The sequence below is a fragment of the Tenacibaculum sp. FZY0031 genome, from assembly GCF_036350695.1.
In the GTDB taxonomy this organism is placed as follows: Bacteria; Bacteroidota; Bacteroidia; order Flavobacteriales; family Flavobacteriaceae; genus Polaribacter.
Genome location: NZ_JAZDVY010000002.1, coordinates 305,217 through 419,918 on the forward strand (window position 1 = coordinate 305,217; position 114,702 = coordinate 419,918).

Genomic DNA, 114,702 nt, shown 5'->3' on the forward strand with positions numbered 1-114,702 from the left:
CATACCTAGCATTACTGGAGCAGCAAGTTTTAAGTTATATTTAAACTCTGAAGTGTATTGTTTAATGTTCAATTTAGTATTCTTTTCAGCTTGCAAAAATACAACTGTTATCTAAAATAATGTAGGGATATAACAAAATAAAAACCGCTTAATAAAGCGGCTTCTATAACATCAAAATAATTACACGTTATTCTCGTGCTTACGATTTTGGTAATAAAACACTATTAATTACATGAATTACTCCATTAGATTGGTTTACATCTGCAATCGTAACCTTTGCCTTTCCTCCATTTGCGTCAGATAGGTAAACATTTCCCCCTTTCATCCATGCAGTAATTTTACCACCACTAACGGTTTCTATAGTAGCTTTACCTCCTTTGTCTTTTATTAATTTCACTAGTTCGGTTGCACTCCATTTACCAGCTACAACATGGTATTTTAATATGGTTTGTAATTTCATTTTGTTTTCTGGTTTCAATAACGTTTCAACGACTCCTTCTGGAAGCTTATCAAAAGCTTTATTTACAGGAGCAAAAACTGTAAAGGGTCCTTTACTTGATAATACATCTACCAAATCTGCCGCTTTTACAGCTGCCACCAATGTTGTATGGTCTTTAGAGTTTACCGCATTTTGTACAATGTTTTTTGATGGATACATTTCTGCTCCTCCAACCATTTTTGTTTTTTCTTGTGCCGTAATACTATAGCTGGTAAATAAAGCGACTGCTAAAACGGTTACTTTAAAAAAGTGTAAGGTTTTCATAAATAATGATTTTTAAATTAATATATTTCTATCTAATCATATCTACGAAAAAGATTGTCTCTTGGTTTTATAAGAAATTAAAATCCTAAGGAAAACTTAGAATATTCTTATAAGTTATGTAATTATTCTTATTTTTGATGTTCCTAAAACACATATAAAATGGCTTCAATAACTCTAAAAGGTAACACAATAGAAACAATAGGTAACTTACCTGAAACTGGAACTAAAGCAATTGATTTTTCGTTAGTTGCAACGGATTTATCTGTTAAAAACTTAGGTGACTTTAGCGGTACTCGATTAATTTTAAATATTTTTCCAAGTGTCGATACAGGTACTTGTGCTACCTCTGTTAGAGAATTCAACAAAAAGGCAGCCAATTTAGAAAACACTAAAGTGTTATGTATTTCCAGAGACTTACCTTTTGCTCAAGGTCGTTTTTGTGGTGCAGAAGGTATTGAAAATGTAATTATGCTGTCTGATTTTGCTGCGGGGCGATTTGGTAAAGACTATGGTTTAGAGATTGTTACGGGACCTTTAGCTGGCTTGCATTCTCGTTGTATTGTTATCATTGATGAAAACGGTACTGTAAGTTACACAGAGCAGGTAAACGAAACTGTGGATGAACCTAACTATGACGCTGCATTAAAAGCTCTTTAAAAATATATGAAGAATCCGAATGACGGCTTTTTAAAAGGACGCATACGAAGTATTAAATTTGCAGCAAAAGGAATGTGGTTGCTAATCACCACAGAAGATAGCATTAAAGCCCAGCTTTCATTTGCTATTGCTGCTACTATCCTCGGATTTTACTTTAATATATCTGCAACCGAATGGATGGCTCAAACCTTAGCTATTGGAATTGTTTTAGTAGCTGAAGCCCTAAATACTGCCATCGAAAAAGTAGCGGACTTTATACATCCTGATTATCATAAAAAAATAGGTTTTATTAAAGATATTGCTGCGGGTGCTCCTGCATTTGCTGCAGTAATATCATTAATTATTGCTGGGATAATTTACCTTCCTAAAATAATAGCTATATTGTAGCGTTCAATTTATTTCTAACAAAAATACATGGCAAAAAAGAAGACAACTGTTCAAAAAAAACAGCCAAAAATTTCTATCATTAAAAGGATAAAAACCTTTTTTTCAAACAGACAAAACCAAACTATTTTAGGTTTTTTTCTAGTACTGTTTTCTATATTTTTAACTGTTGCTTTTATTTCTTTTTTCTTCTCTTGGCAAGAAGACCAAAGCACCCTTAGTCAATTTGCCGACAGAACAGTTCCTACTAAAAACCTATTAGGTAAAATAGGCGCTAAACTCAGCAACTTTCTTGTATATGACGGTTTTGGTTTGGGAGCTTTTATCATACCTATAACATTGTTTTTAACAGGTGCCAGAATTTTACTACAAACCAATTTAAAAAGAATTATAACCTCTTGGAATTGGGCTATTCTTATTATGCTTTGGTTTGCCACAGCTCTTGGTTTTGTTGAAAAAAAACATGCACTTTTATCAGGAATTATAGGCTTTGAATTGAACGACTACTTACAAACTTTTTTAGGTAAAACAGGACTAGCTATTTTACTTATTTTCTTTTTAGTTGCCTACCTAATCATTCGTTTTAGTATTACTCCTGAAACAATTAGTGAAAAGGTAAAAGTTAACAAAGAGAAAAAAGTCAATACCCCAAAAGACCCTACAAAGGTAACTCGCGACGATTCTACTATTATAAACGATACTCATACTCACATAGATAGCGACACCAAGGTTACTCTTACAGAAGAACCTAAAAAAGACAAGTCAGACTTTGAATTATCTCTAGAAAATTTACAACCAACTATCTCTAATTATTCTGGTGTAGATGAAACTTCAAATAAAGAAAAGAAAGAAGAGATTTCTTTAGACATTACCCCTATTAACGAACCAACAGCTAAAATAACAGAAGATAGTAAAAAAGAAGTGGAGGTTGCTATTGAAAAAATTGCAGAAGAAAAAAGTGTTTCTGAAAATTTATCTGATCAATTACTCAAAGATTTTGGTGAATTTGACCCTACCCTAGAACTAGGAAACTTTAAGTTTCCTTCTTTTAATTTACTAAAAGAATACAACGAAAGCATTTCTGTTGACCCAACTGAACTTGAAGCTAAGAAAAATCAAATTGTAGAAACTTTAAAAAACTACAAAATTGGTATTGCACAAATAAAAGCAACTGTTGGTCCAACCATTACCTTATATGAAATTGTACCTGAAGCGGGAGTTCGTATTTCAAAAATTAAAAACTTAGAAGACGATATTGCCTTATCTCTTTCAGCTTTAGGAATACGTATCATCGCTCCTATCCCAGGGAAAGGAACCATTGGTATTGAAGTACCTAATAAAAAAGCGACTATTGTTTCAATGCATTCGGTAATTGCTTCAAAAAAGTTCCAAGAATCACCAATGCAACTCCCTATTGCCTTAGGTAAAACCATTTCAAACGAAACTTTTGTTATCGATTTAGCTAAAATGCCTCACTTACTAATGGCTGGTGCTACAGGACAAGGTAAATCGGTAGGATTGAATGCTATTCTAACATCACTACTATACAAAAAACACCCAGCTGAAGTAAAATTTGTATTGGTAGATCCTAAAAAAGTAGAATTAACACTATTCAATAAAATAGAGCGTCATTACTTAGCGAAATTACCAGATGATTCTGAAGCTATTATTACCGATACAACTAAAGTAGTAAATACATTAAACTCTTTATGTATTGAAATGGATAATCGTTACGACTTGCTTAAAAATGCCATGGTTCGTAATATTAAAGAATACAACGCTAAGTTTAGAGCTCGTAAACTAAACCCTGAAAACGGACATCGTTTTTTACCTTACATCGTATTGGTAATTGACGAATTTGCTGATTTGATTATGACCGCCGGGAAAGAGGTAGAAACTCCTATTGCGCGTTTAGCTCAATTAGCACGTGCCATCGGTATTCATTTAATTGTAGCAACACAGCGTCCTTCCGTTAACGTAATTACAGGTATTATCAAAGCTAACTTCCCTGCTAGAATAGCCTTTAGAGTTACTTCTAAAATTGATTCAAGAACTATTTTAGATGCCCCTGGAGCAGATCAATTAATTGGTCGAGGTGATTTATTGTATTCAGGAGGAAATGATATTATACGTATTCAATGTGCTTTTGTAGACACTCCTGAAGTAGAAAAAATTACCGATTTTATTGGCTCTCAGCGAGCCTATCCTGAAGCCTATTTACTTCCAGAATACGTTGGTGAAGAAGGTGGCACAAATCTTGATGTTGATATTGCAGACAGAGATAAACTGTTTAAAGAAGCAGCTGAAGTTATTGTTACTGCACAACAAGGTTCGGCATCGTTATTGCAACGTAAATTAAAGTTAGGTTACAACCGTGCAGGTAGATTGATCGATCAATTAGAAGCTGCTGGTATTGTAGGACCTTTCGAAGGTAGTAAAGCACGACAAGTACTTGTATCCGATCTAATTGCCTTAGAGCAATTATTAGAGAATGAAAAGAATTAATAATTATAAACTATTCCGAAAGTGGAAATAAGAAAGACGATGAAAAAAATAGGATTATTATTTATTGGATTATGCATTAGCATTAGCGCTATGGGACAAACCAACTCTTCAGAAGCAAAAAAATTGCTAGACGAAGTTTCAAATAAAATGGGAACCTACAGAAATATGGTTATTGGTTTTAACTCTTCTTTAATTAACAAAGAAGCAGGCATTACCAACGACCCACCAATAAGAGGTGAAATTACCTTATCGGGTGAAAAGTACAACTTAGATTACCTTGGAAATACTTTTATTTTTGATGGAAAAAAATTAGTGGTTATTAACCAAGACGAAAAAGAAGTTAGCATTAACAACGGTAATTTAGATGAAGAAGACGGTTTTATTTACCCTTCAAAATTATTGACTTTTTACAAAGAAGGCTATAATTACCAAATGGGAGCATTAAAAAATAGTAACGGACGTAAAGTTCAATATATAGATCTTACTCCTATTGATAGTAACTCTGACATTGTTAAAGTACAGTTAGGAATTGATGCTAAAACAAAACATATCTACAAATTAACACAAATAGGTTCTAACGGTGCTGAAACTACCTTTACAATTACCAAATTTAAAAGCAACCAACCTATATCGGCTCAACTTTTTACTTTCGATAGAAGTAAGTACGCTCAGCAAGGATACTACATCGACTAAAAACTTACCTAAAAGTTTTGTTAGTGATTTACTTAAAAAATCATTAACAAAACTTTTGTGTATATATGCCTCTAACCTACTACCTTTGCATCTGTGAAAACATTAGACAGATATATATTAAAAAGCTTCTTAGTTCCTTTTTTAGCAACCTTCTTTATCATTTTATTTGTATTGGTAATGCAAGCGTTGTGGTTGGCTTTTGATAATTTTGCTGGTAAAGGTATTAGTGTTGCAATTATTTTAAAATTCTTGTGGTATACCACCCTAATTGTAGCTCCTCAAGCCTTACCCATCGGTGTTTTATTATCTTCTATTATGACGCTAGGTGGTTTGTCTGAAAACTACGAATTTGCGGCGGCAAAATCTGCTGGAGTATCTTTACAGCGCATGGTACGCCCTATTGTTTTCTTAGCTATTTTTTTAAGTGGTGTTAACTTTTTGTTTCTTAATTATGTGTATCCATATGCCATGCTTAAGCAATTAAACATGAAGGTAAACATTAAAAAGAAACAACCTGCTATTGCTTTGGTTGCTGGAAGCTTTAATACTGAAATTCCTAACTTTCAAATAAAATTTAAAGAGAAATACGGTAAAGAAGACAATCTTTTAAAAGAAGTTATGATTTACGATTTATCTTCAAAAAAAGGGAATAATAAAATTATTACCGCTAAAAGTGGTGAAATTCTTTCAGAAGAAGGCAGTCGCTACATGACCTTAGTTTTAAAAGATGGATACTATTTTGAGCATCATTTAAAAAACGGAGCTTCTTTTAAAGAACGAGAAAGAATGCCTGCTTCGTACGCAGACTTTGAAGAATACACTATTAACATTGATATCTCTTCGTTTAGTAATGATGATATAGAAGATGAAAAATATAAAACGAACTACAATATGTTAAGCTTGGCACAACTAAAGGATACTTTGCCAATGATGAAGCAAAATTACGATGCCTTTGTTAGTAGTAGAGCTAAAAACTTATTTTTAAGCATTGATGTAGAAGATTTACACCAATACCCAGATTCTTTAATAAACAAAGAACTTTCGTTAAACATTCTTGATAACTTTGTGTTAAAAGAAAAACGAAATATTCTTTCAATAGCTACTTCAAAATTAGAACGCACTATAAACAATAATAAGTCTAACAAAGACACTTTAAAAAACAAACGAAAGTATTTAAACCTCTATGATATTGAGTTTTACAATCGTATTGCCTTTTCACTTTCTTGTTTGTTACTCTTTTTTATCGGTGCTCCTTTAGGCTCTATTATCAGAAAAGGAGGTATGGGATTGCCTATGATTTTGGCAATCGCCATTTACGTTTTATACTTCTTCTCCAATACTTTTGGAAGAAACTTAGCCGAAGAAAGCTCGCTTACAGCCATTACTGGATCTTGGCTAAGTGTATTTTTAATGCTACCTTTGGCTATAACATTAACTGTTAGAGCTACTAAAGATAAAGGACTATTTGATATTAATAGTTTTTTTGTTCTAATACGAAACGCTGTAAAAAACCTATTCTCTAAAAAGGGAAAACCACAACATAATGACAACACAAACTCCAACTAATATTCAATTAAACACAATTGAAGAAGCTATAGAAGATATTAAAAACGGTAAAGTTATTATCGTAGTTGATGATGAAGATCGTGAGAATGAAGGTGATTTTTTAGCTGCTGCTGAAAAAATTACCCCTGAAATGATTAACTTCATGGCAACCCATGGCCGCGGATTAATTTGTACCCCCCTAACTGAAACTCGCTGTAAAGAATTAGAGTTAGGAATGATGGTTAGCAATAACACCGACCCAATGGAAACCGCGTTTACCGTATCGGTAGACTTACGTGGAAATGGGGTTACTACGGGTATTTCTGCTTCTGATAGAGCAAAAACTGTACAAGCCCTAATTACCCCAGACACCAAGCCTTTTGACTTAGCCAGACCTGGCCATATTTTTCCTTTAAAAGCTAAAAATGGTGGAGTATTGCGTAGAACTGGACACACTGAAGCTGCTATTGATTTTGCACGTTTAGCAGGGTTAGAACCTGCAGGTGTTATCGTTGAGATTATGAATGAAGATGGTACCATGGCACGCTTGCCTCAACTAATGAAAGTTGCTGAAAAATTCGACTTAAAAATTGTTTCTATTGAAGATTTAGTGGCATATCGAATGGAACACGATTCGTTAATTGAAAAGAAAGAAGACTTCAATATTCAAACTCGTTTTGGTGATTTTCGTCTTCGTGCTTACCAACAAACTACCAATAATCAAGTACATATTGCTTTGACCAAAGGGACTTGGAGTAAGAATGAACCTATTTTAACTCGTGTAAACTCGACTTTGGTAAACAATGATATTTTAGGAACCTTAACTAATAATGCCGATAAAAAATTAGACCAAATGTTTAAGGTGGTTAATGATGAAGGTAGAGGTGCTATCTTGTTTATTAATCAACAAATGCAAGCGCTAAACTTATTAAACAGGCTTCGTATTTTAAAAGAAAACCAAACTAAAGGAGAAATGAAAGCTCCTAATGTCGTGATGGATAACAAAGACTTTGGTATTGGCGCCCAAATTTTACACGACTTACACATTCATAAACTACGCTTGGTTTCTAACACCAAACAAACCAAACGCGTAGGAATGATTGGTTATGGATTAGAAATTGTTGATTATGTAAACTACTAATCATACTATTAAAAATTAAAAAGTCACCGCTTTAAAACGGTGACTTTTTTCCTTTAATATACTAAATACCTTATTAAATATTAACAAACACAGTGAGACCAATCTAAACCGTATTTTTCCATTTGATCTTGAATGTAGAAATCTCTATCTCTCCAACTAGAACGGCAAAAATCGTTGCAATCGTAAAACATTCTCCCCCCTCTAATCTCTTGTTGATCTTCTTTGTTTAATCTTTTTCCCAAGTTTAAAATTTGTTTTTTCATAATAATGTAATGATTTAATTAAATTGATTAAATCCTTGAACATATTTATAGACACTCAAGGTTTATGTCTATTTTCTCGCGAAAGAATTTTTAAGGACTTTAAAATAATGTTTTTTTTAAAAATATTTTTCTATTAAGATTCAAATACGCAAAAAACAGACTTAATTAAGCTCAACTCTAAGCACACAAAATAATCATTAGATTTATCGTGCTCTTAAAATATATTTTGAGTTTAGAATGTTCCTATTTCCTATAAACAAAAGGATACTCTTAATAGACTTGACATTTCATTCCAAAAGAATCAACGGTCTTTTATGCTTATTTTTTTATCTTTGGCACACTAAAAATTGCTCTTATATTCTTTCTTATTTATTATTAAAGAATGCATAGTAATCTTTGTTATATATATTAACAGTATACAGTAAATAAAATTGAAAAGAAAAATTTAATCAAAAACAAAAGCATGTTAGAAATATTAGCAATCGTTTTTTTAGGTAAAAAAATAGCTGAATTAGCAGAAGAAAAAGGAAAAAGCCCTAAAAAGTGGAAAGGTATAATGATAGGCTCTTGGTTTGGAGCAGAAATTTTGGGTATTGTAATATTTGCCTCTACAGTTGGAATAGGTGATGATACTATTTTTCCTGCTGTAATTACAGGTATAGCTTGTGGATTGGCTAGTTATTTTATTGTTAGAAGCATGCTGTCTTCAAAACCTAACACTCCTCTAAAAGAATTATCATAAAGAATAATAGTGATAGCTTACTCGGCATTTAACCCGAATCGTTAGCCGACTAGATAAAACGGTCTTATAAAATTGAGGTGTTGCATAGTATCCTAAAAGACTCTATGCAACATATATCAATAGTACTACAATAACTTTCTACTCCACAGGGATACAAATATCTACAATACATTTCCCTTCTGGGTGTTCATTAGGGTTATTGTAAAAAATCTCATACGGATCTTGGTCATTTTTTTTAAAACCATGTTCACTCATCCACACAAAACTACTTTCCCAGGCTTGTTGAAATTCTGACGGAGTAATTTCTAAACGAGATACTATACATTTTGCTTCGGGTATTTCTTTTACACTTACTTCTCCTTCAGTTTTTACCTCTGAATTTAAAATTAAACAAACACTCATTCTTATTTTGTCTTCATCGGTAATTTTGGGACTGTCGTGATATACCGTTAACATTCTTAAATTTTCCTGCTGCATTAGCCCTTTAGGATACGCCCACTTTATCAATTTATGGTAAGTTTTTTCTACTGCATCCATTTTTCCTTGATGTGTTAAATAGGCCACTTTTAAGGTTGGTATTTTTTTTACTTCAATTTTAGCTTTCATTTGCATCCATTTTAAGTTTGTTTGTATGTTACAAATGTATTGCTCAAACCGAGTTTCTATTTTTCCATTCTTGTTTTCTGTTTTACAAATCTTGCTATATTTAGATGAGCTTCCTTTTTTAAATTCAGCAGGACTCATTCCGTAAAACTTTTTAAAAGCCCTTGAAAATGATGACAAACTTGCAAAACCTACTATTTCGGATACTTCTGTAACCATTTTACTCTTTTTATTTAGTAAAAAAGAAGCTGCCTTTTCTATTTTCTTTCTAGTAATAAAATCATTTACTGTTTCTTTAGTTACAGCTTTAAAAAGCCTATGAAAATGATAGGGAGAAAAGTATGCCTTTTCTGCTATTTCTTCTAAAACAAGTTTTTTATCTAAATTTCCTTCAATAAAATCAATAGCATTACTTATCCGTATAGCTGTTTTATTGGGTATTTTTTCAGACGATTTCATAACTCTTATTTATTTGTAAACATAGTTTAGACACAAAATCTTCTTCCTTATACATTTCATGAGCTTTCTGTGGAATGATACTAGGCGTTAGCTTTATGTTTTCAAACCAGTCTTCACTTGGCTTGTAAACATCTTTTCCTCCGTAATAAAGCGCTATTTTCCCTTTTGGGCGTTCTGTTTCATAACGTAATCTTGTTGATGAAATAGCATAAAAACTTTTAACATCTAAACCGTTTAAACAAGCCTCCCAAGCTATGGTTCCCCCTATGCTGAAAGCTAAAACTGTAAGCTGTTCTTTTTCTAATTTTATTAAGTTTTCAACCGCTTTTTCTATTCCTTCGTTTAAGAAAAAAGCATGTCGTTGTGCTTCTAACAAATATTTTTGAGGCATTTCGGCTAATTCACAGCTATTATACAACACAACCTTAAAATTATCAGACAACCTGTTTACATACATAGAAACCCAACTAGCGCCTGTAATTCCCCATAAATCTGATAAAATTAGTAATCGATTTTTCATGTATTGCTATTCATTTTTTGTAAAAGGAAAAATACAAAACCTCCTGCAAAATATAAAACAACATCCAATACATCTGCTGTATACCTTACATGATATTTAGGCAATATCAACTCAAATAACACGGAATACAATACACATATATAAAGTATTAATCCTAAAGAAATACACCAACTTTTATCACTCCTACTCCACTGTAACACAAAGAGACTTACTGTTAATACAATAGGGATTATTAAAAAATCGTTTACGTAATTATTAATAAAAGAGGGAAGTTTGATACTTAACCTTTGTGCTGTATAAATAAGACTTCCTATAACTATTGAAACTATAAAATAATATGTAAGTATCTTATTCTGCACTTATCCTAACCCGCTGCTACCATGGCTATAAACCATGCGATTAAAGCACCAATGGCACTGACTAATAAATACGCTGAATACAAAACCCAACCAACGATACGATACAACCAGAATGAATGCTTTTTTAATCGTTCTGCCAAATTAGGGTTTGCTATGTCATCTTTCGCTTTTTTAAGTTCTTCTTCTTTATAAGCTATAACTTTTTGCTCTTGTCTTTTTTCAAAAGAAATCAATGTATTACAATTTTTACAGTAATCTCTATTCTTGTTAAAAATTCCGCAATTAGGACATTTAACATTTCTAGTAATTGCCATTTTCTTGTTCTTTAAAAACTGTTTTTGTTTTTCTTTTTATACGGGCGAATAATAAGCCTTGTTTCTCTATCAAAACGCACATAATTGTATACCCAATTCATAAATACAACTGCTTTATTTCTAAACCCGATAAGTGAAAACAAGTGCACAAACATCCAAATAAACCATGCAAAAACCCCTTGAAACTTCCATCTTGACAAATCTACTACTGCCTTATTTCTTCCAATAGTCGCCATAGAACCTTTATCGTTATACACGAATGCTTTTTGCTTTTTACCCTTTAGTTTTGCTAAAATATTTTTACCTAATAAGCGTCCTTGTTGAATAGCTGGTTGTGCCATCATTGGGTGTCCTCTTTCATAGTCTTTGGTTTCCATACGCGCTACATCTCCAATAGCATATATATTATCATATCCAATTACCTTGCTGTATTCATCTACTGCAAACCGATTAGCTCTTTCTATTACACATTCTTTATGTAAACCCGAAACAGTAGCTCCTTTTACACCTGCTGCCCAAATAACTGTCTGCGCTTTAAAATGATCTTCTCCATTTGTAGTAACAGTTTCTCCATCGTAATCTAACACCCGAAGATCTTTCCATACATCTACCCCAAGCTTTATTAAGAAGTCTTCTGCTTTTTCAGAAGCTTTATTACTCATTCCTTTTAACAACTCACCTGAGCTTTGAATAAGGTTTATTTTCATCTGTCGAATATCTAAATCTGGATAATCTTTTGGTAAAATACCTTTTTTCATTTCTGCTAAAGCGCCTGCAAGTTCAACTCCTGTAGGCCCCCCTCCTACAATAACGAAGTTCATCAATGCTCTTCGCTTCTCTAAATCGGTAACCAATAAAGCCTCTTCAAAGTTTTCTAAAACCAAACTGCGAATATTCAATGCTTGCGGAACTGATTTCATTTCCATAGCGTGTTTTTGAATATTGGTGTTTCCAAAGAAATTAGTTGTTGATCCGGTAGCGATAATCAACTCATCATACTCTAAGCTCCCTATTGTCGTTTCAATATAATTTTTCTCAGCATTGATTTGGGTAACTTTTGCCAACCTAAAGAAAAAGTTTTCTACATCGTTAAATCTTTTTCTTAAAGGAAACGCGATACTATCGGGCTCCAGCCCACCTGTAGCCACTTGATAGAGCAAAGGTTGAAAAGTGTGGTAATTGTGTTTATCTATTAAAACTACCTGTAATTCTTGGTTTTCTAAAGCCCTTGCCGCTGCCAATCCTGCAAATCCTCCCCCAATAATTAGTACTCGAGGAAAACTTGTTTGAGGTATGTTCATTATTTATTAGGATTTTATATCTAATTAGCAAATTTAACTAAAAGAGAAAGGAGTTAGTTAAAATTTATTTTTTAGTTTTACGCTCAGCCCCCGTTAATCAAATTAGGAACTGTTATGTTTAATTTTTTTAAGAAGAAAAAAGTAACGAGTTTAACTATAGTATGCGATACAGACATAATACACATTAATAGTAAACCTCTTACATTTCCCACTAATTATAGCACTTTGGTTGAAGTTTTAGGCCCACCTAGTAGGGAATTAAAAAAAAGTAATGACTATATTATTTGGGATACGCATGGTATTTTTTGCGGTTATACTGATAAAGATCATATTTTATCTATAAACATTTATCAGCACAAAAAAGATAGAAGTGAGTACAATACCAAAAAACAATTTAAAGGAAAGCTTGTTTTAAACAATGAAGAAATTACCAATAATGAGTTTGGCAAAATTCCACTTGGTAAGGTAGCGATTCACAGATTAGGTAGAGAAAGCGACATGCGCTTTGGTTTTAGTATTGGTATTAATAGAGACTACAAAGATTCATAATTCTAACTTTACTTGTTGTAACGTTTTGTTTGTTGTTATGAGTTTATTGATTATTTTTTTTCTTAACATATCAATATCCTCTTCATAATAGCGTGCCCACTTGTACTCTTTAAATAAAGTTTGAATTTGTTTTAAGCGCTGGTGTGCAAACTCTGAGGTCATTAAAAACCGATTGTATTCTATATTGTTTTGGGCTCTTTTTATACTTGCCTTACACTCTTTGTAATCAACTTCTAAATAAAAAACCTTATCTGTCGTGTTTAATGGATAAAAATCAGACCAATTTGCGTACCCTACATAATAATTTTGATTTTTATAATTTTCTATTCCCTGAATTTTCCATCGGCAATTGGCTACTCTACCCCAGTGATTTGAATAGCGAAAAACTCCTTCTTCTGTGTAGTAGTAATAGCTACCTGATTTACTTTGAAAATGCGCTTTCATCTCCTCAAAAAAATCGATGTTTTGCAATTCAAACTCACAATAGGTACTTCTGTAAAAATTAAATTTATGATACTTCATTTAAATTCCAAAAGCTGTTAATACAAGAGTTCTTCTTCCTCCATAGTTTCTGTGCTCGCCTAAATAAATTCCTTGCCAAGTTCCTACATTGAGCTTTCCTTGGGTTATCGGAATTTGTACTTGGCATCCTAACATAGAACTTTTAATATGTGCTGGCATATCATCTGCTCCTTCATAATCGTGTTTGTAGTACGGCATATTTTCAGGGATCATTTTGTTGATATGTGATTCGAAATCCATTCGAACGGTTGGATCAGCATTTTCATTAATCGTTAAACTTGCAGATGTGTGTTTAATAAATGCCTGAAACTGCCCTATTTTAATTTTATTAAGCTCTGGTAGCGCTTCTAATAAAATATTTGTAATTAAATGGTAACCTCTGTTAAATACTGGTAATTGAATTTCTTTTTGGTAAAATTGCATACCGCAAATCTAAAACACTTCTTTTATAATCTTTATAAATTCTTGTTTTTTTGTTTTAGAAATAGGTATTGTTGTTTGATTTTGCATCAACAAAAAATCTCCATCTTTTTTTATAAACTTCTCTAAATAATGGAGATTAATTAAGTAAGACCTGTGGCACCTGAAAAATAAGTTATTGCTTTGAAGTTGATTTTCGAAATATGATAACGGTTTACAAATAAGCTGCTTTTCTTTATTTGCCAAATGTACCTTTGTATACATACCATCTGCTTCTAAATACAAGATATCTTCATGAGACACAAAAATAATTTCTCCAGGAACTTCTAAAGCTATTTTATGTGACGATAAAGATTGAATTGCTTTTTTTAGCTCTGAAAATTGTGCTGAGACCTTTTTCTGCTCTATGTTTACTTTAGCCTTATTTATAGCTACTCGCAACTCTTCTCTATCAATAGGTTTTACCAAATAATCTATTGCCGATAACTTTAATGCTTCTAATGCGTATTGCTGGTAGGCTGTTGTAAAAATTAATTGAAATTCAATAGGCTCTGATATAAACTCTAAAATCTCCAACCCTGAATACTCTGGCATTTCAATATCTAAAAAAACAATGTCAGGAGTATGTTCATTTATTTCTTTTACTCCATTTAACAAGTTATCGGCTGTAATAACACTTTTTATTTCAGGAAAGAATTCTGTAAGCATCGTTTCCATTACACTACGTGCTTTTGCCTCATCATCAATTATTAATGCTTTCATTTTTAAATTCTTTTTATTTTTAGTGTCACTACCGTTCCTGTAGCCTTATTATTTTCATCAACTTTATCTGTAAACTCTACTGAAATATCAAACAGCTTTTCTTTCTTATACAGTGAAACTCGTTCTTGGGTGGCATTCACTGCAAAAGACTTATGTCCTTGTCTTTTCTTATTAATTTCAAATGATTTTTTTCTTCCAATACCATCATCCTCTATAGTTACAATTAACAAATTAACAGTCTCTTTTTTAATTGTTATCCATAGGTTTCCTTGTTTTTTTTTATGAACGAGTCCATGCTTTATGGCATTTTCTACAAACGGTTGTAAAAACAACGGTGGAACTTCAAATTGCTCTTTATTTACATTCTTATCTACGAAGAAATGAACTTTAAATTTATTCTCAAATCGCAGTTGCTCTAATGCTATATAAATTTCAAGTGAACTGAGTTCTTCTTTTAGCGATATTACATTAACCCTACTATGATTTAAATACATTCTAATTAAACGGGAAAATTTAACCAGGTAATCACTCGCTAAATATTTTTCGTTCTTCATTACATAATCTTGAATTGCGCCTAATGAATTAAAAATGAAATGAGGGTTCATTTGTGAGCGTAAGTTCTCTAATCGTAACTTACTTATTCTACTAGCTAAAATCACTTTTTCTAATTCTCGCTCTCCTTCTTTCTCTTTCCACTGTAACTTAATTCGGTAATACATTACGACCCCTAAAACTGATGTAAAAAATACAGTTACGATGAACCACCAATGCTCCCAAAAAGGTTTTTGAACAATAATTTTAACACCATTACTTTCTTTCCCAATACTTCCATCTAAGCTTTTGGTTCTAAGTAAAAACTCATATTTTCCAGATGGAATTCCAATATACCTAACAACATCGTCATTCAATTCTGATGTTTGCCATTCGGTATTGAAACCTAAAAGCTTGTATTGAAAAACATTTTTACTACTAGCTTTAAATCCGTTTGCATTAAAATTGAATGTAATATCATTGGTTTTATAAGGTAGCTCATACTTTGTTTTTATTTCTTGTTCGTTACCTCCTATTTTAACATTACTTATATAAGCCAATGGAACTGTTTTAGAGTGCGTTAAATTTGGAATAGATACATCTACTTTACATAAAAAATTGTTTCCAGCTACCCATAAATGATTATTTTGAACAACTGGTTGTTTAAACTTAATGGCACTTTTATCAGTTAAATTGATTGTTTTTATCAATTTTTTATCTGTATCATATCGCTGTATCCCTTTTTCAGTAACAATCCATAGAAAATTATCCTTTCCAAAAATTCCTTTTATTTGGGATTGCAACAATCCTGTTGAATACGTAATACTGTCGGTAACTTTTCCAGCTGCTAATCCTAAGATTTTATCTCTTGTAGTTGCCCATATGTTACCATTAACAGTTTGAGTATATTCAGAAAAAATAATGGGCTTGTTTTGATAACTTACAGGAATGGTTTGTAGTTTTGTATTATAAACTACCGTTCCGTCAATATAAGTTACGTAAATAAGTTTATTTTTAGAATCGTAATGAGTGCTAATAGGTCTTTTATTCTCTAAAACTATATGCTCTTTATTTTTTGATAAATTGGTATAAATAATAGCATGTCGATACGATAAACACACTAGAGAATCTTTACTTATTTGAGCAAAACCTTTAGCAGTTGTAAACTGACTACCTACATTTGTATTTTTTTTACTCTTCAAGTTATAAATATAACTACTCGTACCATTGGTACTTACGTATGCTCTATTGAGTATTTCATCATACTTAATTCTATTTACGGGGCGTTGATTCGATAAACTCGTTACCGTATACTTGTTATTTTGTGTATTGTAATCTATTAAATTTCCATTTTGTGTACCTAGCAACAAATGATTTTCAGCTATCGCTTCTATTGAAATAATATCTTCTTTTATTTCTAAAAAACTCTTCTTTGTTATCCCTAAACTCGGCACTACAAAAACACCATTCTGAAGCGTTGTTAACCAATAATTATTTTCATTATCTTTTAAAACATCGGTGATGTGGTAATCTTTAAAAATTTGTTCGGTATCATTAACTTTTGTCTTTTCTAAAGTTCTATAAATTCCTTTTGACGTTAACAGCCAGTTTTCTTGAAACTTCTTGGTATTGTATACTTGAGCTTTTTGAAAATTCTGGGGAAGTTTTATCGTACTAATTTTTCGGGTATGTATGTTAATTGATATCGTTTTGAAAACATCTTTTTCTAATTGAATTACCACCTCATCAAACCACTGAAACATTTGAAAATTCCCTTTATCTAAAGAAAGTTTTTCTTTATCCCATTTTATTTTTTTGAAAACAGGCACACCATTTTCTTCATAAACATGAGTTATGTTATTTGTTTCTTTTAAGTTGTAGTAAAAAAAGCCATTTTCAGATTTTGCTATTTTAGAAACCTCTGCATGTAAGTCTTTTTTAACCGATCCATTTTTTTTATCTATCTGATAACTTTTCCTTTGAGATATAAAGAAAACATCGTTTTTCATAACTATCAAATGGGCAAAAGTTCCTTTTAGCTCATTAGAAAAGTCTTTGAACAACCGTAACTCTTTACCTACAACTTTATAGATATGTCCTGAAATGGTAGAGCACCAAATTTGTCCCTCGTCATCAATCTGTAAATTGAATATACTTTTCGTAGTGGCAATCGTATTTTTTAACTTTACAAACTTTTTTCCATTATAGTAAAACAATCCTTGCTCTGCTCCGACCCAAACTAAATTGTTTTTGTCTTGAATAATATTAAAATTAGCTAAAGAGACCAAACCATCATCTGAGGTAAATTGTGTATAAAAAGGTTCTTGAGAAAAAACATTCTCAAAGAGAAGAAATACAAAAACAAGTATGTAAATAGTTTTTTTCACAAGTTTACTACTACTATAAAAAGGTGGCTCTGCAATAATACGCAAAAACGCCCCCTTTATTTATAACTATTTTTAGTTTAAAGTTCATTAATTAATCCCTATAATAATAAATTTATATCCATTGAATGATTTTTCAATACTAACGGTTTTTAACCAATAAAATTTACCTCTAAAAAATAATGGCAGCAGTAAAAATTTATGAACTGTATGTGTGTGTTTCTTTTTAAGTCTTCTTTTTTTAACATAAAATTTCATCATGCAAAACAATTTAATCTAGCATAAAAATTCTGCTTCTCTAACAACGTTATCGTCACTATCTAAACACCTTATACACCTCATTAATAAAGATAACACTATGTTTATTGTATTTTGAATATTCATCTATAATTCTTTTTTTAATCTTCTGTATACAGTCCACTATATGCTCCTTCAAACACAACACCATCTAGTCTTTTGTATGCATATTTTAATTGAATGTTATCGGCAGTTAGTTCAATAACTTTAACATATCCCTCAACAGCTCTTTTACTGTCAACATTAGTTGACCTTAAAAGTTGAAAACCATTTACTGCACCTAAATAATAATGAGACTCAGGCATTTCAATATAGTAATCTGCGTCCATTGAAATATCAACTTGTTTAATTCCTTCAAATTCCATTTTGGCGCCAGAGCCTGCTGGTAGTTGAGCTGATTGATCTTTTGTTAATGAATGTAATCCTATTGCAATATCACCATGAAGATTATAGCTTATATTTACTTGCTGAATTCCATATTCATCCTGCCCAAAATTCATAGTATTATTATAAATTTCTTGTGCTGGGGCTTGCTCTTCTTTAGAGCAAGAAGTAAATCCTACTACCAATAAGAGTACTAACATTAATAATTTATTTCTTGTTTTCATTTTATATATTTTGTTAAACCTGTTGTATGCCTTGAAAAAACGCTATCAATTCCAACGAGTTGTACTATTTAAGTGAGTGCAATTTGCATCAAGGATAAAAGCTTTTGTATTAATTTAATTCTCGATACAATTTTTCTTCTTTACAACAAGAAAAAATCACTCAAATGCACAATAGGGAGTTTATTTTATGTCACATTTACAATAAGCTCCATAAGGAGCACCTCCTGTTCGGCTTATGCCGTTAAAATAAGCTTCACCGTAGTTTCCTCCTCCTCTGTAATCTCTTCGTAAAATAAACTGTTGCAGCATACACTGTCCGTCAGAATTTTTCTGAACAACAGCTCCTACTGCCCATTGGTACAAAGGAATTCCTGATACTTTGTGCTTTACTATTGACCATCTATTCGAAGTAACATATTGCTTTAAGTTCTTCATACTGGTTTTGCTGTAATAAGCAGTTAAACCTTTGGTAGCAATTCCTATCAAGCTACTGTTTAAATTCCCTTTAGCTGGCATTTTTACTTTAGCTAATGCATCTCTTTCCGAATCGTTACGTAATTCTTCAAAAAGGCTAAAAGTTGTTTGTTCAGTTAATTGAACGTTTTTGTAATACTTTTTAATCTTTTCAGGATCTTTTGCAGCAATTACAAACTGCTTTGGTTGTGCATTGTTCATCCACTTATGACCTTCATTGTCGTTTTTATGATATACTTCAGCACCAATTAATAATACACCTGGCTCTAATAAAAGTACATTTGCATTAGTCCATTCAGGTCCTCCTCCCATACCAAATTGAAATTGAATATTTCCTTTATCCGCAGATTTTCTATAATGTTCTGGCACTACACCATATCTTTTTTGTTCTGGAGAAAAAAACGCGTTTAATTGGTATGTTACGGGATTATATTCTATAGAAAATCCTTCATAAATATCTCCCGGGTTACTATCGAAGTGACTTGATGGATTTCTAACAAAGTATTGTGATAAATGGTAGTACCCAGATAATTCCATTTTATCGGAAAAACCACCATTATAAGCAGGTATTTTTTTAAACTTTGTTCTGTTTAATACGTAAATTTGATTGTCTTTAAACTTATTCTCTTCACTACTTTCTATGGGTGAAGGAATTTCACTCACTACCTTTCCCTTACTTTTTTCTTTAGCTAACAAAGCCTCTTTTTCTGCTGCTTGTTTTTGTTGATATTCTTTGTACTTTTTAAAATAAAAATCTTGCTTTTCTTTATCATTGGGGTACTTTTTAGCTAACTCTTTTTTAAACTCTTCATCAGAATACTCATTAGCATTAGACGTTGAACTGGTATTTGAACTTGTAGTCGACTCTTCTATTGCTGAAGAAGCTTTCTCTTCAACTTTTTTAGTTATTTTTTGCTTCGCTTTCTTCAACATGCTACCAAACTGAGCATTTGCCGTTTGGTGAAACAAAAAACTAGCGAAGAATAAACAAAGTAATGTTGTATATTTTTTCATCTCTATTATTGTTTTGCTATTAAAAAGCCACCTGCTTTTACACAGGTAACTTTCTTGAATTACTATTTAAAGGGACTATTTTTTTATTGACATGCGGTTGTACTCCAACTAGCACCAACAGGTTTAGTCCATTGATGTGCTGGCGTATTTGGTGGATATAGAGGATCAAACCCAGCGTCGTGCTGTATACATGGTAAATTAGGATTTCCATCTGCAACCATGTAAAGAAAATTTACATTGTTACCATTTGCAACATTTAAACTAGTAAGGCTGTTATTTCTAGCATGTAAACTATTAACTTTTGAGTTAGCAGAAATATCTATACTTGTTAACTTGTTATTGTAAACAACCAAAGTTCTTAAATCTGGATACATAGCAACATCTAACGAACTAATTTGATTGTGCTCTAAGTATAAAGTTTTTAAACTATTTGCAGTTGTTGGCAACAATAAGGTTGAAATATTATTATCACCACATTGAAAGTTACCTAAATTGGAGTGGTTTGTTAAATCGATTGAGCTTATATTATTCTGCTGAATTAATATTGTTTGCAAAGCAGTATTAGATGAAAGATCTAATGAAGTTAAGTTATTATTTTTTAACGATAATCTTACAATAACTGTGTTTTGGCTCAAATCTATACTCGTTAAAGCGTTGTTCATTGCATGAAATTCTGAAATATTTACAAAAGCCTCTAAACCTGTTACATCAGCTATATTAAGTCCATCAACACGAATAACACCTGTGTAAGCTTGTGCTTCTGAATCCTGAATTTCAGAATCACCATTAGTATTAATAGCGTTATTAGTAACTAAAGCCGTTTTAAAATTAGCATCTGGTATATTTACAATATTACCTGTTACGACTTGTAAACCCTTACCAGTAATAACAATAGCATATCTTGGTTTTGTAGGGTCATTACTTTCTACAAGTATCGTTGCATATTTTTGTCCTTCAGACTGTGGTGTAAAACGTACTGTTACCACATAAGAGCTATTAGGTGCGATAGATTGAGGTGCAGATACATTAACAAAAGTAAAATCAGCAGCATTAGCTCCACTCACACTAATATTGCCTACTTCTAAATTTCCTTGACCATTATTTTGAACTTCAAAAGTTAAATCATTTCCAGAGTTTCCTACTGTTACATCACCAAAATCCAACCCTGTTTCGCTAAAAGCAATGGCTGGTTGCGCTGGTGCTGTTCCTGTTCCATTCATTCCTAAAAACACATCATCGTTATTAGAGTTATTAAAAAGTCTAATAGACCCTGAGGCAAACCCATCTGAACTTGGGCTAAACTTAACTTCAAAAGTATATGTACTTCCAGAAGCAATAGTCCTTACTAAGGAACTTGTTCCTCCAACTACCGAAAAAGATGACGATGTACTGCCTCCTACTATATTCACATTTGTGATTTCCAAGTCAGCATTTCCTGTATTACTAATGGTTATATTCTTTGATACTTCTTGTCCAACTTCAACAGTACCAAAGGCTATTGGTGACTCACTAAACGTCATTACTGGTGCTGCTACTGCTGTACCTTTACCAGCTAACGCTATAACTTTTACACCAACATTTGTTGTTACTTCTAAACTAGCTGTTTTATCCCCTTCTGTTGTTGGAGCAAATATTACCGAAACCGTTTTTGTTCCTCCTACAGCTAAGGTTTCTACGGTTGCTGTAGTTGAAAAATCAGCAGCATTTGTTCCTTTTACCTCAAAAGCAGTAATTTCTAAATCGGCATCTCCATTATTTGTTATGGTGAATGTAGCATCATTTGTTTGCATAATTTCTACATCTCCAAACGATAAGGTTGTTACACTCAAGTCAACAGTTGGCAGTGGTTTTGGCACTGCAACACCTGTTACTGTTACTTCTTTTTTACCAATGTTAGTCACAACTTCTAAAACAGCTTCTTTATTTCCTGTTGTTAAAGGAGCAAAAGTAATTTCAAAGCTGTAAGTCTCTTCTTTTCTAATTACTTTAGGTACTGCACTTGTAGAAAAATCTGCTGCATTGGCTCCTTTTATAACAAATTCATCAATTTCTAAATCTGCTCCCCCTTCATTTGTTACTTCAAATGAATAACTTACAGATTGTTCCACTTCCACTGTTCCGAAGTCTTTTTCTATCTCATCAATAGAAAATACTGCTGGAATAATTTCTTCATCTTTATCACAACCTGTGATACTTGCAAGTACAAAAAGTATTGCGCCTGCATACATGGTAACTTTTTTTCTCATGTGTTATGTTTTTCTAATTTTTATTTTTTGCACTTCTATAAAAGTGCTTTTCCTTATTTGTGGGTAAAAGTATAGGCGGAGTAACAAATACACTGAAAAACTTGCTGAAAGGGTTTTATTATTTTCTGAAACGTTTCTTTTTCTTTCTAAAAGAAATCATACAACCTTGTTAAAAGTAAAAAAGCTCGCCAATAGGCGAGCTTTTAATAATTTAAATATCTAAGAAATTACTTCACTTCTTCAAAGTCAACATCTTCTACATTATCTCCACTTTCTGATGAAGCACCTGCATCTGCACCACCCTGCGCACCAGCTCCGTTTGCTTGTGCATCTTGTTGCGCTTTGTACATTTCTTCAGAAGCAACTTTCCATGCTTCATTAATCTTTTCCATGGCAGCATCAATAGCTGCAAGGTCTTTAGATTCATGAGCTTTCTTTAATTCTTCTAAAGCAGCTTCAATAGGTTCTTTTTTATCTGCTGATAACTTATCTCCAAACTCTTTTAATTGCTTTTCTGTTTGGAAAATCATAGAGTCAGCTCCATTAACTTTGTCTGCAGTTTCTTTAGCTTGCTTATCTGCTTCAGCATTTGCTTCAGCATCAGCTTTCATCTTTTCGATTTCTTCATCTGTTAATCCAGAAGAAGCTTCAATACGGATGTTTTGTGATTTTCCTGTTGCTTTATCAGCTGCAGATACATTGATGATTCCATTTGCATCGATATCAAAAGTTACTTCAATTTGAGGAACTCCTCTTGGTGCTGGTGGAATATCCGTTAATTGAAAACGACCAATTGTTTTATTATCTGCTGCCATCGCTCTTTCACCTTGTAATACGTGAATATCTACCGATGGTTGGTTATCTACTGCTGTAGAGAATACTTGCGACTTTTTGGTTGGAATGGTTGTATTTGCATCGATTAATTTTGTAAATACATTACCCATAGTTTCAATTCCTAATGATAATGGTGTTACGTCTAATAATAATACGTCTTTTACATCACCTGTTAACACTCCTCCTTGAATTGCCGCTCCTAAAGATACAACCTCATCTGGGTTTACTCCTTTACTAGGTGCTTTACCAAAGAACTTTTCTACTGCTTCTTGAATTGCAGGAATACGAGTTGAACCTCCTACTAAGATAATTTCATCAATATCAGAAGTTGATAAATCCGCATTTTTTAACGCTGTTTGACAAGGCTCGATTGTTCTTTTTACTAAATCGTCGATTAATTGCTCAAACTTAGCTCTACTTAATGTTCTTACCAAGTGTTTTGGACCACTAGCTGTAGCAGTAATGTATGGTAAGTTAATTTCTGTAGACGTTGTACTTGACAATTCAATCTTTGCTTTTTCTGCAGCCTCTTTTAAACGTTGTAATGCCATAGGATCTTTACGTAAATCCATATTCTCTTCAGCATTGAATTCTTCTGCTAACCAGTTAATGATTTTTTCATCTACATCATCCCCTCCTAAATGTGTATCTCCATCAGTAGCTAATACTTCAAATACTCCATCTCCTAATTCTAAGATAGAAACATCGTGTGTACCTCCACCAAAGTCAAATACTACGATTTTCTTATCATCATTTGCTTTATCTAATCCATAAGCTAAGGCAGCTGCTGTAGGCTCGTTAATGATACGACGAACTTTTAACCCAGCAATTTCACCTGCTTCTTTAGTTGCCTGACGTTGAGCATCGTTAAAATATGCTGGTACTGTAATTACCGCTTCAGAAACTCCCTGACCTAAGTAGTCTTCAGCAGTTTTCTTCATTTTCTGTAATATCATTGCAGAAATTTCTTGAGGCGTATACATACGATCATCAATTTTAACTCTTGGTGTATCGTTATCTCCTTTTACTACCTCATAAGGAACTCTATCTGCCTCTTTTTGAGACTCAGAATATTTATTCCCCATAAAACGTTTAATAGAATAAACTGTTTTAGTTGGGTTTGTTACTGCTTGACGCTTTGCAGGATCTCCTACTTTACGCTCACCTCCTTCAACAAATGCAACTATAGAAGGGGTTGTTCTTTTTCCTTCTGCATTTGGAATTACTACTGGCTCATTACCTTCCATTACAGAAACACATGAGTTCGTAGTACCTAAATCTATACCTATAATTTTACTCATAATCTTTATTTATCTTTTTTAAAAGTTTTAAATTCAATTTTACGAGTAGTATTAGTCAAAGTGTATGCCATTGGTTTTTTACTTATATTTTGACAGAAAAAGGTATCAATTAGCGTATTTTTTATGACAGAGTGTCATTAATTGGTGTTGTTTACATAAGATTTGTACACCATTATTATGTTTGCAAATGTATTTTGTAATGCTTTATTAGTTTCTTCCTCGGCTTTAAACTCGGCTTTAGTAATACCTTCTTCTAATTGAGGAGTTAAACTTCCCTCATAATTAGAAAACATTAAATACCAATGTGTTTCTTTCAAACGATATTCGTTTTGCTGCATAAATAAATGATAGGTAATAAGGAGTTCTCTACTAATAATAAGTTTTTCAATGCCACATTCTTCCTCTACTTCTCTTATGGCTGCTTCCATCAAGTTTTCTCCTTCCTCAACACGTCCTTTGGGCAAATCCCATTTATTTCCTCTATAAATAAACAGCACTTTTTTACTTTCGTTTAAAACCAATCCTCCAGCAGCAGTTATTATTTTAAACTTAATTTTAAAGTCTTTCCAATCTTCCATTAAATTATTAGAATAGATGTAAACACCGTTTAACTTACCTACTTTTAACTTGTAAATAAGTTCTTTAATAATTGTATTTTTGTAGATATAAACTGAAAAATCTTCTTCATTTTTAAGTGAAGTTGTAAAGATTATTGGTTTATCATTAACAAAAACTTTATACATTTGCGCTATGGATTTTAACAAAGATACAGCAAAAAAAACTGCCGAGCTTCTTTTGCAAATTAAGGCTATAAAATTAAGTCCCCAAGCACCTTTCACATGGGCTTCTGGTTGGAAGTCACCTATTTACTGTGATAACAGAATCACGTTGTCGTACCCTCCTGTTAGAAATTTTTTAAAACAAGAGATTGCCAAACTAGTAGAAGAAAAACATGGCAAACCTGATGTTATAGCAGGGGTTGCTACTGGTGCTATTGCAATTGGTATACTCGTTGCGCAAGAGCTAGGAGTGCCTTTTATATATGTTAGACCCGAACCTAAAAAGCACGGTCGACAAAACCAAATTGAAGGACATATAGAAAGTGGTCAAAATGTTGTAGTAATTGAGGATTTAATTAGTACTGGAAAAAGTAGTTTAAATGCTGTAAAAGCATTGAAAGAAGCACATGCCAATGTAAAAGGAATGATTGCTATTTTTTCTTATGGATTTAACATAGCCACAGAGAATTTTAAAAATGACAAAGTAGAACTAACTACTTTAAGTAATTATGAACATTTGTTAGAGCAAGCTCTAGATAGTAAATATATTACTAGCGAGGAACTTCGAACTTTAGAGGATTGGAGAATTGCCCCTAGTGAGTGGAACCAAAACGATAAATAACAGCACAATAATGAATATAGAAGGAAATACCGTTACTGTAAAAAAATCATCTAAAGATTTATTTGAATTTCTAACCAAGTTAGAAAACTTTGAACAACTAATGCCTGAAAACACGCAAAAATTTGAGGTTGATGGTGATAGCTTTATTTTTGGTCTAAAAGGGATGCCAGAAATTCGGTTAATCATGAAAGAAAAAACTGAATATTCTAATGTTACCTTAGGCGCTGCAAGTAGTAAATTACCTTTTACATTAGCTGCTGACATAACTGAAGTTAATGATCATGAAAGTCAAGCTACTTTAAAATTCGACGGTGAATTTAACGCTATGATGGCAATGATGGTTAAAGCCCCATTAACAAAGTTTATCGGTACGTTAACTGAAAATTTAGAAAAGTTATAAAGTAGCAAACGAAACTTCTTTTAAGCCAAATTCTTGAATAGTTTCATCTGCTAATTCTATTTGGAGGTTTCCATTTTTAGATACTCCTATAATTTTACCCATAAATAAAATGTTCTGACCTTTTTTAAACATTGTTGGAACATTTTTTTTGTACAAATACTTTAAGTAAGCTTCTTCTAATAATTCATATTCTTTTTTTTCTAAAAGCGTAAAATAATCTTCTAGCTTCTTCAAAGTACTTTCTAACAATATATCCAAATCAAATTCTTTTCCTAAGATATTTTTTACAGAAGAAGCATTCGGTAAGTTTTTAGAAAATGAGTCTTGGTTTACATTTATTCCAACTCCTATTACTGACGACACTATTTTACTACCTTTTAATGTATTTTCAATTAATATGCCTCCCAGCTTTTTATTTCCTGACAGAATGTCGTTAGGCCATTTTATTGCCAAATTTGGTAAACCTAGTTCTTTTAAAACTTCAAAAACACTTAACGAAACACTAAAGTTTAAATACTTATGTTTTTCAACATCTAAGTCTGTAAACCTAGAAAACACACTAAAAGTGAGATTTTTTCCTTCTTCAACAACCCATTCAGAATTCATTTGCCCCCTACCTTTAGTTTGGGTTTTAGCAACTACAACTGTAAAATCATCAGCTACCACTTTTGACACCATATTCTTCAAAAAGGTGTTGGTAGAGTCGATGGCATTAAGTTTGATTATTTTCATATGCATTTAGCGTGTAAAACAAGTATCAATATTACATAAATTACTCGCAAAAAAATAATAACTTTGCTAAAACTTAATTTTTTTTAATGACAATAAAACAAACAAACACAGACGATCTTTTAGCTGTGATTATTAAAGGGATTGATGATGTAAAAGGAGAGGATATCCAATTACTAGATTTAAGAGAGATAGAAAATACTGTTTGTGATTATTTTGTAGTTTGTTCTGCTAATTCGAACACACAAGTTAACGCCATTTCAGGCTCTGTACAAAAAATAGTAAGTAAAGAACTTAAAGACAAACCTTGGCATGTGGAAGGGCAAGGAAACTCTGAATGGGTTCTTATGGATTACGTAAATGTTGTTGTACATATCTTTCAAAAACAAGTTCGTGAATTTTACGACATTGAAAGTCTTTGGGGAGATGCAAAAATTACAGAAATCAACCCTGCATAATTGCTAACATTTTATACACCTTTTTATGAGTGATAATAAAAAAAACGCGCCAAAATTTAGTTTCAATTCATTTTGGCTATACATACCAATAATTGTAATTTTACTAGGATTAAGCTTTTTTAATTCTGGTAACTTAGGTTCTCGTAATATTACAAAAAACGAGTTTACTGAAATTCTTCAAGCAAACGATATTAAAGAAATCGTTGTAGAAAACAACAATGTTGCTCAAATATTTTTAAAGCCTGAGGCTGAGAAAAAAGAGCAACATAAAAAATTAGCAGATTCTCCATTTTACAGAAAGGGATCTCCTCTTTACACCTATAACTTTGGTGATTTACAAAATTTTGAAAATGAAATCAACAAGGAAAAAGAAGAAAAGAACCTAGACTTTGACAAAGTAAATGTAGAAAGAACTAGTATGATGGATACCATCATTAGCTTTCTACCTTTTATTTTATTAATTGTTATTTGGCTTTTCTTCATGAGAAGAATGTCTGGAGCTGCTGGAGGTGGTGGTGCTGGAGGTCAAATTTTTAACATTGGTAAATCTAAAGCCAAGCTTTTTGACGAAAACACTAAGGTTAAAACGACCTTTAAAAATGTAGCTGGTTTAGAAGGCGCTAAAGAAGAAGTACAAGAAATTGTTGACTTCTTAAAAAGTCCAGAAAAATACACCAAATTAGGAGGTAAAATACCTAAAGGAGCTTTATTAGTAGGGCCTCCTGGAACAGGAAAAACTTTATTAGCAAAAGCTGTTGCTGGTGAAGCTGGGGTACCTTTCTTCTCTTTATCTGGTTCTGATTTTGTTGAAATGTTTGTTGGAGTTGGTGCTTCTCGTGTACGTGACTTGTTTAAACAAGCTCAACAAAAATCTCCTTCTATCATTTTTATTGATGAAATTGATGCTATTGGACGTGCTAGAGGTAAGAACAGTATGACTGGTGGTAATGATGAACGTGAAAACACATTAAACCAATTATTAACAGAAATGGATGGTTTTGGTACTGATACCAATGTTATTGTGTTAGCAGCAACGAACCGTGCAGACGTGTTAGATAAAGCTTTAATGCGTGCTGGACGTTTTGACCGTCAAATTTATGTTGATTTACCAGATTTACACGAACGTCGAGAAATTTTTGAAGTTCACATCAAGCCGTTAAAATTAGCTGCAAATGCCGATTTAGAATTCTTAGCACAACAAACACCTGGTTTCTCTGGTGCTGATATTGCTAACCTATGTAATGAAGCTGCTTTAATTGCTGCTAGAAAGGGTAAAGAAGCTATTGAGCATCAAGATTTCTTAGACGCTGTTGATAGAATTGTAGGCGGGTTAGAGAAGAAAAACAAGGTAATAACGCCTAAAGAAAAGAAAGTAATTGCTTTTCATGAAGCGGGTCACGCAACTGTTAGTTGGATGTTAGAACACGCTGCTCCGTTAGTAAAAGTAACAATTGTACCTCGCGGTCAATCTTTAGGAGCTGCTTGGTATCTTCCTGAAGAAAGAAAAATTGTTCAAACAGAACAAATGCTTGATGAAATGTGTGCTACCATGGGAGGTAGGGCTGCTGAAAAATTAATTTTCAATAAAATTTCAACAGGAGCGTTAAGTGATTTAGAAAAAGTTACTAAACAAGCGCGAGCTATGGTAACTGTTTATGGTTTGAATGACAAAGTAGGTAACGTTACCTATTACGATTCTTCTGGTAATGATGCCTTTGTGAAACCTTATAGTGATGCCACTGCTAAAAAGATTGATGAAGAAATTTCTGAAATAATAGAAACTCAATACAAAAGGGCTATTGAAATACTTGACAAGAACAGGGATAAATTAACAGAACTTGCTGATTTATTACTGGAAAAAGAAGTTATCTTTAAAGATGATTTAATAAAAATCTTTGGAGACAGACCATTTGGAAAGGAAGAAAAGCCTGAAATTACAACAGAAGAATAGTTTTTATTTAAATGAATTTTTTTAAAAAATTATTTAAAACATATCAAGAATCATCTAAAGAAAAAAAAGTCAACGAACAAGAAGTTCATTTGTCTTTAGATGATTCTTTTGTGCATCATTTTATTAATAAAGGAGGAAAATTTTTATACTCTACATCAATAAACGAAGTAAGCAATCATTTAAAAAACATCTTGCAAGAAAACAATTGGCATACAATTACTTGTACGGATTATGATTTATTAAAAATTACTGAAAAAATTGATATTTCTGTACAAAACCATTCCTCTGATTCTGTCCCTTTTTTTACTTCTTGTGAACATTTGATTGCCGACAAAGGAGAAATTTTATTTTCTTCTAATCAGTTAGGCAGTCATAAACTAGCCTCTCTCTCTAAACATTTTATTGTATATGCTACGACGAGTCAGCTAGTAAAAAATACAGGAGAAGGATTAACGGGTATTAAAACACATTTTAGCGGTAACATACCAACCAACATTAGTTCTATTAAGAATTATACGTTTGAAGTTGAAGATGATAATTTTTTGAGTTATGGTAATAATAACACAAAAGATTTATATTTGCTGCTCTTTGAAGACCTTTAAAATATGTCTAACCTTTTTGTAAGAAGTCTTTCTGCACTCGTTTATGCTGTCCTTTTTATTGCTGCTATTCTTTTTTCAGCAGAAACATATATAGGACTGCTTTCACTATTTGCCATTGTTTGTATTTGGGAACTTTCTAAAATTATACAAATAAAAAGCCTTGTTCCATATATTCTTTTAGCATGTGTTGCTTATCTGGCTTTTTTTAATACTTCTTTTACGTATGTTGATTACTTATTTGGTGTTACTATGGTTGGATCGATTACTTTGTTGTTTTTACTTATAAACTCCAAACCAATTAAAACAGACACCCTGGCTCAAAAACTACTTTTGCAAGCTGTGTATTTAGTATTTCCTTTTTACTTTTTAATGGATCTTCCTTTTATTAACCATACTTATTATCCAAACATAATTGTTTACATAATTTTTATCATTTGGACCAATGATAGTTTTGCTTTTTTAGTAGGGAAAAACTTCGGAAGACGAAAATTATTCGAAAAGGTATCTCCTAAAAAAACAATTGAAGGCTTTATAGGTGGTTTATTATTTTCAATAATCGCAGGGTTTATAATAGGTCAATACTCTGGAATTTTCTCTATTTTAGATTGGATAATCATTGCTATTATCGTAGCTGTTTTTGGTTCTTTAGGAGATTTGGTAGAATCTAAACTTAAAAGACAAGCTAATGTAAAAGATAGTGGTACAATTATGCCAGGTCATGGAGGTTTATTAGATAGACTAGATAGCTTGTTTTTCCTTGCACCCTTCGTATATTTGTACATACATTACATAATGTAAACTATCTATATAAATACCTATCCCACCCATGGAAGATGAGTTAGATTCAAAGTTTCAAGAAGCTTATAAAATAGCATCCGATTTAGAGGAAAAACTTCCTGCAGATGTTATGCTACGTTTATATGCTTACTATAAACAAGCTGTTAAGGGTGATAGATTTACATTTAATGACAATAGTGATTTACGAAATGCCTTTAAATTTAATGCTTGGATGCAACTTAGAGGTATGAGTGAACGAAAAGCAAAAAAAGAATACATTAAATTAGTAAATTCAATCATAAAATAAACCTCATGAAAAAAATCGTTTATTCTTTAGTTATCTGTTTTACAGTTTTTCAAATGACATCTTGTAAATCAGAAGCCAAAAAAGAAACAGAGACCACAAAGGAAGAAATTAAAACAGAAAAAAAGGCTGCATTTGTATTGCAAGATGCTGACAACCTAATAAACTGGACCGCTTATAAAACGACTGAAAAGGTTCCTGTAAATGGGCAATTTCAAAAAGTAAACATTACTGCTGGTGGTGAAGCTGACACAGCTAAAGACGCTATTAACAATGCCGAGTTTTCTATTCCTGTAAGTAGTATTTTTACAAAAGATACTAGTAGAGATTTTAAAATTAAAAAGTTTTTCTTCGGAGTAATGGATAACACTGAATTACTTTCTGGTAAATTAGTGTTGGAAAATGATTCTATTGGTCATGCCAACTTAACCATGAATGGAGTAACTAAAAAGCTTCCTTTTAAATATACTTTAAACGGAAAAGAATTCAGTTTAAATGCTACGATGAAGATTACCGACTGGCAAGCTGAAAATGCTTTAGACTCTTTAAACACTGCTTGTAAAGATTTACATAAAGGTGCAGATGGTGTTTCTAAAACATGGGATGAAGTAGCTTTAAACATTACTTCTGTTTTTAAATAAAAACAGACCAACACATATTTTTAAAAGCCTCAGAAATTACTCTGAGGCTTTTATTTTTAATGTACTTCAAACATCCATTTTTTTACAGGCTTGTAAGCAACAATGACCAGCAAGCCTATAATTGCTGAAATAACACCTAAATTGGCATACACAGAAACATACGAGTACAATTGATGAAAAACTTCTGATTGTTCCATAACAGTTTTTGATGACAAACCAGTGAACAATTCTGTTACCTTTCCAAAAAAACCTTTTGAAAACACCCCTAAACTACCATTAACAACAGTGGTTAACTTAGCTATTTTTCCCGCAAAAAAATGTCCATAAAAATTAGCCGAAAACCATACCCCCATTATAAAAGCAATATATTTTACAGGTGATAACTCTGTCATTTTAGACAATCCTATTGGAGATAAAAACAACTCTCCTGTAGTTAGTATAAAATATCCCAGAATTAAATACACCATTGGAGTTTTTGCTAAATCATCTACCTGATAACCTGACAAGCCAAAAGTTATAAAACCTACCCCCAAAAACAACAAACCCAATCCAAATTTTATAACTGAGTTCGGGTTTTTATGTGTCCTGTGTAAATACCCCCATAGCATTGAAAATGGAATTGCCATTAGAATTATAAAAGTTGAATTGACACTATTGGTTTGAGCTGCATTTAAACCTATTAGGTTTACATTCCTATCAGCAAACAAAGTCAATGAACTACCTGCCTGTTCAAAAATTGCTGCAAACAAAGTATATAAAACTGTAAAAAAAATAGCTACAGAAAGTTTTTTGCGCTCTTTTGAAGTCACAGATCGTAGTATTTTTACTAAATACAATAGCAGCAATAGCGAAACAATCCAAACTAAGTAATGCTCAAACTCATGATAATAAACGATCAATGCAAATACTGGAACAGACAAAAGCGCTCCTATTGTAACCAAATTCCCCCTTTTTATCCCAAATTGTTTTTCCTCAAACAATTCTTGATTTGGAACTAAACCTTTATTTTCAAAAACGTTTCTTTTAAGACCTCCTTTGAAAACAATCAATCCTAACAACATACCAATTCCTGCCAAAACAAATCCGTAGTGCCAACCATATAATTCTGCCAACCATGCACATAATAGTGGAGCAACTGCTCCTCCTATATTTATCCCCATATAAAAAATAGTAAATCCAGCATCTCTTCTACTATCTCCTTCTGTATACAGTTTACCTACAAATGATGATATATTTGGTTTAAAAAAACCATTTCCAACAATAATTAAGGATAATGATCCATAAAAAAATACTGGATGTTCAAAAGTTAAAAAGAAATGTCCTAGTGCCATTAATACTCCTCCTAAAACAATTGCTTTTCTAAATCCTAAAATTTTGTCAGCTAGCATTCCTCCAATCATTGGAGTTACATATACTAACGACATATATGCTGCGTACACTCCGAATGACATTTCATCAGAAAATAATAAATGCTTGGTCATGTACAATACCAATAATGCTCGCATTCCATAAAAGGAAAAACGCTCCCATAATTCAGCAAAAAATAAATACAGTAATCCTCTTGGATGTCCTAAAACATCTGTTCTTGAATTCATATGTTTAATAATTTTTAAGTTTTCACGAATATATTTTTCAACTAAAAAAAACAGAAGACATGTAGTAAATTGTAGTAAAAAATAAGCTTTTGTAATTTTTTGTAACCCTATTAATGAGAAAAATTAACATCTTATTAATAACTAAAAACGCTTTAATAATAGTTTTACTATTATATTTGCGCTGTTAATTTTTATTTATGAGAAATTTACTATCAAACATAAAAATAGAAATCCCTTCTGGTATTTATATTAAAGATCCTGAGACCTCAGATTTGGGTAAAAGAATAATAGAAAACAGCATCCTATTAATTGAAGAAATTGGTTTTGAAAACTTTAATTTTAAAAAGCTAGGTAAAGTAATAGGTTCTAACGAAAGTTCTATTTATCGTTATTTTGAAAGTAAGCATAAACTCTTGGTTTACCTAACATCTTGGTACTGGGGATGGATTCAATACTTATTGGTAATTGAAACTTATAGCATTAGCAACCCAAAGGAGAAGTTAATTAAAGCTGTTGAAGTTCTTGCTAGAAAAGCTGAGCAGGACAATAATTTTATGCATATTAATGAAGCCTTACTTAACTTAATTGTCATTAATGAGAACTCAAAATCATACTCAACAAAAGAAGTTGATATAGAAAATAAAGAAGGTTTTTTTAAATTGTACAAAGAAGTGGTAAAACGTTTTGCTGAAATAATTAGTAATTACAATAACTCGTATAAGCACCCACTTACACTTGCTAGCACTATTATTGAAGGTATTTTACACCAGCAATTTATAAAACTACATTTTAAATCACTTACTAACTGTGATGAAAACACCACTACTACCTCCTTTTTTATCGAACTAATTTTAAATGTACTTTCCAATGAAGAAGAAAAATAAGCTCACACCATGGCAGCGATTTCTAGGTTTAATTAACCTAGAAAAAAAAGACACGTTACAAATTGCATATTACGCTATTTTTGAGGGGGTTGTTGCTCTATCATTACCTTTAGGAGTACAAGCCATTATCAACTTACTACAAGCGGCACAGGTTTCTGCTTCCTGGATTGTATTAGTTATATTAGTAACTGCTGGTGTTGCTTTTAGTGGCCTATTAAAGCTCATGCAATTTAGAATTATTGAAACCATTCAACAACGAATTTTTACCAGAGCATCTATAGAGCTTAGCTATCGCTTTCCAAAAATTAAAATGATAGAACTACGAAATTATTATCCACCAGAACTTGCCAATCGTTTTTTTGATACATTAACCATTCAAAAAGGTATTTCAAAAATATTGATAGATGCCCCTTCTGCTCTGTTACAAATTATTTTTGCGTTATTACTCCTGTCATTTTACCATCCATTTTTTATCATTTTCGGATTGTTAGTTTTACTATTAATCTATGTTGTTTTTAAGTACACCGCAGAAAAAGGGTTAGAAACGAGTTTAAAAGAGTCTAAAAACAAATATAAAGTAGCTCACTGGTTACAAGAAGTTGCAAGAACCATTATAAGTTTTAAATTATCTGGAAAAACAAAACTAGCACTTGAAAAAAGTGATCTTCTGGTAGATGATTATCTAAAGTCTAGAGAGAGTCACTTTAAAGTACTCGTCATGCAGTATATTCAAATGATTAGTTTTAAAGTAATTATTACTGCTGGCTTATTACTTATCGGTGGTTTTTTAGTGCTCACCCAACAAATGAATATTGGCCAATTTGTCGCTGCTGAAATTATTATCATCCTAATTATGAATTCTGTAGAAAAATTGATTTTAGGGCTTGAATCTTTTTACGATGTACTAACCTCTATAGAAAAACTAGGAGAGGTTATCGACAAACCTATAGAGCTACAAAAAGGCAGCAGTATTAATAGAGATAAACCATTTAAAATTGAACTTCAAAATGTTTCCTATCTTGTGAACAACAGACCAAATCCCGTAATTAACAATGTTTCGCTTGAAATTAATCCTACTGATAGAATTTTACTTCAAGGAAGTAGTAATTCTGGAAAGTCTAGTTTAATTCAATTAATTTCTGGTTTAATCGAGCCAACCTCAGGGCATATTTTTGTAAACGATTTATCTCTAAAAAGTATTTTTATCAACAATTATAGAGCAAACTTAGGTTTGTCTCTCTCTGAAGAAACCCCTTTTAAAGGAACCATTAGAGAAAACATAACTTTTGGAGACAGTACTATAACTGATGAAGAAATATATACTATTTTTAAAATTACTGGATTAACAGAATTTCTAAAACAACAACCAAAAGGTTTGGACACTTATTTAAAACCTGAAGGAAAGCTCATTGCCTATACAGTGGCCAAAAAAATTATTCTTTCTAGAGCAATAATCAAGAAACCTAAATTATTAATTTTAGAAGATCCTCTTGATCAATTTGAAAAAAACGAAGCTGAGAAGATTATTGATTTCATTACAGACACTTCTCAACCATGGAGTTTAATTATTGTAAGCCGTAATGAACATTGGAAAGAGAAGTGTAACAAACAAATTACCCTTAAAAAAGGTAGTCTAACTAACTTTAAATCGTAGGTAAGCATGTTAAACATATCAAAAAACACCATTTCAGACCAAATAGATATTACTAAATTTAAGTCTGGTAAAGATATTTTCACAAAAGAGTATCACAAATTATTTAAACGATTTTTACTAGTTTTTTCTGTAATCTTAGTAATCATCTTGTTTTTACCTTGGACCCAAAACGTGTCTAGTGAAGGACGTGTTACCACTCTTAAACCTAATCAACGTCCGCAAACACTTCAATCTCAAATACCTGGTCGTATAGAAGAATGGTTTGTGCAAGAAGGAGATTTCGTAAAGAAAGGAGACACTGTTTTAAGAATTTCAGAAATAAAAAGCGGTTATTTCGACACAAAACTTGCTGAGAGAACCGGTAAGCAGTTAAACTCGAAAACCTTGTCTGCTAAAGCGTATACTCATAAAATTGGTGCTTTAAAAAATCAGCTTGGGGCAATTAAAAAAGAACGCAAATTAAAACTAGAACAAGCAAAAAATAAGTTGAAACAAGCTTATTTAAAAGCTAAAAGTGATAGCATCGATTTTGAAGCTATTAAAATAAAGCAAAAAATTGCTCAAACACAATTTGATAGAACCGTTACCTTAGAAGAAGAAGGTTTAAAAGCTGTTAAAGATGTTGAAGAAAAGAGAGCAAAACTTCAAGAGTTATCAGCTAAATTAATTTCTCAAGAAAATAAGTTCTTTACTTCTAAAAACAATATTATCAATGCTCAATTAGCAATTAGCAGCACACAGGCTTCTTACGCTGATAAATTGTCAAAAACAGAGAGCAGCTTGTATAGTGCACAATCTGGTGCCTATGAAGCAGAAGTTCAAGTTTCAAAACTGGAAACGAGTTTAGCCAATTATAGCAAACGAAACTCTTTATTGTTTATTACCGCCCCCCAAGACGGGTACATTAATAAAGCTATAAAGTCTGGTATTGGTGAAACTTTTAAAGAAGGGGAGCAATTAGTAAACATTATGCCTGCTCATTACGATTTAGCTGTTGAAATGTACATACAGCCTATCGATTTACCATTGATTCACATTGGTGAAGAAGTTCGCGTTCAATTTGACGGTTGGCCCGCAATGGTTTTTAGTGGTTGGCCCAATGTGTCATACGGAACTTACGGTGCTAAAATTGTTGCTATTGAAAACTTTATTAGTAGCAATGGAAAATACCGTGTTTTAATTGTTCCTAACAACAAACAAGAACCATGGCCAGAAGCCATAAGGGTAGGTTCAGGTGCAAAAACCATCGCCTTATTGGAAAATGTCCCTATTTGGTTTGAGTTATGGAGGCAAATTAACAGTTTCCCTCCTAACTTCTATCAACCAAAGAATAAAGAGAGTGGTAAAAAGTCAAAAAAAGAAGCCTAAAAAACACTTAATAAAACAATAAAAAACAAATAGATGAAAAGGTTAAACATCCTTTTTTTGTTACTAAGCTTTATAGCTACAGCACAGAATAATTTAAGTACTCAACTTAGTTTAGAAGAATATTTAGGCTATGTAAAAAAGTATCATCCTGTTATTAAACAAGCTGAACTTATTACAAGTACCAATGAAGCTAAATTATTAAAAGCCAGAGGGGGTTTTGATCCTAAAATAGAAGTAGACTACGACAGAAAAGAATTTAAAGGTAAGGACTATTACAAAAAACTAAATTCAACCTTTAAAATTCCGACTTGGTATGGAATAGAGTTAAAAGGGAGTTATGAAAATAATTCTGGTCAGTATGTAAACCCTGAACACAACACCCCTGAAAATGGTTTATATAACGTTGGAATATCTGTTTCTTTGGCTAAAAACCTATTTATCAACAAAAGGATGGCTACCTTAAAACAAGCTAAACTCTATACGCAACAAGGAAAATTAGAACAACAGCTATTGGTTAATGATATTTTATTTGAAGCTATTAACACATACTTAAATTGGTTACAATACTACCAGAGCTATAATGTTTACAAAGATTATTACACGAATGCTGATACTAGGCTAAAAAACATAAAGAAGAGCTTTAAAGCTGGCGATAAACCAGCTATAGACACTTTAGAGGCTAACATCAATTTAAAAAACAGAATGTTAGACCTCGAAAAAGCACATATTAAATACATTAAATCTAAGTTAGAACTTTCTAATTATTTATGGATTGGTAACAACATTCCTATGGAAATACAAGAAGAAATAGTTCCTGATAACACGACTTTTTCTAATATTGATATAATCCTAAACACTTCAGTAACCACTTTACTTGATAATGAGTTTGAAAACCATCCTAAGTTAAAGTTACTGGAGTTAAAGAAAAGAACCCTAGAAATAAATAAGCAATTAAAAGTAAACAACCTATTACCTAAAGTAGATTTTCAGTATAACTTCCTTGCATCAAAAGTAGATAATTTTGATGCGTTTAGCACGGCTAATTATAAAAACTCTCTTCAGGTTAGCATTCCGCTTTTTCTTCGTAAATCTAGAGGAGATTTAAAACTTGCTAAGCTAAAACTACAAGATATCGATTTTGAAATTGCGTCAACTAAAGTCTCTTTACAAAACAAAATAACGGCTACCGAGCAAGAAATTACATCGTACAAAAAACAAAATGATATTTTAAAAAATCTTGTAAACGATTATCATACAATTGTAAAAAGTGAAGAACGTAAATTTTCTTTGGGAGAAAGCTCTATTTTTCTAATTAACTACAGAGAAGTAAAATTAATAGAAAGTAAATTGAAAGAAATTAAAAACGAGTACGAATACGCTAAAACAAAAGGCAAGCTTGTAAAATTATTAGGTAAATTAAATAGTTTATAATTGTTGTTTATACTCTTCTAACAAGGCTTCATCAATGCTTATATGTTCTGGAAGAATTCGCAAACGATATTTACTTTCACCTATGAATGTAATGAGGTCTTTACGCTCTAATTTTTCTTCTTCAACATTCAGAATTGAATTTATATTATCAATAATTCTAGTAACGTATGTTTGACTTTTAATATCGCCTCCTGAACTTACGATAATTGATTGTTTTTCTGCCTCTAAAAACTTTCTTCTATAAGCAAATGTTAGTAGGTTTTTGTACTGTGTTGTTTTTGAGCCAAAATCTATTTTAGCATTGACTATTCCTTTAGATGGAATCGTGAGTTTTATTAGTGACCAATCTAAAAACTGAATTTTCATTTCGTTAGGTTTTGGTGTATGAGCCAACTGTATTACCCAGCTTGTTGCCAACACTAAAAATACCGATATCAACGATGTTTTGGCTATAACCCTAATTAATTGGTTGGTAAATTCATTATCAAAACCAATTAACACATCAGATAATTGAGAAACGAATAACAATACGATTGCTACAACCGATATCAAAGCTACCAGTTTTAAATCTCTATACATAAAAGTCCTGTAAAAAGAAACTCCCATTAAAACACATAAAAAAGTTGTTAGTAAAACATCTGGAAGTGCTGCTAACTTTATTCCGTCATAAAAATCATTCCCATAGAAAAATGAAAGTGATACAGTTATGGAGGCAACAACAATAATGATAATGGCTATGATCTTAACATTCTTTTCATTTCTGTAAATAAACTTAGGCGCATCATGCACATAATACAGCGCCATTAACCAAAATAAGTTATTGATTGTAGACAGGATGTTTATTCCTATTTGATGAATTGTTGTTTTTTCAAAAGTGAAATAACTTGCCGAAAGTGCCCAGATACCAGAAACCACCCAAACCAACATTCCAAAGCTGAAATACAATAACCCTTTATCAACTCTTTTTATTGAATTTCCTTCTTCTAAAACTTCTTTAAATCGCTTTGTAATATTATAGTAGATTGCTAATAATAACACAGCTCCAATAAAAGAAATACACGTATGTAATAGATTATGAAACTGTGTTACTTCAGCCATTTATTGTAAGATTTTAGAAACTAAATCTTTTTTTGCTTTTTGATCATTTCCAAATAACCATTGCAATACATTATCCTCCCACATTTCATCTTTTTCTTGCTCGTTAATAATGTTTCTTTCGATAGCTAAATCTAGGATTTTTCCTGGATATGACGATTGGATTTCGCTTTCCATTTCTCCTAATGGATACGGATCATCCAGTCCTATTAACACTTGTTTTGATCCTTGATTTTTAATCAACAAATCTAACGAGCCAGTATCGTGAACCAATGTATCAAAGAAGATGTTTTTATGCCCTACAGCTTTACGAGGGTGTTGTTTTCCTTCAAACAAATCAGGTCTACCATCAAATCCTTGAATACGACGCCCTAAGTTCATTTGTGCTAACTGACCTCCATGCGCAAAACACACACGCATATTAGGATACTTTTCATAATACCCGTTTAACGTTAAGAAGTGATAGGCGTCTGCACATTGCGCCAGCATCCAAATTAAATGGAAACGCCAACTGGTATTTTGCAGTTTGATGAATTTCTCTCCGTCATACGGATGAATTTCTACCGCCAGATTATACTTATCGGCTAACTCAAAAATAGGTTCGTTCTCCTCATCAAAAATACAACGCCAAGTACCAATAGTATCCATATAATGTGTAGGCAAACATAGCAAGCGCATTCCCAATACCTCAACACAACGTTCTATTTCCCATAAAGCACCACGAACAAACCCTGGATGCACCACAAAACCTGTTGTGAATTTCGATGGATTTTCATGCTGTACACGGGCATTAAAATCATTTTGAAAACGTAACGCTTGCTTCATTTCTTCCAAGCGTAAACCATTCCCATATAATTGAGACAAGTTCAAAACAACTGCATGATCGATTTTAAAATGCTCCATCCATGCTAATTTTTCATCTAAAAAGAAACTAGAATCCGTCACAGGTCGACTCCAATCTTTTTGTAGCATGAACTTTCGGTCCTTATCAACCCAAAAAATTCCTTTGTCTTTCATAAACTGTGGAATTTGCTCTGGGTAAGGCAGTAAATGTGAATGTCCGTTTATTCGTAGTTTGCGTTTTTTCATTTTGGTTTCTATTGCAAAATTTATGCTTTGTTTGGTGCTTCCATCACAGTACCACATTTATCACAGGTACATTTTTCTTTGTCAGAATAGTACTTATCAAAAATTATTGGCATATCTGTTTCAATATTGTCTAGAGCAAATTCTTCTCGGTATAATTGATGTCCGCAGTTTTCACAATACCACTCTAAAGCATCCATCATACCTTCTTCACGTGGATATTCGATAACTAACCCTACCGTATTTGCTTTACGTTGTGGTGAGTGCGGTACCTTTCCTGGTAACAAATAAATATCTCCTTCATTAATTTCAACATCGATCATTTCTCCATTATCATCAATAATTTTTAGCACCATATCTCCTTCTAACTGATAGAAAAACTCTGGTGTTTCGTTATAGTGATAATCTTTACGATTGTTAGGCCCTCCAACAACCATTACGATATATTCGCCATTATCCCAAACCTGTTTATTTCCTACTGGTGGTTTTAGTAAATGACGGTTTTCATCAATCCACTTTTTGAAATTTAAAGGTTGTACTAACTTGCTCATCTTTTAAGCCCCTCCTAACCTCCCCAAAGGGAAGGAACTCATAATTGGGCGTATTGGAGTTATTATTTATTCATTTTTAAAGATACTTAAATAGTCTCGTTTCTAAAAGTCTTTATTCTTGATTCTTTTATAATGATTTTGTTCTACCTCCGTCAACAGGAACGTTAATTCCGTTGATAAAACTTGCTCTTTCGCTTGCCAAAAACACAATCGCATTGGCTACCTCTTCAGGTTTAGCAAAACGTTTTGCTGGCGAAGCATTTTTCATCATTTCTGCAACCTCTTCTATCGATTTACCTGTTTTAGCTGCTTTATTATTGATAATTTCTGTCAAACGCTCTGTAGCTGTTGCCCCTGGTAATACATTATTCACGGTAATCCCGAATTGACCTAATTCATTCGCCAACGTTTTACTCCAATTAGCAACAGCACCACGAATCGTATTTGAAACACCTAAGCCATCTAATGGCTGTTTTACAGAAGTAGAAATTACATTAATAATCCTACCATAATTTTGTTCTTTCATAAATGGAACTACCGCTTGTACTAACACATGATTACATTTTAAATGCATGGTAAAAGCACGTTCAAACTCTTCTAATTTCGCATTGAATACTGGTCCTCCTGCTGGCCCTCCTGTATTGTTTACCAAAATATGGAACTGTAAATTCGTTGCTGCTAACTTTTTCTTTAAATCTGCTGGATTGGTAAAATCAGCCACAATATAACTGTGTCTTCGACTACGCTCAGACACCGCATTCAAGTCCTGTAGCACCGCTTTTAGTTTTTCTTCACTACGAGCTACCAACGTTACATTTACTCCTTCTTGAGCTAATTGTATTGCTGCTGCTTTTCCTATTCCTTGTGTACTACCACATACCAAGGCGTTTTTATGTTGTATATCTAAATTCATCTTATTCGTTATTCTGAATCATTTGTTTAATCTTAACTGCTTTCTCAAAATGATCTAATTGATGTGTTTGAATCCACCAAGTAGCCACTTCCATCAGTACTTTCGGATTGTCATTTTTATTTTTGAAAAATGCATAAAACGAAAGCCCTACATTTTCTCCTTTTTTAGCAATCTTTTCTTCACAAACAGCAATTATTTTTTCCTTTATTTCCTTATTCATATTTTATACATACATTTTTGGGTTCTGTAAAAAAGCGTAATGCTTCAAAACCTCCTTCACGCCCTACTCCACTCGCTTTTTGACCTCCAAAAGGTGTTCTTAAATCACGTAACAACCAAGTATTCACCCAAACAATTCCTGTGTGTAATTCTTTAGACATACGCATGGTTCTTGTCAAATTGTTTGTCCACAATGTTGATGATAGTCCATATACCACGTCATTAGCTAACTGTAAAGCTTCTTCTTCTGTTTTAAAAGACATTAAAGTAACTACAGGCCCAAAAATCTCTTCTTGATTTAATCTACATTTGTTACTGGAAACTTCAATAATTGTCGGTTGTAAATAGTAACCGTTCTCACAATTCTTGACAGTGACTCTGTCGCCTCCGTATAAAATCTTCCCTCCTTCCTGTTCTGCAATATCTATATATGATTTTACCTTTTCTAAATGTGGTTTTGATACTAAAGCTCCTATGTTGGTATCTGCATCAAAAGGATTTCCTATTTTTAACTCTGATACTTTTTGAACAAAGTCTTTTTTGAATTGTTCATAGATACTTTCTTCAACAAAAATTCTACTTCCACATAAGCATATCTGACCTTGATTCGCAAATGAAGAACGAACTGTGGTTGCCAACATATTTTCATAATCACAATCCGCGAAAATGATGTTTGGATTTTTACCTCCTAACTCCAACGATAACTTCTTAAACATTGGCGCTGCTGTACGAGCTATATGTGCTCCTGTAGCGGTTCCTCCGGTAAATGAAATCGCTTTGATATCAGGATGTTCAATAATGGCTTGTCCTGTGGTAGTTCCCAATCCGTGAACTATGTTTAACACCCCTTTTGGTAAACCTGCTTCATTACAAATTTCTCCTAATAAATAGGCTGTCATGGGCGTTACTTCGCTTGGTTTTGCTACGACACAGTTTCCTGCGGCTATTGCCGGAGCAATCTTCCACGTGAATAAATACAATGGTAAATTCCATGGAGAAATACATCCCACTACACCAATGGGTTGACGTAACGTAAAATTCATTGCTCCTAAACCAACACTTTCATGAGCTTCTGATGAAAATTGTGTAATTGCATCTGCAAAATATTGAAAATTAGATGATGCTCTCGGAATATCTATCGCTGTAGCTAAACTTAATGGCTTTCCATTATCCTTAGCTTCTGCTTTTGCCAATTCAGGTAATCTTTGTTGAATTAACTGTGCTATTTTAGAAAGAATATGGCTACGTTCGTTTAAGGTAGTATTCGACCACTGCTTAAAAGCAACTTTGGCGCTTTGATATGCTTTTTCTACATCTTCTGTAGTAGAATTTGGAATTTGACCGTACACTTCTCCAATAGACGGGTTGTAATTATCTATATAATTATTTGCTACTGGTGCTACCAGTTCTCCGTTTATGTAGTTTTTAATATTCATTTCATTCACAGATTAAAGAAAAAAGAGAAAAGAAAAGAGACTTCTTTTATCTTGGTTCTTGGTTCTTTATTCTTGTTTTTTGTACGCCACCACTTTAATTTCAATCAATAAATGTGGGTGTGGTAATTGATGTACAGCAACGGTAGTTCTGGTTGGTCCGTTATAGTCAAAGTATTCAGCGTATACTTCATTATAGCCTCCAAAATCATTCATATTTACCAAGAATGAAGTTACATCAACAATATCAGATAAATCAGCACCGACTTCGTTTAAAATATCCCGAATATTTTCTATTACCGCTCGGGTTTGTTTTTTAATATCTAAGTTGGTCGTTCCGAATTCATCTACGGCAACACCTTCAAAAGAATTATCAGGTCTACGTGAACTGGTTCCAGATACATAAATAAAATCTCCTACTTGTTTTACATGTGGAAACTTTCCTCTTGGTATCGCTTTTCCTTTGATTACTTTACTGTCCATATTTTATATTTTTTAATTCCAAACGCATTTTTCATGAGATTTCTCCCTTTGATAGAAATGACATTTTACGAACTGGCTAACTCTATTAATTTATTCGTGGTTTTAAAGTTACGAGTAGTTGCTGAAACTTTTAACTTTCTTTCAAAAAAATTATTCGTCAGTTTTGTTTTCCCGTATCCTCCTGCTGCATTTACATAAACCACATCTTTTAAGATTGTGTATTCATCTTCTTTCGCTTCTACTTCTATTTCTTTTATTGTAGTTTCATTGAATAAGAAAGTAAAATATATTTGTTTTTCGTTTAAATTACTATAAGGGTTGTTTTGAAGAATCTCTTTTATTTCTCTTACTTCTTTTGCTAGAACAAGAACATCATAATCATATTTTTCTTTAATTTTTGTATGAATATTCTTTTCTACCTCTTTTGAGTCTTCTCTAGTTTTTAACACAATATTGCCACTTTGGATATAGGTTTTTATAGTACTATATCCCAGTTCTTCTAACAGTGTTTTTAATTCTTGCATCGGAATTTTATTTTTCCCTGAAACATTAATCCCTCTTAACAAAATAATTATTGTGTTCATTTTATCCTTGCAATCCTTTTCTTAAAACCTCTTTAATCCCTTCTAAATTATCTGAAAATGACATCATTTGGTTTAATATTTGAGCCATTTCATTTTTATTACCCAAACCTTTTAGCTTATTATTCTTAACAAAAATTTCTTTTATATCACTCCATCGGTTTGCTTCGTTCTCTGATATATTTCCTATCAATTCTTTATACTTCAATAAATTTGCTTCAGCAGAAGATGTTAATGTTTGAGATTCACTTTCATAATGAGATAATACCAATTTTTTTAACTCCTTATCATTCATTATCGGTACTACTTTAGCCACTAGCTTATTCATATCCCGATAGGAACCTTGTAACTTAAAAGAGGGTTCTGTTCTATACTCATCCTCTTTTGCAGCAGACTCGATATATGCTTTATTTACTTTTAAGATGGTATTCCTTATAGTTATTACTTTTTCTAATACCGAAATATAATCTTGAATTTCTTGTTTTGTATGATTTCCTTTCAACTCACCTTCTTGAGTGTTATTTTCAATTCTATCTATCAGCGCGTAAACATCTTCAAAGTACTTACTACTTAGTTGGTGTAGTATCGGGTTTGATGTTAATGAATTTTCTATTAAACTAAGTTTAAATAAATGATCCGTATCTCCTATAATATCTCCTAAGTTATATATATCAGCTCGGTTTGCCAACATATCAGGTATTTGAAACTTATCTCCACTCTCAGTATAGGGATTTCCAGCCATAATTACACAAAACTTCTTCCCTCTTAAATCATATGTTTTTGGCTTTCCGTTATATACTCCTTCTATTTTTCTTGTTCCATCAGAAAGAGAAATGAACTTTTGTAAAAACTCAGGATTACAATGCTGAATGTCATCTAAGTATAACATTACGTTGTCTCCCATTTCGAATGCTAGGTTTAACTTTTTGAGTTCTTCTCTAGAGGCTGAATTTGTTGCTGCTTCTGGGTCGACTGAGGTTACCTCATGACCAATGGCAGGTCCGTTAATTTTCATAAAGATCAATCCTAACCTATTGGCTAAGTACTCCATCAAAGTAGTTTTTCCATAACCTGGGGGTGATATTAAAAGTAACATCCCCATTCTGTCTGTACGTTTATTATCTCCAACCGTTCCTAACTGCTTAGATAAGTTATCTCCTATCAAGGGAAAGTAAACCTCGTCTATTAGTTTATTCCTAACAAAGGAAGACAATACTCTTGGTTTGAATTCATTTAACTTTAATGTCTCTTTTAAATTTTCTACTAGTAGGTGTTTAGCCTCTTTGTATGCTAAAAAGTTAGGCACATCTTTTGTTGAAAAAACCTCTAATTTTTCAATAAACTTGTGATAATTAAATTCAAAATTTCCTTCAACAATAGTATCGTGTTCTCCTCTTAGCCCTTTAATGGTTTCTTCAGGATTTGCATGTAATACGGCACTAGGTTCATAGTTAAATAACAATAATGAGATTACTTCTTCTGTGTAATTTTCATTTCCTTCAATCGATGCTATAAAGGAGCTTACCCATTGTTTGGTCAACTGAATTTTCGCTTGGTAATTTGTAGTTTTTTCAAGATTGCTTTTAAACACCTGTAATGCATCTTGCTTTGTCAGGTATTTTATAAATTCTTCTTGAATACCCAACGCCACAGCACTAATTATAAATGAATTGGTCGTTCTTAATTGATTAAACAAATAATTGGCTATAGTAGTTCCTAACTCTTTAGAGAACAGCAACGTTTCTTCTGAGAAAGCAATTATTTCCTCTTGTAACTTATTTATTAAAAAATCGTATTCTTTACTTTCAGGGAAGAATCGCAAGACATCTCCAGATGCTTTTATAGAAAAGTTATAGTAATCTTGACGCTCTTTAGGCAAAGAATTCCAAAAATATTGAGCGTATGCTCTACTATTTGAAGCATATGTTAACAACCCTAATTCGTAATGTTTATGCACTAGTGCATATAATATTTTAAACGCATCAACATCATGTACCCCTTTTACATATCCTTCCGCAAACAAGCTTCCACTTTCATTTTGAACTAACGCTAATACATCTTCTTCGTTTAGCTTTACCAATTCATCTGTTGAATACGAAGTAAATAATTTATACGCCAAGTAAGAAGATCTATACACTAAACTATTCTCAGAAACTAGTTCTTGATTCCAATACTTTTCAGATTTAAGTAAAATTTCATTTTCAACTTCTTGATAGAAATTTGTTCCTGTTAAATGATAATGTAGGGTTTGATCTTTGTAAACTATTGATAGATCCAACGGTTGTTTATTTACCCCAAACTTATGTTTTCCTAAGCGAATTACATTCTCCCCATCTTCGTATAATTCTTGTTTATCTTTTAACTTTCTTAACGCATCTTCTTTAGCTACTTTAAGTTGTGTTGCTATAGCTTCAGCTTTACCAACTGATTCTAATTTTGTTAATTGACTAACAATATCTCTAATTTTGTTAATCATTAAATCTGCCGCAAAATACCCGTTAATATCTTCAACTGAAGGGTAACTTTGTGCCTTTTTTGCTATACTTTTTAAAATTCTTTCAGAAGCAGCGCTTAATGCTTCTATTTTCTTATTTCTTTTTTCTAGTATGGTATTCTTTCGAGCATCAAAAGCATTGTTAACCTCTTCTCTCTTCTCTATAATTAGAGAAATAAACTCTTCAAAATCGGCAAACTTGCCTTCAATTTCCTCTAACTGAATTGCTATTTTTGTTAGGAACTCATCACATTTTTCTGGCGTGGTAGCCATATCAATATAATTGATGATACTTTGATCTATAAGCTTTAACTGAGCAGAAAAATCAGCCTTAGCTTCTTTACTTCCTAAAGTCTTAATCGTATTTTTAATCCCAGCTTTTAATTGGTTTAATGTAGCAAAGATTAAAGAAATATTATCAATAATTCTAGTGGATTGAGAGGTGTCTTCTATTTCTAAATTTGTGACAATTTCTATTAAAAGCTCTAAATCTGTTGTTATTTGATCTACTTCTTTTTCAAGTTTTTTAGCTTCAACTACCTTTTTTATAGCTGCTAAATCATCTTGTTTTTCTTGAACGCGTTTATGATAGGGTTTTAACGCTTGATCATTCAATAAAAATGCTACACATCTTTTTGATATGATAGCACTTTGTTCTTCAATTGAATTTTCAATTTTTTCTAATAGATCAATAGCTATATAACGAACTTCTTTTAAGCTAATAACCTGCCCTCTTAGTACTCGTAATTGATTTAATAATTCAACAAAATCTTCTATGGTCTTAAAAGAAGTACTTTTGATCTTACTTAAAAGTTCATTAGATTTTTCTTGAATAATTTTGCCTTCTTTAGCTGCTTGCTGCTTTAATTGAGTTACCTTTTCAAATTCATCAATAGCAGCATTTGCTGCATCGTTAATTTCTGCAACAGGTACGCTTAACTGTTCTGTTGCTAGCTCATTTATCCAGTAATAACTACTATTAATATCATTAGATTTCTTAGCTATATCACTATATAACCCAGCATAACTATCTTCTTTATTTAAAAGTGTTATTAATTCATGGCATTCTGCCATTGCTTTTACAATATCTTTATTACCAATCTTATAAAGTAAGGTATCTTCATGTAATGATGGAATAGTATCTGTTTTTACATAGGGGGTTTGCCAAATCTGAACAACATGGTGTTTTGTTTGCTCATTTTCTGTTTTAAAGTAACACAATTCTCCATTCTCTAAAATTGTAAAACCATTACAAACAATAGGTGTTTTTACCTCTTGCTCAATAATGTTATAAGACATTAATATGTATAGCCCTCTTATTGTAGCATAAAACACATATAAAAAGTCTTCTCCGTTGGGAGAAACTATTTTCTCTTGAAACTTAACATCTTTAGTGTTATTTTCAAAAAGTTTATACTGACCTGTTTGTAAGTAATATCCATCTGGAAAAATAAGTCCTTGATGATCTGGTAATAATACTGCACAATCTTTAACGCTATTTACTTTTTGAACTTCTTGTAGCTTATGGTTATAAATAAAATAACGGGCTTCTTCCTGAAATGGTTTTATCTCCAGTAAAATAAGGTTACCTAAATCGGCATAGCGAAACTGACCGTCATCCAATGTTTGATCAATATGTTCTACTGGCTCTTCAAGAATTCCTTTTCCTTCATCTGTATTATCTTCTATCTTAATAGTTAAGTCACCTCCAATAGTTTCTACAAAAACTTTATCTAAAATAGCAATATGAGAATGGGTACCATAACGGTGCATATCTCTGGTTACCTCTTGCCAATTAAACTCGTGTTGTTTTGGAAACCTATATTCGTGCTCACTTCTATTGTCAACATACACTAATTCATTTTCCTTTATTAGCCACTTAAACGTTTTTATATCAGTTTTGTTTTCACTTAACTGAAAAACCATATGAAGGTAATTATCGATAATTGCAAATTTTGCAAAAATGGTATTTCTATAATATTTGTATAAGTTAGTAAAGTCGGTTATAAAAATTTCGTTGTAAAGAAAGTCTAGTGATTTTGGTTGAAAACGATTGTCTTTAAACTCATAAGCACTAAAAACATCCGATAATTTAATGTCTGTTCTTAGTCCGAAATGAACATTGTACCCGAAAATGGAAGTGTTTCCTAAGGAAACAATATCTCTAGCTATACAGTTGTTTTCTGTATTAATTCTATCATTTGCTATAAGCTTTGTTTCAATCGTACCAAACACATGCTTTCTAGCGTCATTTAATCTTTGTAACCTAGCTAATAGCTCTTTTTTTTGTTTTTGAAGACGACTCTGAATAATCTCATATGTTCCGCCATCAAGTTGTTGATCTTTCATACAAAAAATTACGAGTTAAAAATTCATATTAAAACACTTAAAATAAATTCCGAGCATTGAAAAATCAATACTCGGATAAGTGCTATTCTAACTCATTTTTTTATTAGAAATATCCAATCCTTTTGCCAGGCTAAAAAGATTTCCTAAAAGTGTTTGATCATCATCAGATGTTGCTCTATCTTTTAGAGTCATTAACAAGTTAGCGATTGTTAAGTTTTTAATATCATCAGAAGAAATCCCGTATTTTACAGCAAAATCTCTTACGCGTTCCATTAAGTTACCTTTCACATCATCACTACTTAAAATAGCATCCTTTACCTCTTGTAAATTACTACTATTTTCAATCATCTTATCCAGTCCTTTAGCCTTGGTAATTTGTCCCATTATTTGCTCAAAGAACATCGTTTCTCCACCAACTATATCAATCTTAGCAGATTTTAGAGCTTGCCCAATAACATCAGCTTGCGCATCTGCAATATCTTTTTGGATGTTAATATGTGCTAAATCTACTTTTAAATCTTTTTCTAGACGCAACTTGAATTCTTCATGTTCTTTACCTACACCATCTAATTTTTTCATTGCTGCTGCTTTCTCTTCAATTCCTGCTGCATCTGCTAAGGCTTTTTCTCTTATAATTTCCGCCTCAGCCATTCCTTCTTTTCTCAACGCTTCCGCTTTTGCTTCAATTCCTACAGCCTCTGCTTTTGCTTTCTTCTCAATAATAAGTGCCTCCATAGTACCAAATCGTTCGCTAGCATCTGCTTTAGCATGCATTACTTGGGCTTCAGACATTCCTAAAGTAGCCTCTTCTTTTGCTTTTGCATCTGCTAATGTTTTACGAGCGTCTGCTTCTTTTTCACTAGCTTCTTTATGTGCTTGTGCTTCAATGTTAATTTCTTCTGCTTTTTGTTTTGCAGCTTCTTTTTGTGCCTCGGCTTCTTTAATTGTTTTAATTAAATCTTCTTGGGCTTTGGCTTCTGCTAATGTAATGGTAACTTGCTTTTCTCTTTCTGCTGTTTTAAACGCCTGAATATCTTTCATATTCTCTTGTTCTTCCACAACTCCTTTTTCTAAAGTAACACGATCTCGAATAACATCTTGTATATTTTTCTTCTCTACTTCAACTACTTTTTCTTTTTCTATTTGAGCCAATGTAACAATTCTTTCACGTTCAGTAGCTTCTAACATTCTGTCTTTCTCTACTCTTTCCGTTTCAACTACATCTGTACGTAACTTATTCTTAGCTGCTACAATAACTTGTCGTTGTTTGTTTTCTTCAGCAACTTGTACTTTTTCTTCTGTTGCTATTCTTGCCGATTCTGACTTTAACAGTTCTTCTTGATTTACTTTTAAGATTTCAGCTTCTTCTCTAGCTTTAACATTAGCTATTTCTCGTTTTTGCTGTTCCTCTTTTTCTGCTAATTGTTTATCCAACTCTAAAATAGCTTCACGAGCCTCTACATCTTGCTTTCGAATAGTTTTTTCTTCCTCTCTTTTAATCAAATTTGCTTTGATATTCTGGGCAGCCGTTAATTCAGTAATTTTTTTAATCCCTTCGGCATCTAAAATATTGTCTGCTTTTAAATAAGATACTGATGTTTGTTCTAAGTAATCAATTGCACAATCTTCTAGTGTGTATCCATTTAAATCGGTTCCAATAATATCTACAATTTCGTCCCTGAATTCTCTACGAGCCTCATACAGCTCAGTAAATTCAAATTTTTTCCCTACCGTTTTTAAGGCTTCCGAAAATTTAGCTTCAAATAAATCTTCTAGTGTTGAAATATCTGATGCTCTATCACAACCTATAGTTTGTGCTACTTTTTTAATAAAATCTACTTCATTATTCACCCTCACAAAAAAGGCTACTTTTATATCTGCCCGCATATTATCTTTACAAAGCAATCCGTCATTTCCCAGACGTTCTATTTGGATTTTTTTTACAGAAATATCCATAATTTCTACTCTGTGAAATACCGGTATTACGTACATTCCTTTGTCTGTAGCTACTTTGGTTCCTCCAAAACCTGTACGTATCAAAGCTTGCCCTTGTGGTACCTTTTTGTAAAACATTGCTATGATAGCAAAGTATAGAATGATAAGGAATAGAATTAAACCTACTCCTACTCCAATAACTTGTAATAAACTGTTTGTCATAGTTCTTTTTTTAAAAAGTTTTTGTTTTTAATTTATATATGATTGTGCGTAATAAAAAGACTTATCTTGACTCTGTTTGATAATCAAAATTTGCTCTCTGTAGTGTATTGGACTCCCGTCCAATGACTTAATATTTATTGATAAATGAGTTCCTGCTGCTTTTACTTCAGCTGAACCTAATTTTTTTTCTTTGATATTCGATAAAGAAATCCCTACCCTACCTACTATATCTATCGGTAAATCTCCGTGCTGATTTAAGTTCTTAAAAAAACTTTTAAACGGTGTTGTAAAAATTTTGTTGATGAATAGTGACGGTAAAAAACCTATTAACATTAGCACAAATCCAAAGCTATTATTTATACTATCCGTTAAAACTGTAGAAAATGCTGTACAAATCCACCAAATAAAAATCCAGCAAGTGAAAGTGAACATAAAAGGCAACCCAACAAAGTTGAAATAAATAAGAAATATTTGCCACCATTTTAGTGGTTTTCTTTTCTTCCCTAATACATCTTCTTTATTTACTTCTGCATTTGAAACATCATGAAAATCTGCATTTCCTCCTTCAATACCTGAATCTGTATCTATATCGAAATCTGCATCAATATCTACGTCTACATCTAAGTCGAAATCTATTCCAGAAATCATTGTTACTATCCAATATAATAATAGTATAATTACTAATATTGTTAGAGGTAAATTTACTGATGAAAATATAATATCGGTAAAAGTGTTCAATTCTATGCGTCTTTATCGTTTAACCCTAACTTTTCTTTCAATTTTAACAAGCTTTCCTCTGCTGTAGTTTCAGTAACATCAGCTGCCTCAGACAACTCTTGATCTATTGATTTAGAAGATTTTGCTATTTCTCCATAAGCTTCAGCCAAAGCTTCTTCTTGTTGTACTTTTTCCTTCATACGTTCTAACATAGCAACAGTACTCGCACTGTCAATATCAGCCATTTGTTTATTCAAATTCTTAGTTGCTTTAGAAACCTTCACTCTTGCCTTTAATGTTTTCAATTCATTTTCCCATTTGCTAATATTCTGCTTAATCTCCTGAATATTGTGTTCTAATTTACTTACTGAATCATTAAATTGAGCCTCTTCTTTTTTTACCAATCCTATTTTATGATTGGTTTCTTCTTTTTTCATCAAAGCTTCCTTTGCTAATCGATCTGCTTCAGACACTTCTATACCTCCATTTTGCCCTTTCTTCAAAATTAGCACTGCTTTTTGCTCATAATCTTGGCTTTTAAATGTTAACTCTTCCACATCGTTTTTAGCTCGAATGGCCAACGCTTTTACTTGCGCTAAGGATTCTAAACTTTTTTCTAAATTCAGCTTTAAATCTCTAATTCCTTGTTCTGTCATTTTAATAGGGTCTTCCATTTTATCTATTGCAGAATTTGCTTCTGATTGCCCTATTTTAAAAAGTCTTTTAAAAAAATTCATCTCTATTTTTTTTTTAATATTTTGAAAAATTAATAATGTGATCTGAGTATTCACTTAAGAGTAAACTAAGTGAATTCAAAGTCGCTTCAAACTCATTAGCATCCAAGTTTTCTAGTTGAAGTGTATCTCTAAAAATAACACGTTCCCCACTTTCATCCAAGACAAAAGCTCCGTGGATTATATCTCTATTCTTTTGTAACAAGCTCTTAAAAATCTCATGATTAGGCTCTTTAATCTTAAAGATATATTGTTCAAAAATTATAATTGGATTTGCAACTCCTATAATTAAATTTTTAATTCCTTCGTTTTCTTTCTCTACAACAAAAATACCTTCTTCCTGATTTTCTTTTATTATATTGAAATTCAACCCCAGTAAAAATCCTTTTACCTTACTAAAATGTGTATTCATTTTTAAGTAGTTTGATTAGTTAATATAGCATTCTTTTTAAGCGATAATATTACAAAAAGTTTCTAGAATCAAAGACACTCAACATAATATTATTAGCAATATAAATTCAATAATTTTTAATTTTAAAGGTTACTCCACTAATTTTTAAACTAAAAAAATTAGCAAAAACAAAAATAATTAGCTAATATTGTTTGCTCAAATATACAAAAACAAAAACATTTAGCAAATAAAATTAGCAAAATATGTCATTTTTTGGTAAAAACATAAAAAAAATCAGAAGTGTTAAGCGCTTAAGCCAACAAGCTTTTGCAGAACTCTTCAACCTTAAAAGAGCTACATTAGGCGCTTATGAAGAAGGTAGAAGCGAGCCAAAAATTGACACTATTATAAAAATTGCTAATTATTTTAGCATCCCTATAGACAACTTACTAACTTCAGAACTCACAGTTAACAACTTACTTCAGTTTAAAGAGGATTTAACCCTAGAAACCGAAAAATTATCAAAAGAAACCTTCACCACTATACCCTGCGTAACCGAAAAGACAATTACAGAGTATATAAAACACCACAACAAAACTTCTTTTATTGATGATCTACCCAAAATTCAACTCCCTATTAACTCTCAAAAAAAACTCAGAGCTTATACCGTTTCTAATTTAGAAATGGCTAATCACAATAACGGATTATACCCTAACGACATAGTAATAGGTGAGTTTACACCAAACAACACCATAAAGAACTTAAAAAATGGGGAACTCACTCTTACCCTTGTTAAAAGCGAATTGATTCTACGCAAGCTATACATAGATAACGACTCTGTAGCTTTACGTGCAAATCATAAAAACATCCCCGATAAAACATTCTCCATTACAGATATTAAAGAATTATGGAAAATACAATATGTATTTTTTAACAGAATTCCTGACCTTAATACCTCTATAGAAAACAAACTTTCTTTTTTAGAACAAGAACTTTTAAAACTAAAAAGAGAGCTACAGTAAACAACTATCTAAATCCAGCAATTTTATCTTCTTCTAAAATCTCATTGGTTTCTTCTTGCACCTTTTTTAACACCTCATTCAAATCAGTGATTGCATCTAAATCGTGATGAGCTACCATATTTAACAAGGCTTTATCTTGCGCACGTCCTTTTTTCATCGCTTCTGCATACGGAATCTCTTCATTAAAAGTTACCATAGAGTACTTTGAAAAATATTCTGTTGGGAACGTCTTTTCTAAATCCATTTCTAACTTTCTCTTTTGCTTAAATAATGGATTTGCTACATGATCTCGCATTTCATAAAAATTGTCAATGGCTAAATCAGCAATCGCATCGGTATCTTCTTTACGTGCTTTTTCATACGCTTTAAAAGTCGCTTGCCAATCTCCTTCATGTGCATCTAAAACCCTATCAAATACCGTTACATCTTCAAACGACGCATTCATTCCTTGTCCGTAAAACGGAACAATCGCATGTGCCGCATCTCCTAGTAACAAAGTTTTATTTTGATAATGCCAAGGCGAGCATTTTACAGTCCCTAAAGCTCCAGTCGGATTGTTAATAAACTCATCTTTAATACTCGGTATCAACGCTAAGGCATCTGAAAATTCTTTTTCAAAAAACTCAGTTATCTTTTCTTCAGTAGTTAAGTTATTAAAATTGTATTCTCCTTCATCATAACTTAAAAACAAGGTTACGGTAAAACTTCCATCTAAGTTTGGTAACGCAATTAACATATACTCTCCTCGAGGCCAAATATGCAAATGATCTTTACTTATTTGATGATTTCCTAATTTATCAGCAGGAATTTCCAACTCTTTGTATCCGTGCGTAAGGAAGTTTTGTGAATAACTAAACAAGAATTTTCTTTCTAAATAGTAGCTTTTTCTCAATGCAGATCCTGCTCCGTCCGTTCCAAAAATCACATCTCCATCTACAGAAAACTCTTCCTTTGTATGGTAATTTTTAAAATGTGCTACTGTATTTTCAATAGCTACCGAAGTACATTCTGTATTAAAATGTATGGTTACATTTTCGTGTTTTTCCGCTTCGGTTAGTAAAATTCCATTTAAGTCTCCTCTTGAAATAGAATTGATGTACTCTCCTTCTCTACCTGAGTAATTAGAAGCAAACGTATTCCCTTCTCTATCGTGCATTAAGCGCCCATACATGGGAATACAAATTTCACGTGCTTTTTCTTCCACACCACATAAACGCAACGCTTTAAATCCGCGATCAGATAATGCTAAGTTAATAGAGCGTCCTGCCGAAATATCGGTAACTCGTAGGTCTGGACGACTTTCATACATTGTTACCTTATAACCTCTTTGTGCTAAACGAAGTGCTAATAAACTTCCGCATAAACCAGCACCTATAATTACTATGTTGTCTTTTTTACTCATTTAGTATTTGAATCGCTTTTTTATATGTTTCTTCACTTGTTTTCGTATGAACTTCAGGAATAAATTTCTCTCTTGGCGTACCGTTTGTATGAAACAGTTTTTCAACAGGAAAACATATATTAATCTTCGTATTTGGTAACCTATCACATTCAATAGCTCCTAACAATTTTGCCATCTCAGTTCCCACAACTGTTGCAGACTCTATGTTATCAAAACCTTGTGCTATTGCTTCTCCTACACTTCCTGTCCATTTTCCTACCAATACAATAACTGGTTTTTTATACGGGTTTTTTAAAGGTGTTAACAACTCAATCCAACTTCTTTTTATACCAAATTCTCTTTCTAAACTTACTTTTTCATGTTTTTGATATGGAATTGTTTCCGATATAAACTTTCCCATAATACTTTTAGCTACTTCAGTATTACCTCCACTTGGTGTATCTCTTAAATCTACAATTATCGCTTTGGTATCTCTAAACTCATCTACCTTGTTAGGAAAAGCTTTAATTACCTCATTGTTTCCTAAAGAATTATTTAGCTTTATATATCCTATATTTCCTTTTATAATTCTTGAACTTAAAGTTCCGTTTTCTTTTTTTGAAGCTGTAGGTTTGTTTAGTTTATATTGTTTTTCTTTTCCATTTTCTAGCACTAAAACCACCCTTTCTTCATTATGCTTTCCAGCAAACCACAAATTGGCAAAAAACTCTTTTACATCGTCTTTTGGGTTTTTAAAAGATTTTGGCAGTACCTCTTCTACTAAATCATCAATTTTACGGTTGTTAATACCAAGTAATTCATCTCCAACTTTCAATCCTGTTTCTTCAATTTCAAAACCCGATCTAATATCAGCTATATAATACTTCCCATCTTTTATCTTTATCCATGCATCGGTTGATGTTGGAATTAGTCGGAATGAAGATTTTAAATTTCGATTAATACCAGTATGAGGGTCGTATAGTTCGTACGTTATATTCTCTATCAATCTAATAAACTGAGAATCATCCGAAACATTTTTTACCTCTTTTTGATAAATCTTTTTTACCTCATTCCAATTTGTTTGTTTTTGATCAAAGTAAGCATAGAAGCTATCAAACATACTCCACAGATAATCAAAATCTTTTTGATACTTGGTTTGAGCTATACTACTAAAGCTACATAGAACTAAGAAAACAATAAGTACTTTTTTCATTTATAATAATGTTTTTAAAATTTCAACCATTCTGTATACATCTTTAAAACTGTTATACATTGGCACCGGAGCACAGCGAATTACATCTGGTTCTCTCCAGTCGGTTATGATATTGTTTTCGGTTAGTTTTTTGTGTAAACTTTTATCTGCATGCTGCACTTGGATAGATAATTGACACCCTCTTTCTTTCGGATTAGATGGCGTAATTATTTTAATTCTATCGGTATCAATCTGATTGATTAGATATTCAAAATAGCCTGTTAATTTTTCCGATTTAGCTTTTAATGCTGCCATTCCTACCTCTTCAAACATATCTAACGAAGCTCTAATGGCTGCCATTGATAAAATAGGCGGATTTGACAACTGCCAACCTTCTGCTCCTGGCATCACATCAAAGGGTTTACGCATGTTGAAACGAGTTTCTTTGTTATGATTCCACCAGCCTGCAAAACGTGGTAATTCTTTATTATGTGCATGCTTTTCATGTACAAATAACCCTGCTAAACTTCCCGGACCCGAATTCAAATATTTATAGGTACACCAAGCTGCAAAATCTACTCCGCTATCATGCAATTCTGGCGAAATGTTTCCCGCACCGTGTGCTAAGTCAATCCCTACCATACAGTTTTTTGCGTGTCCTATTTCTGCAATACGTTTGATATCTAAATACTGCCCTGTATAATAATTCACTCCTCCAATCAACAACAAAGCGATTTCATCACCTTGATCATCTACTATTTTCTCTAAATCTTCAATACGCAACAACTCTTCTCCTTCACGAGGTTTCCATTCTATCAATCCTTCTTCTGTATCAAATCCATGAAATTTTAATTGTGATTGTACCGCGTATCTATCCGAAGGAAAAGCATCGCTTTCTATAACAATTTTATACTTTGTTTTAGTCGGTTGATAAAACGACACCATTAACAAATGTAAGTTGGTTGTTAAGGTATTCATCACCACAACTTCTAGTGGTTTTGCTCCTACTATATTTGCCATCGAATTTGTCAAAAATTCGTGATATGGCATCCATGGGTTTCGAGCTTCAAAATGTCCTTCTACTCCATATTTTGCCCAATCGTCTAATTCTTGTTGAATGTATTGTTGCGTTTGTTTGGGCTGTAATCCAAGAGAATTTCCTGTAAAATACAACCAGTCGTTTCCATCCTTGTCTTTTGGAATATGAAATTGCGCTCTTAAGTGCGCTATTTTATCTTCTTTATCTAACTGTTGTGCGTAATCAAGTGTTGGTTTATACATACTTATTTATATTTCTAAAAACCATTTCAAAAACACTAAAGATACTTTATTTTAATCTCAAAATAAAACTTAAAGTGTTTCACATATTAAAACGGCGTTTTATAAACTTACCCATTTTTATTATATTAGTCAATATTTTTTTTAAGAAAATGAATACAGATTCTAAAAACTTAAACCAGTCTATCATCAAAGCGTTTGCTGTTTTAGATGCTTTTACCAATGACAAAAAAGAATGGGGCGTTAGAGAATTGGCTGCTAAAACAGGCTATAACAAAAGCACCGTATACCGATTACTAAGTACTTTAGTTTCGTTGAATGTTGTACTGCAAAACGAGAATGAAAAATACCAGCTAGGGAGCAAGTTATTTGAGTTGGGCAATCGTGTTTCTATATACAAATCCCTTAGACACTTAACCAATACACCTATACAAAAGGTTGCCTTAGAAATTCAAGAAACGGTTTTATTGGGCATTTTAAAAGAGCAGCAAGTGCTACACATTAATAAAGCTGATAGTTTACAAGGACTTAAAATAAGTACTTCTATAGGCTCTTATGCTCCCATTAATGGAAGTGCTATTGGAAAATTATTACTAGCTTTTGCTTCACCAGAAACACAAGAAGACTTTCTAGATTCGGTTACTCTAAGACCTTTTACCAAAAACACCATCACCTCTACTTCAAAATTTAAAGAAGAATTACTACTAATTCAACAACAAAAATTTGCCTTAGACATAGAAGAATCAGAATTAGGCTTGGTATGTATTGCTATACCAATTTATAATAACAAAGGAAAAGTGATTGCAGGAATCAGTGCTTCTGGACCTTTAAGTAGATTTAAAATGGAGAACGTAACAAGTTATATTCAAATTCTACAAAAAGGCGCCAATATTATAGAACAAAATTTAAGTGACTTTGATAGTTTATAAAATATGGAACAAATAAAAACACTTTTACAATCTTTTGCTGACACCTCTGAAAAGGATTCAAACTATTTTTGCTCTAAACTCCAAAAAGTGACACTTCAGAAAAAGGAAACCTTATTAGTTAAAGGAACCACTGAAAACTATCTTTCTTTTGTTGAAACAGGAATTTTAAGATTATTTATTCCTAAAATTGAAAATGATGTAACTTTTGGGTTTGTTTTTAAAAACAGTTTTATCAGTGCTTATGATTCTTTTTTAACACAAACTCCTTCTGAATATAGCATTGAAACTCTAACTCCTGCTATTCTGTGGAGATTATCTTTTAATGATTTAGAAGACATTTATCAAAACACCTCCATTGGCAATGAAATAGGAAGGAAAAACGCGGAGAATTTATTTTTACTAAAATCGAAAAGAGAGCTTTCCTTATTAAACAATACACCTGAAGAAAGATATCTCAACCTTTTTCAAGAAAGACCCGAATTAATTCGACATATCCCCTTAAAATATATAGCGTCTTATATCGGAGTAACTCCCCAAGCACTAAGTAGAATTAGAAAGCGAATTTATTAACCTAAGTTCATTGATTCCATCTAAAAGTTTCTTCAATTTTGAATAAACTTTTTAGGCAATGAAACCATTATTTATTTTACTCGTAACTTTTATAATTTCCATAGGAATACAAAAACTTATTTTAAAAAACATCAATTACCTGCTTTCTGCCAGAATAGCCATGTGTGCCATGCTACTATTTACCGCTTTAGGACATTTTCTTTTTACTGAAGGTATGAGCAAAATGATTCCGAATTGTATTCCTTTAAAACCTACTTTGGTATTGCTAACAGGAGTTTTAGAAGTTGTATTAGCTATGGGTTTACTATTACCAAACTACCAAAAAACAGCTGCTTGGGTTCTTATTTTTTTCTTACTATTGATACTCCCTGCAAACATAAAAGCTAGTTTAGAAAACTTGAATTATCAAACAGGTGCTTATAACGGAAAAGGACTTTTTTATTTGTGGTTTAGAATTCCTTTACAATTCTTTTTTATAGCTTGGGTTTACTTTTTTACTTTAAAGAAGTAATTACTAACAAAAACAAGGTCTACATTTTACTGTAGACCTTGAATTTTATAAATTACTCAGAATACTTTTTTTTAATACAGCACTCTAAACTTAATAGTTCCTTCTACTTTTTTAAGTTTAGTAATCACTTCTTGATTATACTCTTTATCAACATCAGTAATTACATATCCTACTTTTTCGTCAGTAGACAAGTACTGCCCAGTAATATTCAATTCATATTTAGCTAATACCTTGTTGATTTTCGCCATTACTCCAGGGACATTCTTATGAATGTGTAAAAAACGATGTGCATTTTTATGCTTAGGTAAGCGAATATTTGGGAAATTAACCGCATCTACCGTATTTCCAGAATTGATATATGCCATAATTTTATTCGGAACAAAATCAGCGATATCTCTTTGCGCTTCTTCTGTACTTCCTCCAACATGCGGAGTTAAAATTACATTATCTAAACCTTTTAACTCAGTATAAAACTCCCCATTTTTTCTTGGCTCTTCAGGATATACATCTACAGCAGCCCCTGCAAGCTTGCCAGTTTTCAACGCATCTACCAATGCTTCGATATCTACTACAAATCCACGAGAAAGATTTACCAAATGAGCCCCATCTTTCATTTCAGCTAACTCTTCCTTACCTATGTAGTTTTTATTTGCCGAATTATCATCTACATGCAAAGTTACTACATCTGAAATATTCAATAACTCTTTTAAAGTATCTAGTTTTGTAGCATTTCCAAGAGCTAATTTATCTTCTACATCATAATAATATACGTCCATTCCCAAAGCTTCTGCCAACACAGATAATTGCTTTCCAATGTTTCCGTATCCAACAATTCCTAGCTTTTTACCACGGACTTCTCTTGAACCTTGTGCTGTTTTATTCCATTCACCGTTGTGAATTTCTGTACTTCTTTGAAACACACTACGCATTAACATAATAATTTCACCAATGGCTAATTCAACTACCGAACGCGTATTACTGTATGGCGCATTAAAAACTACTACTCCGTTTTCTTTACACGCCTCCAAATCAATTTGCTTCGTTCCAATACAAAAAGCAGATACCACCATTAATTTTTCAGCAGCTTCAATTACCTTACGCGTTACTTGTGTTTTAGATCGAATTCCTAAGACATGGACGTCTGTAAGTTTTTCAATCAATTCATCTTCCGACAAACTTCTTGAAACAGTTTCTACAGAAAAACCATCCCCTGTTAACTTTGTAAAAGCATCAGGGTGTACGTTTTCTAATAATAATATCTTAATTCTGTTCTTTGGGTATGATAGGTTTCTAGGCAATTTGTTTACGTATAAAAATTCATCTAAATTTGGGATAATATGGTCGGCATTTGCTATGGTTTTATCTCTCGATACATTTTCCGTGTAGGCAAAAAAAGTATCAGCAACACCTGCTTCTTTGGTAACGGCATCACTATAACCATCTCCAATTACTTGTACTTCGCCTTCTAAATTTAAGGATTGTAAGCAATCTATCTTTCCATTGTGCTTAGATAATGGGTTTTCAGTATCAAACCCAACAATTACTCCGTCTTTATCAAATTCAAAAGTATTGGCATATACTCTTTCCGACGGAATGTTATACTCCGCAACAATGGGATCTATAAATTCTTTAAACCCTGCTGAAATCACATAAATATCTTCCGAAAAGTTTTCGAAAAATTCTTTATTTCTTTCAATAGAAGGAGATACTTTTTGTTTTAATTCTTCTATTAATAAAGGTAAATCAGACTTTTTAGCACTTAATAACTGAATGCGTTTTTCTAAGGACTCAGTAAAAGAAATAGTCCCATCAATTCCTTGATTCGTGATATGGATTACCTCTTGAATAATCTCCTCTTTTTTCGGACTCTCTTTTAAGGTGATTTCGGCTAAAACATCTAATGCTTCCACACTAGTAAGTGTGCTATCGAAATCGAAAACGAAATTTCGTTTTACTAAATTCATGTTACTCAATTTGTGTTTTTGTTGTTGTGTTGTTAAGCCAACGAATGTACAAAGGTTTTCTTAAAAACACCTATTACAAACCCCTTAAGTTTCAGTTTTTAACTATAAAAAACACGCTGCTTATAAGCTATTACTTTTTAGATTTCAATACCTACTAAAAGCTTCAATCTTAAACCAACAAAAACAACCACCAAAAAATGGGAATTGCCTCAACCCAAAAAGAGCTATAGTATTTAGACTGATTTGTTTTTGCTCTCATCAACAGAAATAGTAATACAGTAAACAATACTAAAAAAACAGTTCGGAAATGAGTATTCGGACTAATCATAAACTCCAACACCAAACACACCCCCAACAAAACAACCCCAAATTTTTTAGTGTTTTCTACCCCTATTTTTTTAGGAATTGTTTGCAAAGAAATAGCATCGTATTGCACATCTCTAATCTCAAAAGGGAGGATTAAGATTATTACTAATAAAAAACGCTGTATTACATACAAATACACCTCAGTTGTAAAAAAAGTTTCGCTAGCATATACTGGTAATAAAACCGTAGTTACTGCCCATACTAAAGCCACTACGATTATCTTTAAATACCCAATGCTTCGTAAGTTTTTTTGGAATCCACTTAAAAAAGGGACTGCATATAAAAACGTTAACCCTCCTAGAGGTATAAAAAACAAGAACGTTCTTAGCGGCAATAAGTATGCGTAATAACACATTAGCAAAAAACAGATTAACGAAAATACTTGAATGATTTGCAAGTTTTTAGTCAAGCTTCGGTGATGAAGCTTGGCTACTCCTGCATATTTAACAAAATTGTATCCAGTAATTGTCGCAAAAAACACAAAAAAACCAAGTGATTCATCATACGAAAAACCAAAATATAATTCCGTAATTCTAAACAAAGAAAACACTGCTAAGGCTACATGAATACTAGAGTTTATATAAAAATCGAGTACTTTTTTAAAAAGGTTCATCTAACAAAAATAACTTTTCTGTTTATAACCAGCTGTTTTGGTTAATAAAATATTGTTTTTAACAAAAAAATATGTAGTATCAAATCAACCAATTTCACTATTTTTGAGGCACGAAAAACAACAACACAATAATGAACACAAATTCATTTCAACTTAGACATATAGGTCCTCGTGTTAAAGATCAGGATCAAATGCTTCAAACAATTGGCATTGAGAGTTTAGACCAATTGATTTACGAAACTATTCCCGACGATATTCGTTTACAACAAGAGCTTGATTTAGCTCCTGCTATGAGCGAGTACGAATACCTTAATCACATTAACGAATTAGGGGCAAAAAACAACGTTTTTAAAAGCTATATAGGTTTAGGATATCACGAAGCCATTATACCTAGTGTTATCCAACGTAATATTTTAGAGAACCCGGGATGGTATACTGCGTATACTCCTTACCAAGCTGAGATAGCACAGGGACGTTTAGAAGCCTTGTTAAATTACCAAACTATGATTTGTGATTTAACAGGAATGGAGTTAGCAAACGCTTCATTATTAGATGAAAGTACTGCAGCTGCAGAAGCGATGGCTTTGTTATTTGATGTTCGTGAAAGAGCACAAAAGAAAGCCAACGTAAACAAGTTCTTTGTTTCAGAAGAAATTTTACCACAAACCTTATCGGTATTACAAACACGCGCTATTCCTATCGGAATTGAATTAGTTGTTGGCAACCACGAAGATTTTGATTTTTCAGAAGAGTTCTTTGGTGCTATCGTACAATACCCTGGTAAGCATGGACAAATATATGATTATACCGATTTCGTTGCTAACTGTAACGCAAATAACATTAAAGTAGCGGTTGCTGCTGATATTTTATCATTAGTAAAATTAAAAGCTCCTGCTGAATTTGGTGCTGATGTTGTTGTAGGTACTACACAACGTTTTGGTATTCCTTTAGGATACGGAGGCCCTCATGCTGGATATTTTGCTACTAAAGAAGCATACAAGCGTAGTATTCCTGGTCGTATTATTGGAGTTACCAAAGATGTTGACGGTGGTCGTGCGTTACGTATGGCATTACAAACACGTGAGCAACACATTAAACGTGAAAAAGCAACTTCAAATATTTGTACTGCACAAGTATTGTTAGCGGTTATGGCAGGTATGTATGCTGTATACCACGGTAAAGATGGTTTACAATACATTGCAGATCGTGTACACACAAGCACTACAACCTTAGCAAAAGCGTTAAACGATTTAGGTTTCAAACAAAAAAACAGCGCTTATTTCGATACAATTTTAGTGGAAGTTGAAGCAGACAAGTTACGTCCAGTAGCGGAAGCAAACGGAATCAACTTTAACTACATCGATGCAGAGCATGTTTCAATCTCTGTAAACGAAACAGTGGGTTTAAAAGAAATCAACGAAATTGTTGACTGTTTCGAACAAGCATTCAATATCAAAGATATTTTAGTTACTGAATTTACTTCAGCAGATGTAATTCCTGCAGACGTAAAAAGGGCAACTTCTTTCTTAGATAACGACATATTCAACACGTATCAATCTGAAACTGATATGATGCGTTATATCAAAAAATTAGAACGTAAAGATTTAGCATTAAATCACTCAATGATTTCTTTAGGGTCTTGTACCATGAAATTAAATGCTGCTTCTGAAATGTTACCATTGAGTAATCCTCAATGGGGAAACATTCACCCATTTGCTCCATTAAACCAAGCAGAAGGGTACCAAATCATGTTAAGCAACCTTGAAAACCAATTAAATGTGATTACTGGTTTTGCAGGTACTTCATTGCAACCTAACTCTGGTGCACAAGGTGAATTTGCTGGATTAATGACTATTAGAGCCTATCACGAAGCAAACGGAGACACCCACAGAAACATCTGTTTAATTCCTGCATCAGCTCACGGAACGAACCCTGCATCGGCGGTTATGGCAGGTATGAAAGTGGTTGTTACTAAAACTGACGAAAAAGGAAACATCGATGTAGAAGATTTACGTGCTAAAGCTGAAAAACACGCTGATAATTTGGCTGCTTTAATGGTAACGTATCCATCTACTCACGGAGTATATGAAAAGGCTATTAAAGAAGTTACGCAAATTATTCACGATAATGGCGGACAAGTATATATGGACGGTGCCAACATGAACGCCCAGGTAGGATTAACAAACCCTGCAACCATTGGTGCCGATGTTTGTCACTTAAACTTACACAAAACATTTGCAATTCCTCACGGTGGTGGTGGACCAGGTGTTGGACCAATTTGTGTAGCTCCACAATTAGTTCCGTTTTTACCTACTAATCCAGTAGTAGCTACTGGTGGTGATAATGCCATTACGGCTATTTCAGCAGCTCCTTGGGGTTCTGCATTGGTATGTTTAATCTCTTACGGATACATTACTATGTTAGGTGCTGACGGATTAACAAATTCTACTAAGAATGCTATTTTAAACGCAAATTATATTAAAGAGCGTTTAAGCGGACATTACAGCACTTTATATACAGGTGAAATGAACCGTGCAGCTCACGAAATGATTTTAGATTGTCGTGAGTTTAAACAAAACGGAATTGAAGTTACTGATATCGCGAAGCGTTTAATGGACTACGGATTCCACGCACCTACGGTATCTTTCCCTGTAGCGGGAACAATTATGGTAGAGCCTACCGAATCGGAAGGGGTAGCTGAATTAGACCGTTTTTGTGATGCGTTAATCTCTATTAGAAAAGAGATTGCTGAAGCGAGTAAGGAAACCCCTAACAACCCGCTTAAAAATGCACCACATACACAAGAAATGTTAACTGCTGATGAATGGGACTTACCATATTCACGTAAACAAGCAGCATTTCCTTTAGACTATATTGCAGACAATAAGTTTTGGCCTTCAGTACGCCGTGTAGACGATGCTTTTGGTGACCGTAACTTAATTTGCTCTTGTAATCCTATTGAAGATTATATGGAAGCGGAAGCTTAATTATAAACAACAAGAAAGCCCTCGAAATTTCGAGGGCTTTTTTTATGCTACTTTTACAATTCTTTCTAACGGAATAATGGTTGCTTGTTTTAGTATTACTGAAGTATCAGTAATACCCCAAACAGTAGTTTCTACTTTTTTTAAGCCATCCATATCCATAAAAAATATTTGTACCTTTTCTCTTTCTAAGTTTCCTAAAGACAGAGCTCGCTGTAAATCTAAAAAACGATTTACCATTGCTTTCTTTTTGTTTAACACCTCTTCTTTTGGAAATTTTAAGAACTTGATTTGTTCTTTTGCTACAGTCTGAAAATTTAAGTTTGTAGTCATATTATTGGGGAATTTAAGGTTACTAATTAAGGGGTATGTATAAATACAATACATTAATCTTGCTGTCAATGTATATATTTCAACTCTTATTTACAAATAATTCAACAAAACAACATGAATTTTAACATTCACAAAAAACAAGTGCTTGCTTTTTAACAAACACCCAACAAAACAAACAAATGACTGCAAAATACTTAAAACCAAAAACTTAAATATCATTACTAAAGAAGATTACTTCGTTTCCCTCACAATAACGATAAATAAAATGTCACTTCTACAGAACGATTTTATGAGTGACGAGAAATCTCAACAATGCAAGTTACTCACCTTCACTTTGTTATCAACTTTATATTTTCATATATTTAAAGAACTAAAAAACAAACTACTAACCCCAAACTAACCACTATGAAACAAAAAATTCTATTTGTACTAAGCCTACTATTCGGATTAATGTTTATCAACTCAGGATTAAACAAATTCTTAAACTACATGCCAATACCAGAAGATTTACCCGAAAAAATGATGAGTGCCATGACTGCCATGATGGAAATTGGCTGGTTAATGCCCCTAGTAGGTATTGCTGAAATTTTAGGAGGTATTCTATTCATTATACCAAAAACCAGAGCCCTAGGAGCTGTTGTAATTTTTCCTGTGATGATTGGCATTATGTTAACTAACATTTTTCAAGCTCCATCTGGACTTCCTATTGCCTTAGTTTTATTTGCTATCAACCTTTGGGTAATTTATGAAAACTGTGATGTCTATAAACCTATGGTAAAATAATAATCCTCGTCATTTCGACAGAGCAATTTTATGAGCGAAGAGAAATCCCAAGAACAAGAATTACTAACCTTGAAGAGATTTAGCTCCGCTGAACCTTACGGTTTCTCCTATCGTCGGAATGACGATAATCGAGATGTCATAGCGAGAAAACTCATTGAGCGAAGTCGAAATGAACGACACGACTATCTTTTGCACCTTACACGATATACAGATTACTTCATTTTAATCTGTCTTAAACAACAGCTGAAAAGTTCGCAATGACGCTTATACTCTACCCTATTTTTATATATTTGAAAAAAATTACTAGTCGTCGCAACGCTATTTTAAATGACTTATTTATCTATACTTATACTCGTAGGTATTTTTCTTGTATTCAGAAAAAACACCTCAACACCTAAATGGAAACAACCTACAACTCCATTTCCAAACAAGTGGAAAGTTATTTTGACTAAAAAAGTCGCTTTTTACAACGCACTCACTCCTGATGAAAAAGAATTGTTTGAGTTTAAAGTTTTTGAATTCCTGTTAAATCACGAGGTTATTGGTGTTGATGTTACGGTTACAATTACAGACAAACTTCTGATAGCTTCCAGTGCTGTAATTCCTATTTTTAATTTTCCTGAATGGCGTTATCCTAATATCAAAGAAATCATTTTATACCCTGCTATGTTCAACGAGCATTTTGAAACCGAAGGAGACAACCGAAGAATTTTAGGAATGGTAGGTAACGGGTATTTAGAAGGAAAAATGGTTTTATCGAAACCTGCTTTACACCTAGGTTTTGAAAATGAAACCGATAAAAAAAATACTGCCATTCATGAGTTTGTGCATTTAATTGACAAGTTAGATGGAAATATTGACGGTATACCACATGTATTATTAGAAAAGCAATACAGCATTCCGTGGGTAGATTTAATCAACAAAAAAATTGAAGAAATATACAACGACGCTTCCGATATCAATCCGTATGGCGGGACTAACAAGGCAGAGTTTTTCTCGGTAGCAAGCGAATACTTTTTTGAGCGTCCGAAGTTACTAGCTAGAAAGCATCCTGAGCTTTACCGCTTATTAGAACAAATCTTTAAACAAGATATGGACGACATGAACCTGCATTTAAAACGTTTGGATATTTCCAGAAACGATCCTTGTCCTTGTGATAGCGGTATGAAATACAAGAAGTGTTGTGGGCTTAATTAACCATCTCCTCTGCTCGTCATTCGACGAGCGCGATTTTATGAGCGACGAGAACTCCCAACAATGGGAGTTACTCACATAAATGAGCTCCCTCCTTTCAGTCGGGGTGACTACAAATCTATTTCCTTTAACGCTTTGATGTTGTTACGCTCTAAAAACGCATCAATCGTTTCAAAGTGTTCTATAACACGTTGGTCTTTAAACTCAAATACTTTTTGAGACAATCCTTGTAAGAAATCACGATCATGCGATACTAAAATCAACGTTCCGTCGAAGTGTAATAAAGCTTCTTTAATGACTTCTTTTGATTTTAAATCTAAGTGGTTCGTAGGCTCATCCAATATCAACACGTTTACAGGTTCTAACAACAGTTTTACCATTGCCAAACGGGTTTTCTCTCCTCCAGAAAGTACTTTTACTTTCTTTTCTAAATCATCTCCCGAGAACATAAAACGTCCTAATATATTTTTGATTTGCGTTCGGATGTCTCCTTCGGCAACCTCATCTACGGTTTGGAAAATTGTTAATTCAGGATCTAACAACGACGCTTGATTTTGTGCAAAGTATCCCACTTTAGCGTTGTGTCCCAACCCGCATTCTCCCTCAAAATCAATTTCTCCCATAATGGCTTTAATCATGGTCGATTTTCCTTCTCCGTTTCTTCCTACAAACGATACTTTTTCTCCACGAGCTATCGAGAAACTTGCGTCTTTAAACACGGTTAAGTCTCCGTATTGCTTCGTTAATCCTTCCACTTTTACAGGATAGTCTCCCGAACGTGGTGATGGTGGAAAACGTAGTTTTAAGGCTGAAGTATCTACCTCATCTATTTCTACAGGAACTAATTTCTCTAACATTCGTTCACGCGAAGCTACTTGATTCGTTTTTGAATAGGTTCCTTTAAAACGCTCGATAAACGCTTTGGTATCGGCAATAAATTTTTGTTGTTCTTGGTAAGCTTTTAATTGATGTGCACGACGTTCTTTACGCAACTCTAAATAGTGTGAATAATTCGCTTTGTAATCGTGAATGGTTCCCATCGTTACCTCAATGGTTCGGTTGGTAATGTTATCGATAAAGGCTTTATCGTGCGAAATTACTACTACTGCCTTGGCTTTGTTTAATAAGAAGTTTTCTAACCAAATGACCGATTCGATATCTACGTGGTTGGTAGGCTCATCTAACAAAATTAAATCGGGCTTTTGCAGTAAGATTTTCGCCAGCTCAATACGCATACGCCAACCTCCACTAAACTCTGAGGTGGCTCTTTCAAAATCTTCTTGCTTAAACCCTAAGCCTTTTAAGGCTTTTTCTACTTCTGCTTCGTAGTTTATTTCTTCTAACGCGTAGTATTTCTCTCCTAAATCTGATACGCGCTCGATGATTTTCATATAATCGTCCGATTCGTAATCGGTACGAGTTTCTAATTGTTTGTTGAGGTCGTCCATTTCAGCTTTCATAGCAAAAATAGATGCAAACGCTTTGGATGCTTCTTCTTTTACCGTGCAGTTGTCTTCCATTAACAAGTGCTGTGGTAAGTAAGCAATTACGGTATCTTTCGGACTACGAACGCCTCCTTTGGTAGGTTTAGAAACTCCTGCTATAATTTTCATCATGGTGGATTTTCCTGCGCCATTTTTACCCATTAAGGCAATTTTATCGTTCTCGTTTATTACAAACGAAACGTCGCTAAACAAGGTGTTACCACTAAACTCAACCGTTAATTGATCTACCGTAATCATACAAAATATTTTAAGCGGCGAAATTAGCAAAAATGGTGTATACCTTTGAAAAAAATTTAGTGTAACCTAAGTTTTTAAATTAACTAAAAATCAATAGGGTTCATGTCGATAGCATAAAGTATGGATGATGAGACATCTCAACAATAAGAGTTACTCACTTTAATGAGCTCCCTCTTTTCAATTGGGATGACGCTTTCTAGTGTTCTTTAAAGGTAAAAACCAATACTATATACACCTGCTTACTCACACTACAACTAACAAAATTCTACTTTTAAGTATTGGTTGGTAGCTTTTTCTCGACCTCTTTTAATGTTTTCTCCGAGAGCGTTTTGTAAAATCTGTTGGGATTTAAGGATACGGCTAGCACCGCTGTCAACTTTTTTACGAGTGTTATTCATTTATCTATTGCCTTAGTATTAGCGACTCGTGCCGTAGTGTCAACGGAGTACGCCGTGATATTAGCGACCCATGCATGCTTTTATGATAGCTAAAACTACTTTTATTACCTAAATAATTGGGCTTATGGGATTCCGTAAGAATATGTGCTTGTCTTTTTTTAGGTTCGCAGGAATTGGATTATTAATTAACAAAAAAACAGTAATTCGTTAATAACTTTATTTTAGGTAAACTATTGACTTTGATATATTTGATAGCATATAAAAATTACTAAAACTTCATTATATCACTTTTTAATATTGAAATAAAAAAATTAAAGTTTGATGTATAACAGGTTTGTCATAAATTGAAAAATGAAAAAGATTATTAGTATACTTATATTTTTATTTTGTTTCTTTTGCTCTTATTCCCAAACAATACCGAAAAAAGAAATTGTAATTTCTAATATTAAAGACTCAAACCATCATCAAAGAACATTTAATAAAATATTAGAAGAAACAAAAAATGATTCGATTTCAGAAAAAAAAACAAACAGTAAAACCAAGAAAAAAGATAATGAGTTTCCTTGGCATATTCTTTTAACTGGTTTTTTGGGAGCGATCCTAGGTTTAACCCCTTATTTTTATGAAAAATGGAAGTGTCAAAAATATTATGGAAAATTAATAGGTTCAAACATATATCCTGGTAAAATATTAACTTTTGACATTAGAGGAACTCGTGAAACCATTCATGGTTTTGGCTATAGATATAAAATAAACTTGATCTCTAATAAAGATTCTAACATTAAAAAAGTAGAACTTTTTGTAAAATATGATTCAGATTATTTAGAAACTAAACTTTACTTTATTAATAACGAGTATCCCAGCATTAATCCTTCGGAGTATATTCAAATGACTCCTTTGTTAAAAGCACAAAAGTCATATGTAAAATACCTTAATTTTATAATTCCCGAAAATATATTTAACATTAAAGATGTATTACCAGAGATAGCTGAAAAAATTCACAACAAAGAGGAATTAAGTAACGAAGATTACTCAATTATTCAAAGAGATTTTTCTCCTAAAAAGATTAAACTAATATTTACCAAATATGATGATTCAAAGACTAAGCTAGAAATTGACATATTAAACGAATTTGACTTTTACAGTATAGTTCCTGAAAACTAAACTATCAATAAATGAAACCGTTATCTCCAAACCAAAAATAAACAATCTGAATGAAAGAAAAACTAAGACTTGACTATGATGCTTTTTTAAGGTCTTTTAAGAGAAATATTGATGTACCTCATTCGATTTTGTTAGGTGCTGGTGCTTCTATTACTTCTGGTATCCAATCTGCTTACGATTGCATTTGGGAGTGGAAAAAAGACATATATCTTTCTAAAAATATAAATGCTTCTGACTATTATAAAAACTATAAGGATGATTCTGTACGGAAAAGTATTCAAAAATGGTTAGATAGCCAAGGAGAATATCCAGAATTAGACTCAATTGAAGAGTACTCTTTTTTTGCTGAAAGAGCATATCCCATAAGTGACGACAGAAGAAAATACTTTCAAAGCCTAATAGAAAACAAACAGCCTTACATTGGTTACAAGCTATTATGTCTGTTAGCTGAACATAACATAGTAAAATCAGTTTGGACAACTAATTTTGATGGACTAATTGTTCGTTCAGCTCATCAAAACGGTCTTACACCTATTGAAATTAATCTAGATAATGCTGATAGAATCTATAGAAATCAAAGCAACAAGGAACTTCTTGCAATTGCTCTTCACGGAGATTATAAATATAGTTCATTAAAAAACACAACAGATGAACTAGATACTCAAAATGAAATATTTGTTGAAACATTATCTAATTATCACATTGACAAAAACCTGATAGTTATTGGTTATAGCGGAAGAGATAAATCTTTAATGGACTCTTTAAAGAATGCGTTTACACGCAAAGGAACAGGTAGGTTATATTGGTGTGGTTATGGAGATCATATATCTGACGAAGTAGAAGATTTACTAACAACAATAAGTAATTCAGGAAGAGAAGCTCATTTTATAGCAACGGACGGTTTTGATAAAACCATAATACATTTAACAAAATCAGCATTTGAAGATAATACTTCACGTTCTAAAGCTATTCAAAATGCATTAGAAAGTTCAAAGAATGAAGAATATTTAAAAACGGACTTTTCTTTAAACTTCTCAAAAACGAGCAAATACATTAAGAGTAATTTACATCCTGTCGTTTTCCCTAAAGAAGTTTTTCAGTTCGAAATTGATTATAAAGAATCAAAACCTTGGCTTTTTTTAAAAGAAATATGTAAAACCAATAATATTTGTGCTGTTCCTTTCAAAAGAAAGGTATTTGCAATAGGCACTTTGACAGATATTTCAAATGCTTTCAAAGGTGTTTTAAAAAGCGATATAAAAAGAGAGCCTATTAGCAAATATGATGTTGAAAATGTAACAGCTTTTAAATCATTAATGCTTCAAGCTATTTTGAAACATTTTGCAATTGATGAAAGAATAGTAACAAATAATAAAAACAAAATTTGGCTCACTTCTAACCAAAGTGAATATCAAAAAATCAAAATTCATAAAGCCTTATTTCTTTCTTTTTATTTTGACAAAAATAAACATTTTGGATATCTCACATTTACACCAACTTTACATTTAACATCAGACCAAGAAATATCAAAAACCCAAAAATTAACAATAAGCAAATACAACCTAGAAAAATTATATAACCACAAGTACGATGAAATATTAGAAAGCTGGAACAAAATATTATTCAATAGACTCAGAATTAAATTTGAATACCCAAAGGGTTCTGGTAGTAGTTTCGAATTTCAAATATCTTCAAATACAGCTTTCGGAGAAATAGATGTTTTAGATCCTAAGTTTAAAGGTTATAGTCCAAGAGAATACGATAAACGACAGACACAATTTAAAGGAGTTCAATTTTTAGAACCACAACTTGTATTTAGAAATACTTCAAGTGATATGGATTTCAAAGATTATCATCCAATGAGAGGTTTAGTCAACAATCGCCCATTTGATGTTAATTTAAATGGAATCGTATTATCAAATGAAATCAATTTGTCTGTCATTTGTGGAGAAAAATATTCAAGAAAATTTTATGATTTTCTATCCAAACTACAAAACAAACATTCTACTGATAATATAAATCCTGATTACTTAATTGATTATCCTGGATTTTCATCCATTTATAATTTACCTATCAATATACCATACTTTGAGAGTGATGATAAATGGTTGAATATTGACTTCAAAGGAAAAAACGAGCTAGAAACACACGAGAACGCTATCAATCTTGCGAGACTAATAACATCCAAGATTGAACAAATTGCAAATACTCAAAGTCAAAGTACAATAATAATATTTATCCCAAGTGAGTGGCAAAATTTCGAAAGCTTTGTTAATAAAGAAGAAAGTTTCGACTTACACGATTACATAAAAGCATTTTCCGCTTCAAAAGGAATAGCTACACAACTTATAAGAGAAGAAACACTAGATGACAAGTTAACTTGTCAGATTTATTGGTGGTTATCGTTATCCTTTTATGTAAAATCACTTAGAACACCTTGGATTTTAAATAACCAAGAAAAAAGCACTGCCTATGCTGGAATTGGGTATAGTATATCAAAAATCAAAGAAAAGACAGAAATTGTAATTGGCTGTAGTCACATTTATGATTCCAATGGTCAAGGATTGAAATATAAATTATCCAAGATTGACAATTACATTCTCGACAAGCAAAACAATCCTTATTTATCATTTAAAGATGCCTTCCAATTCGGTGTGTCTATCAGAGAGTTATTTTATGAGTCTTTAAATAGATTACCCGAAAGAGTTGTTATTCATAAAAGAACAAGGTTTACAGAGGATGAAATAAATGGAATAAAGGCTAGTCTGAATAAGGCTGGAATTAAAAAAATTGACCTTGTTGAAATTAATTTTGAACCTGATGCTCGTTTCGTTGCAATGAATGTTTATAATAAAGAGTTACAAGTAGACAAATTTCCTATTTCTAGAGGTACTTGTATTGTTACAAATAAACATACTGCACTTTTGTGGACTCACGGAATTGTACCTTCAGTTCGTCAAACAAATTATAAATTTTATTTGGGTGGTCGAAGTATACCTGCACCAATTAAAATAACAAAGCATTATGGAGAATCAAATATTGATTTGATTTCTACAGAAATTTTAGGGTTAACAAAAATGAACTGGAATTCATTGGATTTATATTCAAAACTTCCATCAACAATTGATTCTTCAAATAAAATTGCACGAATTGGTAAACTGTTGTCTAGATTTGAAGGTAGGACATATGATTATAGACTATTCATTTAAAAAAGATCTACAGTATAAATAATAATTGTTAAAGTAATAAAACAAAGGCTAGTAGTAAACTATAGAATTAGCCTTCTAAAACCCAGTACTATTCATCCAAAAATTATTAATGCAACATCTTAAACAATAATTCTTTTAAAATATCGGCATGGGTTTGGTTGGCTCCTACTCCTTTGCTTTTTACATCAGCATCACGTAGTAAAGCGATAATCTGCGATACTTTTCGCATCGGGTAATTACGGGCTGCGTTTACGTAGTCGTCCACAAAATAAGGGTTTACTCCTAAGTTTTTAGCAACCGAGGCTTTCGATTTGTCTTTTAATCCATGGTATAGTAATAACTGTGTAAAGAAGCTATTTAGCTGGGAAATGGTCATTACCAACGGATTGTTTTTTAGATTTTAAGTTTTAATTCCCTTTCTTGCAAAAATTCAACACAACTACGTCCTAAATGCTATTTGGAAACGTTCTACTTGTCTTTAATCCTTTTTATGAATAAATTCACAAAAAAAACAATTACAGAACGTAACTACATTTAAAACAGACCGTTGCCTAACATTTAATTCAAATGACATATACAAATAAGCACTTTAGAATTAGCATCACCGTTTTTTTAGCGATAATTTTTACATCATTTACTACAAGTATAGATTTAGAAACAAAATCTCTGATTAATGATAAGGTTGAACTCAAAATTCCTTCTAATTTTAAATTAAACTCTAAAAAATTAGAGCAAAACAGTACATTTGAGGTTTACTTACAATTTAAAGACAGCCCTGATTTAAATAACTTGACAATTGGTTTATGGAACAAGAAAACACAGCGCTCTATAGATTCTTATAAATCGGCTTATGTTAAAACTTACAAAGACAAGTTTATTGATATTGATGATGATGGTGTATCAGTAATCAATGGTAACAAAATAGGCTATATTAAAGGAAATCTTGATAAGGTTTATTTTTTAAAGTTTTTTACCTATTTAGACGAAAGAATACTTGAGGTTACTTTCACTTGTAAATCCAAAGATTTGTTTCAATCAGCTTATGAAATCATGCATTCTTTAAAACTAAAACCTAATTTGAGTAAAAAAAGTTTAAAGAATACAAACTCAAGTACCTTAAGCAACGATTGCGCTGTTATTCTAACTAAAGCAACAAACTCCCTTGAAAAACAGGTTAAAGAAGCTTTATTAAAACACACTTTTGATCTTAACTATTCTGTTAAAAATGGCAAAAATACAGGATGGTATCGTCAAACCTTTTATGTAACAAACCTTGTTTTTAAACATGCCGGACATGATGTTCGTATAATTTATGATAAAAAAAATAATATTCCAGGATATTATTATGAATACAATATACGTGGTCGAAGAAGATCGATTACCCAAGTTGACAGTTTTAGTGTACTAGCCATTATAATTAATGACAATGCTAGAAGTAAATGCTATCCTGAATGTCGTCAAATTATAAGTGATCTAGATAAATTTAACAATGTAACGGTAAGAGAAACCAAAACCAACAGGGTTATATTAGATAAAAACACCATGTCTCACATCAGCTTAAGCTGTTTGTAATTATTCATCTATTTTATATACTATTATGTCTAGAGAATTTGATTCATTTATCATCGTTCCTGAATTTGCTGATAACACCATAAAAGATTACTATAAATATATCGGTTCAAATATAGAAGACAATCCAGAAATGGCTTTATTAAGGTTTAAAGGAATTATTGCGTCTTTTATTCATGATGCAACAGAAAAAGAAGAAAAAACAATCGCTTTTTTTGAAAGCCCCAACACTAATTTAAGACCTAGTTTTCAAAAAGTACTGAAATCAATTGATAAAGAGTTAATAATTAATACAAACGTTTTTTTAGATACTATTAGCATTCTACCAGAAGAAAATGAAGAATATCATTTAGCAAAAATCACTTTTACTACACATAATAAAAAAATATCAATTCACTCATATGGACCTAATGTCATTATAGTTAATAAATAACATACACCAACAATTTTTAACCGCAATTACGGCGGATTCGACTACCCTTCGACTTCGCTCAGGGCAGGCTAAATCCACTCGGAATTGCTAACGCCAGTGCTAAACCGAAAAATTTGCGTACTTTAATCCGTAACTGACGGTTATACGAACCGTAGGCAAATAGAGACCAGAATACTATTTAAACTGGGGAGTAACTGAAAATCCTAAAGAGTAAGGAAACTTTTAAAAAATCAAAAATGAAAAAATTATTTTATTTCTTATTTATATCAGTAATTATAGCTTCTTGTGGGACGAAAACTGATAGACTTGAATTTTCGAAATTTGAAATTAAAGACGAAAATGGAAAAACTGGAATTGCTGTAAGTGAAACCGGGATAATTAAAATCAATGGTGAAGATATTGGAAAAATTAATAGAGATGGAACATTAAAGGACAAAGAAGGAAAATTATTCGCAAAAATTACAGAACATAATGTTCTACAAGACAAAGATGGACAAAACCTTATAAAGATTGATAAAAATGGAACAATGGATAATGGTTCTGGAACATATATAAAATGGACAGATGAGGGAGAACTTTTAAAAGGAACTGAAAAAACTGGAATGATTATATCACCTGTAAATAAGAAGTCATTTCAATCTGCTTCAATAATTTTATTCTTATATCTGAATTTTAAATAAAATATCTGCCTATAACAATGGTTATAAGTAATTGTTTGTTCTTGCTTACTTACAAAAACCTTTGGAGGTTTTCAGCTTGGTGTGTACATACAAAGTTAACCGCTAAACCATGCAACTACTCATAGCCGAGACTGTTATATGCAAGCTGAATAAAACACAGAAATAAATATGAAAAAACTTTTAGGTTTACTGACAACTGTAATGATTATAGTGAGTTGTCTAACAGAAAAAAAGAGCTACAAAAACATTGTAACAACTGACATAGTTAACTTTTGGGAGGCTTATGACAAAATTACTTCTACCCAAGATTCTATTTTACAATACAAATATCTTGACAGTCTTTATCTGCAAAGAGGAACAGAAGGACTAAACGCTATAAGACAAGTTAGGAATTATACGCCAGAAGATTATATACGAGTAATAAATAGCTATCCAAAATTTTGGGAATCGATTCGAGAAAACACATTAAAAATAGACCAATTTAGTTCTGAATTACAAGATGGAATTGAAAAATTCAGAGAAATCTACCCTGAACTCAAATCTGCAAACATCTATTTTACAATTGGAGCATTTAGAACAGGTGGAACTACATTAGATAGTTTAGTGCTTATTGGTAGCGAATTAGCATTGACCGATAAAAGCTCAATTTCAACAGAATTTCCTGAAGAAGAGCGAGAAGATAGGCGGACATTTTTTGACAGCAATCCCATTGAAAACCTAATCTTATTGAACATTCACGAGTATGTTCATACACAACAAAAGCCAATGGTTCACAATTTACTTTCTTTAGCAATTTATGAGGGTGTTGCAGAATTTGTTTCTGTAAAAGCAATGGGTGTTCCTTCTGCTGCACCTGCTATTGAATATGGGAAGAAAAACGCAGATAAAGTGAGAGAAAAATTTGAAAAAGAAATGTTCTACCCAAATAATAGATTCAAATGGTTATGGGACAGTGGTTCGTCCAATGAATTTGGAGTACGAGATTTGGCATATTATATAGGGTATCAAATGGCAGAAAACTATTATGAAAAATCAGAAAATAAAAAAGAAGCCATTAAAAAACTAATTGAATTGGACTTTGAAAATGAAAGCGAAATAGAAGAGTTTGTTCAATCAACAGGATTTTTCTCGTCATCAATCGAAGAACTTTATCAAAAGTTTGATGATAAAAGACCAAGTGTAATTGGAATAAAGCAATTCAAGAACAACAGTAATAACGTTAGTTCTAGAATAAATCAAATCACAGTTGAATTTTCGGAACCTTTAAATGGCATCAACACAGGGCTAGATGTTGGTCCATTAGGAAAAGACTATTTACCCAAAATAAGCCCAAACAACAGAGTCTTTTCAGAAGACAATAAAACTTGGACAATAAATGTAGAATTAGAACCTAATAAGCATTATCAAATTCAATTAGAAAATAACTTTAGAACAAACGATTGGATTCCATTAAAACCGTTTTTGATTGAATTTAAAACAGGAAATAAATAAAAGCCTACACATAACAATGTATAAAAATAATAGCGGTTTAATCGTTAAAACGAAATGAAATTTATAAATCAAAAGACAGTAACAAGTCGAAAAGTAAGTGCATAATATCCGCTACTATTCTTATACCTTACCGTTAGCGGCAAGCTGAAAAAAGCACTGTAACAATTCTTAAAATAGGACAACTTTAATATGGACACTAATTCAAAAGAAATGAGATTGATAATATTTATTACAGTGTTATTACTATCAACAGTATCTTACGGACAGACATCCTTGAAAGAAATTGGACTTAAAGCAGGAAAATATAAAGTAGGCTTTAAACATTATACAGTTAACGATAGTACCAGAACTTATAGAATTCATAATGAGTTTAGCAACCAACTCATCAAAAGACCAATCCCTATAAGTATTTGGTATCCTGCCAAAATAAAGGATAGTAATTCTGAGCAATTAGCAGTTTTAAACTATTTAGAGATTTTAAAAGAAGAGGAAGAATGGAAAAATTTACCAAATTACTTTCTGTTGGATTGGTTTCCGTATTTATGGAACACGCCAGAAAATAAAGCTCATCTTTCAGAAAAAGTTGATGCTTTTTCAAATACAACTTTTTTGGACGGAAAATTTCCAGTTGTAGTTTATGCACCAAGTTACCAAGCTTCGTCAATTGAAAATTTTGCGTTATTTGAATATTTAGCAAGTAACGGTTTCGTAATAATATCAAGTCCTTCAAGAGGAACAGATACACGGTGGTTAGAAGGCGGAACTACAAAAGATATGGAAACACAATCTAGAGATGTAGAATTCCTTCTAAAAGAAATTCACAACTACGATCATATCGATTCGGAAAAAGTGGCATTAATGGGATTCAGTTTTGGTGGATTGGCGAATGCTATAACGATTATGAAACACGAAGAAATAAGTGCCATTGTAAGTTTGGATGGAACAGAAAGATACAATTATGCTGTTTTGGAAAAGTCACCTTATTTTAATTTAGATAAGTTTTCCATTCCATATATCCATTTTGCTCAAAAAGAGATTCCGAAAGAAATTCTAACCTCAGACAAAATACCTGAAGATTTGAACTACAAATTTCAATTATACGATTCTTTGGAGTATAGCAACATTTACAGATATAGATTTCACGACCTAACGCATTCTTATTTTAGTTCCTTTGGTGTCTTATTCGCTAACAGAGATAAAAGGCAAGACAAAAGTGATGATAAAATAATGGCTTCCTATAATTTGCTTTGTCAGCATACTTTGCAGTTCTTAAATGCAACATTAAAAAATGAGAAAAAGGCGATTGATTTCATCGAAAACAAACCTGTTGCAAACGAATTTTCCGATAGTTTGATTTCTAAAAAAACGAAAAAAGCTATTGAAAAAGACTTTAACTATCAAAATTTCAATGATTTAGCACTTAAACAAGACTATCAAGATTTAATCCCACTGTATAAGAAAACAATTGCCGAGCATCCAAATCTTGAGCTTCAAGAAGGAATGTTAAACACTTTAGGATTGTGGTTGTCTTTTAATCCCGCAAAGAAAGAGCAAGGATATAATGTCTTTTTATTGGCTTTACATCTTTACCCAGAATCAGCGAATTTATATGATAGTTTAGCAGAAGCTTACTATTATAATAAGGATTTTAAAAATGCTATTTCCAATTACAAAAAGTCTTTGGAATTAAATCCTGAAAACCAAAACGCAATTGACAGATTGAAACAAATGAATAAAGCGAGCAGGTAACAATGTATATAAAAAATAGGCGAAACAGTTGTAAAATCAAGCCTTTTGGCTTGTATCTAACTTTGTGCTTATCCGAAAGTTCAGAGCTTCAAAATCGCCTACTTTTCATATACTAACCGTTGGACATAATTAGAAATGAACGAGTCAAAAGAAACAAATACAATTTTAAAATAGATTTTAGATTCGCTGACTAAAAACAAAGTCCGTATCAGTACAAATGAATTGATTGAGGATAGCGATAAAATATTTAAGAAGTTTGAAAGAGAAGCAGAAGATACAACTAAAAAATACAGTCGCCTTTTGATCGAATACACGATAAGTTATTTAATTTTAATACTATGCTAATAGTAGCTTTTCTAGCATTAACCAAGGTTCCAACTCAACAACCCTCCTTAAATCTTTGGGTGTCCATTCTAGCGATTGCCAACTTGATTTATTTAATGTTTCTAGAATATTGCAAATGGAAATTTACAGACATGCTACAAAACGTATGGAGTGAGACTTGGATTTAAATAAAGAGGTGAAAAAATGTGGAGATATGATTGGTAGACAAAATTTAAGGACCCTTCCCTCAATTATAACCACTTCTGGTCTTTTTATTTTTTTGGCTGTTAAAATATTGACTTATTAAAGGTTTAAAAGTTCACTTATTGAAGTTTCCAGTCCATCCGCAATCTTCATCAAAGTCAATAACCTTGGATTAGTCTTTCCATTTTCAATCATATACAATTGAGTTCGACCAATCTCACATTCAAAAGCAAAAGATTTTTGGTCAATCCCCTTTTCTTCCCTTAATCGTTTGATTTTAGCACCTAGCTTTTGAAAATATTTTGACTCTTTCGTGTTCACTATACCGAATTTCGGTAAATTATTTATATCTTGTGTTCGTAATAACGAACATCGATTAAATGAGCCAATTTAGGAAACTTAAAATCTATCAAAAACACCAACCTCGTGAATGGAGATATATTACTGTTCCTGAAATTCGACTTGAAGGAAAATGGCTGAAAGAACTCGGTTTGAAATCGGAAAAGAAATTGAAATTAAACAACAAAAGAATAAACTGACCATTACTCTGACTGACAAAAAAGAAGAAAAATAACTACGTACAACTAAGGTATATCAATTACGGCTGAATTTCCTCGCCGGAAATTCAATCTTATTAATTATCTTTCCACAACATCGGAAAACGACTCACGTCCTTTTCCCACAAAAAATCACACACAAATACATTCTGTGTCACTCTGAAAAAATTCCCAAACGATAATGGATTATCAAACATACGAACCACATAATGACTTGAAATCACTTGTTAGTTGCTATTGGACTTTGGAAGTACCTAAACAATCTGAACCGCAAAAACAACGAATTGTACCTGATGGCTGTATTGAAATGGCTTTTATTCTCGGAGACGATATAAAACGGTACACTTTTGAAAATAAATTTATATTTCAACCTCGTGCGATGGTTCTCGGTCAAACAATTGACCCTTTTTATATTGAGCCGACAGGGTTTGTTAAAACATTCGCTGTCCGATTTTATCCTTACGGTTTTGCAAACTTTGTTTCCGAACCAATCAGCAATTTGGCAAATAAGGAAACCCCTATAAACCTACTATTTGAGGCAGAAAATGTAGATGATTTAGAGCAAAAGATAATTAAATCAGAAAATACGGAACAACGAATAAACATTGTCGAAAATTTTCTTTTAGGCAGGCTTAATAACGAAAAAACAATTGATAGAATTGTAAAAAACACGATTGATTCCCTTATATCTGCAAACGGTAGTACTTCAATAAACTCAATCCTCAAAGACGACCTGTCAAAGCGAAGACAGCTCGAAAGAAACTTCAAAAAGCAAATTGGAGTTAGTCCTAAACAATTGGGAAAGGTAATTCGATTACAAACCGCTTTAAAAATGCTACTGGACCAAAAGTCGAAAAACCTGACCGATATTGCTTATGAAAGCGAATATTTCGACCAAGCACATTTTATAAAGGACTTTAGGGAATTTACAGGAATAAACCCCAAAGAGTTTATCAATCACGAAAATTTAGCTCTTTCTGCCCTTTTTTACAAATAATTTCAGGTGTCGCATTTTTACAATTTCAAGCGACTTTCTACTGCTAATTTTGTTCCGTAAATAAAAAACGGAAAATGAAACATCCTTTATTCATCATAATTATTGCCTTAACCTTTGGCATACTATCCTGTAAAAACGAAAACACTTCTGCTTCCAAACCAAATCCGCCTAAAGAAATAACAATCAAAAACGATAAGAATATGAACAGTTTTATTTCAATATTTGAAATCCCAGCAACGAACATTTCAAGAGCCATCAACTTTTACAAAGAAATTTTAGGTGTAGAAATTGAAAAATTAGATTTCCCCGGAATGGAAATGGGCTTATTTCCCTACCAAGACCAAATGGTAACAGGAGTTATTGTGAAAGGAGAAGGTTCTGAACCTTCTGCTAGCGGAGTTACTATTTACCTGAATGGTGGAGATAATCTGCAAACTATTCTTGATAAAGTAGAAGCTAATGGTGGAAAAATAATTGTTCCTAAAACACCTCACGCTGATGAGAGTGGATTTTTTGCTATTTTCCACGACTCGGAGGGAAATAAAATCGGACTTCATTCGCCAAATTAAAAAAGAGCGAACGTACAACATTGTGCATAAGCAATAGCGGTTCAAGTTTGCACTTAAACCGCTTTTTGTGTTAAATTAAGTATACTGTGTACCAAAAGGTAGTTGCGTTTTATCTGCTACTACTCTTATACTTGACCGTTAATGCAACATCTTAAACAGTAATTCTTTTAAAATATCAGCATGGGTTTGGTTAGCTCCTACCCCTTTGCTTTTTACATCGGCATCGCGTAGTAAGGCAATAATTTGAGATACTTTTCGCATCGGGTAATTACGGGCTGCGTTTACGTAATCGTCCACAAAATACGGGTTTACCCCTAAGTTTTTAGCAACCGAAGCTTTCGATTTGTCTTTTAATCCGTGGTATAGTAATAACTGTGTAAAAAAGCTATTGAGTAAGGAAATGGTCATTACCAACGGATTGTTCTTTGGATTCTGCGCAAAATAATTGATGATTCGGTTCGCTTTTACCACCTCTCGCTGTCCTACTGCTTTACGCAGCTCAAAATTGTTAAAGTCCTTAGAAATCCCAATATTTTCTTCAATATGCTTATCGGTAATAATGGTTTCCGCAGGCAATACTGAGGTTAGTTTATCTAATTCGTTGCTAATCTTGCTTAGGTCAGTTCCTAAAAACTCTACCAACATTTGTGCAGCTTTCGGTTCGATGTTAAACTTTTTTCCGCCCAACACCTGACGAATCCAATCAGCTACTTGATTTTCGTATAATTTTTTACTCTCGTAAATGAGTCCGCTTTTGGCAATAGCTTTGTACGCTTTTTTCCGTTTATCAAGCTTTTTGTATTTGTAATTAAACACCAATACGGTACTCGGTTGAGGATTGGCTGCATACGACTCTATTTTATCGATCGTACGGCTTAAATCTTGGGCTTCTTTAACAATAATCACCTGTTTTTCTGCCATCATTGGAAAACGTTTTGCCGACGATACAATTTCCTCTATCGACACATCACGGCCGTACATGACAACTTGATTGAATCCTTTTTCAGATTCATCCAACACATTGCCTTCAATATAATCTGAAATTTTATCGATGTAATACGGTTCTTCTCCCATTAAAAAATAAATGGGTTTGATGTTACCTCCTTTGATATCGGATATAATCGTTTTAATTTCGTTCATATGTCTTTCTTCTGCCTTCTTTTGGTCTTGTTATTTAAAATGTTGTAGCTAAGTATTCATTCCTTAACAACACTCTTGGTGATTTCGACGGAGTGATTTTATGAGCGACAAGAAACCCTATGGTTCAGCGAAGCTAAATCTCAACAATAATGTTTCGTCATACTGAACAACGAAAAAATAACTTATAATTTTCTTACTTTTGGTTTATGCAAAAGCTCAACCTTCCTAGCTATACATTCAAGCTCAAAAGTAACGAAAATAAGACGCTTATTTTTGATAATTTGAGAAAAAAATACATGGTATTAACTCCCGAAGAATGGGTGCGTCAGCATGTTGTGCAATGGTTAATTCAAGAGAGAAACTATCCTGTTTCATTGATTGCTATTGAAAAACAATTGGTTATCAACAACCTTAAAAAACGTACCGATATTGTGGTTTTTGCTTCAGACGGACATCCGAATATTATTGTAGAATGTAAAGCACCACATATAAAAATTACCCAAGATACCTTTGATCAGATTGCGCGTTATAACTTAAAACTCAATGCCAATTACCTCATCGTAACTAACGGACTGCAACACTTTTTTTGTATGCTCGATAAAGAGAACGAAACTTATGTGTTTTTAAGAGATATTCCTCACTACCTATAAGTTTTATGAAAGCAGATTTTACCACTGAATTCATAAGCATTATTGAAAACGACACTTGGATGCTACACATTCTTGAAACCGTTCGTAACCTACACCTTCCCGATTGTTGGATTGGGGCTGGTTTTGTTAGAAACAAAATTTGGGATTACAAACACAATAATAAAAAAACTTCTTTAAACGATGTTGATATTATCTATTTTGATAAAAGCGACATTACTAAAGCTCGTGAATTAGCTCTTGAAGAACATCTCAAAGCTATCAATCCCTCTGTGAATTGGTCGGTAAAAAATCAAGCAAGAATGCATGTTCGTAATGGTCATTCACCTTATAAAAACTGTTACGAAGCTATTTCTTACTGGCCCGAAACAGCCACTGCAATTGCTATTCAGTTAAACTCTAATAATCAAATTGAACATATTGCTCCGTATGGTTTAGAAGATGCATTTAATCTTGTGGTTAAACCTACTCCAAATTTCGATTTAACAACATATCACAACAGAATCGCACGTAAAAAATGGGACGATACATGGAAGATGTTGGTCGTTGAAGAGTAAAGAGTACTCGCCTCATGAAACTCCTCCTCCTTTGCCGTTCGGAATGACAAAACTGTACCTCATTTCGAAAGAGGTTACAACTGAGAAACCTTAAACAGGTAAGTTATTCTCCTCATTTACTCCCTCTATTACACTCTCAATGACGCTAATTTCTTTAATGACTCTCAACATATATTTAAACACAAAAAATTATACACTTATAACATTTGTTTATCTTTTTTACTATCAAATTCTTAAATTCACACAACAAAACAACTTTATACCAAACTTTAAAAATTGATTTTATGAATAACTCTATTAAATTAAACTTTATAAACAGGTCTAATGATGCTAACAACAGTGATGTTGTGATTTTTCAAAAGAACGTTGCAAGCAGTTTTGATGAACGTCCTACTGCATGGAAAGTAATTAAAAATCCAAGTCACGGGGAAAGCCACCCTATTAATTACTCTACTAACTTTCAAGTTGCTGCTGCTGATTCTTACGGAAACTACACACCCAAATTAGCCGCTTATGATGGAAGTGCTTTTGAAATGGTTGAAAATGCTTCTGGACATGTTTTACAACTCTCTTCAATTTCCGCAGTAATGGATGGCGAAGTAGCAATACGAAACAACCTAACACGAAGCGCTATTGATGCTAATTGTTATAAAGATAGTAAGCTATTAGCTATAAAAACTAATCTTGCTCCAGGTCAAAAAGCTGTTTTTAAATTCAATCCTAAACTTTACATTGGTGTTGCTTCTAACATTGAAGAAGGAGAAATTCTTAATTCAGCTATTATTTCGGAAATAAATACAGAAATAAGTTTATTGAGAGTCATTAGTGCTGATATTGTAATGACTGGTGGTGGTTCTCAACCCTTTTGTTTTAGCTTGGAAAATGCAATATATGAACCTGAAAAATCAGAATAGGAGTTCCGCAGTTTACTGGAGTTTAACTTTGTTGAACCTTACTGTTTCTCCCCTACAGTCGGAATGACGGGAATACAAAACGTCATAGCGAGGAGGAGTAAAGACATGTCTACCTCTTTCAACTAAGAGATTGCTTCGTTCCTCTCGCAATGACCAAGCGCAATTATGATTTCGAACTGGAGCCTAACGGAAGGAAAAATCCTAAACATAAGAATTGCTCACCTTATGAGATTCCTCCTCGTACCTCGTACGGAATAACGAGACCTAGAATGATTCTTGCTTTTTTAACAGCATTTCATTTAGAAACTGTAAATTTGCCGTCTTGAAAACAGCAATCGTCATATTAAACTGGAATGGGAAAAAATTGCTTGAGCAGTTTTTACCTTCTGTCGTAAATTTTAGTTCTGAAGAAGCGGAAGTATATGTAGCAGACAATGCTTCTACAGATGATTCTATTGCATTAGTTAAGCAGCATTTTCCTACTGTAAAGATTGTACAAAACTCAGAAAATGGTGGGTATGCCAAAGGTTACAATGACGCCTTACAACATATTGATGCCGATGTATATTGTTTGGTAAATTCAGATATTGAGGTTACCAGCAACTGGTTAACTCCCGTTATTGATACTTTTAAAAAGGAACCCAACACTGCTATTATTCAACCTAAAATTTTAGATTTTAAAGATAAGTCTAAGTTTGAATATGCAGGTGCTGGTGGTGGTTTTATTGATGCGTATGGGTATCCGTATTGCCGCGGTCGATTGTTTAGTGACTTGGAAACAGATAACGGACAGTTTAACGATACTACCAAAATATTTTGGGCCTCTGGTGCTTGTTTTTTTATTCGCTCTGAAGTGTTTCATCAACTCAATGGTTTTGACGAGGATTTTTTTGCACATCAGGAAGAGATTGATTTGTGCTGGCGTGCTAACAATAATGGGCATACTATAAAATATGTAGGAACATCCACTGTATATCATGTTGGTGGTGCTACATTGGATACCTTGAACCCTAGAAAAACATTTTTAAATTTTAGGAATAGTTTACTCAACTTGGTTAAAAACTTACCTTCTACGAAATTGTTTCCAATCATTTTTTCTCGTTTGATCTTAGACGGATTGGCAAGCCTTAAGTTTTTATTGGAAGGAAAACCAAATCATTTGTTTGCTATTTTAAAAGCTCATTTTAGTTTTTACACACAGCTTTTTAAGTTCATAAAAAAGAGAAAAAAGACTCCCAAAAAATCAAATTACTACGAGCATAAATCTATTGTTTGGCAGTATTATGCCAAAGGAAGAAAAAAGTTTACCGAGTTACGTTAATTCTTGCTCGTCTTTATAGATGTAATAGAGTAAAAAGAAAACTGCTATTCCGCCAAAAATATGCCATAACCAATGCGTTCCCATAGGCAGTAACACTACTTTATTATCCAATGTCCTAAATAGTAACGCTATTCCAAATACCATTCCTCCATACATGATATACTTTACGTTTTTCCAATGTGTTTTGTAAGCATACCAAATTAACGGAGTTATCACTGCAAATGCGGTTACTACATACCCAAAAGAGGTTTTATATCCTGGAGGTATTGGTAAAAACCGTGGAAAAATAGCTCCTAAAAGTATAGCAATAACTATCGCTATTCGTTGCCACCCTTTCTTTTTAATTTTTCCTATGAAATAACTAATGGCTCCTAAACATACAACCATAATTGGAACCCAATCTAACAACAACCAAAACTCATGACTTCTTGTGCCGTGAAACATGGTACCTCCTATCCAACTGATAAATATCACAGGGATGGCAAACAAAAAAAATGGATGTTGCTCAGGCTTTTGATAAATTTTTCTTCCGAAGTAAATCAGTAATGCAATAAAAATTAAATTGCTAAAAGTATTGAAAGGTTCAACAGGCAATCTGCCTGCTATGGTTTCTTGATATATTGGTCCGCTGTCGTTAGGGAATCTATCCAGTAAAAACATATATCCTTTTTCTATTCTATACTAAGATAGGAATTGTGTTGTTAATTAATAAGTTGAGTTGAAGATTTCAACTCAACTTATTATTACAAAATATCTAAGCTTCCTTTTCCTTCACGAAGTACTTCTGGCTCATCGGTAGTTAAATCGATTACCGTAGAAGCATGGTTATCTCCGTACCCACCATCAACCACAACATCAACAACATTCTGCCATTTCTCAAAAATTAATTCTGGGTCAGTTGTATACTCTAATACTTCATCTTCATCGTGTATAGAAGTGGATACAATTGGATTTCCCAAGGCCACCACAATAGCTCTTGCTATGTTATTATCTGGCACACGAATACCAACAGTTTTACGTTTTTTATAGGCTTTTGGTAGCGAGTTACTACCCGGTAACACAAAAGTATACGGCCCCGGTAAAGCTCTTTTCAAAATTTTGTACGTCGCAGTATCAATTTGCTTTACGTAATCAGACAAATGACTTAAATCGTTGCAAACAAACGAGAAATTGGCTTTTTCAGGTTTTACACCTCTAATCTTAGCTACTTTTGCCAAAGCTTTGGCATTGGTTATATCACAACCTAAACCGTATACCGTATCGGTTGGATAAATAATCAACCCACCATTTTGTAAAACTTTTACAATTTTTTCAATCTCTTTAGGATTGGGGTTGTCGTTATACAATTTTATAAATTGCGCCATGGCTTAGTAATTATCAAAATCAAAATCGTCTAGACTCTCAAAGTTATCAAATTCATCGTCAATTTCATCTTCTAAATTTTTTGAAAGATCTTCTGCTTTAAATTCTTTTTCTGGGGCTTGTTCTGGGATCTCTCCTACAGATAACACCATTTTTGGTTCAGTTATAATTTCCTTTGATTGCTCTATCAACTCAACATAAAACGTCCACATTTGTAAGAAATCATACACATAAATTAGCTTATCGTGTTGTTGTAGTAACGTTTCATGCAAAATACATGTTGCCATTGAAATTCCTTCTCCTGCTTCAGACATATTAAACAGGGGAATTTCTTCTCCTTGATTCCAATCTTCATCGGTACGGTAAAAAGATGCCATTTCTTGTCCGTTAAAACCAAACGCTTTTGCGATAGCAAAATGTAGGTTCTCTAACGACGCTTTTTCGTTTATCAACAGAGTTCGTATTACATCTTCTTTCGTATCTAAAATTACACGTACTTTATACATTCTATCATTTTTTGTCAGTGCAAAAATACGTATTTTTGAGTGATAATTTTTAGTTACCATGAATAAGCAAGCATCTCTTACAGTCTTAAACAGTTACAACAAAAATACCTTGATGGAAACCTTAGCGATAACGTTTGTTGATGTAGGTGATGATTTTATTACTGCTACAATGCCTGTAACTCCTAAAGTACATCAACCTTACGGATTACTACATGGTGGTGCGACAGCCGCTCTGGCTGAATCGGTTGGCAGCTGTGCTTCTGCCTTCTTTTTAAAAGACTCTAATAAAATTATCAAAGGAATTGAGCTGAGCATCAACCATGTAAAAAGTAAGAAAGAAGGACATGTTTTTGCCACTGCAAAAGCAATTCATAAAGGTAGAACAACACATTTATGGGAAGTGAGAATTGTTGATGAAAACGACAATTTAATTTCGCTTTGTAAGATTACCAATATTGTTTTAGACAAACAATAGCATGAAGTTGCTGAAAAAAATCTTAAAAATTACTGGAATTGCTCTCTTTGTGCTGTTCCTTGTTTTGTATTATTTATTTTGGAATTTTTCTGCTCCTAAATCTGATGTAAAAGTACTTGAGAAATTTTCAGGTAACTCTACTCCTATCCTCGCTTATAAAAACTTTAAAGGCTTTGAGTACAGAAAACTTTCAATTATAAAAGATACTACTTTACCAACACTGGTCTTTGTTCATGGAACGATAGGTTCTTCTACCGATTTTATAAAATATATGAAAGACAGTGTATTGCTCAGCAAAGCTAACATGGTTTCATACGACAGAATTGGCTACAATTATCAAGACAAAAATTCGGTTCAAGAAAGTATTGCTTTTGAACGTGACATGTTAAAGAACATTTTACATGATATCCCCCCCCATAAAACAATTCTTGTAGGTTATTCTTATGGTGGACCTATTGCCTTAGCTATACAAGAAAAAGTTAGAAAGGTAATTTTGCTGGCTCCTGCTGTGTATAGCAAAGTAGAACCCATGCCCTGGTCTTTAAATTTATATAAATGGAAAGTTACTCGATGGTTGGTTCCTCCAATATGGCAAGAAGCAAGTAAAGAAAAGTTATCGCATAAACAAGATTTACGAACTTTTGAAAATCACTGGAAATCTACCCCTAACAGCATCGTGAGTATTCATGGAACGGATGATTGGATTGTTCCTTTTGGTAATTCCTTGTTTTTAGAAAAACAGTTTCCTAAACATCAGTTGGAGTTAATTCGCGTACCGGATGCTGGCCATGGATTTATTTGGAGTAAATTTGACACGATTAAAAAACATTTAAGACAACAACTAGATTGAGTATTTTTTCAAACATACAAGAAGCTTTTAACAACGAACTTCCTTTCGTTACGTACAAAAAACCTACTACTTCCTTGTTAAAAGGATGGTTTCAACAAAACAGTAACTTAATTACTGCTGACAGTTTTAATGAGAGCGGGTTTATTTTTGCTCCGTTTGACAACAGAGAAAAAGCCATCTTAATTCCTAAAAATCAATCTACTTATATTGAAGAAGAAGTTACTGTTGGTTATGCTCAAACCAACAACACCAATCATGCTCCTGATACCGCTTCCGAAAAAAACCATATACAACTAGTTGAAAAAGGCATCTCTGCTATTAAAAATAAACAGTTTAAAAAGGTAGTTCTTTCTAGAAGAGAAAAGATGGAGTTACCCGATTGCAACTTTATTGAAACTTTTCAAAAACTATTGAGTAACTATCCTACAGCTTTCGTATATGTTTGGTATCATCCTAAAGTTGGATTATGGTTGGGAGCTACTCCAGAAACTTTAGTTAGCATCCAAGACACGAATTTTACAACTATGGCTTTGGCGGGAACACAAGTATACAACGGGACAACGAATGTTATCTGGCAACCAAAAGAATTAGAAGAACAACAATTTGTAACTGACTATATCGTTGATAGATTGTCTAATATTTCTTCAAAGATTACCTCTTCTGGTATTGAAACTATAAAAGCAGGAAAGCTACTTCATTTAAGAACCCTTCTTAAGGGTCAGCTCAAAACCAATACCGCTTCTTTGATTAAAAGCTTGCACCCTACTCCTGCTGTTTGCGGAATGCCTTTAGAAGCTGCAAAACAATTTATTTTAGATAACGAAAGTTACCATAGAAGCTTTTATACGGGCTTTTTAGGAGAACTAAACCTGAACGATAAAGAAAGTAATTTATTTGTAAATCTTCGCTGTATGGAAGTTTCTAAAAACACTGTATATATTTATGTTGGTGGAGGAATTACGCTAGACAGTAATGCGGCAAAAGAATGGCAGGAAACAGTAGCAAAAACGACTACCATGAAAAAAGTTTTATAGAAAAAATACCTCACTGAGAAAATCCCTCAACTCAAAACCAACTTAACCTGCTGTAATTCAGTTTTTTTTATTATATTTAGATAAACTCAAAACTCGCTTATCCTATGAAACAAAAATTACTTAGGATTGACCAGCGTGAAGATAAACTTAATAGTAGAGTGGGTAGAACTTTAACTTATAAGCAGCTGGTTGAATTCGCATCAAAACTACCAAACAAAATAAAATCGCTTATATAAAATAAAAACCACCAATTGCTGTGCAACAATTGGCAGTTTTAAGTGTAAATTGAATTTGAATTGATTTTTTTCTGCACAATCCAGTCTCTAAACACAAATTGTTCTATTTGTGTTTAGAGTTATGCAAAACAGTTTCCTCTGCTTAAATATCATCGAAAGAAACGTCCGTAAAACTTTCAGTTGAAGTTGCTTCTGTTGCTACGTTTTCTTCTTTTTTGTAGTCTTTTTGATGACGCTCACTAATTACTTCAGATCCTTTTTCGTTAACAATAAAGTCTGTTGCTTTATTCAACATCTCTTTAAAGTCACTAAAATCTTCTTTATATAAGTAAATTTTATGTTTTTGATAATGAAAAGAACCATCATCGTGAGTAAACTTCTTACTCTCTGTCACTGTTAAATAATAATCATCTGCCTTTGTAGATCTAACATCAAAAAAATAGGTTCTTCTTCCTGCTCTTAAAACCTGTGAAAAGATTTCCTCTTGTTCTACTCTCTCGCTCATAATTCGCTACTTAAAATAATAGTTGTTTACTTAAATTTTTCTCAACAAATCTAACAAAATATTTGACTTGACAATACGAAATGCTATATTTCTTTTTCTAAAAGCTGCTGCTCATATAGCTCTTTGTAATACCCTTCTTGTTTTACTAATTGATTATGAACACCTTGCTGAATGATCTTTCCGTTATCGAGTACAATTATTTTATCCGCATTTTTTGCTGACGATACTCTATGGCTTATTATTATCGTTGTTTTATCGCTAGAAACTCGCTCTAAGTTTGATAAAATTCTTTCTTCTGTCTCAGTATCAACAGCCGATAAACAATCGTCAAAAATTAAAATTTTAGGATCTTTTATAATGGCCCTCGCTATAGAGGTTCGTTGCTTTTGTCCTCCCGAAAGCGTAACACCTCGTTCTCCTAAAATAGTTTTATACCCTTGCTTAAAATCGATAATATTATCGTGTATAACCGCATTTTTAGCAGCTTCAATAATTTCTTCTTCTGTGGCATTTTCTTTACCAAATTTTATATTGTTTTCAATAGTATCTGAAAACAAAAAAGGTTCTTGCGGTACAAAACCAATTTGATTTCTTATATCATATAAATTACAGGTTTTAACATCCTTCCCATCTATTAATACAGTTCCCGATGTGCTATCATACAATCGTGAAATCAAGTTTATAATAGACGATTTCCCACTTCCTGTTTTTCCTAATATTGCTAATGTTTCTCCTTTTTCTACCTTAAAGCTTACCTCTTTTAATGCTGTGATATTCGTATCTTCATAGGTTAATGAAACCTGTTTAAACTCAATACCTCCTTCTACGATAGTTTCTTCTTCATTTGCATTTTCAATTTCAGGAACTTGTTCTAAAAATTCATTTATTCTTTCTTGAGAAGCTTCTGCCTGTTGCACCATTGAAGTTACCCAACCAACCACAGCTACAGGCCATGTTAAAATATTTACATACATAACAAAAGCTCCGATAGCTCCAACTTTAACTTCACCATTGATATATAATGTACCGCCTACATACAAAACGATGATATTACTAATTCCAATTAATAAAATCATTAATGGAAAAAACAAGGCTTGTACTTTATATAAGTTTATATTCTTATCTTTACTCGCATCTGCCAACGTATCAAAATTCTTAATCACAGCACTTTCTATTGCATACGATTTTACTACATTAATACCAGAGAAAAATTCCTGATTAAACGTTGTTAATTTTGAGAGGTATTGCTGAACTACTGTACTTCGTTTGTTAATTTGCTTACTTAAAATAAAAACCGATACCGATAAAACAGGAAACGGTATCATTGTATACAGGGTAAGTTTTGGTGATATTGCATACATTTGAGTAAACCCAACAGCGAAAGAAACCAACATGTTTAACGAGTACATAATGGCTGGTCCAAAATACATACGAACTTTCGACACATCTTCACTAATACGATTCATTAAATCACCTGTTCTGTTTTGTTTATAGAAATTAAGTGATAGTCGTTGGTATTGTTGGTAAATTTCATTTTTTAAATCAAACTCTATTAATCGAGACATTACAATTATGGTTTGACGCATTAAAAATGTAAAAAAGCCACCTAATAATGTTACCCCAATTATGAGTAAAATATTTGTAAAAAGAATACTTTTCACCTCCGATAACTCCGTTATTCTCCCCAACTGATAGTCTTCTACAACATTTAAAGAAGTTAACACATAGTTGGGTACTTTTAACGTAAATATTTTAGCTAATACAGTTATAAAAATTCCTAATAACAACCTCCATTTGTATTTAACAAAGTACTTGTTTAAGTATTGTAATGCTTTCAATTCTATTTTATTATAAAAATTAAACTTTATAAAGGGGTCTTGTTAAAGATACCTTAATTGAGACCTCTTTTTTTGCTTATGTTTTAACGATTTCTTACTTTTGCCCTCGAATTTTTGAGATTGTCCAAATCATCTCAAATTAAAAAACAAAACAAATGACATCAGAAATCATTGATACTAAAGATCTTAAGAATGACCCAGTGTTTGGTCAGCTATCTTTTGACAATCACGAGCAAATCGTTTTTTGCAACGACGAAGATACAGGTTTAAAAGCAATTATCGGTATCCACAATACAACTTTAGGACCTGCTTTAGGAGGTACTAGAATGTGGCAATATAAAAGTGAATGGGAAGCTTTAAATGATGTGTTACGTTTGTCTCGTGGTATGACATATAAATCTGCTGTTACTGGATTAAACCTTGGGGGTGGTAAAGCAGTTATTATTGGTGATGCTAAAACTCAAAAGAATGACGCTTTAATGCGTAAATTTGGTGAGTTTGTTAATTCTTTAAGCGGAAAATACATTACTGCTGAAGATGTTGGAATGGAAACTCGCGACATGGATATCATCCGTGAAGTTACTCCACATGTAACAGGTGTTTCTGAAAGTATTGGAGGTTCTGGAAATCCTTCTCCTGTAACCGCTTATGGTGTTTACATGGGTATGAAAGCTGCTGCTAAATACAAGTTTGGAACTGACAAATTAGCTGGAAAAAAAGTTTTAGTTCAAGGAGTGGGGCATGTTGGTGAAACTTTAGTGAAGCACATTACCGACGAAGGAGCACAAGTTGTTTTAAATGATATTAACGAAGCCCGTTTAGAAGAGTTAAGTAAAAAATATGGTGCAAACGTAGTGTTAGGAAATGACATTTTTGGATTAGATGTTGATATTTACGCTCCATGTGCTTTAGGTGCCACTATTAATGATGAAAGTATTGCTCAATTAAAAGCGAAGGTAATTGCAGGTGCTGCTAACAACCAATTGGCTAATGAGCTAAAACACGGTACTATGTTAAAAGAAAGAGGAATTGCTTATGCTCCTGACTTCTTAATTAACGCTGGTGGAATTATTAATGTATATGCTGAAGTTGTAGGTTATGACAAAGCTGAAAGCTTAAAAAGAACTGAAAACATTTACAATACTACATTAGAAATTTTTAATTTATCAGAAAAAGAAAATATTACAACACATCAAGCTGCTTTCAATATTGCGCAAGCAAGAATTGATGCTCGCAAAAAAGAGCAAAATAGCTAGCTAAAAAATAAAAAAGTTTTACTTTTGCAGAGCGTTAGAAATAGTTTCTATCGCTCTTTTTTTTAAAGTTCTTTAGAATGATTAACAGAAGACATATTCGTGTTAAAGTAATGCAATCGGTTTATGCGATGCAACAATCGCATAGCGATGATTTAGTTAAGGAAGAAAAATTCTTAAAACACAGCATTCAAAAAATGTACGATTTGTACGTTTTAAACCTTCAATTATTAGTTGAAGTACAGAAGTTAGCTCGTAAGAGAATAGCGCTTTCTAAAAAGAAAATACTAGCCACAAAAGAAGAACTCAATCCAAATACAAAATTCATAGAAAACAAGCTTCTAAACTCACTCCATGAAAGTGTAAGTTTGGAAGGTTATGTAGAGCTTAACAAGCTTAACTACTGGGATCTTGATGACGAGTATGTAAAAATCTTGTTAGATGAATTACAAAAAAGTGACCTCTACAAAAAGTATATGGATACCGTAGAAGATTCTTATAGTGTAGACAAAGCATTTGTTATTGACTTTTTTAGAGAAATAGTAGCTCCTAATGAAAAATTAGCTGACTATTTTGAAGATAAAATGATTTCTTGGGTTGATGATATTCCATTTGTTAATACTTGGATTTTAAAATCTTTAAACAAGCAAAAAGCAAGTAAGCCTTTTATTTTAGGCAGTTTGTATAAAGATAATGATGATAAAGTTTTTGTTTCTGACTTGTTTACTAAAACAATGCTACATCAACACAAATACGAAGAAGATATCAAAGAAAAAACTCCTAACTGGGAAGCGGATAGAATTGCTGATATAGATATGATTATTATTAAAATGGCGATTACAGAGTTTTTACACTTCCCATCTATACCAAGTAGGGTTACCATTAACGAATATATCGAATTAGCAAAAGATTATTCTACCAATAAAAGTGGTTATTTTATTAATGGGGTTTTAGATAAATTAGCCAAAGACTATCTGAGTTCAAATAAGATGGTTAAAATTGGTAGGGGTTTATTATAATAAATTAGTATTTTTACAACAAACTAAAAATATTTTAAAATGAAGAAAATAGCAGTAATAGTAGCATTGGTTGTTTCTGCAGGAATGTTAGTTTCTTGCGGACAAGGAAATGCTTCATCAAAAGTTAAAAAAGAAAATGTTGAAAACGCAGAAAAAAGGGATAGCTCTATTGGTTTAGGAACTCCTGTTATTTCTTTTGACAAAGAAGAATTTGACTTTGGTACTGTTAACGAAGGAGAAATTGTTAAAACTACCTTCGTAGTAACCAATACTGGTAAGAGTGATTTAATCATTACAAATGCACAAGCATCATGTGGATGTACTGTTCCTGAATGGCCAAAAGAAGCTATTGCTCCAGGTAAAACAGGAGATATTAAAGTTAGCTTTAACACCAATGGAAGAGTTAACAAGCAATCAAAATCCATCACTTTAACAACCAATACTGAAAAAGGTAGAGAGGTTATAAAGATTTCTGGAATGGTAACCCCTAAAAAGAAGAACTCATAATGTTTACAACCATTTTTTTACAAGCGAGCTCACAAGAAAGCTTAATGAACATGCTTCCTTTTGTGGCCATGATTGCCGTTTTTTACTTTTTAATTATTCGTCCACAGATGAAACGTCAAAAAAAGGAAAAACAATTTCAAACAGAAATTAAAAAAGGAGCTAAAATAGTTACCACTAGCGGAATTCATGGTAAAATTGTTGAAATAAACGATACCGACAACACAGTAACCATTGAAACAGGGGCTGGTAAGATAAAGTTTGAGCGCTCTGCCATTTCTATGGAAATGAGTAAAAAATATACAACGGAAATTAAAAAATAACAAGAACATTTTTTATAAAAAAGTGAGCTCATGAGCTCACTTTTTTTGTTTTTTATGTAGATTGCATCAATAAACTATTTCTTGAAAACAACATTTAACATACCTAAAACTTTTTTTGGTTTTTTAACTGCTTCTGTATTTTTTTGGTTACTCATTAACCTATCAAAAGAATATAATACAACCATTGTATATGACGTTGAGTATACACAACTACCACAGCAAAAAACATTAATAGCAACACCAGTAAAAAACCTTTCTTTACAATTAAAAAGCAGTGGGTATAACTTATTAGTTGCCAGCATCACTCATAAACCTATCGAACTGAACATCGACAATGCTTTGAGAAAATCTGGAACCAATTATTACTTTTTATCTAAAAACCTTATTCCTGAAGTTCAAGAACAACTAAAATCTAGTATTGAATTACTAAAAATAGAAGAGGACAGTATTCCTTTAAAAATAGGTATACTCAGTTCAAAAAAAGTCCCTTTAAAACCCAATTTAAACATCTCTTTTCAGTTAGGTTATGATCTTTCAAAGCCTGTAACCATTACTCCAGACAGTGTTTTAATTTCTGGAGATGAAACCTATGTTGCTGAAACCGACTTTTTAAATGTAGAGCACATTACTTTAGAAAACTTATCAAAAAGCATTGACATACACTCTTCAATTATTTTCCCAGAGAACACACAACTTAAATCAAGTCACTCTACAGCTAAAATTAGTATTGATGTAGACAAGTTTACAGAAGGAGAAATAGAAGTCCCTGTGTTTGTTAAAAATGCCCCTAACGGCATTAATGTTTTTCCTAAAAAAGTGAAAGTTATTTACAAAGTAGGTTTGCAAAACTTTAACGAAGTAACCCCAGATTTATTTAAAGTAGAATGTGATTACTTACAAGCAAAAAACAAAGAAGTTAATTACCTAACACCTCAAATAAATGACCTTCCCGAAATAGTTACTTTAGTGAGAATAGTTCCCAATAAAATTGACTTTTTAATATACGAATAAAATGGTAATAGGTTTAACAGGTGGTATTGGTAGTGGAAAATCTACGGTCGTTAACATGTTTTCAGAATTTAAAAATATAGCCATTTATATTGCTGATGATGAGGCAAAAAAGCTAATGAACACCTCAACTCAAATTAAAACGCAATTAATTGCCGAATTTGGCGAGCAAGTTTACCTAAACAATGAGCTGAACAGACCTTACTTAGCTTCAATTGTTTTTAATAACAAAGAGAGATTAGCCACTCTTAACGCCATTGTACACCCAATTGTTAAGGAACACTTACAAGATTTTATAAAAGAGAACAGCTCTAAAGATTACATCTTATATGAAAATGCTATTCTTTTTGAAAACGGCAGCAATTCTTTTTGCGACAAAATTATCACTGTTACCGCTCCAAAAGATGTAAAAATTAACCGAGTTATAAAAAGAGATAACGCAACCATCAAGGACGTAAAAAACAGAATGAAAAACCAGTGGAACGAGGCTAAAAAAACACTTCAATCAAATTATTTAATTGAAAATCTTACACTTACAAAAACAAGAGAACAAGTCTTAAAAATCCATAATTCTTTAACAAAAAAACTGTGTTAATTTACGCTTTGTTAATCTTTTCTGTTAAAATTATCTTAATTTTATAGTAACTTTGTTAATCTAAGTTAAAAGATTACACCCCTAAATTTTATTAATTTATTTTTGAATAATGGGTAAGAAAATTTTTATTCTCATTGTTGTTTTAATGAGTATTTCCTTAATAGGTATCATCTCTATTCAAGTGTATTGGATTAACGATGCTATCAAAAATAAAAAGGAACAATTTAAAAACAATGTAAAAATTGCTTTAGCTCGTACTTCTGAAAATATCAAAGAAAGAGAGTATTTAGAGTTCAAGCAAAACTATAAGGACTATTTTGAAAATGACAAGCTTAGAACGGAAGCTGAAATAACAACTTTTCTTTTTCAACAAGTTGATACAGTAAGCAAAAAAAAGTTTTCTTTTGGAAGTACGATTTTAGAAGAGAGTATTAAAATGCCTAGTGAGTTTGTGGATAATGATTCTATTGTTATCAAACGATACTCGGGAAAAGAAGATATTTACTTTTCTCAAATAATAAAATCTGAAAGTAAAGATTTCAAGCCTTTTTTAGATGAAAGTCGCTATTCTTCTTTCAGAACATATAACAATTGGAATGATGAAGTGATGGAACATGCTTTTAGACGAAGTAAAGCAGTGTTCCCTATCAACCAAAGAATAAGCAATAAAGAGTTAAGCAATACTCTTAAAGAAGAGTTTGCTAAAATGAATATTACGCAAGATTTTAAATATGTTGTTTACGAGGATGGTTTGGCAACGCAATTAAAATCGGGGTACTTTAACATACAGCCAGAAGATATTAATTACCCGTTATTGGAAGATGAAAACGGCAATAGTAAGTACAAGCTATATGTTAAATTTCCTAACGAGAAAAAGAACCTGCTTTCAGGTATGATGAAAATATTGATACTTTCTTTATTTTTTATAGGAATTATCATTGCTGCTTTTTCAACATCGTTATATCAGCTTATACGTCAAAAAAAGATCTCTGAAATAAAAACGGACTTCATTAACAATATGACACATGAGTTTAAAACACCTATTGCTACTATTAACCTGGCTTTAGATGCTATTAAAAACCCAAAAATCATATCGGATGAAGAAAAAGTGAAACGATACGTTCAAATGATTCGTGACGAGAATAAGCGCATGCACGGACAGGTAGAAAATGTGTTGCGAATTTCAAGGTTAGAGAAAAACCAAATTGAAATTAGTAAGGATGCAGTAGATATGCACGACATAATTGAAGAAGCCATTGAACACATTCAACTCTTAACCGACGATAAAAAAGGAAGAGTTACAACTCATTTCGAAGCTATTTCAACCGAGGTTCTTGGAAATCAGTTTCACCTAACAAACGTTGTTGTCAACATGTTAGAAAACGCATTAAAATACTCAGAAAATGCACCAAAAATTGATGTATTTACTGAAAACACAAATAAATACTTTATCTTTAAGATAAAAGATGAAGGCATAGGAATGAGTAGAAACGCTCAAAAATATGTGTTCGATAAATTTTATAGAGAACACAAAGGGAATATACACAATGTAAAGGGACATGGATTAGGCTTAGCTTATGTAAAAGAAATTATAGACAGTCACCAAGGTACCGTTTACGTTGAAAGTGAAAAAGGTAAAGGAAGCACATTTACAGTTAAATTACCATTAATATAAATTATGAAGAAATGGGGAGTAAAAAAATATTATTAGTAGAAGATGATCCTAATTTTGGAACAGTTCTGAAAGATTATTTAGCGTTAAATGATTACAACGTTACGCATGCTAAAGACGGAATAGATGGTTTAATTATGTTTAAAAATGCAGAATACGATTTATGTATTTTAGATGTAATGATGCCTCGTAAAGATGGTTTTTCTTTAGCTGAAGACATTCGTGCTACCAACAAAGAAATTCCTATTATCTTCTTAACAGCTAAAACACTTAAAGAAGATGTTTTAAAAGGTTACCAAGTAGGGGCTGATGATTATTTAAACAAACCTTTTGACTCTGAAGTTTTATTACATAAAATCAAAGCTATTTTACAACGTAAAGAAACTGAAAAGACAAACGATAGTGATGAGTTTGAATTTAAAATTGGGGCGTTTGACTTCAACTCAAAACTACGTCATTTAACTTACAAAGGTGGTGAAGCTCAAAAACTTTCACCTAAAGAGAGTAAGCTTTTACGAATGTTAGCGATTCATAAAAACGACTTAATGCCTCGTGAATTGGCTTTAACTAAAATATGGAGAGATGATAATTATTTCACTTCTCGTAGTATGGATGTTTATATTGCTAAGCTTCGTAAATATTTAAAAAGTGATGAAAATGTTGAAATCTTAAACATTCATGGTGAAGGGTTTAGATTAATAGACAACAAATAAAAAACACATACATCTTAACAACAGTAAAAGACTTCTTGAATTCAAGAAGTCTTTTCTTTTTTATACATTGTAACAATAATTTATATCAATCGTCAAATACATATAATCAACAAAAACCAAAATAGCTTGGAAACAATTTTATCTATTCGAAACCTCGATAAAAAATACGGAAAAGTTCATGCCGTAAACAATCTTTCTTTCGATATTCAAAAAGGCACAGTATACGGAATTTTAGGTCCTAACGGAAGTGGTAAATCTACTACTTTAGGGATTATTTTAAATGTAGTAAACAAAACCTCTGGGAGTTTTAGCTGGTTTAATGGAAACTTATCTACTCACGAAGCTTTAAAAAAAGTGGGAGCTATTATAGAACGCCCTAATTTTTATCCCTACATGAGCGCTGTTCAAAACTTACAACTAATTTGTAAAATCAAAGGGGTTTCATACGATAAAATTGAAGAAAAACTTAAGATTGTCAACCTCTACGAGCGTAGAAATAGTAAATTCAAAACTTATTCCTTAGGAATGAAACAACGCTTGGCCATTGCTTCTGCCCTGTTAAATGATCCTGAAATTTTAATTTTAGATGAACCAACAAACGGGTTAGACCCTCAAGGAATACATGAAATTCGTCAAATAATTAAAGAAATTGCTAAAAACGGCACTACCATTTTACTTGCCTCTCACCTGCTCGACGAAGTAGAAAAAGTATGTTCACATGTAGTAGTTATAAGAAATGGTGTGAAATTATACAGTGGTAGAGTTGATGAAATGACTGCTTCTAATGGATTTTTTGAGCTACAAGCAGCTAACCAAGAAACACTTACGCAGCTTTTAGAAAACCACTCAGCAATAGCAAGTATTAAAGAAGAAAACGGAATGCTAATAGCAAGTTTGGCTTCAGAGCTTTCGGCTTCAGAAATTAATACCTTTTTATTTAATAAAGGAATTTCTCTTTCTCACTTAGTGAAACGCAAACCTAGCTTAGAACAACAATTCTTAGACCTTACCAACAACCAATAAACTTAGACCATGTTACGACTTTTAACTATCGAAATTCATAAATTAAAATACAACAGAGCTAGTAAAGTTCTTTCAATTATCTACTTCGCATTATTAACTTCTATAGCTTTAATTGCCGCAATAAAATTTGATATTGGACCTATCAAATTTCATTTAGCTGAACAAGGAATTTTTAATTTCCCATACATCTGGCACTTTAACACCTTTATGGCAGCTATTTTTAAATTCTTTTTACTACTTGTAATAGTTTCTATGATGGCAAACGAATACAGTTACAAGACTTTAAAACAAAATTTAATTGATGGTTTGAGCAAAAAAGAATTCATTCTTTCAAAATTCTATACTGTTATAGCCTTTGCACTTATTTCTACCATTTTTGTTTTTATTGTTTCCTTAATTCTTGGTGCCATTTATTCTGATTTCAACGAAATCTCTATTATTTTTTCAGATTTAGATTATTTATTTGCCTTTTTTATTAAACTTTTAGGGTTCTTCTCTTTTGGTCTATTTTTAGGCGTCTTAATTAAGCGATCTGCCTTTGCTGTTGCCGCAATGATTGTCTGGTTAATTATAGAAAGCTTAATTAAAGGCTATTTATATTGGACTTTTAGAAATGTAAAAACAGGGATTGATGAAGCTGTAAACTCAATCATGCAGTTTTTTCCGCTAGAGTCTATGGCTAATTTAATTAAAGAGCCATTTACAAGATTAGGTGCTGTAAAGTCGGTTGCTAATCAAATAGGAGAAAACTTTACTAAAGATTACTCTGTAAGTTTGTTTAATATTGTAATTGTACTCATTTGGACAGCTATTTTTATTTATTTATCATATGCTTTGTTAAAAAAACGAGATTTATAGAGGGTTTTGTGTAGTTTAGTTGTTTTATTTGTATAATAATTCCATTTAAATGAGAAAACAACTATTTCTGACACTTTTTATCATAGCTTCTGTCTCTTTATACAGCCAAAAAGAAGCTAATGTTTGGTATTTTGGAAGCAATGCAGGTCTTGATTTTAACTCAGGAAATCCGGTTGCATTAAATGACGGGTTATTGAGAACAGATGAAGGTTGTTCTTCTATTTCTGATGAGAATGGTAATCTTTTATTTTATTCCGACGGAATTAATGTTTGGACAAAAAACCACGAGTTGATGCGTTACTCAGCGGGAGGAGTTGCCAATAACCTTGAAGGTAACCCGTCAAGCTCTCAATCTGGCCTAATTGTCCCGAATCCAGAAGACAAAAACATATATTATATTTTCACTGTAGGAACAGATTTTATTGGAAGTCTTCCCTACCCTAATAATCCCGGCTTTCGTTTTTATACCATCGATATTTCTAGAGGCGATGGAGGAGAAATTATTTCTGGTCCCGTTAACCTTTCCGATGGACGAGAGCGACAATGGTCTGAAAAGGTTACGGCTGTTCAAGGAAAAGACTGTAAAGAAATATGGATTTTGTCTATCGTACAAAACACTTTTTATGCTTATAAAATTAATAAAGATGGGGTAGACTCAACTACACCTGTAACTTCACCTTCATCATACTTCTTAAGAGATAAGAGAGGTTATTTAAAGGTATCACCTGATGGAACCAAGGTCGCTTTAGCGGACTTTACAAATGATGGGAGCGGAAGATTAGTGTTATACGATTTTGACAACGCTACTGGTAGTGTTACTTCTAACGGGCTCCTTCTTACAGACGGACCACTTGATGGCTCACCTTACGGTGTTGAGTTTTCTCAACAATCAACAAAACTCTACGCCTCTTTATACCATGAAAACAGTGATTCTTTTAGAGTTTTTCAATACGACTTGTTAGACTCAAATATTGCACAAACTAAAACACAAGTTCATCAAGAACAAGGTTATAGAGGCGCATTACAACTCGCTCCTAACGGAAAAATTTATGCATCTATTCCTGACAGAAGTTATTTAGGAGCCATAGAAAACCCTGAAGACAACCCTACAGACATAATATTTACATCAAATGCTGTTAGTTTAAATGGAGCAAGGTCTTCTCAAGGATTACCGCCTTTTATTCAATCATTCTTTGCTCCTGTAAAATTAATAGACCTAAACACGAATGAAGTTTTAAATAACACCAATCAAATATTTTGTATAGGGGATAATTACGATGTAGCTCCTGAAACAAACAACCCTAGTGATATATATACTTGGTTTAAAGATGGGAAAGAAATAGCCAATACTAGGATTTTAACTATTAATAATACCAGTTTTGGAAGCGGTTTATATGAAATACAAATAGAATCTAATTCATACTGTAAAAAAACATACACTGGCAAAGTTCAAATTACCTTCGAACCTAAACCTACAATACATAAGATTCAGCCTTATATACAATGTGATTTTGACAGCAATCCTATAGATGGTTTTGCTACTTTTAATTTAGACATACTAGCAAGCACTCTGGTGAATGATCTTGCTGATGTTACAATTGATTTTTTTGAAACATCTGACACTAGTTTTTCATCACCAATTGACAAAAATAACTACATTAATTCTGTAGCCACAAATCACTCTATCCTTGTAAAAGTCACGAATAATAATACCCAATGCTATCAAACTGATATTATTAATTTACAAGTAAATCCAACGGGGTTGACTTCATATAGCGATGAATATATTCACGAGTTAGATCAAAATGCTGCTAATCCTGATGCTACATTTAGTATAGGTACCAACGATGGTTTTTTTGATTTTTCTTTAAAGACACAACAAATAATTAACAACTCTGGAGGTTCATTATCTGAAATGACTCATGACTTTCAATATTACAGAACAGCAGCTGATGCTGCATTACAAACCAATCAAATTGTAACTCCGTATGAAGATGATTTGTTCTCTAACGGTTCTGATGTATACATACGAATTTCAAACAAAGGAGCCACATCTTGTGAATCAGTGGGAAATTTTAAAATTTTTGTAGAAAAAATCCCTATCCCCCAAGGAAATCCTAATGAAATTATTCTTTGTGTTGATAATCCAAGACTAAGTCCTCAACCACATACTACTCCCTTGGATGCGGATACAGGAGTTGTAACAGATACTTACAAATGGTATTTAGATGGGAAGTTAATCTCTGGAGAAACATCGGCTATTTATAATGCCAATGCTTCAGGAGAATATAAAGTTGAAGCCTATAGAAACCATCCTGAAATACCTACTTCTTACATGGGTTACAATACCTTTTTTGTAAAAGAATCCAATCAAGCATTAATTGTAAGTATCAAATCAGTAGATGATCAAGACAATCCTGACAATAATAAAATTGAAATCACAATAGATGGAATTGGCGACTACGAATACGCTTTAAACAGTACAAATCTCAGTGATTTTGTGAAAGGCAATGAAAACCTTTCATATACATTTACCAACATACCTCCAGGCTTAAATGCTATTTCAATTAGAGATCGTAATGGGTGTGGCATTACAACATCCAACCAAATTTCAACTATTTATTTCCAACGTCATTTTACACCAAATGGAGATGGTCATTTTGATACATGGAACGTTTTAGGTGTTAACAATGATTATTATGAGGTTGTTAACGTTCAGATATTTAATCGTTTTGGAAAATTAATCAATGAAATTACCGATAAAAATAGTCAAGGTTGGGATGGTGTATACAACGGCTCCACTCTTCCTTCAAACGATTATTGGTACCGTGCTGAGTTAATTGACAGGTATGGTAAAACTCGGAAAAAGACAGGACATTTTTCTTTACTGAGAAAATAGTTTCTTAATAAAAAACTTTAACATATAAATCCCATAGTTTTTTCCTAAATTGCATGTTAGCAAACAGTTAATACGCTATGAATAAATTACTACCTTGTTTTTTCTTTTTTTTCTCTCTTTTTTGCTTTTCACAAAGAGAAACCGATCATTGGTTTTTTGGAAATAAAGCGGGGCTTAATTTTGGTATTGATGTAGTCAATACTCTTACCAACGGGCAAATGATTGCGCCTGCAGGTTGCTCTAGTATCTCAGATAGTAATGGAAATTTATTGTTTTACACCAACGGTAGTGCTGTATGGAACAGCAACCATGAAATTATGAAGAATGGTAGTTTGATAGCTGGAGAGCTAGAAAATTTACAAAACTCTATCATTATAAAGAAACCTCTTACTGAAGACACTTTTTACATATTTACAACAAGAGAAAATAAATCAACCGATCCATTTCTTCCTGTTGGTTTGTTTTTTTCGGAAGTTAGTTTTAAAAACGACCCTTTAGGTGAAGTGACCATACGGTATTCGAGAATTAAGGAAACTGTTACACAAAGAATAACTGCTGTTCATCATAAAAACGGTAAAGATTTTTGGTTAATTACCTTCGGTAAACAATCTTCCGCCAGTAGTAAATATGACACTTTTTCTATATTTAAAATAAATGAAACAGGCCTTATACGATCTCCTATTACTGTACAAGGTTCAGAAACAGTTTCTACTTATGGCGATATGAAAGTATCTCCAAATGGTAAATACATTGCCGTTGCTGATTATATTGATAGATACCTTTACATTTATAATTTTAATAGTGAAACAGGTGAAATTACCTTCAACAAAAGAATTATTACAGACCCAGCTCCTTTAGCTGCAAGGTTTCCTAAGGGGGTTGAGTTTTCTATTGACTCTAAAAAAATCTTTTTTTCATCTGAAAATGGAGATAATAACTACATCTATGAATATCGATTAGAAGGAGGAGATCTTTTTGAATCTAAAAAACTGATTTTTTCTACTAATGCTTATAAAATAGGCTCACTACAATTATCTAAAAACGAAATCATATATGCCGCTTGCCATGATGATAACTTTAATCATGAACAAATTGGTAGCATCGAAAATGTAGCTACTGATCTTCCTACTTTCAATAAAAATACAAGTGTTAGTCCAAATTTTTCCCTAAAAGGGCTTCCTAACTTTGTTCAATCCTATTTTAGAAATAGAATTATTACTGAAAATCAATGTGTCTTTGACATGTTTAACTTTGCTCTTGATTCGTATGCTCCTATTGCTAGTGTAACATGGGATTTTGGTGATGGAAACACAAGCAACCTAATGAACCCTGAACACGCATATACTGCTCCAGGAGACTATATTGTCACTGCTACTATTAACATCAACAGTCAAGACATTCCGCTTTATAAAAAAGTTACTGTTTACCCTTTACCCAAACTGATCCCTAACCAAGAACTTATTCAATGTGACGATGATAATGATGGCGTAAACTTATTTAACCTATATACCATTGCGGATAAAATTACTACCGATACGACACATACCTATAAGTTTTACAGAAGTTTAACCGATGCTCAAAATGATACCAATCAAATATCGGATCCAGAAAACTTCTACAATGAAACAAATCCGCAAACCATTTATACAAAGGCCACCTCTGTAAATGGCTGCTCTGATATCGAAAGTTTTTCTATTGAAGCCTTATTTAGACCTGCTCTTATCATTAGCCCCGTTACTGTTTGTAGAGATCCCCAAAATAGTAACAATGAAAACAAAGGTCTTTTTGACTTGAGAGTTAAAAAAAGTCAAATAATAAGTGATTTGGGCTTAAGTAAACTTGAAAAAGTATCCTTTTTTGACTCGGCAGAGAACGCTCAAAAATCAATCAACCCTCTTCCTCTTGAATACATTTCTGGAACTGCTACCATTTGGGTAAAAATTGAAAACGAAAACGGATGTTTTGGAATATCTCCTATTGATTTAATCGTTAATCATCCTGTTATTAATTTACAAGACAGTTATACTATTTGCATTAGTCCTTCTGAGCATACTCCTGTTGTCTTAAATGCAGATGCTTCAAACGATCGGTTTGAATGGAAAGATGAAAATAACAATACCATTAGCACCAATAGTAGTTTTCCATTAACTAGAGAAGGAACATTTTCTTTAACCGCATACAAAACAGTAAACGGCATAGAATGTTCTAACACTAAAAGCTTTACCGTTAACTACCCTCCTCCTCCTGAAGTCTTAACCGTTGAAGTTACTGTTTTAAGCGAAACAGACAACAGTGTTTACATTCGTATTGAGGGAGATAGTAGTTATGAATTTTCTTTAGATGATACTACTTATGTTGGAAATGGAACTTCTCATTCTTTTAACAATGTACAACCGGGAATTGCCACTATTTACATAAGAGATCTTAACAAATGCGAAAGCCCAACTAAAGCCTCTGCTAGCATAATTGGCTACCCTAAGTTTTTAACTCCCAATGCCGATGGATTTAACGATTATTGGAAAGTTTATGGAGTCAGCTCTAATTTCTTTAAAGAAATAAACATCAAAATTTTTAATCGCTTTGGTAAAATTCTATACGTTATCAATGATAAAAATTCAGAATTTGGTTGGGATGGAACTTATAACAATATTAAACTTCCTTCTAACGACTACTGGTTCCATGCCAAACTAAAAGATCTTAACGATAATATAATTGATAAAAAAGGACATTTTACCCTCAGAAGAAATTAAAATTCATCACATAAAATAGCCTTCTGTATCTCATCCAAAAAATTGACTACGTATGAAAAAAACACTGCTATTGTATTTACTTTTCTTTTCTCTTTTATGTTTTGCTCAAAGAGAAACAGACAATTGGTTTTTTGGAGGTAAAGCAGGAATGGTTTTTAATAGCGGTGATATTCAAATCGCTAATAGTAGTCAAATGTCAACTAAAACCGGTTCTTCTTCCATTTCTGATAGTAAAGGAGCGCTGCTCTTTTATACTAACGGACAAACTGTTTGGAATAAAAATCACGAAATAATGGAAAACGGAGAGGGATTAGCTGGAGAAATAGAAACAGTCCAGCCATCTATAATTATTCCCAAACCCAATAACGATAATATTTATTACATCTTTACAACCCGAAAAACCAAGATTGATAGCCCTTCTCTGTTCTCTGGTATTTATTATTCTGAAGTTGAAATATCCAGTAATTATCCTTTGGGTAAAGTGATTAGAAAAAATGTAAGAATTGAAAACTCTACAGCGCAAAGAATAACGGCTGTACATCATAAAAATGGAAAAGATATATGGGTAATAACATATGGAAGTAATACTTATGGAGCCAAAGATGATGTTTTTTTTGCTTTCAAAATAACTGAAAAAGGAATTAGTTTTCCCATAAGAAACAAATTAAACGAAATAACTAGTTTTTCTTTAAAAGGTGAAATGAAAGCCTCTCCCGATGGAAGCAAAGTAGCTTTATCAATTGGTTCTAATATATACATATACAATTTTGATAATGAATCAGGGGTTCTTTCAAAATTTAAGTTTTTAAACTTACAACTTAACTTTACTGATGGATATAGCTCTTATGGACTTTCCTTTTCTCCTAACTCTAAGTTATTGTACTACCCTTCTTTTTATTTCAATAAGAATAATGAGAATAGTTATAAAATCATGCAATTTGATTTAGATAAAACTGATATTTTTTATATTGGGGAACCTATTTTTTCTACTACACCTGACAGAACAGCTGCTGCGGCTCAATTAGCATCAGATGGTAAAATTTATATTGCTCAAATAAACTCAGACGGAAGCCCTACTAAAACTTTAGGAATTATTCAAAACCCTAATAAAGTAGGAGTTGAATGTAACTATACACAGGATGTAATAAACTTAGAAAATGGATTGTCCTATTTTGGTTTGCCCAATTTTATTCAATCCTATTTTAGAAATAGAATTATTACCGAAAATCAATGTGTCTTTGACATGTTTAACTTTACTCTTGATTCGTATGCTCCTATTGCTAGTGTAACATGGGATTTTGGTGATGGAAACACAAGCAACCTAATGAACCCTGAACACGCATATACTGCTCCAGGAGACTATATTGTCACTGCTACTATTAACATCAACAGTCAAGACATTCCGCTTTATAAAAAAGTTACTGTTTACCCTTTACCCAAACTGATCCCTAACCAAGAACTTATTCAATGTGACGATGATAATGATGGCGTAAACTTATTTAACCTATATACCATTGCGGATAAAATTACTACCGATACGACACATACCTATAAGTTTTACAGAAGTTTAACCGATGCTCAAAATGATACCAATCAAATATCGGATCCAGAAAACTTCTACAATGAAACAAATCCGCAAACCATTTATACAAAGGCCACCTCTGTAAATGGCTGCTCTGATATCGAAAGTTTTTCTATTGAAGCCTTATTTAGACCTGCTCTTATCATTAGCCCCGTTACTGTTTGTAGAGATCCCCAAAATAGTAACAATGAAAACAAAGGTCTTTTTGACTTGAGAGTTAAAAAAAGTCAAATAATAAGTGATTTGGGCTTAAGTAAACTTGAAAAAGTATCCTTTTTTGACTCGGCAGAGAACGCTCAAAAATCAATCAACCCTCTTCCTCTTGAATACATTTCTGGAACTGCTACCATTTGGGTAAAAATTGAAAACGAAAACGGATGTTTTGGAATATCTCCTATTGATTTAATCGTTAATCATCCTGTTATTAATTTACAAGACAGTTATACTATTTGCATTAGTCCTTCTGAGCATACTCCTGTTGTCTTAAATGCAGATGCTTCAAACGATCGGTTTGAATGGAAAGATGAAAATAACAATACCATTAGCACCAATAGTAGTTTTCCATTAACTAGAGAAGGAACATTTTCTTTAACCGCATACAAAACAGTAAACGGCATAGAATGTTCTAACACTAAAAGCTTTACCGTTAACTACCCTCCTCCTCCTGAAGTCTTAACCGTTGAAGTTACTGTTTTAAGCGAAACAGACAACAGTGTTTACATTCGTATTGAGGGAGATAGTAGTTATGAATTTTCTTTAGATGATACTACTTATGTTGGAAATGGAACTTCTCATTCTTTTAACAATGTACAACCGGGAATTGCCACTATTTACATAAGAGATCTTAACAAATGCGAAAGCCCAACTAAAGCCTCTGCTAGCATAATTGGCTACCCTAAGTTTTTAACTCCCAATGCCGATGGATTTAACGATTATTGGAAAGTTTATGGAGTCAGCTCTAATTTCTTTAAAGAAATAAACATCAAAATTTTTAATCGCTTTGGTAAAATTCTATACGTTATCAATGATAAAAATTCAGAATTTGGTTGGGATGGAACTTATAACAATATTAAACTTCCTTCTAACGACTACTGGTTCCATGCCAAACTAAAAGATCTTAACGATAATATAATTGATAAAAAAGGACATTTTACCCTCAGAAGAAATTAAAATTCATCACATAAATAACTATCCGTATTTTTGTTGAATGGACTTCGAATTAAACTCAGAATTTAAACCAACAGGGGATCAACCCCAAGCAATTAAACAACTTTCAAACGGTATTTTAACCGACGAAAAGTACCAAACACTTTTGGGTGTTACAGGTTCTGGTAAAACATTCTCGGTAGCCAATGTAGTAGCCGAAGTACAACGACCTACATTAGTCTTGGCTCATAACAAAACCTTGGCTGCTCAGTTGTATTCCGAGTTCAAACAGTTTTTTCCAAACAATGCCGTAGAATATTTCGTTTCGTACTATGATTACTATCAACCCGAAGCCTATATTCCTGTTACAGGAACGTACATTGAGAAAGACCTATCTATCAACGATGAAATAGAACGCTTGCGAATTAGCACCTCCTCTTCCCTACTTTCAGGACGTCGAGATGTATTGGTAGTAGCATCCGTTTCTTGTTTATACGGTATTGGTAACCCCACAGAGTTTAAAAAGAATGTTATTACTATTGAAGTGGACCAACAAATTTCTCGCACCAAATTTTTACATCGTTTAGTAACTAGCTTGTATGCACGTACTGAAGTTGAAGTAAAAAGTGGAACGTTTAAAGTAAAAGGTGATGTGGTTACCATTTATCCGTCGTATGGTGATAACGGATATAAAATCCACTTCTTTGGCGATGAAATTGAAGAAATTGAAACCTTCGATATTGAAACCAATCAAACGATTACTCGATTAGAAAAACTGAATATTTACCCTGCCAACTTATTTGTAACCTCTCCTGATATACTCCAAAATGCCATTCATCAAATTCAAGAAGACATGGTAAAGCAAGTAGCTTATTTTAAGGAAATAGGGAAACATTTAGAAGCGAAACGTTTGCAAGAGCGTACCGAATTCGACTTAGAAATGATTCGTGAATTAGGATACTGTTCGGGAATTGAGAACTACTCTCGTTATTTAGACGGTCGCGAAGCGGGTACACGACCGTTCTGCTTATTAGATTACTTTCCTGAGGATTACTTAATGGTAATTGATGAAAGTCACGTAACTGTACCGCAAGTTCACGCAATGTACGGAGGTGATAGAAGTCGTAAAGAAAACTTAGTAGAATACGGATTCCGTTTACCTGCCGCCATGGATAACCGTCCGTTAAAATTTGAAGAATTTGAGGCTTTACAAAACCAAGTGATTTATGTTTCGGCAACTCCGGCCGATTATGAGTTACAAAAAACTGAAGGGTTGTTTGTAGAACAAGTGATTCGACCTACTGGACTGTTAGATCCAGAGATTGAAATTCGACCAAGTTTGAATCAAATAGATGATTTAATTGAAGAAATTCAAGTACGTGTAGAAAAAGATGAACGCACCTTGGTAACTACCTTAACCAAACGAATGGCTGAAGAATTAGCTAAATACTTAACTAGAATTCAAGTACGTTGTCGTTATATTCACTCTGATGTTGATACCTTAGAGCGTGTAGAAATCATGCAAGATTTACGTAAAGGTTTATTTGATGTACTGATTGGAGTAAATTTACTAAGAGAAGGATTAGACCTTCCAGAAGTATCGTTAGTAGCTATTTTAGATGCTGATAAAGAAGGTTTTTTACGTTCACACCGTTCGCTAACACAAACCGTAGGTCGTGCTGCACGTAATGTAAATGGAAAAGCAATAATGTACGCCGACAAAATTACGAATAGTATGCAACTTACCATTGACGAGACCAATCGTAGGCGTGAAAAACAAATTAATTACAACACCGTTCACGGGATTACCCCAACACAAATCAATAAAAAGATAGACAATACCCTATCTAAAAATGCGATTACCTCGTATCATTATGATAATGTGGCACAAAAAGCTGCTGAACAAGAGTTGGAATACCTACCCAAACAAGAAATAGAAAAACGCATACGTACCAAACGCAAACAAATGGAAGAAGCTGCCAAAGCATTAGACTTTTTAGTAGCTGCCCAACTACGTGATGAGATTGAGGTTTTAAAAGAAAAATTATAATTTTACACACATAAAATACTGATAGTCGTATAATTACCGTACTAAAAAAGTAAGCAAAACGTACAATCTAAAGGGACAGGAGAATTAGCCGAAGGATTAACTATTTTAACAGAAAATGTCCATAAAA

The 114,702-nt window shown here is 32.6% G+C and carries 104 protein-coding genes and 1 pseudogene (1 of these 105 cut by a window edge); 58 read left to right on the plus strand and 47 right to left on the minus strand.

What is annotated here, in order from left to right; all coding sequences use genetic code 11:
• On the minus strand, nucleotides 1-72 hold the 5' portion of the coding sequence (locus V1T75_RS03805) for an MATE family efflux transporter (RefSeq protein ID WP_330487236.1). The gene continues 1,317 nt to the left of window position 1, outside the view; only the first 72 of its 1,389 coding nucleotides appear in the window; it begins with the start codon at nucleotides 70-72; its stop codon lies beyond the left edge, outside the window.
• 127 nt (nucleotides 73-199) lie between these two features.
• Nucleotides 200-763, minus strand: a complete 564-nt coding sequence (locus tag V1T75_RS03810; protein WP_330487237.1) for a fasciclin domain-containing protein — start codon at nucleotides 761-763, stop codon at nucleotides 200-202.
• Nucleotides 764-922: 159 nt separating this feature from the next.
• Between V1T75_RS03810 and tpx the strand changes: the two genes are divergently transcribed.
• The 6 genes from tpx to ribB all read left to right on the plus strand — a co-directional run bounded on the left by tpx (nucleotide 923) and on the right by ribB (nucleotide 7,688).
• Nucleotides 923-1,420: a thiol peroxidase gene (tpx, locus tag V1T75_RS03815; protein ID WP_330487238.1), complete on the plus strand. Its 498-nt coding sequence runs from the start codon at nucleotides 923-925 to the stop codon at nucleotides 1,418-1,420.
• 6 nt (nucleotides 1,421-1,426) lie between these two features.
• Nucleotides 1,427-1,807 carry a diacylglycerol kinase family protein gene (locus V1T75_RS03820; protein ID WP_330487239.1) on the plus strand — a complete coding sequence of 127 codons (381 nt, stop codon included), beginning with the start codon at nucleotides 1,427-1,429 and terminating at the stop codon, nucleotides 1,805-1,807.
• Between the two features lie 27 nt (nucleotides 1,808-1,834).
• Entirely contained in the window at nucleotides 1,835-4,309 is a 2,475-nt protein-coding gene (locus V1T75_RS03825; protein WP_330487240.1) for a DNA translocase FtsK, read from the plus strand.
• A gap of 39 nt (nucleotides 4,310-4,348) precedes the next feature.
• Nucleotides 4,349-5,002: a LolA family protein gene (locus tag V1T75_RS03830; protein WP_330487241.1), complete on the plus strand. Its 654-nt coding sequence runs from the start codon at nucleotides 4,349-4,351 to the stop codon at nucleotides 5,000-5,002.
• A gap of 93 nt (nucleotides 5,003-5,095) precedes the next feature.
• Nucleotides 5,096-6,568 carry an LptF/LptG family permease gene (locus V1T75_RS03835; RefSeq protein WP_330487242.1) on the plus strand — a complete coding sequence of 491 codons (1,473 nt, stop codon included), beginning with the start codon at nucleotides 5,096-5,098 and terminating at the stop codon, nucleotides 6,566-6,568.
• Nucleotides 6,546-7,688, plus strand: coding sequence for a 3,4-dihydroxy-2-butanone-4-phosphate synthase (ribB, locus tag V1T75_RS03840; RefSeq protein ID WP_330487243.1), 1,143 nt, complete (start codon nucleotides 6,546-6,548; stop codon nucleotides 7,686-7,688). Before V1T75_RS03835 ends, ribB begins: the two co-directional genes overlap by 23 nt.
• An 80-nt stretch (nucleotides 7,689-7,768) precedes the next feature.
• Here ribB and V1T75_RS03845 read toward each other — a convergent pair whose 3' ends face one another.
• Entirely contained in the window at nucleotides 7,769-7,951 is a 183-nt protein-coding gene (locus tag V1T75_RS03845) for a hypothetical protein (protein WP_330487244.1), read from the minus strand.
• Nucleotides 7,952-8,414: 463 nt separating this feature from the next.
• Between V1T75_RS03845 and V1T75_RS03850 the strand changes: the two genes are divergently transcribed.
• On the plus strand, nucleotides 8,415-8,693 hold the full coding sequence (locus V1T75_RS03850; RefSeq protein ID WP_330487245.1) for a hypothetical protein: 279 nt from the start codon (nucleotides 8,415-8,417) through the stop codon (nucleotides 8,691-8,693).
• Nucleotides 8,694-8,831: 138 nt separating this feature from the next.
• On the opposite strand, the gene V1T75_RS03855 is transcribed toward V1T75_RS03850, so the two are convergent.
• From V1T75_RS03855 to V1T75_RS03870, 4 genes are all read right to left on the minus strand, one after another.
• On the minus strand, nucleotides 8,832-9,755 hold the full coding sequence (locus V1T75_RS03855; RefSeq protein WP_330487246.1) for an AraC family transcriptional regulator: 924 nt from the start codon (nucleotides 9,753-9,755) through the stop codon (nucleotides 8,832-8,834).
• Entirely contained in the window at nucleotides 9,742-10,275 is a 534-nt protein-coding gene (locus tag V1T75_RS03860; protein WP_330487247.1) for an alpha/beta hydrolase, read from the minus strand. The genes V1T75_RS03855 and V1T75_RS03860 overlap by 14 nt, the downstream gene beginning before the upstream one ends.
• 364 nt (nucleotides 10,276-10,639) lie before the next feature.
• Nucleotides 10,640-10,948: a hypothetical protein gene (locus tag V1T75_RS03865; protein WP_330487248.1), complete on the minus strand. Its 309-nt coding sequence runs from the start codon at nucleotides 10,946-10,948 to the stop codon at nucleotides 10,640-10,642.
• A gap of 11 nt (nucleotides 10,949-10,959) precedes the next feature.
• Complete coding sequence (locus V1T75_RS03870) at nucleotides 10,960-12,249, minus strand: NAD(P)/FAD-dependent oxidoreductase (RefSeq protein WP_330487249.1); 1,290 nt, start codon at nucleotides 12,247-12,249, stop codon at nucleotides 10,960-10,962.
• Between the two features lie 114 nt (nucleotides 12,250-12,363).
• Here V1T75_RS03870 and V1T75_RS03875 point away from each other — a divergent pair, with 114 nt between their 5' ends.
• A complete protein-coding gene (locus tag V1T75_RS03875) occupies nucleotides 12,364-12,798 on the plus strand; it encodes a DUF7738 domain-containing protein (protein ID WP_330487250.1) in 435 nt (144 codons plus the stop codon).
• On the opposite strand, the gene V1T75_RS03880 is transcribed toward V1T75_RS03875, so the two are convergent.
• From V1T75_RS03880 to V1T75_RS03925, 10 genes are all read right to left on the minus strand, one after another.
• Nucleotides 12,793-13,320: a hypothetical protein gene (locus V1T75_RS03880; protein ID WP_330487251.1), complete on the minus strand. Its 528-nt coding sequence runs from the start codon at nucleotides 13,318-13,320 to the stop codon at nucleotides 12,793-12,795. The genes V1T75_RS03875 and V1T75_RS03880 overlap by 6 nt on opposite strands.
• Nucleotides 13,321-13,743, minus strand: coding sequence for a secondary thiamine-phosphate synthase enzyme YjbQ (locus V1T75_RS03885; RefSeq protein WP_330487252.1), 423 nt, complete (start codon nucleotides 13,741-13,743; stop codon nucleotides 13,321-13,323).
• A gap of 9 nt (nucleotides 13,744-13,752) precedes the next feature.
• A complete protein-coding gene (locus tag V1T75_RS03890; RefSeq protein WP_330487253.1) occupies nucleotides 13,753-14,502 on the minus strand; it encodes a LytR/AlgR family response regulator transcription factor in 750 nt (249 codons plus the stop codon).
• Nucleotides 14,503-14,504: 2 nt separating this feature from the next.
• Complete coding sequence (locus V1T75_RS03895) at nucleotides 14,505-17,420, minus strand: sensor histidine kinase (RefSeq protein WP_330487254.1); 2,916 nt, start codon at nucleotides 17,418-17,420, stop codon at nucleotides 14,505-14,507.
• 87 nt (nucleotides 17,421-17,507) lie between these two features.
• Nucleotides 17,508-17,678: a hypothetical protein gene (locus V1T75_RS03900; RefSeq protein WP_330487255.1), complete on the minus strand. Its 171-nt coding sequence runs from the start codon at nucleotides 17,676-17,678 to the stop codon at nucleotides 17,508-17,510.
• Nucleotides 17,679-17,815: 137 nt separating this feature from the next.
• On the minus strand, nucleotides 17,816-18,322 hold the full coding sequence (locus tag V1T75_RS03905; protein ID WP_330487256.1) for a hypothetical protein: 507 nt from the start codon (nucleotides 18,320-18,322) through the stop codon (nucleotides 17,816-17,818).
• Nucleotides 18,323-18,502: 180 nt separating this feature from the next.
• Complete coding sequence (locus tag V1T75_RS03910; protein ID WP_330487257.1) at nucleotides 18,503-19,810, minus strand: hypothetical protein; 1,308 nt, start codon at nucleotides 19,808-19,810, stop codon at nucleotides 18,503-18,505.
• A gap of 83 nt (nucleotides 19,811-19,893) precedes the next feature.
• The gene (locus V1T75_RS03915; protein WP_330487258.1) at nucleotides 19,894-22,056 is read right to left on the minus strand and encodes a choice-of-anchor D domain-containing protein; all 2,163 of its coding nucleotides are present in this window, start codon (nucleotides 22,054-22,056) and stop codon (nucleotides 19,894-19,896) included.
• A gap of 227 nt (nucleotides 22,057-22,283) precedes the next feature.
• Nucleotides 22,284-24,191 carry a molecular chaperone DnaK gene (gene dnaK, locus V1T75_RS03920; protein WP_330487259.1) on the minus strand — a complete coding sequence of 636 codons (1,908 nt, stop codon included), beginning with the start codon at nucleotides 24,189-24,191 and terminating at the stop codon, nucleotides 22,284-22,286.
• A gap of 137 nt (nucleotides 24,192-24,328) precedes the next feature.
• Nucleotides 24,329-24,934 carry an NUDIX hydrolase gene (locus V1T75_RS03925; RefSeq protein WP_330487260.1) on the minus strand — a complete coding sequence of 202 codons (606 nt, stop codon included), beginning with the start codon at nucleotides 24,932-24,934 and terminating at the stop codon, nucleotides 24,329-24,331.
• 7 nt (nucleotides 24,935-24,941) lie between these two features.
• On the opposite strand from V1T75_RS03925, the gene pyrE reads away from it, so the two are divergent.
• A complete protein-coding gene (gene pyrE, locus V1T75_RS03930) occupies nucleotides 24,942-25,592 on the plus strand; it encodes an orotate phosphoribosyltransferase (RefSeq protein ID WP_330487261.1) in 651 nt (216 codons plus the stop codon).
• 10 nt (nucleotides 25,593-25,602) lie between these two features.
• Nucleotides 25,603-25,992: an SRPBCC family protein gene (locus V1T75_RS03935; protein ID WP_330487262.1), complete on the plus strand. Its 390-nt coding sequence runs from the start codon at nucleotides 25,603-25,605 to the stop codon at nucleotides 25,990-25,992.
• Here the strand turns inward: V1T75_RS03935 and V1T75_RS03940 are convergent.
• A complete protein-coding gene (locus V1T75_RS03940) occupies nucleotides 25,987-26,724 on the minus strand; it encodes a biotin--[acetyl-CoA-carboxylase] ligase (protein ID WP_330487263.1) in 738 nt (245 codons plus the stop codon). The two genes, V1T75_RS03935 and V1T75_RS03940, sit on opposite strands and share 6 nt — an antisense overlap.
• An 86-nt stretch (nucleotides 26,725-26,810) precedes the next feature.
• On the opposite strand from V1T75_RS03940, the gene rsfS reads away from it, so the two are divergent.
• From rsfS to V1T75_RS03970, 6 genes are read left to right on the plus strand one after another with little or no spacing between them, the layout of a single operon-like run.
• Nucleotides 26,811-27,179 (plus strand): ribosome silencing factor, encoded by a 369-nt coding sequence (gene rsfS, locus V1T75_RS03945; RefSeq protein WP_125068011.1) that lies wholly within the window; start codon nucleotides 26,811-26,813, stop codon nucleotides 27,177-27,179.
• A 25-nt stretch (nucleotides 27,180-27,204) separates the two neighbouring features.
• A complete protein-coding gene (gene ftsH, locus V1T75_RS03950) occupies nucleotides 27,205-29,130 on the plus strand; it encodes an ATP-dependent zinc metalloprotease FtsH (protein ID WP_330487264.1) in 1,926 nt (641 codons plus the stop codon).
• An 11-nt stretch (nucleotides 29,131-29,141) separates the two neighbouring features.
• Nucleotides 29,142-29,732, plus strand: coding sequence for an LUD domain-containing protein (locus tag V1T75_RS03955; protein WP_330487265.1), 591 nt, complete (start codon nucleotides 29,142-29,144; stop codon nucleotides 29,730-29,732).
• A gap of 3 nt (nucleotides 29,733-29,735) precedes the next feature.
• Nucleotides 29,736-30,530, plus strand: coding sequence for a phosphatidate cytidylyltransferase (locus V1T75_RS03960; RefSeq protein ID WP_330487266.1), 795 nt, complete (start codon nucleotides 29,736-29,738; stop codon nucleotides 30,528-30,530).
• 28 nt (nucleotides 30,531-30,558) lie between these two features.
• On the plus strand, nucleotides 30,559-30,816 hold the full coding sequence (locus V1T75_RS03965) for an acyl-CoA-binding protein (protein WP_330487267.1): 258 nt from the start codon (nucleotides 30,559-30,561) through the stop codon (nucleotides 30,814-30,816).
• A gap of 5 nt (nucleotides 30,817-30,821) precedes the next feature.
• Nucleotides 30,822-31,454 (plus strand): YceI family protein, encoded by a 633-nt coding sequence (locus V1T75_RS03970; protein WP_330487268.1) that lies wholly within the window; start codon nucleotides 30,822-30,824, stop codon nucleotides 31,452-31,454.
• Nucleotides 31,455-31,510: 56 nt separating this feature from the next.
• Here V1T75_RS03970 and V1T75_RS03975 read toward each other — a convergent pair whose 3' ends face one another.
• The gene (locus V1T75_RS03975; protein ID WP_330487269.1) at nucleotides 31,511-33,049 is read right to left on the minus strand and encodes a peptide MFS transporter; all 1,539 of its coding nucleotides are present in this window, start codon (nucleotides 33,047-33,049) and stop codon (nucleotides 31,511-31,513) included.
• Nucleotides 33,050-33,246: 197 nt separating this feature from the next.
• Here V1T75_RS03975 and V1T75_RS03980 point away from each other — a divergent pair, with 197 nt between their 5' ends.
• Genes V1T75_RS03980 through V1T75_RS03995 form a run of 4 tightly spaced genes read left to right on the plus strand, consistent with a single transcriptional unit; the run spans nucleotide 33,247 to nucleotide 38,386 of the window.
• Nucleotides 33,247-33,933, plus strand: a complete 687-nt coding sequence (locus tag V1T75_RS03980; protein ID WP_330487270.1) for a TetR/AcrR family transcriptional regulator — start codon at nucleotides 33,247-33,249, stop codon at nucleotides 33,931-33,933.
• Nucleotides 33,917-35,587, plus strand: coding sequence for a peptidase domain-containing ABC transporter (locus tag V1T75_RS03985; RefSeq protein ID WP_330487271.1), 1,671 nt, complete (start codon nucleotides 33,917-33,919; stop codon nucleotides 35,585-35,587). Before V1T75_RS03980 ends, V1T75_RS03985 begins: the two co-directional genes overlap by 17 nt.
• A gap of 6 nt (nucleotides 35,588-35,593) precedes the next feature.
• The gene (locus V1T75_RS03990) at nucleotides 35,594-36,955 is read left to right on the plus strand and encodes an HlyD family secretion protein (protein ID WP_330487272.1); all 1,362 of its coding nucleotides are present in this window, start codon (nucleotides 35,594-35,596) and stop codon (nucleotides 36,953-36,955) included.
• Between the two features lie 33 nt (nucleotides 36,956-36,988).
• Nucleotides 36,989-38,386 carry a TolC family protein gene (locus V1T75_RS03995; protein ID WP_330487273.1) on the plus strand — a complete coding sequence of 466 codons (1,398 nt, stop codon included), beginning with the start codon at nucleotides 36,989-36,991 and terminating at the stop codon, nucleotides 38,384-38,386.
• On the opposite strand, the gene V1T75_RS04000 is transcribed toward V1T75_RS03995, so the two are convergent.
• From V1T75_RS04000 to V1T75_RS04060, 13 genes are all read right to left on the minus strand, one after another.
• Nucleotides 38,381-39,484, minus strand: a complete 1,104-nt coding sequence (locus V1T75_RS04000) for a hypothetical protein (RefSeq protein ID WP_330487274.1) — start codon at nucleotides 39,482-39,484, stop codon at nucleotides 38,381-38,383. The two genes, V1T75_RS03995 and V1T75_RS04000, sit on opposite strands and share 6 nt — an antisense overlap.
• Complete coding sequence (locus V1T75_RS04005; protein WP_330487275.1) at nucleotides 39,485-40,570, minus strand: amidohydrolase family protein; 1,086 nt, start codon at nucleotides 40,568-40,570, stop codon at nucleotides 39,485-39,487.
• Nucleotides 40,571-40,590: 20 nt separating this feature from the next.
• Entirely contained in the window at nucleotides 40,591-41,118 is a 528-nt protein-coding gene (locus tag V1T75_RS04010; protein WP_330487276.1) for a 3-hydroxyanthranilate 3,4-dioxygenase, read from the minus strand.
• Nucleotides 41,119-41,245: 127 nt separating this feature from the next.
• Entirely contained in the window at nucleotides 41,246-42,031 is a 786-nt protein-coding gene (locus V1T75_RS04015; RefSeq protein WP_330487277.1) for an SDR family oxidoreductase, read from the minus strand.
• A 1-nt stretch (nucleotide 42,032) separates the two neighbouring features.
• On the minus strand, nucleotides 42,033-42,251 hold the full coding sequence (locus V1T75_RS04020; protein ID WP_120187375.1) for a DUF6500 family protein: 219 nt from the start codon (nucleotides 42,249-42,251) through the stop codon (nucleotides 42,033-42,035).
• Nucleotides 42,244-43,686: an aldehyde dehydrogenase gene (locus tag V1T75_RS04025; RefSeq protein ID WP_330487278.1), complete on the minus strand. Its 1,443-nt coding sequence runs from the start codon at nucleotides 43,684-43,686 to the stop codon at nucleotides 42,244-42,246. The genes V1T75_RS04020 and V1T75_RS04025 overlap by 8 nt, the downstream gene beginning before the upstream one ends.
• A gap of 66 nt (nucleotides 43,687-43,752) precedes the next feature.
• Nucleotides 43,753-44,166 (minus strand): RidA family protein, encoded by a 414-nt coding sequence (locus V1T75_RS04030; RefSeq protein WP_330487279.1) that lies wholly within the window; start codon nucleotides 44,164-44,166, stop codon nucleotides 43,753-43,755.
• 65 nt (nucleotides 44,167-44,231) lie between these two features.
• On the minus strand, nucleotides 44,232-44,750 hold the full coding sequence (locus V1T75_RS04035; protein ID WP_330487280.1) for a DUF1697 domain-containing protein: 519 nt from the start codon (nucleotides 44,748-44,750) through the stop codon (nucleotides 44,232-44,234).
• A 1-nt stretch (nucleotide 44,751) separates the two neighbouring features.
• A complete protein-coding gene (locus tag V1T75_RS04040; RefSeq protein WP_330487281.1) occupies nucleotides 44,752-49,590 on the minus strand; it encodes a DNA repair ATPase in 4,839 nt (1,612 codons plus the stop codon).
• Nucleotides 49,591-49,677: 87 nt separating this feature from the next.
• Entirely contained in the window at nucleotides 49,678-51,747 is a 2,070-nt protein-coding gene (locus V1T75_RS04045; RefSeq protein WP_330487282.1) for a flotillin family protein, read from the minus strand.
• 27 nt (nucleotides 51,748-51,774) lie between these two features.
• A complete protein-coding gene (locus tag V1T75_RS04050; RefSeq protein WP_330487283.1) occupies nucleotides 51,775-52,485 on the minus strand; it encodes a hypothetical protein in 711 nt (236 codons plus the stop codon).
• Between the two features lie 2 nt (nucleotides 52,486-52,487).
• Nucleotides 52,488-53,201, minus strand: coding sequence for a PspA/IM30 family protein (locus tag V1T75_RS04055; RefSeq protein ID WP_330487284.1), 714 nt, complete (start codon nucleotides 53,199-53,201; stop codon nucleotides 52,488-52,490).
• Nucleotides 53,202-53,214: 13 nt separating this feature from the next.
• Entirely contained in the window at nucleotides 53,215-53,610 is a 396-nt protein-coding gene (locus V1T75_RS04060) for a molecular chaperone Tir (protein ID WP_330487285.1), read from the minus strand.
• Nucleotides 53,611-53,852: 242 nt separating this feature from the next.
• Between V1T75_RS04060 and V1T75_RS04065 the strand changes: the two genes are divergently transcribed.
• Nucleotides 53,853-54,611: a helix-turn-helix domain-containing protein gene (locus V1T75_RS04065; RefSeq protein ID WP_330487286.1), complete on the plus strand. Its 759-nt coding sequence runs from the start codon at nucleotides 53,853-53,855 to the stop codon at nucleotides 54,609-54,611.
• 4 nt (nucleotides 54,612-54,615) lie between these two features.
• On the opposite strand, the gene V1T75_RS04070 is transcribed toward V1T75_RS04065, so the two are convergent.
• Genes V1T75_RS04070 through kynU form a run of 3 tightly spaced genes read right to left on the minus strand, consistent with a single transcriptional unit; the run spans nucleotide 54,616 to nucleotide 58,465 of the window.
• Nucleotides 54,616-56,013, minus strand: a complete 1,398-nt coding sequence (locus tag V1T75_RS04070; protein ID WP_330487287.1) for an FAD-dependent oxidoreductase — start codon at nucleotides 56,011-56,013, stop codon at nucleotides 54,616-54,618.
• The gene (locus tag V1T75_RS04075) at nucleotides 56,006-57,205 is read right to left on the minus strand and encodes a S41 family peptidase (RefSeq protein ID WP_330487288.1); all 1,200 of its coding nucleotides are present in this window, start codon (nucleotides 57,203-57,205) and stop codon (nucleotides 56,006-56,008) included. Before V1T75_RS04075 ends, V1T75_RS04070 begins: the two co-directional genes overlap by 8 nt.
• Entirely contained in the window at nucleotides 57,206-58,465 is a 1,260-nt protein-coding gene (gene kynU, locus V1T75_RS04080; protein WP_330487289.1) for a kynureninase, read from the minus strand.
• A gap of 149 nt (nucleotides 58,466-58,614) precedes the next feature.
• On the opposite strand from kynU, the gene V1T75_RS04085 reads away from it, so the two are divergent.
• Genes V1T75_RS04085 through V1T75_RS04095 form a run of 3 tightly spaced genes read left to right on the plus strand, consistent with a single transcriptional unit; the run spans nucleotide 58,615 to nucleotide 60,472 of the window.
• Nucleotides 58,615-59,391: an IclR family transcriptional regulator gene (locus tag V1T75_RS04085; protein ID WP_330487290.1), complete on the plus strand. Its 777-nt coding sequence runs from the start codon at nucleotides 58,615-58,617 to the stop codon at nucleotides 59,389-59,391.
• Between the two features lie 3 nt (nucleotides 59,392-59,394).
• Entirely contained in the window at nucleotides 59,395-59,961 is a 567-nt protein-coding gene (locus tag V1T75_RS04090) for a Crp/Fnr family transcriptional regulator (RefSeq protein ID WP_330487291.1), read from the plus strand.
• A 58-nt stretch (nucleotides 59,962-60,019) separates the two neighbouring features.
• A complete protein-coding gene (locus tag V1T75_RS04095; protein WP_330487292.1) occupies nucleotides 60,020-60,472 on the plus strand; it encodes a DoxX family protein in 453 nt (150 codons plus the stop codon).
• 71 nt (nucleotides 60,473-60,543) lie between these two features.
• On the opposite strand, the gene serA is transcribed toward V1T75_RS04095, so the two are convergent.
• Both serA and V1T75_RS04105 read right to left on the minus strand, forming a co-directional pair.
• Nucleotides 60,544-62,436: a phosphoglycerate dehydrogenase gene (gene serA / locus V1T75_RS04100; protein ID WP_330487293.1), complete on the minus strand. Its 1,893-nt coding sequence runs from the start codon at nucleotides 62,434-62,436 to the stop codon at nucleotides 60,544-60,546.
• Nucleotides 62,437-62,605: 169 nt separating this feature from the next.
• Nucleotides 62,606-63,415, minus strand: coding sequence for a hypothetical protein (locus V1T75_RS04105; protein WP_330487294.1), 810 nt, complete (start codon nucleotides 63,413-63,415; stop codon nucleotides 62,606-62,608).
• 131 nt (nucleotides 63,416-63,546) lie between these two features.
• On the opposite strand from V1T75_RS04105, the gene gcvP reads away from it, so the two are divergent.
• Nucleotides 63,547-66,402, plus strand: a complete 2,856-nt coding sequence (gene gcvP, locus V1T75_RS04110; RefSeq protein WP_330487295.1) for an aminomethyl-transferring glycine dehydrogenase — start codon at nucleotides 63,547-63,549, stop codon at nucleotides 66,400-66,402.
• A gap of 42 nt (nucleotides 66,403-66,444) precedes the next feature.
• Here gcvP and V1T75_RS04115 read toward each other — a convergent pair whose 3' ends face one another.
• Complete coding sequence (locus V1T75_RS04115) at nucleotides 66,445-66,732, minus strand: hypothetical protein (RefSeq protein WP_330487296.1); 288 nt, start codon at nucleotides 66,730-66,732, stop codon at nucleotides 66,445-66,447.
• A gap of 405 nt (nucleotides 66,733-67,137) precedes the next feature.
• Here V1T75_RS04115 and V1T75_RS04120 point away from each other — a divergent pair, with 405 nt between their 5' ends.
• Nucleotides 67,138-67,515, plus strand: coding sequence for a DoxX family protein (locus V1T75_RS04120; RefSeq protein ID WP_330487297.1), 378 nt, complete (start codon nucleotides 67,138-67,140; stop codon nucleotides 67,513-67,515).
• 327 nt (nucleotides 67,516-67,842) lie between these two features.
• Entirely contained in the window at nucleotides 67,843-68,712 is an 870-nt protein-coding gene (locus V1T75_RS04125; RefSeq protein WP_330487298.1) for a zinc-dependent peptidase, read from the plus strand.
• Between the two features lie 107 nt (nucleotides 68,713-68,819).
• Here the strand turns inward: V1T75_RS04125 and V1T75_RS04130 are convergent, their stop codons facing one another.
• Nucleotides 68,820-70,451 carry an ABC-F family ATP-binding cassette domain-containing protein gene (locus tag V1T75_RS04130; protein WP_073181369.1) on the minus strand — a complete coding sequence of 544 codons (1,632 nt, stop codon included), beginning with the start codon at nucleotides 70,449-70,451 and terminating at the stop codon, nucleotides 68,820-68,822.
• Nucleotides 70,452-71,200: 749 nt separating this feature from the next.
• Between V1T75_RS04130 and V1T75_RS04135 the strand changes: the two genes are divergently transcribed.
• Together V1T75_RS04135 and V1T75_RS04140 are read left to right on the plus strand one after the other, a co-directional pair.
• Complete coding sequence (locus tag V1T75_RS04135; RefSeq protein WP_330487299.1) at nucleotides 71,201-72,013, plus strand: hypothetical protein; 813 nt, start codon at nucleotides 71,201-71,203, stop codon at nucleotides 72,011-72,013.
• Nucleotides 72,014-72,063: 50 nt separating this feature from the next.
• Nucleotides 72,064-75,222, plus strand: coding sequence for an SIR2 family protein (locus V1T75_RS04140; RefSeq protein WP_330487300.1), 3,159 nt, complete (start codon nucleotides 72,064-72,066; stop codon nucleotides 75,220-75,222).
• Nucleotides 75,223-75,328: 106 nt separating this feature from the next.
• On the opposite strand, the pseudogene V1T75_RS04145 reads toward V1T75_RS04140, so the two are convergent.
• Nucleotides 75,329-75,622, minus strand: a pseudogene (locus tag V1T75_RS04145) (DNA polymerase III subunit delta); the annotation flags it as partial.
• A gap of 167 nt (nucleotides 75,623-75,789) precedes the next feature.
• On the opposite strand from V1T75_RS04145, the gene V1T75_RS04150 reads away from it, so the two are divergent.
• The 5 genes from V1T75_RS04150 (at nucleotide 75,790) to V1T75_RS04170 (ending at nucleotide 81,144) form a co-directional block, all read left to right on the plus strand.
• Nucleotides 75,790-76,794 (plus strand): hypothetical protein, encoded by a 1,005-nt coding sequence (locus V1T75_RS04150; protein ID WP_330487301.1) that lies wholly within the window; start codon nucleotides 75,790-75,792, stop codon nucleotides 76,792-76,794.
• Between the two features lie 25 nt (nucleotides 76,795-76,819).
• Nucleotides 76,820-77,224 carry a hypothetical protein gene (locus tag V1T75_RS04155; protein ID WP_330487302.1) on the plus strand — a complete coding sequence of 135 codons (405 nt, stop codon included), beginning with the start codon at nucleotides 76,820-76,822 and terminating at the stop codon, nucleotides 77,222-77,224.
• Between the two features lie 236 nt (nucleotides 77,225-77,460).
• Entirely contained in the window at nucleotides 77,461-77,904 is a 444-nt protein-coding gene (locus V1T75_RS04160; protein ID WP_330487303.1) for a hypothetical protein, read from the plus strand.
• A 168-nt stretch (nucleotides 77,905-78,072) separates the two neighbouring features.
• Nucleotides 78,073-79,395: an Ig-like domain-containing protein gene (locus V1T75_RS04165; RefSeq protein WP_330487304.1), complete on the plus strand. Its 1,323-nt coding sequence runs from the start codon at nucleotides 78,073-78,075 to the stop codon at nucleotides 79,393-79,395.
• A gap of 189 nt (nucleotides 79,396-79,584) precedes the next feature.
• A complete protein-coding gene (locus tag V1T75_RS04170; RefSeq protein ID WP_330487305.1) occupies nucleotides 79,585-81,144 on the plus strand; it encodes a prolyl oligopeptidase family serine peptidase in 1,560 nt (519 codons plus the stop codon).
• A gap of 627 nt (nucleotides 81,145-81,771) precedes the next feature.
• Here V1T75_RS04170 and V1T75_RS04175 read toward each other — a convergent pair.
• A complete protein-coding gene (locus V1T75_RS04175; RefSeq protein WP_330487306.1) occupies nucleotides 81,772-81,993 on the minus strand; it encodes a helix-turn-helix domain-containing protein in 222 nt (73 codons plus the stop codon).
• Between the two features lie 59 nt (nucleotides 81,994-82,052).
• Here V1T75_RS04175 and V1T75_RS04180 point away from each other — a divergent pair, with 59 nt between their 5' ends.
• From V1T75_RS04180 to V1T75_RS04190, 3 genes are all read left to right on the plus strand, one after another.
• Complete coding sequence (locus tag V1T75_RS04180; protein WP_330487307.1) at nucleotides 82,053-82,211, plus strand: SymE family type I addiction module toxin; 159 nt, start codon at nucleotides 82,053-82,055, stop codon at nucleotides 82,209-82,211.
• A gap of 199 nt (nucleotides 82,212-82,410) precedes the next feature.
• Nucleotides 82,411-83,226 (plus strand): AraC family transcriptional regulator, encoded by an 816-nt coding sequence (locus tag V1T75_RS04185; RefSeq protein WP_330487308.1) that lies wholly within the window; start codon nucleotides 82,411-82,413, stop codon nucleotides 83,224-83,226.
• A gap of 74 nt (nucleotides 83,227-83,300) precedes the next feature.
• Nucleotides 83,301-83,795, plus strand: coding sequence for a VOC family protein (locus V1T75_RS04190; RefSeq protein WP_330487309.1), 495 nt, complete (start codon nucleotides 83,301-83,303; stop codon nucleotides 83,793-83,795).
• Between the two features lie 138 nt (nucleotides 83,796-83,933).
• Here the strand turns inward: V1T75_RS04190 and holA are convergent, their stop codons facing one another.
• A complete protein-coding gene (gene holA, locus V1T75_RS04195) occupies nucleotides 83,934-84,935 on the minus strand; it encodes a DNA polymerase III subunit delta (RefSeq protein WP_330487310.1) in 1,002 nt (333 codons plus the stop codon).
• 206 nt (nucleotides 84,936-85,141) lie between these two features.
• On the opposite strand from holA, the gene V1T75_RS04200 reads away from it, so the two are divergent.
• The 4 genes from V1T75_RS04200 (at nucleotide 85,142) to V1T75_RS04215 (ending at nucleotide 88,374) form a co-directional block, all read left to right on the plus strand.
• A complete protein-coding gene (locus V1T75_RS04200) occupies nucleotides 85,142-85,585 on the plus strand; it encodes a type I restriction enzyme HsdR N-terminal domain-containing protein (RefSeq protein WP_330487311.1) in 444 nt (147 codons plus the stop codon).
• A gap of 5 nt (nucleotides 85,586-85,590) precedes the next feature.
• Nucleotides 85,591-86,139, plus strand: a complete 549-nt coding sequence (locus V1T75_RS04205) for a nucleotidyltransferase family protein (RefSeq protein WP_330487312.1) — start codon at nucleotides 85,591-85,593, stop codon at nucleotides 86,137-86,139.
• 284 nt (nucleotides 86,140-86,423) lie between these two features.
• Complete coding sequence (locus tag V1T75_RS04210; protein ID WP_330487313.1) at nucleotides 86,424-87,053, plus strand: hypothetical protein; 630 nt, start codon at nucleotides 86,424-86,426, stop codon at nucleotides 87,051-87,053.
• 322 nt (nucleotides 87,054-87,375) lie between these two features.
• Nucleotides 87,376-88,374, plus strand: coding sequence for a glycosyltransferase family 2 protein (locus tag V1T75_RS04215; RefSeq protein WP_330487314.1), 999 nt, complete (start codon nucleotides 87,376-87,378; stop codon nucleotides 88,372-88,374).
• On the opposite strand, the gene V1T75_RS04220 is transcribed toward V1T75_RS04215, so the two are convergent.
• The 3 genes from V1T75_RS04220 to V1T75_RS04230 all read right to left on the minus strand — a co-directional run bounded on the left by V1T75_RS04220 (nucleotide 88,366) and on the right by V1T75_RS04230 (nucleotide 90,242).
• Nucleotides 88,366-89,034 carry a ceramidase domain-containing protein gene (locus tag V1T75_RS04220; protein ID WP_330487315.1) on the minus strand — a complete coding sequence of 223 codons (669 nt, stop codon included), beginning with the start codon at nucleotides 89,032-89,034 and terminating at the stop codon, nucleotides 88,366-88,368. The two genes, V1T75_RS04215 and V1T75_RS04220, sit on opposite strands and share 9 nt — an antisense overlap.
• Before the next feature lie 83 nt (nucleotides 89,035-89,117).
• Nucleotides 89,118-89,738 (minus strand): L-threonylcarbamoyladenylate synthase, encoded by a 621-nt coding sequence (locus tag V1T75_RS04225; RefSeq protein WP_330487316.1) that lies wholly within the window; start codon nucleotides 89,736-89,738, stop codon nucleotides 89,118-89,120.
• Between the two features lie 3 nt (nucleotides 89,739-89,741).
• Nucleotides 89,742-90,242 carry an IS1096 element passenger TnpR family protein gene (locus V1T75_RS04230; protein WP_330487317.1) on the minus strand — a complete coding sequence of 167 codons (501 nt, stop codon included), beginning with the start codon at nucleotides 90,240-90,242 and terminating at the stop codon, nucleotides 89,742-89,744.
• 58 nt (nucleotides 90,243-90,300) lie between these two features.
• Here V1T75_RS04230 and V1T75_RS04235 point away from each other — a divergent pair, with 58 nt between their 5' ends.
• From V1T75_RS04235 to V1T75_RS04245, 3 genes are read left to right on the plus strand one after another with little or no spacing between them, the layout of a single operon-like run.
• Nucleotides 90,301-90,717, plus strand: a complete 417-nt coding sequence (locus V1T75_RS04235) for a PaaI family thioesterase (RefSeq protein ID WP_330487318.1) — start codon at nucleotides 90,301-90,303, stop codon at nucleotides 90,715-90,717.
• A 1-nt stretch (nucleotide 90,718) separates the two neighbouring features.
• Nucleotides 90,719-91,567 carry an alpha/beta fold hydrolase gene (locus tag V1T75_RS04240; protein WP_330487319.1) on the plus strand — a complete coding sequence of 283 codons (849 nt, stop codon included), beginning with the start codon at nucleotides 90,719-90,721 and terminating at the stop codon, nucleotides 91,565-91,567.
• Nucleotides 91,564-92,601: a chorismate-binding protein gene (locus V1T75_RS04245; RefSeq protein ID WP_330487320.1), complete on the plus strand. Its 1,038-nt coding sequence runs from the start codon at nucleotides 91,564-91,566 to the stop codon at nucleotides 92,599-92,601. Before V1T75_RS04240 ends, V1T75_RS04245 begins: the two co-directional genes overlap by 4 nt.
• Before the next feature lie 378 nt (nucleotides 92,602-92,979).
• Here V1T75_RS04245 and V1T75_RS04250 read toward each other — a convergent pair whose 3' ends face one another.
• Nucleotides 92,980-93,342, minus strand: a complete 363-nt coding sequence (locus V1T75_RS04250) for a PUR family DNA/RNA-binding protein (RefSeq protein ID WP_125068090.1) — start codon at nucleotides 93,340-93,342, stop codon at nucleotides 92,980-92,982.
• Between the two features lie 83 nt (nucleotides 93,343-93,425).
• On the minus strand, nucleotides 93,426-95,180 hold the full coding sequence (locus V1T75_RS04255; RefSeq protein ID WP_330487321.1) for an ABC transporter ATP-binding protein: 1,755 nt from the start codon (nucleotides 95,178-95,180) through the stop codon (nucleotides 93,426-93,428).
• Between the two features lie 155 nt (nucleotides 95,181-95,335).
• On the opposite strand from V1T75_RS04255, the gene V1T75_RS04260 reads away from it, so the two are divergent.
• From V1T75_RS04260 to uvrB, 14 genes are all read left to right on the plus strand, one after another.
• Nucleotides 95,336-96,436 carry a Glu/Leu/Phe/Val family dehydrogenase gene (locus V1T75_RS04260; RefSeq protein ID WP_330487322.1) on the plus strand — a complete coding sequence of 367 codons (1,101 nt, stop codon included), beginning with the start codon at nucleotides 95,336-95,338 and terminating at the stop codon, nucleotides 96,434-96,436.
• Nucleotides 96,437-96,513: 77 nt separating this feature from the next.
• Complete coding sequence (nusB, locus tag V1T75_RS04265; RefSeq protein ID WP_330487323.1) at nucleotides 96,514-97,452, plus strand: transcription antitermination factor NusB; 939 nt, start codon at nucleotides 96,514-96,516, stop codon at nucleotides 97,450-97,452.
• A 39-nt stretch (nucleotides 97,453-97,491) separates the two neighbouring features.
• On the plus strand, nucleotides 97,492-97,959 hold the full coding sequence (locus V1T75_RS04270) for a DUF1573 domain-containing protein (RefSeq protein WP_330487324.1): 468 nt from the start codon (nucleotides 97,492-97,494) through the stop codon (nucleotides 97,957-97,959).
• On the plus strand, nucleotides 97,959-98,279 hold the full coding sequence (gene yajC, locus V1T75_RS04275; RefSeq protein ID WP_330487325.1) for a preprotein translocase subunit YajC: 321 nt from the start codon (nucleotides 97,959-97,961) through the stop codon (nucleotides 98,277-98,279). The genes V1T75_RS04270 and yajC overlap by 1 nt, the downstream gene beginning before the upstream one ends.
• Nucleotides 98,280-98,360: 81 nt before the next feature.
• Nucleotides 98,361-99,290, plus strand: a complete 930-nt coding sequence (locus V1T75_RS04280; protein ID WP_330487326.1) for a hypothetical protein — start codon at nucleotides 98,361-98,363, stop codon at nucleotides 99,288-99,290.
• Nucleotide 99,291: 1 nt separating this feature from the next.
• Nucleotides 99,292-99,882, plus strand: coding sequence for a dephospho-CoA kinase (coaE, locus tag V1T75_RS04285; protein ID WP_330487327.1), 591 nt, complete (start codon nucleotides 99,292-99,294; stop codon nucleotides 99,880-99,882).
• Between the two features lie 109 nt (nucleotides 99,883-99,991).
• Complete coding sequence (locus V1T75_RS04290; protein ID WP_330487328.1) at nucleotides 99,992-101,557, plus strand: sensor histidine kinase; 1,566 nt, start codon at nucleotides 99,992-99,994, stop codon at nucleotides 101,555-101,557.
• Nucleotides 101,558-101,568: 11 nt separating this feature from the next.
• Complete coding sequence (locus V1T75_RS04295) at nucleotides 101,569-102,267, plus strand: response regulator transcription factor (protein WP_125068104.1); 699 nt, start codon at nucleotides 101,569-101,571, stop codon at nucleotides 102,265-102,267.
• Nucleotides 102,268-102,393: 126 nt separating this feature from the next.
• Nucleotides 102,394-103,290 (plus strand): ABC transporter ATP-binding protein, encoded by an 897-nt coding sequence (locus V1T75_RS04300; protein ID WP_330487329.1) that lies wholly within the window; start codon nucleotides 102,394-102,396, stop codon nucleotides 103,288-103,290.
• Between the two features lie 9 nt (nucleotides 103,291-103,299).
• Nucleotides 103,300-104,148 (plus strand): ABC transporter permease, encoded by an 849-nt coding sequence (locus tag V1T75_RS04305; protein ID WP_330487330.1) that lies wholly within the window; start codon nucleotides 103,300-103,302, stop codon nucleotides 104,146-104,148.
• Nucleotides 104,149-104,197: 49 nt separating this feature from the next.
• Nucleotides 104,198-107,047, plus strand: a complete 2,850-nt coding sequence (locus V1T75_RS04310; protein ID WP_330487331.1) for a T9SS type B sorting domain-containing protein — start codon at nucleotides 104,198-104,200, stop codon at nucleotides 107,045-107,047.
• Between the two features lie 77 nt (nucleotides 107,048-107,124).
• Complete coding sequence (locus V1T75_RS04315) at nucleotides 107,125-109,797, plus strand: T9SS type B sorting domain-containing protein (RefSeq protein ID WP_330487332.1); 2,673 nt, start codon at nucleotides 107,125-107,127, stop codon at nucleotides 109,795-109,797.
• A gap of 52 nt (nucleotides 109,798-109,849) precedes the next feature.
• Nucleotides 109,850-112,549: a T9SS type B sorting domain-containing protein gene (locus V1T75_RS04320; protein ID WP_330487333.1), complete on the plus strand. Its 2,700-nt coding sequence runs from the start codon at nucleotides 109,850-109,852 to the stop codon at nucleotides 112,547-112,549.
• Nucleotides 112,550-112,586: 37 nt separating this feature from the next.
• On the plus strand, nucleotides 112,587-114,575 hold the full coding sequence (gene uvrB / locus V1T75_RS04325; RefSeq protein WP_330487334.1) for an excinuclease ABC subunit UvrB: 1,989 nt from the start codon (nucleotides 112,587-112,589) through the stop codon (nucleotides 114,573-114,575).
• Nucleotides 114,576-114,702: the final 127 nt, after the last annotated feature.

Bases quoted from the DNA above. Each gene is read 5' to 3' on its own strand.
- V1T75_RS03810 (WP_330487237.1), bottom strand. From the start codon at position 763: ATGAAAACCTTACACTTTTTTAAAGTAACCGTTTTAGCAGTCGCTTTA.
- tpx (WP_330487238.1), top strand. From the start codon at position 923: ATGGCTTCAATAACTCTAAAAGGTAACACAATAGAAACAATAGGTAAC.
- V1T75_RS03820 (WP_330487239.1), top strand. From the start codon at position 1,427: ATGAAGAATCCGAATGACGGCTTTTTAAAAGGACGCATACGAAGTATT.
- V1T75_RS03825 (WP_330487240.1), top strand. From the start codon at position 1,835: ATGGCAAAAAAGAAGACAACTGTTCAAAAAAAACAGCCAAAAATTTCT.
- V1T75_RS03830 (WP_330487241.1), top strand. From the start codon at position 4,349: ATGAAAAAAATAGGATTATTATTTATTGGATTATGCATTAGCATTAGC.
- ribB (WP_330487243.1), top strand. From the start codon at position 6,546: ATGACAACACAAACTCCAACTAATATTCAATTAAACACAATTGAAGAA.
- V1T75_RS03845 (WP_330487244.1), bottom strand. From the start codon at position 7,951: ATGAAAAAACAAATTTTAAACTTGGGAAAAAGATTAAACAAAGAAGAT.
- V1T75_RS03850 (WP_330487245.1), top strand. From the start codon at position 8,415: ATGTTAGAAATATTAGCAATCGTTTTTTTAGGTAAAAAAATAGCTGAA.
- V1T75_RS03855 (WP_330487246.1), bottom strand. From the start codon at position 9,755: ATGAAATCGTCTGAAAAAATACCCAATAAAACAGCTATACGGATAAGT.
- V1T75_RS03860 (WP_330487247.1), bottom strand. From the start codon at position 10,275: ATGAAAAATCGATTACTAATTTTATCAGATTTATGGGGAATTACAGGC.
- V1T75_RS03865 (WP_330487248.1), bottom strand. From the start codon at position 10,948: ATGGCAATTACTAGAAATGTTAAATGTCCTAATTGCGGAATTTTTAAC.
- V1T75_RS03870 (WP_330487249.1), bottom strand. From the start codon at position 12,249: ATGAACATACCTCAAACAAGTTTTCCTCGAGTACTAATTATTGGGGGA.
- V1T75_RS03875 (WP_330487250.1), top strand. From the start codon at position 12,364: ATGTTTAATTTTTTTAAGAAGAAAAAAGTAACGAGTTTAACTATAGTA.
- V1T75_RS03880 (WP_330487251.1), bottom strand. From the start codon at position 13,320: ATGAAGTATCATAAATTTAATTTTTACAGAAGTACCTATTGTGAGTTT.
- V1T75_RS03885 (WP_330487252.1), bottom strand. From the start codon at position 13,743: ATGCAATTTTACCAAAAAGAAATTCAATTACCAGTATTTAACAGAGGT.
- V1T75_RS03890 (WP_330487253.1), bottom strand. From the start codon at position 14,502: ATGAAAGCATTAATAATTGATGATGAGGCAAAAGCACGTAGTGTAATG.
- V1T75_RS03900 (WP_330487255.1), bottom strand. From the start codon at position 17,678: ATGATGAAATTTTATGTTAAAAAAAGAAGACTTAAAAAGAAACACACA.
- V1T75_RS03905 (WP_330487256.1), bottom strand. From the start codon at position 18,322: ATGAAAACAAGAAATAAATTATTAATGTTAGTACTCTTATTGGTAGTA.
- V1T75_RS03910 (WP_330487257.1), bottom strand. From the start codon at position 19,810: ATGAAAAAATATACAACATTACTTTGTTTATTCTTCGCTAGTTTTTTG.
- V1T75_RS03915 (WP_330487258.1), bottom strand. From the start codon at position 22,056: ATGAGAAAAAAAGTTACCATGTATGCAGGCGCAATACTTTTTGTACTT.
- dnaK (WP_330487259.1), bottom strand. From the start codon at position 24,191: ATGAGTAAAATTATAGGTATAGATTTAGGTACTACGAACTCATGTGTT.
- V1T75_RS03925 (WP_330487260.1), bottom strand. From the start codon at position 24,934: ATGTATAAAGTTTTTGTTAATGATAAACCAATAATCTTTACAACTTCA.
- pyrE (WP_330487261.1), top strand. From the start codon at position 24,942: ATGGATTTTAACAAAGATACAGCAAAAAAAACTGCCGAGCTTCTTTTG.
- V1T75_RS03935 (WP_330487262.1), top strand. From the start codon at position 25,603: ATGAATATAGAAGGAAATACCGTTACTGTAAAAAAATCATCTAAAGAT.
- V1T75_RS03940 (WP_330487263.1), bottom strand. From the start codon at position 26,724: ATGAAAATAATCAAACTTAATGCCATCGACTCTACCAACACCTTTTTG.
- rsfS (WP_125068011.1), top strand. From the start codon at position 26,811: ATGACAATAAAACAAACAAACACAGACGATCTTTTAGCTGTGATTATT.
- ftsH (WP_330487264.1), top strand. From the start codon at position 27,205: ATGAGTGATAATAAAAAAAACGCGCCAAAATTTAGTTTCAATTCATTT.
- V1T75_RS03955 (WP_330487265.1), top strand. From the start codon at position 29,142: ATGAATTTTTTTAAAAAATTATTTAAAACATATCAAGAATCATCTAAA.
- V1T75_RS03960 (WP_330487266.1), top strand. From the start codon at position 29,736: ATGTCTAACCTTTTTGTAAGAAGTCTTTCTGCACTCGTTTATGCTGTC.
- V1T75_RS03965 (WP_330487267.1), top strand. From the start codon at position 30,559: ATGGAAGATGAGTTAGATTCAAAGTTTCAAGAAGCTTATAAAATAGCA.
- V1T75_RS03970 (WP_330487268.1), top strand. From the start codon at position 30,822: ATGAAAAAAATCGTTTATTCTTTAGTTATCTGTTTTACAGTTTTTCAA.
- V1T75_RS03975 (WP_330487269.1), bottom strand. From the start codon at position 33,049: ATGAATTCAAGAACAGATGTTTTAGGACATCCAAGAGGATTACTGTAT.
- V1T75_RS03980 (WP_330487270.1), top strand. From the start codon at position 33,247: ATGAGAAATTTACTATCAAACATAAAAATAGAAATCCCTTCTGGTATT.
- V1T75_RS03985 (WP_330487271.1), top strand. From the start codon at position 33,917: ATGAAGAAGAAAAATAAGCTCACACCATGGCAGCGATTTCTAGGTTTA.
- V1T75_RS03990 (WP_330487272.1), top strand. From the start codon at position 35,594: ATGTTAAACATATCAAAAAACACCATTTCAGACCAAATAGATATTACT.
- V1T75_RS03995 (WP_330487273.1), top strand. From the start codon at position 36,989: ATGAAAAGGTTAAACATCCTTTTTTTGTTACTAAGCTTTATAGCTACA.
- V1T75_RS04000 (WP_330487274.1), bottom strand. From the start codon at position 39,484: ATGGCTGAAGTAACACAGTTTCATAATCTATTACATACGTGTATTTCT.
- V1T75_RS04005 (WP_330487275.1), bottom strand. From the start codon at position 40,570: ATGAAAAAACGCAAACTACGAATAAACGGACATTCACATTTACTGCCT.
- V1T75_RS04010 (WP_330487276.1), bottom strand. From the start codon at position 41,118: ATGAGCAAGTTAGTACAACCTTTAAATTTCAAAAAGTGGATTGATGAA.
- V1T75_RS04015 (WP_330487277.1), bottom strand. From the start codon at position 42,031: ATGAATTTAGATATACAACATAAAAACGCCTTGGTATGTGGTAGTACA.
- V1T75_RS04020 (WP_120187375.1), bottom strand. From the start codon at position 42,251: ATGAATAAGGAAATAAAGGAAAAAATAATTGCTGTTTGTGAAGAAAAG.
- V1T75_RS04025 (WP_330487278.1), bottom strand. From the start codon at position 43,686: ATGAATATTAAAAACTACATAAACGGAGAACTGGTAGCACCAGTAGCA.
- V1T75_RS04030 (WP_330487279.1), bottom strand. From the start codon at position 44,166: ATGGACAGTAAAGTAATCAAAGGAAAAGCGATACCAAGAGGAAAGTTT.
- V1T75_RS04035 (WP_330487280.1), bottom strand. From the start codon at position 44,750: ATGAACACAATAATTATTTTGTTAAGAGGGATTAATGTTTCAGGGAAA.
- V1T75_RS04040 (WP_330487281.1), bottom strand. From the start codon at position 49,590: ATGAAAGATCAACAACTTGATGGCGGAACATATGAGATTATTCAGAGT.
- V1T75_RS04045 (WP_330487282.1), bottom strand. From the start codon at position 51,747: ATGACAAACAGTTTATTACAAGTTATTGGAGTAGGAGTAGGTTTAATT.
- V1T75_RS04055 (WP_330487284.1), bottom strand. From the start codon at position 53,201: ATGAATTTTTTTAAAAGACTTTTTAAAATAGGGCAATCAGAAGCAAAT.
- V1T75_RS04060 (WP_330487285.1), bottom strand. From the start codon at position 53,610: ATGAATACACATTTTAGTAAGGTAAAAGGATTTTTACTGGGGTTGAAT.
- V1T75_RS04065 (WP_330487286.1), top strand. From the start codon at position 53,853: ATGTCATTTTTTGGTAAAAACATAAAAAAAATCAGAAGTGTTAAGCGC.
- V1T75_RS04070 (WP_330487287.1), bottom strand. From the start codon at position 56,013: ATGAGTAAAAAAGACAACATAGTAATTATAGGTGCTGGTTTATGCGGA.
- V1T75_RS04075 (WP_330487288.1), bottom strand. From the start codon at position 57,205: ATGAAAAAAGTACTTATTGTTTTCTTAGTTCTATGTAGCTTTAGTAGT.
- kynU (WP_330487289.1), bottom strand. From the start codon at position 58,465: ATGTATAAACCAACACTTGATTACGCACAACAGTTAGATAAAGAAGAT.
- V1T75_RS04085 (WP_330487290.1), top strand. From the start codon at position 58,615: ATGAATACAGATTCTAAAAACTTAAACCAGTCTATCATCAAAGCGTTT.
- V1T75_RS04090 (WP_330487291.1), top strand. From the start codon at position 59,395: ATGGAACAAATAAAAACACTTTTACAATCTTTTGCTGACACCTCTGAA.
- V1T75_RS04095 (WP_330487292.1), top strand. From the start codon at position 60,020: ATGAAACCATTATTTATTTTACTCGTAACTTTTATAATTTCCATAGGA.
- serA (WP_330487293.1), bottom strand. From the start codon at position 62,436: ATGAATTTAGTAAAACGAAATTTCGTTTTCGATTTCGATAGCACACTT.
- V1T75_RS04105 (WP_330487294.1), bottom strand. From the start codon at position 63,415: ATGAACCTTTTTAAAAAAGTACTCGATTTTTATATAAACTCTAGTATT.
- gcvP (WP_330487295.1), top strand. From the start codon at position 63,547: ATGAACACAAATTCATTTCAACTTAGACATATAGGTCCTCGTGTTAAA.
- V1T75_RS04115 (WP_330487296.1), bottom strand. From the start codon at position 66,732: ATGACTACAAACTTAAATTTTCAGACTGTAGCAAAAGAACAAATCAAG.
- V1T75_RS04120 (WP_330487297.1), top strand. From the start codon at position 67,138: ATGAAACAAAAAATTCTATTTGTACTAAGCCTACTATTCGGATTAATG.
- V1T75_RS04125 (WP_330487298.1), top strand. From the start codon at position 67,843: ATGACTTATTTATCTATACTTATACTCGTAGGTATTTTTCTTGTATTC.
- V1T75_RS04130 (WP_073181369.1), bottom strand. From the start codon at position 70,451: ATGATTACGGTAGATCAATTAACGGTTGAGTTTAGTGGTAACACCTTG.
- V1T75_RS04135 (WP_330487299.1), top strand. From the start codon at position 71,201: ATGAAAAAGATTATTAGTATACTTATATTTTTATTTTGTTTCTTTTGC.
- V1T75_RS04140 (WP_330487300.1), top strand. From the start codon at position 72,064: ATGAAAGAAAAACTAAGACTTGACTATGATGCTTTTTTAAGGTCTTTT.
- V1T75_RS04150 (WP_330487301.1), top strand. From the start codon at position 75,790: ATGACATATACAAATAAGCACTTTAGAATTAGCATCACCGTTTTTTTA.
- V1T75_RS04155 (WP_330487302.1), top strand. From the start codon at position 76,820: ATGTCTAGAGAATTTGATTCATTTATCATCGTTCCTGAATTTGCTGAT.
- V1T75_RS04160 (WP_330487303.1), top strand. From the start codon at position 77,461: ATGAAAAAATTATTTTATTTCTTATTTATATCAGTAATTATAGCTTCT.
- V1T75_RS04165 (WP_330487304.1), top strand. From the start codon at position 78,073: ATGAAAAAACTTTTAGGTTTACTGACAACTGTAATGATTATAGTGAGT.
- V1T75_RS04170 (WP_330487305.1), top strand. From the start codon at position 79,585: ATGGACACTAATTCAAAAGAAATGAGATTGATAATATTTATTACAGTG.
- V1T75_RS04180 (WP_330487307.1), top strand. From the start codon at position 82,053: ATGAGCCAATTTAGGAAACTTAAAATCTATCAAAAACACCAACCTCGT.
- V1T75_RS04185 (WP_330487308.1), top strand. From the start codon at position 82,411: ATGGATTATCAAACATACGAACCACATAATGACTTGAAATCACTTGTT.
- V1T75_RS04190 (WP_330487309.1), top strand. From the start codon at position 83,301: ATGAAACATCCTTTATTCATCATAATTATTGCCTTAACCTTTGGCATA.
- holA (WP_330487310.1), bottom strand. From the start codon at position 84,935: ATGAACGAAATTAAAACGATTATATCCGATATCAAAGGAGGTAACATC.
- V1T75_RS04200 (WP_330487311.1), top strand. From the start codon at position 85,142: ATGCAAAAGCTCAACCTTCCTAGCTATACATTCAAGCTCAAAAGTAAC.
- V1T75_RS04205 (WP_330487312.1), top strand. From the start codon at position 85,591: ATGAAAGCAGATTTTACCACTGAATTCATAAGCATTATTGAAAACGAC.
- V1T75_RS04210 (WP_330487313.1), top strand. From the start codon at position 86,424: ATGAATAACTCTATTAAATTAAACTTTATAAACAGGTCTAATGATGCT.
- V1T75_RS04220 (WP_330487315.1), bottom strand. From the start codon at position 89,034: ATGTTTTTACTGGATAGATTCCCTAACGACAGCGGACCAATATATCAA.
- V1T75_RS04225 (WP_330487316.1), bottom strand. From the start codon at position 89,738: ATGGCGCAATTTATAAAATTGTATAACGACAACCCCAATCCTAAAGAG.
- V1T75_RS04230 (WP_330487317.1), bottom strand. From the start codon at position 90,242: ATGTATAAAGTACGTGTAATTTTAGATACGAAAGAAGATGTAATACGA.
- V1T75_RS04235 (WP_330487318.1), top strand. From the start codon at position 90,301: ATGAATAAGCAAGCATCTCTTACAGTCTTAAACAGTTACAACAAAAAT.
- V1T75_RS04240 (WP_330487319.1), top strand. From the start codon at position 90,719: ATGAAGTTGCTGAAAAAAATCTTAAAAATTACTGGAATTGCTCTCTTT.
- V1T75_RS04250 (WP_125068090.1), bottom strand. From the start codon at position 93,342: ATGAGCGAGAGAGTAGAACAAGAGGAAATCTTTTCACAGGTTTTAAGA.
- V1T75_RS04260 (WP_330487322.1), top strand. From the start codon at position 95,336: ATGACATCAGAAATCATTGATACTAAAGATCTTAAGAATGACCCAGTG.
- nusB (WP_330487323.1), top strand. From the start codon at position 96,514: ATGATTAACAGAAGACATATTCGTGTTAAAGTAATGCAATCGGTTTAT.
- V1T75_RS04270 (WP_330487324.1), top strand. From the start codon at position 97,492: ATGAAGAAAATAGCAGTAATAGTAGCATTGGTTGTTTCTGCAGGAATG.
- yajC (WP_330487325.1), top strand. From the start codon at position 97,959: ATGTTTACAACCATTTTTTTACAAGCGAGCTCACAAGAAAGCTTAATG.
- coaE (WP_330487327.1), top strand. From the start codon at position 99,292: ATGGTAATAGGTTTAACAGGTGGTATTGGTAGTGGAAAATCTACGGTC.
- V1T75_RS04290 (WP_330487328.1), top strand. From the start codon at position 99,992: ATGGGTAAGAAAATTTTTATTCTCATTGTTGTTTTAATGAGTATTTCC.
- V1T75_RS04295 (WP_125068104.1), top strand. From the start codon at position 101,569: ATGGGGAGTAAAAAAATATTATTAGTAGAAGATGATCCTAATTTTGGA.
- V1T75_RS04305 (WP_330487330.1), top strand. From the start codon at position 103,300: ATGTTACGACTTTTAACTATCGAAATTCATAAATTAAAATACAACAGA.
- V1T75_RS04310 (WP_330487331.1), top strand. From the start codon at position 104,198: ATGAGAAAACAACTATTTCTGACACTTTTTATCATAGCTTCTGTCTCT.
- V1T75_RS04315 (WP_330487332.1), top strand. From the start codon at position 107,125: ATGAATAAATTACTACCTTGTTTTTTCTTTTTTTTCTCTCTTTTTTGC.
- V1T75_RS04320 (WP_330487333.1), top strand. From the start codon at position 109,850: ATGAAAAAAACACTGCTATTGTATTTACTTTTCTTTTCTCTTTTATGT.
- uvrB (WP_330487334.1), top strand. From the start codon at position 112,587: ATGGACTTCGAATTAAACTCAGAATTTAAACCAACAGGGGATCAACCC.